This window comes from Paucibacter sediminis (assembly GCF_030254645.1).
GTDB lineage: Bacteria > Pseudomonadota > Gammaproteobacteria > Burkholderiales > Burkholderiaceae_C > Paucibacter_B > Paucibacter_B sediminis.
Window position 1 is genome coordinate 4717408 of sequence record NZ_CP116346.1, and the last position, 113071, is coordinate 4830478.

Consider the following 113071-nt stretch of genomic DNA (forward strand, 5'->3'; position numbering starts at 1 on the left):
GCGGGTCTTGTTGACGGCATTCACCAGCTGCACCACCACCGGGATGCCGGCGAACTGGCCGTGCACATCGGTGGAGGCCAAGAAGCGCTCGCCCGCGCCCACCTCGCCCTTGCGGAACTTGATCGCCTTGGCACGCAGCATGGTGTGCGGGAAGTCCAGGTTCCAGACATGCGGCGGCACATAGGGGCACTTGGTCATGTAGCAGAGGTCGCAGAGATAGCACTGGTCCACGACCTTCCAGAAATCCTGCTTGGCCACGCCGTCGAGCTCGCCGGTCTTGCCCTCGTCCACCAGGTCGAACAGCGTCGGGAAACTCTGGCACAGGCTCACGCAACGGCGGCAGCCGTGGCAGATGTCGAAGATGCGCTCCATCTCGTGCAGGCATTGCTGCTCGTCGTAGAAGGCGGGGTTCTTCCAGTCCAGTGGATGCCGGGTGGGGGCTTCGAGATTGCCTTCGCGCTTGCTCGTCATGCTTTGCTCCCGCATACAGGGGCGGCGTCCTGAAAACTTGTTCAGGGCGCCGCCACAGCCCTCCTCACATGTCTACCAGGGCATCCAGGGCCTTCTGGTAGCGGTTGGCATGCGAGCGCTCGGCCTTGGCCAGCGTCTCGAACCAATCGGCGATCTCGTCAAAGCCCTCGCTGCGCGCGGTCTTGGCCATGCCCGGGTACATGTCGGTGTACTCGTGCGTCTCGCCGGCCACCGCGGCCTTGAGGTTGTCGCGCGTCGGCCCGATCGGCAGGCCGGTAGCCGGGTCGCCCACGGCCTCGAGAAACTCCAGATGGCCATGCGCATGGCCGGTCTCGCCCTCGGCGGTGGAGCGGAACAGCGCGGCCACATCGTTCTGGCCCTCGATGTCCGCCTTGTTCGCGAAGTAGAGGTAGCGTCGGTTCGCCTGCGATTCACCCGCAAACGCGTCCTTCAGGTTCTGCTCGGTTTTCGATCCTTTCAAGCCCATGTCGCTCTCCAGTGATGGTTGGTCGGTCGGTGGCTGCCTGAGAGGCCCGAAACTGCGACACCCAGCAGCACAGGGCGACGCTAACTCAAGCCACCAGGGCCCGCCAATACCAAGAATCAATCTGGCTCATAGCAGTGCGCTATACCAGCGCAGGTCCAGCAGCTTGCGCGCCAGCTGGTGGCTGCGCCCCTGCGGGTCGGCCAGGTCGTGCAGCACGGTGAAGTGGTTGAGCCCGGGCAGCGTCTCGCACACCGGCACCGCACGCTCGCCCCAGGCGCGGCGGATGGCGCTGTTCTGCTGCAGGAACTCCTCGCTCTCGGCCCCGCCCACCAGGGCGTAGAGGGGCGAATCGGGGGCCGGGAAATTCACCGGGCTGAGGCGGCGCACCGCATCGGCGCCGAGCTGCAGATCGCGCTGCAGATAGGGCGTCTGGCGGAGCGGCGCCAGATCATGCAGGCCCGAGAGCGAGAGCACACCCTTGACCAGCTGACGCGGCAGGTCGGGCGCCACGGCCTTCCAGTCGCAGCAGCTCAGCATCGCGGCCAGATGGCCGCCGGCCGAATGCCCGGCCAGCACGATCTGGTTCGGGTCGCCGCCGAAATCGGCGATGTTGCGCCACACCCAGGCCAGCGCCTGGGTCAGCTGCAAGGGGATGCGCTCCATGCTGACGCCCGGGCACAGGCTGTAGTTGGGCAGCACCACCAGGGCACCCTCGTCGGTGAAGGCGGGCGCGATGAAGGAATGATCGGCCTTGTCCAGCGCACGCCAGTAGCCGCCATGCAGGAACACCAGCACCGGCGCCTTGGCGCTCTCGGTGCGGAACAGGTCCAGGCGCTCGTCGGGCCCGGCGCCGTAGGCCAGGTCCAGCTCGCAGGCCACTTGCTCGCGCACCAGTTGCGAGGCCCGCTGCCAGCGCTCCAGCAGCACCGCGCTGTCGGCCACGCGGGCACGGTTGTTGTACTGGGCATCGAACCATTCGGGCGACCGGCTGGACATGAAATCCTCCGCAAACAAGACCCAGGTAGTTTCCCCAGGTCGGGCAGGCCCGCGCTACCGCAAAAGCCCTAGGACTGTGGCTATACTTTCTCTGCGTTGGGGGGGTAGCTCAGCTGGGAGAGCGCCGCGTTCGCAATGCGGAGGTCGGGAGTTCGATCCTCCTCCTCTCCACCACAATTTTCCCTTGTTGATCAAGGACTGACGGCACTCGATTGAGTGCCGTTTGCTTTTGGATTTTAGGTTTGAGGACGCTATGGGGAATGGACCCCAGGGGCTGGGTAAGCGGCCTCCCCAGCGCCACACCGGGCACAGCCCTGGGACCGTGGTGCCACTCAATCCGCTGGCCCAGTACCTACGCACTCGCCAACAGACCCGCACAAGCACGCTATGGAAGCACATCAATGATGGGCCTGATGACAGCCTGGGCTTCGGTAGATGAGTAGCACTCCCTCGCCCACTCTGCGCACATCGCTCGCCATAGGGACTCGGCGCCATAGCGCATGTTGTTCGCAGCGAACTTCACCCATTCGTGGTGGTCAAGTGTCATCGCGTTGGTACAGGCGTCATGCACGAGCGAAGTGTCTCGATTCACAAGTGCCCAAAGATTTGCCCAATTCTTCGCTCGCAGGCCCTTGAATACGACCTGCTCAGGGGCATCCCCACCAGGTAGCGGATAGCACCCCGGTCCCGGGTCCGTGTCGCCGTCGACGAACACGCACGTGGGCCTCGTGAACCGCTTGCTTGCGACCATCGTGCCGAGAGCAAGTCCCACATTCGATGCCCCGTAGGGCACAACGGCACACCGCGGCATGACATGCTCGCCATAGCGAGAGAGGATTTCCTCCGCGAAAATTCTTGCTGCGTCGTCTTCGACGTAAACGTCGCACTCGGGATAGGCGTCGTCGTCCATCTTGGTCATCGCAAATTCGGGGCTGATACCGCCCACTATCTGCTTGACGGTTTTTGAACCATTGCTTGTGCGCAAGATGCACAGTCGAGCCTCCAGCGGGAGCTCGTCGAGCACATATGGCGAATGCGTCGTTAGGATGATCTGGCACTCTTGAAGACGGCACTGCTCGGCCAGGTCACGAATGAGCCGGCGTTGGGCCCTGGGATGCAGCGACGACTCGATTTCGTCGATGAGCACTAAGCCGTACTTTGGCAGTTCGATGCTCAACAGTTCAGAAACGGTAATCAGGCCTGAGCCCTGGTGATAGCCGGAATACTGGAACTGCTTCTCGCTGACGACGGGAACCTCACGTACATCGTCGATGCTGGATAGGGCCATGCGAGCAGATTCGTACTCCTGCCCCATTACGAATGACAGACGCTTAACCTTGTCAGCGTCGAAGGGCTTCGCCGATTGTTCATGGTGCATGGACTTCGCAATGCGGGCATAGCCCACGCGCGCGCCCACAGGTTGAATGCGGTTCAAGTCTTCGTACTTGACGACTCGCTTCGGCCGTTCAGTCTGGCCGAGCCAGCGAGTAGAGGGCTTGCGCAGCGAGCCATCAAAGTTGTCGTTTCCTTGCGAGTAGCCGTACTTGATCGTGACTCCCCTCAGTTCGTCCCACGCGGTGTCTGGGAAGAACTCAGTGGGGTAGAAGGTTCGAGCTTCACCCACATAGGCGCACGCAGCGGCCTGAAGCACTGTGCTCTTGCCAGACCCGTTCTCACCGATCACCGCAACGATGGGGAAGTCGAACGATATGCGCTGCTTCTCCCAGCCACGCATGTTGTCAATTTCCAGCCAGTTCAGCCGCTTCGGCCAGCCTTGCTTGCTAGACCACTTCTTCTGCAGTCGTCGTATCTCGTCGTGTACAGCCATGACTCGCTCCATTCAAGGTCTTCAGCGAGTCCAACCTAGCTCAGAGGCCCCGCCAGCGCGAGACTTTACGTCATTTAATTTTCATATGGGAAAATTATTTGGCAAGTTGCCTGCCTCTGTGGCCTGGAGAGCGCGCCCTCTCTGCCATGGCAAGTCGGTGGCTTACGCGCCTGAGATTCAATGTTTTCTACGCAACACATCTACACGACAACGAGTCTCGTGCAACGTAACCTGTTGATTTATATCGAACCTATGGAGAGGACCCTAATCCTCCTCTCCACCACCATCACCATCGTCGGCAGCTCAGCGCTGCCGGCGCGCGTCCAGGCTCCAATCGCCCGGGCCCCAGGCGGCCAGGATCAGCAGGCCGCCCACCACACCGACGTTCTTGAAGAACAGCAACTGCGGGATCATCTGCTGGCCCTCGGGCGCGGCCCAGAAGGCGTGGAAGAATACCGAGGCGGCGAGCGTGAACAGCGCCAGCACCAGTGCCGCCCAGCGCGTGCCCAGGCCCAGGATCAGGGCCAGTGCACCGACAATCTCCACCACCAGGGCCAGGGCGGCGCTCACCTGGGGCATCGGCAGGCCCACCGAGGCGATATAGCCCACCGTGCCGGCAAAGCCGCCAAGCTTGGCGAGGCCCGCGGGCAGGAACAGGCAGGCGAGCAGCAGGCGACCCAGCAGGGTGGCCAGGTTTTGCATGGGCTGTGCGGGCATGGCGGGCTCCAAAAGCGTTGAAAGCGTTGGGTTGGATGGATGGATCGATGCAATCCGCCCCGAATGTAGCGCCCCTGCGCCGCCGCGCAAACGCCGTGTTTCACTGGTGTAATGCGGCGCCATGAATCCGCAGCCCGAGATCGACAGCAACGCGCGCCCCGCGCCCCTGAGCTTCTGGGCCGCACTGGGCTTCTGGCTCAAGCTGGGTTTCATCAGCTTCGGCGGCCCGGCCGGCCAGATCGCGGTGATGCATGCCGAGCTGGTGGAGCGGCGCCGCTGGATCAGCGAGCGGCGCTTTCTGCACGCGCTCAACTACTGCATGCTGCTGCCCGGCCCCGAGGCCCAGCAGCTGGCCACCTATATCGGCTGGCTGCTGCACCGCGGCTGGGGTGGCATCGTCGCGGGCGGCCTGTTCGTGCTGCCCTCGCTGTTCATCCTGGTGGGGCTGTCCTGGCTCTACATGGCACATGGGCAGCTGCCGCTGGTGGCGGGCATCTTCTATGGCCTCAAGCCCGCCGTCACCGCGCTGGTGCTGCATGCCGCCCATCGCATCGGCACGCGCGCGCTGAAGAACGGCTGGCTATGGGCGATTGCGGGCGCGGCCTTCGTCGCCATCTTTGCGCTCGATGCGCCCTTCCCGCTGATCGTGCTCGGCGCGGCGCTGCTCGGCCATCTGGGTGGCCGGTACGCGCCGGCGCTGTTCACGCCGGGCGGCGCGCATGGCCAGGCCCGGCCGCAAGGCCATGGGCCAGCCCTGATCGACGACCACAGCCCCACCCCGCCCCATGCCCTCTTCAGCCGCGCCCGGCTGGCCCGCGTGCTGCTGCTGGGCCTGGGCCTGTGGGCGCTGGTGTTCGGCCTGTTGCTGGCACGTTGGGGCTGGCAGGGCACGCTGACGCAGATGGGCTGGTTCTTCACCAAGGCGGCGCTGCTGACCTTTGGCGGCGCCTATGCGGTGCTGCCCTATGTCTACCAGGGCGCGGTGGAACAGCAGCAATGGCTCAGCGGCGCGCAGATGATCGACGGCCTGGCGCTGGGCGAGACCACCCCCGGCCCGCTCATCATGGTGGTGGCCTTTGTCGGTTTCGTGGGCGGCTGGGTCAAGCAGGTCTGCGGGCCCGACGCCCTCTTGCTAGGCGGTGCGCTGGCCGCCAGCGTGGTCACCTTCTTCACCTTCCTGCCCTCCTTCGTGTTCATCTTCGCCGGCGCGCCCCTGATCGAATCCACCCATGGCAATCTGAAGTTCACCGCGCCGCTCACCGCCATCACCGCCGCGGTGGTGGGCGTGATCCTCAACCTGGCGCTGTTCTTCGCCTTCCACGTGCTGTGGCCGCGCGGTTTTGGCGGCCCCTTCGACTGGGTCTCGGCCCTGATCGCATTGGCGGCCAGCGTCGCGCTGTTCCGCTTCAAGCTGGGCGTGCTGCCGCTGCTGGCGGCCTGCGCCGGCGCCGGGCTGCTGCTCAAATTGTGGTCGGCGCAATGATCAGCCGTCTCAACCGTCGATAGGCACGCCCCCGGTCCAGCGGCACATCCAGCCCTCCCACCAATCCTGGCCGACGGCACGCATCGCGTCCTGCCAGATCAGCATGGCCTGCCATTGCGCGGCCTGCAGCTTGAGCAGGTCCTGCATCCAGCCGGCGCCATCGGGCAGGGCTGGGGCCGCGGCCGGACGGTGCGGCGCGGCGTCGGGTGTTCTCGTCTTCGTCATGATTGCTCCCCAGCGGCTGCTGCGCTTATCGAGCCAATGTAGGCCGCCGCCCAGACCGGCCGTTGACGCAGCGCAATCCCTCAGCGTTCGCCCAGAAAGCGCAGCCCGTCCAGCAGCGGCCGCGCTTCGGCCGCCTCCATGGGCGTGAGCCAGTACTCGCGCAGCGACCAGAACACCCAGCCCTCCAGCCGCAGCACCCGCACCTCGCCGGCGCGTGCCTGCAGGCGCAGCTGGTAGCTGCCGCCCTGCCATTGCAGGCGCAGCAGCTGCTCGCCGGGCGGCAGCTGCAGACGCACCACGCTGCGCGGCAGCGTGGCCAGCGGCGCGCCCGCGCCGGCGCTCACGCTGACCGGCTTGATGTCGTCGCTCCAATGCTGCCGCAGGATGTAGACGGTGCTGCCCGGCCCCATGGGCGCGAGCGCGCGCGCCTGCGCCGCACGCGCCGGCTCCACCGGCGGCGCGTCCACGCACACCAGGCGCCGCGGCTTGAGCTGCTGCTGGCATATGCGGCCCGGCGGCGGCGCTACCGTCGGCTCCGGCAGCGTCGCGCAGCCCGCCAGCATCACCGCTGCCAGCCCGAGCGCGGCGGCGCGCCTAGTCATGCTCGAGGCCCCAGATCAGATGGGCGTCGATGAGCAGGCGGTGGCGCGCGCGCAGCGCCTGCACGCGCGCCTCCTGCTCGGCGCGCTGCGCCTCCAGCCATTGGCGGCGCGCCAGCAGCAGCGCCTGCAGCTCGCCCTCACCCAGGGCATAGGCTTTTTGCAGCATCGCGGCGCTCTCGCCCGCCAGACCGGCCGCCTGCGCAGCCAGCTGCCAGCGCGTCAGGGCCGCATCCCATTCGGCCACGCCGCCGGCCAGCTCAAGCTCCAGCGCCTCGCGCTCGCGCGCCAGCGCGGCGCGTGCCACCTCCACCTCGGCCAGGGCCTGCTGCAGGCGCGCCTCGCGGTAGGCACCGCCCAGCGGCAGGCTCAGGCTGATGCCCACCACGCGCTCGTTGCGGAAGGCCTCGGAGGCGGTGTAGAGGCCCAGCGTGGGGTCGGGCCGCTTGTCGGCACGCGCGCGCGCCGCCTCCAGCTCGGCACGCTGCAGCAGGCCCTCGGCGGTGCGCAGCAGGTCGGACTCGGCCAGGATGCGCGGCGCCCAGTCCAGCGCCGGTGTCGCGATGGCGGCCGGATCGGCCAGCACCGGCGCTTCAGGGGGCAGATGGGCCGGCAGCTCGGCAAAGCGGCGCTGCAGGCGCAGGCGCGCGAGCGCGAGGCGGCTGGCGGCGGCGCTGCGCTGACGCTGCAGCTCGGCCAGCTCGCTGCGCGCCAGACCCTGCTCCAGGCGCGCGGCATCGCCGGCGCGCAGGCGCTTGCCCACCACCTGCAGATTCGCCTCGCCCAGCGCCAGCTGCTGCTGCGCCAGCGCCTGCGCGGCACTCGCGGCCTGCCAGTCCAGCCAGAGCTCGGCCAGGGCGCGCGCCGCCTCGTGGCGCGCCTCGCCCAGGCGGGCGCGGGCGATGTCCTGGTCCAGCTCGCCAAGCCGGCGGTCCAGCGCCGCCTTGCCGCCCAGGCGCAGGGTGCGCTCGAGGCCCAGGCTCCATTCCTGCGAGCTACCCAGCTCGCGCACGCGGCGACGCTGGCCACTGGCCTTGAGCAGCCACTCGTGCGAGGAGGCCGCGAGCGCGGCCGCGCCATGGCCGGCGCTGCCCAGCGCGGCCTGGGCCTGCAGCACCATCGGGTCGCGCTCCAGCCAGGCCGCGGCCTGCGCGGTATCCGGCAGGCCCGCCGGCGTGGGCTGGGCCTGCACCTGTGCCCACGCGCGCAGCGGCAGCGCCAGGCCCCAACACATCAACAGGGAGATCAACAGGGCACGCATCAGAACTCTCCTTCCATCACCAGGGCATGGGCCCAGAAGCGCAGGCCCGTGCCGGCGAATTCCTCGCGCAGCCGGGTGCGCAGCACCTGCAGCTCCTCCGCACTCAGGAGCACCTGCACCTGCACCGAGCGGCTGCGCCCCATCACCTGTTCGGTGGGGCTGAGCCGGCCATGCGGCGTGCCGTGGCTGAAGGTGGGGCTGCTGGTGAAGAGCTCGTCGCCCACATGCAGCAGCAGCGCATCGAGCAGCTTTTCTTCCACCGAGGGTGGGCAGATCAGGGTCAGGCAGTACTCAGCCATGGGCGGCCTCCTTGGCGCTCGCGGGCGCGCTCGGCGCGGCAAAGCGCAGATACAGAATGGGCAGCAGGATCAGCGTCAGCGCGGTGGCGCTGATGAGCCCGCCGATCACCACGATGGCCAGCGGCCGCTGGATTTCCGAACCCGGCCCGCTGGCGAACAGCAGCGGGATCAGGCCGAAGGCGGTGATGGCCGCCGTCATCAGCACCGGCCGCAGGCGGCGCTCGGCGCCCTGCAGCACGCAGTCGCGCAGGCTCAGGCCCTCGGCCTGCAGCTGGTTGAAATAGCTCAGCAGCACCACGCCGTTCAGCACCGCGATGCCCAGCAGCGCGATGAAGCCCACCGAGGCCGGCACCGAGAGGTACTCGCCGCTGAGCCACAGCGCCGCCACCCCGCCCACCAGTGCGAAGGGGATGTTGCTGAGCACCAGCAGGGCCTGGCGCACCGAGCCGAAGGTGGAGAACAGGATCAGGAAGATGAAGCCCAGCGAGAGCGGCACCACCAGGCTCAGGCGCGCCGCGGCGCGCTGCTGGTTCTCGAACTGCCCGCCCCAGCTGAGGCGGTAGCCGGCCGGCAGCGGCACGGCCTCGGCCACGCGTGCCTTGGCCTCCTCCACAAAGCCCACCAGATCGCGCCCGCTGACATTGGCGATCACCACGCCGTAGCGGCTGCCAAGCTCGCGCTCGATCTTCACCGGGCCCGATTCGCGCGCCAGCGTGGCCAGGGCCTGCAAGGGCACCGCCAGGCCCTCGCGGGTGGTGATGCGCAGGGCCGCGAACTCGGCCGGCGAGACGCGCAGCAGATCCGGGCCGCGCAGCAGGATGGGGGTGCGGCGGTTGCCCTCCAGCACCTGGCCCACGCGCAGGCCCTCCACCTGCACGCGCAGCGCATCCTGCACCTCCTCCACCGTGAGGCCATGGCGGCCCGCCTCCAGGCGATCGACGCGCACGCGCAGGTACTGCACGCCGTCGTTCTCCACTGTGTAGACGTCCTGGCTGCCGGGCACGCGCTTGAGCGCCGCCTCGATGCGCTGGCTGAGCGTGTTGAGCGTCGCCAGATCGGGCCCGAACACCTTCACCGCGAGATCGCCGCGCACGCCGATGATCATCTCGGAGACGCGCATCTCGATCGGCTGGGTGAAGCTGTAGCTGATGCCGGGGATCTGGTCCAGCTGGCTGCGGATGCGCGCGATCAGCGCCTCCTTGTCGGCCAGCTGCCATTCGGCGCGCGGCTTCAGCACCAGGAAGCTGTCGGTCTGGTTCAGCCCCATCGGGTCGAGGCCGATCTCGTCGGAGCCGGCGCGCGCCACCACGCCGCGGATCTCGGGGATCTGCATCAGCGCCTGCTGGATCTTGAGGTCCAGCGCCGCGCTCTGCTCCAGGCTGATCGAGGGCAGCTTCTCGATGCCGACGATCAGGTCGCCCTCGTCCATGGCCGGCAGAAAGGTCTTGCCCACCTGGGTGTAGAGCAGGCCGGCCAGCGCCAGCAGCGCCGCGGCCAGGCCAAACACCAGGCGCTGGCGCTGCAGCGCGGCGCGCAGCAGCGGCCGGTACAGGCGCAGCAGCTGGCGCGGCAGCCAGGGTTCCTCGTGCGCCAGCTTCTTCAGCAGCAGCGAGGCCAGCACCGGGATCACGGTGAGCGAGAGCAGCAGCGAACCGGCCAGCGCGAACACGATGGTCAGCGCCACCGGCGCGAAGTACTTGCCCTCCAGGCCCTGCAGGCTCAGCAACGGCAGGAACACGGTGACGATGATGAGCACGCCGGCCACCACCGGCGCGGCCACCTCGTGCACCGCGCGCAGCACGATGTGCAGGCGCGGCAACTTGCCGCCGGCACGCTCGTGCGCGAGCTGCTGCACGATGTTCTCCACCACCACCACGGCGGCATCCACCAGCATGCCAAGCGCGATCGCCAGCCCGCCCAGGCTCATCAGATTGGCCGACATGCCGGCCACCCGCATCAGCACAAAGGTCCACAGCGCCGCCAGCGGCAGCACCAGGGCCACCACGATGGCGGCGCGCAGATTGCCCAGGAAGGCGCCCAGCAGCAGCAGCACCAGCAGGGTGGCCTCGATGAGCGCCTTGGAGACCGTGCCCACCGCCTTCTGCACCAGCTCGGCGCGGTTGTAGAACACCTGCACGCGCACACCCGGCGGCAGGCTGGGCCGCAGCTCGGCCAGCTTGCGCTCCACGCCCTCCACCACCTGCTGGGCATTCGCGCCTGCCAGGCCCAGCACCAGGCCCTCCACCGCCTCGGCGCGGCCGCTCTGCGTGACCACGCCGTTGCGCGTCACGCTGCCCTCGCGCACCTCGGCCAGGTCGCCCAGACGCAAGATACTGCCGGCCTTGCGGGCCACCACCACGGCGCGCAGATCGGCAAGGCTCTGGATGCTGCCCTCGCTGCGCACCAGCAGCACCTCGTCGCCCTCGGTCAGGCGGCCGGCGCCGTCATTGCGGTTGTTGGCGGCGATGGCCGCCTGCACGTCGGCGCTGCCGAGGCCCAGCGCGGCCAGCTTGGCCGGGTCGGGCAGCACCTCGAAGGCGCGCAGCTTGCCGCCCAGCACGTTCACATCGGCCACGCCGGGCACGGTGCGCAGCGCCGGGCGTATCACCCAGTCCAGCAGGCTGCGGCGCGCCTCCAGCGAGAGCTCGGGCGCCTCCACGGTGAACTGGAACATCTCGCCCAGCGGCGTGGTGATGGGCGCCATGCCGCCGCTCACGCCGGGCGGTAGCTCGGCCTGGATGGTAGCCAGGCGTTCGGCCACCTGCTGGCGCGCCCAGTAGACATCGGTGCCGTCCTGGAAGTCCACCGTCACGTCCACCAGGCCGTACTTGGACACCGAGCGCAGCATGCGCTGCTGCGGGATGCCCAGCATCTCCACCTCGATGGGCGCGGCGATGCGGGTCTCCACTTCCTCGGGCGTCATGCCCGCGGCCTTCATGATGATCTTGACCTGGGTGCTGGAGACGTCCGGGAAGGCGTCGATCGGCAGCTGGCGGAAGGCGTACCAGCCGCCACCCGCCAGCAGCGCCGTGGCCAGCAGCACGAAGAGGCGCTGCGCCAGGGCGAACTGAACCATCTGCTTGAGCATCTCACTGCCCTCCGCTCTTGCCCTGCCAGGCGGCCTTCAGCGCCACCACGGCGCTGGCCGCCACCTGCTGGCCGGCCTGCAAGGGGCCGCGCACCTGCACGCTGTCGCCGCCGCTGGCGAGCAGCTGCACCGGCGTGGCACGGAAGCCCTGCTCGCTGCGCACGAACACATAGGCCTGCTCGTCCTGGCGCGCCAGCGCCGCCAGCGGCAGCACCCAGGCGTCCTTGGCTGCGGCGGCGGGCAGCTGTACCTGCAGCACCTCGCCCGGGCGCAGCAGCGCCGCGCCCTCGCTGACGCGCGCCCGCAGCGTGAGCGTCTGGCCCTCGCTGACCTGGCCGGCCAGCGAGAGCACGCGTGCCTTGATGGCACGGCCCGGCACCGTCAGTTCGGCCCGGGGCGGCAGGGCCGCGGGCCGGGCGTCCAGCTGCACCTCCAGCCACAGCTCGCCCTGCTCGGCGATGTGCAGCAAGGCATCGGCCTCGCGCACGCGCTGGCCGGGTCTGAGCTCGAGCGCCGTCAGCTGCCCCGCCACCTTGGCACGCAGGGTCAGGCCTTGCTCCAGCGGCCCGCCGGCGCGCAGGCGCTGCATGAGGGCCGCGTCGGCACCGGCCAGGCGCAGCGCGGCCTCGGCCTGCTGCAGGCGGGCGCGCTCGCTGCGCTCGGCCGCCTGCGCCTCCAGCACGCGGCGCTCGGCGATCACGCCCTCCTCCAGCAGCCGCTGCTCGCGCGCCAGCGCCTTGGCGGCCAGCTCATGCCGGCTGGCGGCGTCCATCAGGCGCAGCTGCAGCTCGGCGTACTCCGGGCTGGCCAGGCGCAGCAGGGGCTGGCCGGGCCTGACAAGCTCCTGCCCGCTCACGAACAGGCGCTCCACCACGCCACCCACCGGGGCGCTGAGCACCTGCTCGCGCCCGGGCGGCAGCACCACCTTGGCGCTGTGCAGCAGCGTCGGTGCGGCGGCGTTGGGCGCCAGCGTGTGCAGGCGCACGCCCAGGGTCTGCAGCTGGGCGGGCGAGACCGCGAATGCGGCCGCCAGCGCGGGCTCTGCGCTCGCCGCGCAGCCAGCCGCGGCGAGCAAAAGGGGCAGGAAGGAATGGCCGGCGCGCAGGGCTGCGCGCGCGATCGGATCAACGATCATGCGTGATGACTCCGTATGAGAGGAAACGAGACGGGAACGGCGGCCGCGCCGGCGCTCCGCCGGGCAGGCCGCAATCAGGCCAGCATCAGGCGCGTGGGGGACGTTCCAGGCTGCGCAGCGGCGGCAGCTGGATGGCGGTGCGCTGCGGCTCGGCGGGCGCGCACAGGCTGGCGGACAGCAGTGGCAGATCGAAGTCCATCAGCAGGCTCGGCGCATGCACGCAGGCATCGTCCAGCGCATGCTGCTGCGAGGCCTTGGACTTGTCCTTGTGCACCGAGCCATCGCGGTCGTGGTGATGGCTCTCCAGCTTGAGAAAATGCAACTGGGCATTCAGCTGGCTGTCGCCGCGCGTCAGCAGCACGCCCACACCGGCGGCCGCCAATGCCTGCCAGCACAGGCACAACATCAGCAGCAGGTGAAGAACAGGCTTGAAGCGCATGGGCGCCAGTCTAACGCAGCAGGCTTGCGGCAGCGCAAGGCAAAAGCCCTGCATGACGCCCCGCCTTCAGCGGCGCTTAATCCGCAGGTAGCAGGCGGTAGCCCTCGCCGCGCACGGTCTCGATGCGCGTCAGCAGCAGCTTGCGGCGCAGACTGTGCACATGCACGTCGATCGCATTGCTTTCCAGGTCCTGGCCCCAGCGGTAGAGCTGGGCGAGGATCTGGTCGCGCGTGCACAGCGCGCCGGCGGGCGCCATCAGCAGCGCCAGCAGATCGAACTCGCGGCTCGTCAGCCCGAGCGCGCGGCCCTGCTCGAAGGCGCAGCGGCCCTGGGCGTCCAGCACCAGCGCCCCCGCCAGCAGGGCCGATGCCAGATTGCCACGGCCGCCCAGCACCATGGCCTGCAGGCGCGCCGCCAGCTGCGCCGCGTCGACCGGCCGCAACGCATAGGAATGGGCGGGCAGCGCGCTGCGCAACAGCGGCGCGAGCTCGGCCGCCGCGCAGCACACCAGCAGATGCGGGCGCTCCACCGGCGAGGTGCCGCGCACCAGTTGCTCGGGCTCGCACCAGGCGGCGCCGGCGTAGTCCAGCACCAGCGCGTCGAAGGCCTGGGTCTGCAAGGTCTGCTGCAGCGCGGCGGCATCGGCCACCAGCGCCGGCCGCCAGCCACGCTCCACCAGCAGCTGCATCAGCCGGGTCTGCAGCGCGGGGTCGTCCAGCGCCAGCAGGGCGCGAAAGGCGTGCGCGCTATCGGGGGCGCGGGAGGGTAAGGCTTGCTTCACCTCGCCAGCCTTGCCGCGCCGGCTTAAGCCCAGATGAAGCGCGCGCGGCCGGCCGCGCTTCATGTCTGCTTAATGCACTTTCAAGAGCATGGATGTAAGCGGAGGTTGCCAGCTCGGGCAGGCGCAACAAGCGCTTACCGCCTTAATGATGAAGCGCGGCCGCCTGCGCAGACTGCGCCCCAACCAGGCTGGCCAAGCGCCCAAGCCATCAAGAACAAGTCGTCGGGAATCGATGTCCAACACGCTCTCATCCATGCATGTCGCGGCCACCAGGCCGGCCAGCCGGCAGCGGCCCTGGTGGGCCGAGGCCCTGCTCTACCTGGGCATTGCCGCGCTGGTGGCGGCGGCCTGGCTGGCGGTGCGGGCGCTGGATCTGCGCGCCGCCTCGGAGCGCGGCTACTGGCTGGGCGTGGCGGGCGGCTGCATGATGCTGCTGCTGTTTGCCTACCCCTTGCGCAAGCGCCTGCGCCTGATGGCGCGCTGGGGCGCGGCCAAGTGGTGGTTCGCGGTGCACATGGTGCTGGGCATAGGCGGGCCCTGGCTGGTGCTGGTGCACTCGGGCTTCCAGATCGGTTCGCTGAACGCCGGCGTGGCGCTCTACAGCATGCTGATCGTGGCGGGCAGCGGCGTGGTCGGGCGCTTTCTCTATCTGCGCATCCACCGCGGCCTCAGCGGCGAGCGCCAGAGCCTGGCCCAGCTGCAGCGGAGCCTGGGCCTGCAGCACGACGGCCTGCATTCGGCGCTGGGCTTCTCGCCCCTGCTGGAGCGCAGCCTGCTGCGTTTCGAGACCTATGCCCTGGCCGGCCAGGGCAGCCTGCGTCAGCATCTGCGCGCCTACACCCTGCTGCCGCTGCGCCATGCCGCCACGCGCGAGCGCTGCCTGCGCGCGCTGCGCCCGGCGCTGCGCAAGCAGGCGGGGCTGCAGGGTTGGGACGAGGCGACGCGGCGGCGCCAGCACCGGCTGCTGCGCCAGACGGTGATCGGCTATCTGCAGGCGGTACAGCGGGTGGCGCAGTTCCAGGCCGCGGTGCGGCTGTTCTCGCTCTGGCATGTGCTGCATGTGCCCTTCGTCTACCTGATGGTGATTTGCGCCGTGGCGCATGTCATCGCGGTGCACGCGTACTGAGATGTTGCATGGGCGTCCCCAGTGCACTCGGGCCCAGGCATGAGGCTGCTGCGCGCCTGCCTCATCTGGCTGTGCCTGTGCACGGGCATGGTGCCGGCCTGGGCGCAGAGCATGGAATCGGTGCTCTCGCCCGGCGCGCTCAGCAAGGCCCACCTGAAATGGGAAGACAGCTGCAAGAGCTGCCATGTGCCCTTCGACCGCAAGGCGCAGGACAAGCTCTGCGCCGACTGCCACAAGGACATCGCGCGCGACCTGGCCGAACGCAGCGGCATGCATGGCCGCATCAAGCCGCAGCCCTGCCGCGCCTGCCACACCGAACACCGGGGGCGTGAGATGCAGATCGCCGCCTTCGACAAGCCCAAGTTCGACCACCAACAGACCGACTACCTGCTGCGCGGCAGGCACCGCGAACTGGACTGCGCCAAATGCCATGCGCCCGCCGCCAAGTACAGCGCGGCGCCGCATGACTGCCAGTCCTGCCACCGCAAGGATGATGTGCACAAGGCCGCCCTGGGCGCCAAGTGCGAGAACTGCCACGAGGAGAAGAGCTGGAAGGAAACGCGCTTCGATCACGGCAAGACCCGCTACCCGCTCACCGGCGCCCACCTGCCGGCGCGCTGCGAGTCCTGCCACAAGACGCGTGAATACAAGGACACCCCGCAAACCTGCATCGGCTGCCACCGCAAGGACGACAAGCACAAGGCGCAGTTCGGTGAGAAGTGCGAGAGCTGTCATGCCACCCAGCGCTGGAAGGAGGTGAGCTTCCGCCACGAGCTCGACACACGCTACCCGCTGCGCGACAAGCACCGGGACCTGCGCTGCAGCGCCTGCCACGGCGGCCCGCTCTACAAGGACAAGCTCGCCAGCGACTGCGTGAGCTGCCACCGCAAGGACGACAAGCACAAGGCCAGCCTGGGCACGCAGTGCCAGAGCTGCCACAGCGAGCGCGGCTGGAAGGAAGTGCAGCGCTTCGACCACGACCGCAGCGCCTTTCCCCTGCTGGGCCGGCATGCGAGGGCGGGCTGCAAGGACTGCCACCAGAGTCTGGTCTATCGCGAGGCGCCCAAGGACTGCGTGGCCTGCCACCGCAAGGACGACCAGCATGCTGGCTCATTGGGCGAGCGCTGCGCCGACTGCCACAGCGAGCAGGACTGGAAGGCGCCGCGCTTCGAGCACGCACGCACGCGCTTTGCCCTGCGTGGTGCGCACGCCGCGCCCACGCTCGCCTGCAGCGCCTGCCACCAGGATGCGCGCCATTTCCGCGCCACGGCCATGGACTGCATCAGCTGCCACCGCAAGGACGACAAGCACGAACGCCAGCTTGGCGAGCAATGCGAGAGCTGCCACGCCGAGCTGCGCTGGAAGGACAGCCGCTTCGACCACGCCAAGGCGCGCTTTGCGCTGGCGGGTGCGCATCTGGCACTGGAATGCAAGGCCTGCCACCAAAGCCCGCGCTTCCGCGACGCGGCGCGCGACTGCGTGGGCTGCCACCTCAAGGACGACCGGCACAAGGCCCGCCTGGGCAGCGCCTGCGAGAGCTGCCACAACGTGCGCGCCTGGCGGCTCTGGCGTTTCGATCACGAGCGCCAGACCGACTACAAGCTGCTGGGCGCGCATGCAAAGCTGCGCTGCGAGAGCTGCCACACCCAGCCCGCACCGGCGGGCCGGAAGAAAACGGCAGCACTGCAGCGCGAATGCGTCGCCTGCCATGCCAAGGACGATGCGCACGACCGCGGCTTCGGCCTGCGTTGTGAGCAATGCCACCAAGCCACGCAATGGAAGCAGGTGCTCAACAGCACGGCACGAGGAGGATCGCCATGAGAGCCCTGTTGCGCCATTTCCTGCTGACGGTGTTGCTGTGCACCTTGGGCTGGGCCCTGGCCGCCCCCGGCAAGGATTTCGACCATCTGCGCACCGGCTTCGCGCTCAGCGGCTCGCACCAGAACCAGCGCTGCGAGAGCTGCCACATCGGTGGCGTGTTCAAGGGCACGCCGCGCGATTGCGAGTCCTGCCACACCAGCGGCGCGCGCTTTGCGCGCACCAACACCGTCAAGCCGAGCGCGCACATCCCCACCCAGCAGGCCTGCGACAGCTGCCATTCCACGCGCAGCTTCAGCGGTGCGCGCATGGACCACAGCGGCGTGGCCAAGGGCAGCTGCCAGAGCTGCCACAACGGCAGCCAGGCCGGTGGCAAGCCGGCCGATCACCTCAGCACCAGTGCGGCCTGTGACAGCTGCCACCGCAGCAGCGCCTGGAAGCCGGCCGCCAACTTCAACCATGCCGGCGTGGCGGCCGGCAGCTGCGCCAACTGCCACGCCGCGCTCAAGCCCGCCACCGCGGTGCACGCGGGCCAGACCGTCTGCGACAACTGCCACAAGAGCACCAGCAGCTGGGCCGGCGCCAAGGTGGAGCACGGTAGCTTCAACGCCAGCACCAACTGCGCCGGCTGTCACAACGGCAGCGCCGCCAGCGGCAAGCCCGGCAGCCATATGCCGGTGGGCAGCGCCAACTGCGGCAGCTGCCACGGCAGCAACGGCTGGAAGCCCAGCAAGTGGAACCACAGCCAGCTCGCCGTGGCCAACCAATGCGCGAGCTGCCACAGCGGCGCCTTCCCGCCGGCCGATGGCAAACCGGCCACCCACACGCCCTACCAGAACGTCAGCGCGCTGGCCTCGGCCAATTGCGACAGCTGCCACAAGGCCGGCTACGCCAGCTGGACGCCCGCCAAGCTGCATGCCAGCGTGAGCGTGAGCAGCCAGTGCAGCAGCTGCCACGCCAGCAGCAAGCCAAACACCGCCGTGCACAGTGGCCAGACCGTCTGCGAGAACTGCCACAAGAGCACCAGCAGCTGGGCCGGCGCCAAGGTCGATCACAGCGGCTTCAGCGTCGCGACGAACTGCAGCAGCTGCCACAACGGCACGGCGGCCACCGGCAAGAGCGCCAATCACATCCCGGTGGCGGCCACCAACTGCATCGCCTGCCACGGCACCAGCGGCTGGAAACCGACGAAGTGGAACCACAGCCAGCTCACCGTGGCCAACCAGTGCAGCAGCTGCCACAGCGGCGCCTTCCCGCCCGCCGATGGCAAGTCGGCCGCGCACACGCCCTACCAGCTGGTGGCCACGATCGCCGCCAGCAACTGCGACAGTTGCCACAAGGCCGGCTATGCGAGCTGGACGCCCGCCAGGCTGCATGCCAGCGTGGCCGTGAGCAGCCAGTGCAGCAGCTGCCACGCCAGCAGCAAGCCCAGCACCGCCGTGCACAGCGGCCAGACCGTCTGCGAGAACTGCCACAAGAGCACCAGCAGTTGGGCCGGCGCCAAGGTCGACCACAGCGGCTTCAGCGTCGCGACGAATTGCAGCAGCTGCCACAACGGCACGGCCGCCACCGGCAAGAGCGCCAATCACATCCCGGTGGCCGCCACCAACTGCATCGCCTGCCACGGCACCAGCGGCTGGAAGCCGACGAAGTGGAACCACACCCAGCTGACGGTGGTGAACCAGTGCGCGAGCTGCCACAGCGGCGCCTATCCACCGGCCGATGGCAAGCCCGCGGCGCACACGCCCTACCAGCTGGTGGCCACGATCGCGGCCAGCAACTGCGACGGCTGCCACAAGGCCGGCTACGCGAGCTGGACACCGGCCAAGCTGCACAGCAGCGTGAGCGTGAGCGGCCAATGCAGCAGCTGCCACCTCAGCAACCGCCCGGCCACCGCGGTGCACGCGGGCCAGACCGTCTGCGAAAACTGCCACAAGAGCACCAGTGCCTGGACGGGCGCCAAGGTGGACCACAGCGGCTTCACTGTGGCCACCAACTGCTCAAGCTGCCACAACGGCAGCGCCGCCACCGGCAAGAGCGCCAATCACATCTCGGTGGCCGCCACCAACTGCATCGCCTGCCACAGCACGGCCGGCTGGAAGCCGACGAAGTGGAACCACACCCAGGTGACGGTGGTGAACCAGTGCGCGAGCTGCCACAGCGGCGCCTACCCGCCCGCCGATGGCAAGCCCGCGGCGCACACGCCCTACCAGCTGGTGGCCACGATCGCCGCCAGCAACTGCGACAGTTGCCACAAGGCCGGGTATGCGAGCTGGACGCCGGCCCGCCTGCACAGCAGCGTCAGCGTGAGCAGCCAATGCAGCAGCTGCCACCTCAGCAACCGCCCGGCCACCGCGGTGCACGCGGGCCAGACCGTCTGCGAGAACTGCCACAAGAGCACCAGCAGCTGGGCCGGTGCCAAGGTGGACCACAGCGGCTTCACGGTGGCCACCAACTGTTCAAGCTGCCACAACGGCACGGCCGCCACCGGCAAGCCGGTCAACCACATCCCCGTGCAGACCACCAACTGCATTGCCTGTCACGGCACCAGCGGCTGGAAACCGACGAAGTGGAACCACACCCAGATCGCGGTGCTGGACTGCGCCAGCTGCCACAACGGCAGCTACCCGCCGGCCGATGGCAAGCCGGCCCAGCACATCCCCTACCAGGCGCTCACCGGCGTGCTGGCGAGCAACTGCAACAGCTGCCACAAGGGCGGCTACGCCAGCTGGGCCAACGGCAAGCTGCACAGCAGCGTGACGGTGACCGGCCAGTGCAAGCAATGCCACAACGGCAGCTACCTCTCGCAGGGCGCCGTGGCCAAGCCCAGCAACCACATCCCCGAGTCGCAGCTGCTGAACGGCGCGGCGCTGGAGTGCAACGCCTGCCACACCAGTACCACCGCCTGGAGCCAGCGCATGAATCACAACGCCAGCATGGGCAGCGGCGCGGGCTGGTGCAAGGCCTGCCACGCCAGCGGCACCAGCTACCTGGGCAGCATGGAGCGCAAGGCCCTGACCCACCGCACCAAAACGCCCGTGCCTACGGACTGCTCCGAATCCGGCTGCCACCGCCCGCTGGGCAACAAGGGCGCGGCCTACACCAAATGGGACTGATGAAAGCTGCCACGAAAATCAAGAAAAAGGGGCCGCGCCTGCTGGCGCTGCACCTCGCACTGCTTGCCGCGGCCGCCCAGGCCCAGCTGGTGGACGATGTGGAGATACGCCGCGAGGGCGAGGACGCGGTGCTGCAGGTGCGCTTCGTCACCCCGGTGCAGCTGCTGCGCAGCCTGAGCGCCCGCAGCGGCGATCTGGGCCAGGTCTACTACGACCTGCTGCCGACGCGCGAGCCGCTCAATCTCGCCATCAGCTCCGAGCGCCGCCTGCCGGCCGGCGCCCGCAGCCCGCTGCTGATACTCACCGACGAAGCCGCCGGCGGGGCCGAACGCAGCCGCAAGCTGGTGCTGCGCTTCAGCGCCAACACGCCCTTCGTGGCGCGCAGCACCCAGGGCGGCCGCAGCATCGAGCTGGTGCTGCGCGGCCAGGGTGCGGCGCTGGCCGGCGCCGGCACGCCGACCGCCGCCATGCCCTCCCCCACGCCCACCCCCACGCCCACCCCCATGCCCGCTCCCGGCCCGCAAGCCCAGGGCAAGGCCGAGGCCCTGCTGGCGGCGGCGCGCCAGGCCATCGCGGCCGGCGAGCATCAGCAGGCCATCAACCAGCTCGACGAGCTGCTGGCCCTGCCGCCCAGCAGCGCCACGCAGGAGGCCCAGGAGCTGATCGCCCAGGCGCGCTGGCGCCAGGGCGACCCTGAGCGCGCACGCGCCGAGTACGAGCTCTACCTCAGGCTCTACCCGCAGGGCGCGGGCGCCGACCGTGCCCGCGAGGCCTTGCTCACCCTGGCCCCGCCGGCGCCGCAGGTGGTGGAGGCCGGTGCGCAGCCCGCCGTCACCACCACGCTGAGCGGTTCGCTCGCGAGCTTCTACTACGGCGGCCAGTCCAAGATCCGCACCCAGGACTTCCAGGACTCGCCGCTCAGCGGCCTGCCCGAGCTGGTGTCCGATGCCACCCTTTCCAACACCGACCAGAAGCAGCTGATCTCCAGCGTGGACATCAACTGGCGCCGCCGCGATGCCGACAGCGACCTGCGTCTGGTGCTGCGCGACAGCTACAGCGCCGACCTGCTGCGCAGCGCCAAGAGCAAGAACAAGCTCTCGGCCCTCTATGCCGACTACCGCCTGCAGAGCCAGGGCCTCAGCCTGCGCCTGGGCCGGCAGTCGCCCACCGGCGCCGGCGTGATGGGGCGCTTCGACGGCGCACAGCTCGGTTACCGCTTCAGCCCCAAGTGGCGCGTCAATGCGGTGGCGGGCCGGCCCTCGGACAGCCTGCTGCAGAGCCAGCGCCATTTTTACGGTGCCTCGCTGGATGCCGACGAACTCGCCAAGGGCCTGGGCGGCAGCGTCTACCTGATCGAGCAGCGCATCGATGGCGAGATCGACCGCCGCGGTGTGGGCAGCGAACTGCGCTTTCTCGCCGGCAATCTCTCCGCCTCCGGCATGCTGGACTACGACACCCAGCTGCGCGGCCTCAACGTCGCCTCGCTGCAGGCCACCTGGACCTCGGAGCAGAACATGGTGGTCAACGCGCTCTACGACCGCCGCTCCACCCCCATGCTGATGCTGGGCAACAGCCTGTTCTTCCAGAACCCGGTGCTGGGCGTGCAGGCCTCGCGCCTGGCCGAGCTGCTGGCCAGCCAGAGCCTGGCCCTGCTGCGCCAGCAGGTGCGCGACACCACCGCCTACAGCACCCAGGCGATGCTGAGCGTGACGCGGCCCATCAGCACCAACTGGCAGCTCGGCGCCGACCTGCGCCTGACCAATGTCGGCGCCCTGCTGCCGGTGCCCGACATCCTGCCCAATGGCCAGCCCGGCACCGGCAATATCTGGAGCAGCGGCCTGCAGCTGATCGGCACCAATCTCTACTCGGCGCGCGACACCCATGTGCTGGTGCTGAGCCTGCTGAAGGGCCTCAGCTACACCGGCAAGCTGCTGTCCTACAACAACTCCTCCAGCATCGGCGGCGGCTGGCAGCTGGAGCCAGCGCTGCGCTACTACCTGCAGAACGACAGCAACGGCACGCGCAGCCAGCGCTGGGCCCCCGGCCTGCGCGTCACCTACCGCGCCAGCAGCAAGCTGGCGCTGGAATCCGAGCTGAGCATGGAGTTCAGCGACGTCAGCGGCCCGAACCGCAACGAGTCCTCGAACCGCTCGTTCTGGTACTTCGGCCTGCGCTACGACCTCTGAGGCATCGATGACGGACAACATCGCCAACACCACCACCCAGCTGCAGCAGCTCGACGCGCTGGCCCAGGCCGGCGTACTGAGCGCCAGCGCGCACCAGGCCGCGCGCAGCGCGCTCGAGCAGGCCATGCTCGGCGCCCTGCTGGGCCAGACGCCCGCCCAGAGCCGCCGCGCCGGCCTGGCCACGCGCTGGCTCTGGGGCCTGGCGGGCGCGGGCCTGCTGGGCGCCGCCGCGCTGGCCTATGCCTTGACAACGCTGGACGGCGGCGGCCCTGCCCCAGCCCCCAGCGCCGCCGCCCCGGGCACGCCCGCCAGCGCGCCGCATGCATTGGGCGACCAGCAGATGCTGGCGATGGTGCAGGGCCTGGCCGAGCGCCTCCGGGCCAGGCCCGACGACGCCGCCGGCTGGGCCATGCTGGCGCGCTCCTACGCCACCCTGGGTCGCCATGCCGAGGCCCTGCCGGCCTATGTGAAGGCGCTGGCCCTGAGCCCCGACGATGCCGGCCTGAAGGCCGACTATGCCGCCGCACTGACGCGCCAGGCCGCGCTGGGCGGCGCCAAGCCCTGAGTCAGGGCCGATCAGGCGCTGCCGTGCTTGGTCTGGAAGGCGATGCCCATCTGCTGCAGCAAGGGGATGGGTAGCACGCCGCCGGCGCACACGATCACCGCATCGTTGGGGCGCTGCAGCTCGCCGCTCGCGCCGCGCAGGCGCACGGCCTCGGGCGCGATCTCCAGCAGTTCGCTGCCCAGCAGCAGCTCCAGCCGGCCGGCCTCGGCGGCCTGCTGCAGGGCGCGCCGGTTCTTCTCCTTGACGCGGTTGAAGGCGGCGCCGCGGTAGCTCAGCGCCACCGTGGTGGCGGGCTGCTCGGCCAGCGCCAGCGCCGCCTCCAGCGCGCTGTCGCCGCCGCCCACCACCAGCACGCGCTGGCCGCGGTATTGCTCGGCATCCACCAGGCGGTACACCACCTTGGGCAGCTCCTCGCCGGCCACCGCCAGCTTGCGCGGCGAGCCACGCCGGCCGATCGCCAGCAGCACCGAGCGCGCCGCGTGGCTGCCGGCATTGGTGTGCACCACGAAGCCGTCGCCGCGGCGCTCGACGCGCTCCATGCGCTCGCGGAAATGCAGGCTGAGGCCGGTCTTCTCGACCACGCCATGCCAGAACTCCAGCAGCTTTTCCTTGGACACCTCGCTCATGCGCACCGTGCCCACCAGGGCCAGCTTGACCGGGGCCGTCATCGCGATCTTGTTGCGCGGGTAGTGGTAGACCGCGCCGCCGAGCGAATCCTCCTGCTCGATCAGGCGATAGCGCAGGCCATGCTGCATGGCCGCCAGGCCGGCCGAGATGCCGGCGGGCCCGGCACCGACGATCACCACATCCAGCTCAGCGGGCCCGGCGCGGCGCTGGCGCAGCGCCTCGACGGCCTGGCGACCCTGTTCGGTGGCCTTGCGTATCAGGCCCATGCCGCCAAGCTCGCCGGCGATGAAGATGCCCGGCACATTGCTCTCGAACTGCGGCGTGATGCTGGGGATGTCGACGCCGCGCCGCTCGGTGCCGAACACCAACGAGATCGCCTCCACCGGGCAGGCCGCGTGGCAGGCGCCATGGCCGATGCAGGCCGAGGCATTGATGAGGGTGGCGCGCCCGCCCACGATGCCCAGCGCACCCTCCGGGCAGGCCGTGGCGCAGCCGCCCGAGCCGATGCAGCGTGCCGGGTCCACCACCGGATGCAGCGAGGGCGGCTCGTTGAGCCCGGCTTCTTGCGCCTGCTGGTGCGCCTGGGCGGCGCCACGCTCGCGCCGGCCGCGCAGCCACAGGTGCAGGCCGACCGCGCCGGCGGCGAGCGTGCCATAGATCAGGAGGTGGTCCGGCTGCATGGGGGTGTCTGCGTGGGGCCTGCGTTTATGCCGCGGCAAGCTGAAGCCAGGCTGAAGCCGGCGCCCGGCGCGGGATGCTACCGTCGAGCCTGCGATCACCACACCATCATGCGCCTGCTGCTGCTTGAAGACGACGAAATCCTGGGCGAGGGCCTGCGCGACTTCCTGCGCCTGGAAGGCCATGTGGTGGACTGGTTCACCCGCCTGCTGGATGCCCAGACGGTCATCAGCGAGCCCTACGACGCGCTGCTGGTGGACTGGCAGCTGCCCGACGGCTCGGGGGTCGAATGGATACGCGGCCTGCGCGCGCGCGGCGTCACCACGCCCAGCCTGGTGCTGACGGCGCGCGACCTGCTGAGCGACCGCATCAAGGGCCTAGACAGCGGCGCCGACGACTATCTCGTCAAGCCCTTCGCGCCCGAGGAGCTGGCCGCCCGCCTGCGCGCGGTGCGCCGCCGCAGCGCGGCCCAGGGGGCGCCGCGCATGCGCATCGGCGCGGTCGAGATCGACAGCAGCGCCAAGGCGGTCTACCGCGAGGGCCAGCGCGTGGAGCTGACCGCGCGCGAATGGGCGCTGCTGGATGCGCTCTCCGCGCGCGCCGGCCGGGTGGTCTCCAAGCCCGACCTGGACGCGCTGGTGAGCGGCTTCGAGGGCGAGGTGTCCAGCAATGTGCTGGAGGTGCATGTGTTCAATCTGCGCCGCAAGCTGGGCCGCGAGCTGATCCAGACGGTGCGCGGTCTCGGCTACCGCATCGGCACATGAGCCCGCCGCCCTCGCTGCGCCACGAGCTGGCGCGCATCCTCACCCTCACCAGCCTGGGCTGGCTGGCAGCGGTGTTCCTGGTGGTGGCACTGAGCGTGCGCCACGAGGTCGACGACCTGCTGGACAACACCTTGCAGGAATCGGCCGAGATGCTTTACGGCATGCTGGTGCTGCACCACCACGACATGCCGCGCGGCGCCGGCGTCACCATGCCGGCGCCGCCGCACGAGGAGAGCCTGGTGTGGCAGATCGTCGATGCGCGCCAGCAGGTGGTGCTGCGCTCGCACCGCGCGCCCACCACGCCGCTGCTGCCGGCCTTCAAGCCGGGCTTCAGCGATGCCGAGGCGCACAGCCGCGTCTATGCGATGGCGCTGCCGCAGGACCAGGAGGTGCTCTACGTCGGCCAGCCCGGGCCGGACCGCATCGAATCGCGCTACGAGGCGATCGGCCTGGTGGGCGCCAGCGCCCTGCTGGTGGGCCTGGGTTGCGCGCTGTGGCTGCGCCGGCGCGTGCGCCAGGCCATGCTGCCGCTGCAGGAGCTCTCGCAGCAGGTGCAGGCCTACGACCCCACACGTGCCGCCACCGATCTGCCGCCGCCGGCGCGGCAGGAATTCGTCGAGGTGCGCGCCGCCATCATGGAGCTGGGCCAGCGCCTGGCGCGCCGCCTGGCCAGCGAGCAGGCCTTCGCCGCGCATGCCGCCCATGCGCTGCGCACGCCGCTGGCCGGCATGGAGGCACAGCTGGCGATCGCGCTGAAGGAGGCCTCCAGCGCCGGCCGCCCGCGCCTGGAGCGCACGCGCGAGGCGGTGCACCGGCTCAAGCGCGTGGTCAGCTCGCTGCTGCTGCTGTTCCGCAGCGAGGGCGAGCTGCAGGTGCAGGACATCAGCCTGGCCAGCCTGGTGCCGCATCTCGCGCCGGAGGCGCTGCAGGTCGAGGTGCAGCAGCAGGGCCCGCTGCGCGCGGACCCGAACCTGCTGGCGGCCGCCCTCGCCAATCTGTTCGAGAACTGCCGCCGCTATGGCGCCAGCCGCTGCGTGCTGCGCTGCGAGCCCGACGGCGCGGCCCAGGTACTGACCCTGCTGGACGACGGCCCCGGCCTGAGCGCCGAGCGGCGCGCCGCACTCGGCGCCCAGCTGGCGCAGGCCGACAGCGAGACCGGCCTGGGCCTGCGCCTCGCCGCGCTGGTGGCGGGCGCCCATCAGGGCCGGCTGCTGCTGTGCCCCGGCGGCCTGGGCGCTCAGGGCTTCGGCGTGAGCCTGCGGCTGTGGGACAGCGCCGCCCCGCCCTCGCCCGGCAAGGCCTGAGCCAGCTCGCGCGCCAGCTGCAGCGCCAGGCCGGCGGCCGGCGAAAGGCTGCGGCCGCGCAACCAGATCGCATGCATGGCGATCGCCATCGCCGGCGCGGCCCCGCCCATGTGCAGCCGCTTCAAGCCCTTGAACTCGGCCGCCACCGCATGCGGTAGCAGCACCAGGGTGTCGCTGTCGCGCGCCAGGCGCGCCAGCGTCGTCATGTCATCGCACTCCAGCTTAAGCGGCAGCGCCTGCGTGGCGCCCAGGCCGAAGGCGGCACGCAGCATCTCGCGTAGCGGCGGCGAGGCCGCGACGGTGGCGATGCCGGCCTCCAGCACCATCGCCACGCTGAGCTCGCGCTTGCGCGCCAACGCATGCGTGGGCCGGCAATAGATGCCGCCATGGATGGGCCCGAGCGCCTCGGTCTGCAGGCGCGCATCGGCCGGCAGCATGCGCGGGTCGGCCAGGAAGAAATCGATCTGCTCGGCATGCAGCAGGGCCAGCAGGCTGTCGGCATGGCCGCTGCGCACGCGCGTCACCACCCGCGGTTGCTGGCGCTGCAGCGCCACCAGCAGGGGCGGCACGATGGTGGCGGCCGGCACCGGCCCGGCGCCGAAGTTCAGCTCGCCCAGCAAGCCCTCGCGCAGCAGCTCCAGGTCGCGCTTGAAGCAATGCTGGTCGAACAGCAGCTGGCGTGCGCGCTCCACCACCACCTTGCCGGCCGGCGTGAGCTGGGCGCCGCGCGGGCCGCGGTCGAACAGGCGCAGGCCGAGCTTGGCCTCCAGCGCCTGGATGCTGCGGCTGAAGGCCGCCTGGCTCAGATGCACCCGCTCGGCCGCGACGACGAAGCGGCCACAGTCGGCCAGGGCGATCAGGTGCTGCAGCTGGCGCGGATCCATTATGTGTTTGGCGCAATGAATGCCGATTCATTATGCATTGGACATCCGGCCGGACTGGCCCGAAGCTGCGCCAGCGCACCCACCGGAGATGCCCTTGAAGAACCGCCCAACTACCACTGTCGCAATGCTGTTGCTGCCGATCTTGCTGGCCGGCCTGTCCGGCTGCGGCAAGCCAGGCAGCGGCATCGGCGGCAGCGCCAGCGAGGCCGCTGTCAGCGTGCAGGCCCTCAATGCCCAGCTCGCCAAGGAGCTGCCGCTGGCCGACCCGCAGGACTTCGAGGACGCCAGGCGCGGCTTCATCGCCCGACCCGAGGGCAAGATCACGATGGCCGACGGCACCGTGCTGGTGGACTTCGACGCCTTCAAGTTCGTCAGCGGCCCGGCGCCCGACAGCGTCAACGCCAGCCTCTGGCGCCACGCGGCACTGAACGCGCAGATCGGCCTCTTCAAGGTCAGCGAGGGCATCTACCAGCTGCGCGGCTTCGACATCGCCAACATCACCCTGATCGAGGGCAAGAGCGGCTGGATCGTGGTGGACGCCCTCACCTCCAGGGAGAGCGCCGCCGCCGCCATGGCTTTTGCGCGCCAGCAGCTCGGCAACAAGCCGGTCAGCGCGCTGGTGTTCACGCACAGCCATGCCGACCATTTCGGCGGCGCGCTGGGCATCGTCACACCCGAGGAAGTGGCGGCGCGCAAGATCCCGGTGGTGGCGCCGGCGGGCTTCATGGAAGAGTCCACCAGCGAGAACGTGATGGTGGGCACGGCGATGGCGCGCCGCTCCATCTACCAGTTCGGCCGCGACCTGGAGCGCTCGCCCAAGGGCCTGGTGGACACCGGCCTGGGCAAGAACGTGGCCTACGGCAGCATCGGCATCCTGCCGCCCAACCAGCTCATCAGCGAGGCCACGCAAGACCTGACCCTGGACGGCGTGCGTTTCGTGTTCCACAACGTGCCGGGCGCCGAGGCCCCGGCCGAGTTGAGCTTTGCCCTGCCCGAGCTGAAGGCCTATGGCGGCGCCGAGAACCTGGCCCAGACCATGCACAACCTGCTGCCGGTGCGCGGCGCCAAGGTGCGCGATGCGCTGCGCTGGTCGCAATACATGCAGCAGGCGCTGGAGCAGGTGCAGGCCGCGGGCGCCGAGGTCTATTTCGGCCAGCACAACTGGCCGATCTGGGGCCAGGCGCGCATCGGCCGCTTCATCACCACGCACCGCGATGTCTACAAGTACACGCATGACCAGACGGTGCGCCTCATCAACGCCGGCCTCACGCCACGCGAGATCGCCGAGCAGATCCAGCTGCCCAAATCGCTGCAGCAGCATTTCGGCGCGCGCGGCTACTACGGCGATCTGCGCCACAACGTCAAGGCGGTCTACCAGCATTACCTGGGCGCCTACGACGGCAACCCCGCCAACCTCAACCCGCTGCCGCCGGCCGAATCGGCCAAGCGCTATCTGGCCCTGATGGGCGGCGCCGACAAGGCGGTGGCCGCGGCGCAGCAGGCGTTTGACCAGGGCGAGTACCGCTGGGCCGCCGAGCTGCTGAACCAGGTGGTGTTCGGCGCGCCCGAGCATGCCGGCGCCAAGCAGCTGCTGGCGCGCAGCTACGAGCAGCTGGGCTATGCCGCCGAGGCGGCGACCTGGCGCAACAGCTACCTGACCGCCGCGGCCGAGCTGCGCCAGGGCCCGCCGGCTCAAGGGGTGAGCCGCGCGGCCCTGATCGACATGCTGGCGCAGACGCCGACCGAGCGTTTTCTCGAAGCGATGGCCGCCGGCCTGAACGGCCCCAAGGCCGAGGGCGTGGACCTGAAGGTCAAGCTGGTGCTCAGCGATGTGGGCGAAAGCTATCTGCTCTGGACCGAGAACGCGGTGCTGCACCACCGCGCGGCCAAGCCTGCCGACCCCGAGGCCGACGCCACGCTGACCCTCACCAAACCCATCTTCATCAAGATGATGGCCGGCACCGCCGGCGTGAAGGACACCTTGCTGAGCGACGACCTGAAGACCGGCGGCAGCCGCATCGCCCTGGTGCGCTTCTTCGGCCTGATCGACAAGGCGCCCGGCAACTTCGCGATCGTGACGCGCTGAGCGCCGCCGGCGGGATCAGGCGCCCGCCGCCGGCGCATGCGCCAGCCGGCGCTGCAGCGTCTCCCAGCGCAGGGCCTGCCACTCGAGGCCCACGGTTCGCAGGGCGTCGCGCAGCGCGGCCACCTCGTCCGCGCGCAGCGCCCGGCCATCGCGCGGGCGACCGATCAGCACGAAGGCCTCGAGTTCACGCTGGCGCGACAGCACCAGCGCGAGTTCGCCCGGCAGCGTCGAATGCACCTCGTCGTGCCGCGCCACCGCGTGGCCGGCGCGCAGGGCCACGGCCAGGGGCTCGTCGGCGGCCAGCGCCTCGGGCGCATCGATCGCCAGGGCCTGCTGGCGCCGCCAACCGCCGTCGGCCTGCCGCGCGTAAAGCGCGGCGCCGGCCCCGGCGGTGAAGCGATCGATGGCGGCCAGCAGCGCGCTGTCCAGCGCCGGCAGCTCGGTATGGCCGCGGGCATCGGCGGCAAAGCGCGCGAGATCGGCCTCGCGCGCCACCCATGGGCCGAAGAACACGCGGTCCACCGTCCATTCGGCGAGCGGCTTGAGCCGGGGGTAGGCCAAGGTCACCAGGGCCGCCAGCACCGCATTCAGCAGCCCCGCCTTGGCCGGGTCGTCGAAGTGCAGCAGGCGGCCGATCAGCAGGCTGAGAAACTGAAAACTGCCCAGCAGCACGCCGCCGACGAGGGTGAAGACCAGCGAGCGGTTCAGCGCCAGCCCCATGTCGAGCACGCGGTGGCGCAGGATCGCGTAGCTCAGGCCGAACAGCGACGCCAGCGAGCCGATCACGGCCAGCGGACTCAGCAGGGGCTGCATCGCGGCGCCGAGATGGTCGCCAAGATAGGTCGCGTAGCTGACGCTCCAGAGCAGCGCGAAGGCGCCGAGCAGCCAGTTGAAGCGTTGCCGCAGCTCGCCGCTGCTGCGCCGACGGCCGTCCCAGAACGCCACCAGCATCAGCGTGCCGACGGCGCCGATGTAGGGCACGTGGACCCAGTCGATCCAGCTCGCCGGGACGAGCCAAAGCCCCAGGCCGATGGCCGCGGCCTCCACCAGCACGAGCGCCACCAGGAACAGCGGCAACACCCGGCGCAGCGCGCGGCGCCAGCCCAGCGCCTGCTCGTTCGGATAATGGACGGCAAACCAGAGGCCGAAATACCAGCCCGGCGCCAGCGCCAGCCAGAACACCACAGACAGCAGGGCCGCGAGCGTGGCATCGGTGGTGTAGTTCATGCCCAGATTCAGGGACCACCAGAGGAATGCCAGGGCCAGCGCGCGGCTCGTCTTGATATGCGCCTGCCGCAGTCCGATCAGCAGGCCGAGCAGCGTGCCCAGCACGCACAGGGTGGCGTTCAGCACGAAGTTCACGCGCTCGGCGCTCCGGATCGGCCGGCCCACGGTCGTGATGCGCGCCGACAGCGCGCTGCCATCGCGCACCAGGGTCATCGCGACGACCTCGCCGGGCAGGTAGGCCCGGCCCTGACCGAGCCAGCGTTCGGGCTGCAGCACATCGCCGACCCGCACGCCGGCCTGCGGCGCCTGCGACCAGGGCTCGAACCCACGCACGAGGGTGGCGCGGCGCCCGTCATGCATCACCGCATCGCCTTGCAGGCCCAAGCGCCCCTCGGTGCCACGCATGAACGTCGCCACCGCAGCCGTGCATTCGATACCCATCACCGTGAACGAGAACAGGAAGAAGGCGATCAGCAAGGCCTTCCAGCGTCCGGTGCGGAGTTTCAAGCCGGTGGTGATCAGGTCCATGGGCAGCAATGGTAGGCGCAAGGCCGGGCTGACGCTGAGCCCCGCCACATCCATCTTCATCAAGATGATGGCCGGCACCGCCGGCGCAAGGGCGGCTTGCCGAGCGCCGATCTGAAGGCCAGCGGCAGCCGCGTTGATCTGGTGCGCTTACTTGGCCTGGTCGAAAAGGTGACGGGGATTTGCGATCGCGATGCGCTGGCGCAGCGGCGGGAACAGGGCGCAGGTGCGGCGCGAGCTCACGTGCGGCCTGGCGGGTGCATGGCGCGGAGTGACAGGAATGCAGCGGCAGCGGCCATACGACGGGACGAGATCGACGCGCGAAACCGGTCGCTCAACGTTTTACATGAGGGTCTTGCGTAGGCAGGCGACGCCTTCTGGAGCAAGCCCCCTCGATCGAAGGGCTAGGCCGCAGGGTCTTCACGCAACGACGCGCCGACTCGAACGGGCCAGAAGCCGATTTAGCGCAAGCGCTCCTACCAGGGAAGCCGCGAGCGACAAGACCCAGATTGTGGTTGAGGCCGGCGCTGCCGACTCGGCTTGACTTCCCCTGGATGAAGATTCAACAACCGTGAGCGAGGTGTTGTAGAGAGCATGGAGGGCTATAGACGGAACCAGGGAGCGTGAACGCTCATAGAGCCAACCTGCGATTAGCCCCAAGAGGAAGGCAATGACGAACTGGTAGATGTTCAGATGCGCCATCCCGAAAATGAGCGCTGAAGCAGCGATGGCGGTACCGCGGGAGTACTGAACAAGAAAGGCTCGGAGAATTACTCCTCGGAAGAGCATCTCCTCAAGAATGGGCGCCAGCACGCAGACGGCGGTGATGGCTGCCATGTTCGCTGCAGACATGCTCGCGAAAGCCTGTTCCTCCCACGCGGAGAGCGGAAAGATGCGGACCAAGAGTTCACTCAGCTCTGCCGCAAGCATGACAAGCGCAGGGACTAGAAGCGCAACGGGAGGGATAAGAAGAACTATCGTGGCGCGGAGCGAAGCCCGCGAAGGATGGAACAGAGCTCGATAGGACAAGGCCTTGGCGTGTAGCAAGACTGCGAATAGCATGCCGTTCCCCAACAGCGTGACCAGCGCACTAAGCTCTTCCCGAGTTAGTGCGAGAGTTCGCCGCGCATCGTACAGAGCAGCCCCGACAACGTACTCGGCCAGGAACATTGCGAGAACAAGCAGGAGGGCTTGTGGAGCGGAGGGGAACGATTCGTCTTTCACGGGCGGTGCGTCCTCTGCGGCCTAACGTTGCAGCTGAGCCACGAGCGGAGGCCTGCCGACGCGAGTCGGCTCGAGCGACTGGTTAGGCCTGGCTCGCGTAGCTTGCACACCTTTCGCATAGGCCAAATTCGTCAAGGTCTTGGATAGGGAACATTTCCTCGAATCTGACCTTGGGAATATTTGTTGGGGCATCAGACTTCCGTCCAAGCTGTTGGCACGCGGCGCACTGGGTGATCCACTTCCTCGTCCGAGGGTCCGCCAGGAACCACTCCTGCGTCTTCGTCTCAGTTCTCATGGGCAAGGCCTAACGTTCAAGCTGAGCGTCGATGAGCGTCTGGGAACGGAAGGGCCAGAATGAAATGAGGCCCTGAAGTGACCAGCCGTTGCGAGTCGGCTCGAGCGACCGGTTAGACGTCTCCATCGCCTGCTCTCTTTCGCGTACGCGCAAGCAGCATCCCTGCAATCAGCATACCCACCCCGGGATAGAGGAAGACGGGCACGGTATCGAAGGACGCATTCGCAACTCGTAGGACATGAGCCTCCACCTCTGCCGCGCTGTAGAGCTTGCCTGGGTGTTGGGCAAGAATCGCATAGCTCTCGTGAAGGACGGGACGTATTGCCCCACGCGAGAGTTGCATTGCTTGCAGGGCAGATAGCCAGAGAAAACCGACGATCAAGAGCGTGTAGCCAATCTTTCGCATAACCCGACTGTAAGCGTGACGCCTAACGTTGAAATTGAGCCAGCGCCGAAGGCGATCGGCTCGAATGACCGGTTGAACAGACAGCCTCATCTCCCATAGCGGTGCTCACTCCATCGTCTCCAGAATCTTCTTTAGTTGCTGTCCATCCGGATAGTGAATGTCATCGATTAGCCACCCTGCGCCTGATCGTACGAGGAGGATTTTCATGCCGATGCGCTTGCCATTGCCAGGGTAGTCAAAGGACACGTTAACCGTTGCTGGAGTCTCGCCAAGAACGACCTTCAGTCTGGCCGCGCCAGGATCTTGCGAAGCCCAGATCGGGCTGAAATCGAGTTTGCAGATTTCCCGCGTACGCGACACGCATTGACGGTCGTCTCGAAGCAGCTTGACCAAGCGCGGTGAAAAATAGCGAGACCAGACTGCATCAGACTCAGTAAGAAAACCCCGCCCAGCGATCGGCTCATCGATGACGGCCTCCCACGCGAAGTCGCGGTAGAGACGCACGACGGGATCAAGCGCGTCCCTTGGAGCGGCAATGGCGGCGGGCGAAACGAGAAACAGCAGGGCGGCGGCGCGAAAAAGCATGGAGCTGTTCAACTAGGTTGTAGGGCGACAGATTTGCTGCATAACACCGGAACCTGTCTGCATAACATCGGACGCCTCCCCGGCCTGCATGCCGCGCCATTGTTGGATTATGACCAATGGTCCGTCAATTCGCACTGCATGAACAGACCGACGAAACCGGCACGCGGTCAGCTCCATTTGAATCGCCCCGCACTCGGATCGGATGGGCTGCCGCGGCACGATCTATGCCGCTTTGTCGGCCTGAAAGCGGTAATCATTGAACGCCTGCCCTCAGCCTCGATCTGCCCATCGCCCATGCCAGCGCAGCCGCCGCTGGCCAAGCGCGTGAGTTGCTGCGGCTCATAATCCCGCATGAAACTCATCGTGGCTGTTCATTTCGAAGGCGCGCAGGCGCATGCTGCTGCTGCTGCGGCTTTCGACGCCTGGGATGCTGCGGAAGCGACCCAGACTTACGTCTCGCGAATAGCCCATGTCGAGCCGGCTGTTCGTGGTGAACTTGACCTGCGAGAACTGCCCTGCGTGATGCAACTGCTGCGCGAGCACGGCCTGGAGCCCGAGCTCATCCTGATTGACGGCTTCGTCCATCTTGATGCCGACGAAATGCCGGGGCTTGGCCAGCACCTGTATCACGCGCTGGGTGGCAGGGTGCCGATCATCGGTGTTTCGAAGAAGCGCCTCGCGGGCCTGGGGGCGCAGTTCGAAGTCATGCGTGAAGAGGAAGCGCAGCCCCTGTATGTCACGTGCGCGGGCATCGACATTGGCGCGGCCAAGGCACGGCTGCGTGCGATGCACGGCAGGAAGCGTTTGCCCACGCTGATGAAGCTCGCTGCTCGGCTTGCGAAGAACAAGGACTGATCCCACGCCCGGCATCGAATGGCTGCGCCAACCGCGCCGCGCAGCAGGGCCTGCAGGCCGCTTCGCCGTGAACGGGGCGATCAGCCCCTGGCGTACCAGGCCTTGACGCCGGCGTGCTCGCGCACCGCCGTGTAGATGGCCATCAGCTTCGGATAAGCGTCGAAGATGGTGGCCGGGATGTGGTCGACGGCGCCGCCGATGAACCAGCGCACGGCCATGTGCAGCTTCAGGTCGACCACCTGCAGCTTGTCGCCGCCGAAGAAGGGCTTGCCGCCCACGATGTTCTTCTCAGCGGCCGCGGCCCAGGCCGGCAGGTAGCTGGCGGCGAGTTGCTCGCGCACGCGCTTCTTCTCGTCGGCATCCATGCGGATCGTGGGGCCGACGACGGCGCGCAGATCTTCCACATGCTGCATCATGCCCTCGTGCCGCGCGGCCTCGAAGTCGTCGGCCGGATGCAGGCCGTGGCGGCGGCCGATCAGCACCAGGATGGGGTTGGTGTGGGCCAGCGGCGCATGGCCAGGCAGCTCCAGAAAGGGCATGCTGCCGTAAGGCGTGCTCGGCTTCAGGGCCGGCCAATCGGCGCCCTTGATGCGCACATCCTCGAAATCGACGCCGGCCAGGTGCAGGGCCAGACGGCATTCCTCGCCGCGGCTGACCGGGGCGTCGAAATAGGTGAGTTTGGGTTTGGCGGGCGTGTTCATGGCCGAAGGCTAGCACGCGCCCCCCACCACCCCATCGGCCAACAGCCGCGCCTGCTCGGCCGCGCTGTAGCCCAGCTCGCCGAGCAGGGCCGCGGTGTCGGCGCCCAGCGCCGGCGGCGGCAGGCGCAGCGGCAGGCGCTGGCCGTCCAGGCTCAGCGGCAGCAGCGGCGCGCGCGTCTCGATCGCATGGCCGGCGGCGCTGGCGTCGGGCGGGATCGTCACGGCCGCCAGGCCACCGGTGGCGCACAGATGCGGATCGTCGAACAGCGCCTGCGGCTTGGTGATGGGCGCATAGGGCAGGCCGCGCGCCTCGAAGCGCGCGCCGATCTCGGCCGCGCTGAGCTCGGCCAGGCGCGTGCGCAGCAGCGGCAGCAGCCAGTCGCGCGCCTGCACGCGCTGGTTGTTGCCATGCAGGCGCGCGTCGGCGCGCAGATCGGCCAACTCGAAGGCCTCGCAGAACAGCGCCCATTGGCTGTCGGACACCACCGCCAGGAAGATCTGCTCGCCGCCCTGCACGCTGAAGACGTCGTAGATGCCCCAGGCCGAGATGCGGCTGGGCATGGGCGCGGCCGGCCGGCCGGTGACGGCGAACTGCATCATGTGCTGGGCCATCAGGAACACATTGTTCTCGAACAGCGCGCTCTGCACCTGCTGGCCGCGGCCGGTCTGGGCGCGCTGCACCAGCGCCGCCAGCACGCCGATGGCGCCGAACATGCCGCCCATGATGTCGTTCACGCTGGCACCGGCGCGCAGCGGCCGGCCCTCGGGCCCGGTCATATAGGCCAGGCCGCCCATCATCTGCACCACCTCGTCCAGCGCGGTGCGCTGCTCGTAGGGGCCGGGCAGAAAGCCCTTGTGCGAGACATAGATCAGGCGCGGGTTGAGCGCCGCCAGCGCGGCGGGGCCCAGGCCCAGGCGCTCCATCGCGCCGGGCTTGAAGTTCTCGCTGAAGACATCGGCGCCGGCCAGCAGCTTGAGCACGATCTCGAGGCCGCGCGGGTCCTGGGTGTTGACCGCGAGGCTGCGCTTGTTGCGGTTGAACATCGCGAAGAAGCCCGCGCCCGAGCCCAGCAGGCGGCGCGTGTTGTCGCCCGCCAGCGGCTCGACCTTGATGACCTCGGCGCCCAGGTCGGCCAGGATCATGCCGCAGCTGGGGCCCATCACCATGTGCGTGAACTCGAGCACGCGCAGGCCGGCGAGGGGCAAGGCTTGCGGCAAGGCTTGTGGCGGCTGCTCAGACATGGCCGGCCGCCTGCTGCGCCACAAAGCCCTTGGGCAGGCCCGCCTCGGCCAGCATGCCGTAGAGCGGCTCGCCGGGCAGGCCGGCGCGCAGCGGCGCGCGCGCGGCCAACAGGCGCTCCAGGTCCACGCCGGTGCGCAGGCCCATGGCCTCGAACATGAAGACCAGGTCCTCGGTCACCACATTGCCCGAGGCGCCCGGCGCATAGGGGCAGCCGCCCAGGCCGGCCAGCGAGGCGTCGAAGCTGCGCACGCCTACGTCGAAGGCGGCCAGGCAGTTGGCCAGGCCCAGGCCGCGCGTGTTGTGCAGATGGGCGGCGCCGGCGCGCGCGCCCAGCTCGGCGCGCAGGCGCGTGAACAGGCGCCGCACCTGGGCCGGATCGGCCATGCCGCTGGTGTCGGAGAGGCCCACCTCGTCGGCGCCCGCCGCGGCGGCCTGCACCGCCAGCCGGATCACCTCGTCCTCGTCCACGCGGCCCTGCAGGGTGCAGCCAAAGGCGGTGGAGAGGCCCACCTCCAGGCCCACGCCCGGCGCGCGCTCGCGCCGCAGCGCCGCGACGCTGCGCAACTCCTCGAGCATCTGCGCCGGCGTCCTGCGCACATTGGCCAGCGAATGCGCAGCGCTGACCGACAGCGGCAGGGTCAGCTTGTGCACGCCGGCCGCCAGCGCCGCCTGCGCGCCGCGCAGATTCGGCACCAGGGCCAGCACGGTGAGCCCGGCCAGGCCGCGCGCATGCCGCACCAGCTCCGCGCTGTCGGCCAGCTGCGGCAGCAGCGCCGCCGGCACGAAGGAGCCGACCTCGATCTCGCGCAAGCCGGCGGCGTGCAGGGCGTCGATCCAGGCCAGCTTGGCGGGCGTGGCCATGGTCTGGCGCAGGCTTTGCAGGCCGTCGCGCGGGCCCACCTCGCTGATGTGGATGTCCGGTCGATTCGACATTGCTGTTCTGTTAGATAGAATTACGTTCTGAAAATACTAAATTCAGATCTTGCCCGAGTCAAGGAAGCCAGCATGCCCAAGAAGGCTTTGACCCCCTCCCTGGCGGACGAGCGTGCCGCCCCCGGCGGCGCGGCGGCGGTGGACCGCGCGCTGTCGCTGCTGTGCGCCTTCCGCGCCGGCGATGCGGGCTTGAGCCTGCAGGAGCTGGCCGAGCGCACGCGGCTCTACAAGAGCACCGCGCTGCGCCTGCTGGCCTCGCTGGAGCATGCGCGCCTGCTGCTCAGGCAGGCCGACGGGCGCTATGTGCTGGGCCCCGAGCTGGCGCGGCTGCAGCTCGTGCAGGCCGGCCAGTTCTCGCTGGAGGCGGTGGTGATGCCGGTGCTGCGCGAGCTGGTGGCGGCCACGCGCGAGAGCGCCGCCTTCCATGTGCGCCAGGGCGAGCAGCGCCTGTGCCTGTACCGAGTCGACTCGCCCCAGCTGCTGCGCGACCACACCCGCGCCGGCGACCTGCTGCCGCTGGAGCGCGGCGCCGGCGGGCGCGTGCTGCTGGCCTTCGGCGGCGCCAAGGGCGCGCTCTATGCGCGCATCCGCGAGGCCGGCCTGGCCGAACTCTCGGGCGACCGCGTGCCCGACCTCAGCGGCATCTCGGCCCCGGTGTTCGGCGCCGCCGGCGAGCTGGTGGGCGCCCTCACCCTGACCCTGCCCAGCCACCGGCTGCAAGCCGGCTTCGGCGCGGCGGTAAAGGCGGCGGCGGCGCGGCTGAGTCAAAGGCTGGGTGCTTAGGTCAGGTTCCAGACAGGCGCTCGCGACGATAAAGAGCGCATGACGAAAGATGCGCCTCGCTCCGACCTCAAGACCCGCGTGAAACTGCGCCTCGGCGGCTGGCTCCATCCACGCGCCACGCGCCGCTGGCAGGACTTCCTGGCCCGCCACGCCTGCCTGCAGGCGCAGCTGCAGCGCCACCCGGTGCTGGCGCACAAGATCTACCGCCCCTACCTCTGCACCGGGCTGGGCTGCGGCGCGCGCGTGCGCGTGCTCAGCGAGCATTACGGCTTCATGCACGAGCGCGGCCTGCTGGCCTGGAGCTGCGCCGCCGCCGAGCGCCCGCATTGCCTGGGCCAGCTGCCGCTGAAGGATGGCGGCAGCGCCGCGCTGACGCTGAGCGCCATCCACGACGGCCACCGCGAGGGCGAGCTGTGCCTGGCGCTGCAGCTGGCGGGCCAGCGGCTGTATTCGCTGTCCTTCGTGATACGCGGCGGCGCGCAGGGGCCGCTGCTGATGGTCGGGCGCCTGCAGGGCCTGGCCGGCGACGAGGCGCGCCAGCTGGTGCGCGAGGCCACGCGCCAGCTGCATGCCTGCCGGCCCACCAGCCTGCTCATCACGGTGGTGCGCCACATCGCCTACCTGCTGGGCTGCGCGGGCGTGCAGCTGGTGAGCAACCGGCACCGCATCGCGCTGAACCCGTGGCGGCGCTGGCACATCAGCTCAGATTACGACCAGCTCTGGACCGAGCTGGGCGCCCTGCCCGGCCGCGATGGCGACTATCGGCTCGACTGCCTGCGCGAGCCCGACATCGACCTGGCCAGCCTGCCGTCCAAGAAGCGCGCCGAGGCGCGCCGCCGCGAGGCCCTGCTGCGCACCGCCTGCGCCGGCGTGGCGGCCAGCCTGCAGGCGGCCGGCGGCACCGGGCTGCAGATCCCGAGCTACCCCTTGGCAGCCTGAGCCAGCGGCGGAAACACCAGGCAGGCTCTCAGCCCCTGGCCATCCGGCCCGGGTTCCAGGCTCAGGCTGGCCCCGAGCAGGCTGGCATAGCGCTCCACGATGGACAGGCCCAGGCCCGCCCCCTGGCCCAGCGCCGGCGCCTGGCACAAGGCCTCGCCCTGCGCCCAGCGCTGGAGCACGGCGCTGCGCTGGGCCGCGGGAATGCCGGGCCCGTTGTCGATCACGCACAGGCGCAGCCCCTGCCCTTGTGCCTGCTGGTCGGGCTGCAGCTCGACGCTGATGCTGCTGGGCCCGCTGGCGGCGCGGCCGTAGCGCAGCGCGTTGTCGAGCAGATTGCCCAGCATGCCCTCGATCAGCCCGGCATCGCCCAGCACCTGCTCGCCGCCCTCCAGCCCGCCGGCGCCCAGCTCCACGCCGGCCTGGTCGGCGCGCGGCAGGTAGCGCAGCAGCAGCTCGCGCACCAGCTCGCCCAGCACCAGGGGCTGCAGGCGCAGGCGGCCGCGCGACTCGTCGGCCAGGGCCAGGGCCAGCAGCTGGTCCACCAGATGGCTGGCGCGCCCCTCGCTGGCCAGCACCGCCTGCAGCTGCTCGCGCCAGCGCTGCGGCTCGCTCTGCGCCAGGCCGTACTCGGCCGCCGCGCGCACGCCCGCCAGCGGCGTGCGCAGCTCATGCGCGACATTGCCGGCAAACTCGCGCTGGGCGCGCACGCTGGCTTCCACGCGCGCCAGCAGGCCGTCGATCGAATGGCCCAGCTGCTCCAGCTCGCGCGAGGGCGCCTCGGTCTTGAGCTCGGCCGGCAGGGCCGAGAGATCGGAGGGCGGGCGCGCCTGCAGGGCCTGCTGCAGCGCCGCCAGCGGCCGCACATCGCGGCCGATGCGGTGGCGGAGCCAGCCGGCCAGGCCCACCAGCAGCAGCACCTGGGGCGGCAGCGCAAACAGCAGCAGCTCCTCGCGCATGCGCTGGCGCATCACCGTGGTCTGGGCCACCACCACCAGGGCCGGCTGGGGTGCGTCGCGCCGCAGCACCAGGGTGCGCACCGCACGGCCGCGGTAGTCCTGGTCCAGGTACTGCAGCTCGGGCGGCGCGGCGCCGCCGCGTGGTGGCGCCGGCAGCAGGCCCGGGCTGCCCACGATGAGGCAACTGCCGCCGTCGTGCACGGCATAGACCGCGTAAAAGACGCGCTCGCTCTGGTCGTACAGCACCGTGCCCAGGTCCTCGCTGGACATGGCCAGCTGCAGGCCCTGCGCGCCCACCTCCAGATGGCGGGCCAGCAGCAGCGCGTCGTCCAGCATCGAGCGGTCGAAGGCGCGCTGCGTGAAGTACGAGGCCACCCACAGCGCCAGCAGGCTGCCCAGCGCCCAGGTCAGCAGCAGCGGGCCCAGCACATGGCGCAGCAGGCGGCGGCGCAGCGGCGGCTTGCTACTGCTGCTGCGGCTCGCCGGTTCGCTCATGCCTCGGGCTCCAGCACATAACCCAGGCCGCGCAGCGTGCGTATGCCGGCGCCGCTGCCGGCCAGCTTCTTGCGCAGGCGCGAGATGAAGGTCTCCAACGCATTCGCGCCCAGCGCATCGTCGAAGCCCGAGAGCTTGTCGCTGAGCCGGGCCTTGCTGACCACCCGGCCGGGCGGCGTCATCAGCTCGCTCAGCACCTCGAACTCGCGCGCCGGCAGATCCAGCGGCGCCTCGCCGACGAACAGGCGCCGGGCACGCCGGTCCAGCATCAGGGCGCCGACGCGCACCTGGTCATCCAGGTCGAGGCGGCGGCGCACCAGGGCGCGCAGGCGTGCCTCCACCTCGGCCAGGTCGAAGGGCTTGCCGAGGTAATCATCGGCGCCGGCGTCCAGGCCGGCGATGCGCTCGTCGGTGCGGTTGCGCGCGGTCAGCACCAGCACGGGGGTGCGATCGCCGCGCGCACGCGCCTCGCGCAGGGCCTGCAGGCCGTTGCCATCCGGCAGGCTGAGGTCCAGCAGCACGGCATCCAGCTCCTGGATGCGCCACAGAAAGCGCGCCTGCTCGAGCGTGCCGGCCAGGTCCACCAGGTGGCCCGCCTCGCTCAGGCTGCGCTGCACGATGGAGCTCAGCGTGGGGTCATCTTCTACAAGCAAAATGCGCATGGCCGGAACGGTAGCGCATTTCTGCCCTGCCCCGGTTGAACTCAGGACGCCGCATGGACATCGACCCCAAAGACCTTGTTGAAACCGCGCAGCAGGCCGCCGCGCCCACCGCGGCCGAGCGCCCCTCGCGCCTGAACGCCGCGGTGGCCATCACGGTGGCGCTGCTGGCCACCTTCATGGGCATCTGCAAGGTCAAGGATGACAACATCGTGCAGGCCATGCAGCAGGCCCAGGCCGACAAGCTGGACCACTGGGCCTATTACCAGGCGCGCAATATCCGCCAGGAGGTGGCCGAGGCCAGCGTGGTGCAGCTGGAGCTGGCGCAGCTGAGCGCCAAGCCCGAGGCCCTGGCCGGCTATGCCAGCGCACTCGCCAAGTACCGCACCCTCGCCGCCGACCAGGCCAAGAAGAAGGACGAACTGCGCGCCCAGGCCGAGCAGGACCAGCGCAACTACGACGCCCTCAACTACCGCGACGACCAGTTCGACCTCAGCGACGCCCTGCTGGCGATCGCGGTGGCGATGCTGGCGGTGACCGCGCTGACGCAAAGCCAGCGCCTTTACTGGGCCGCGCTGCTGCCCTCCTTCTTCGGCGTGCTGATGGGCCTGGCAGGGCTGGCCGGCTGGGCCCTGCACCCGAGCAGCCTGATCGCCCTCTTGTCCTGACGCGCACAATCACCCGTTCACCAGGAGCCTCGCATGTCGCATCCCTACGCCCAGACCCTTGCCAGCTTCAGCACGCCCGCGGGCAAGAGCGGCCAGTTCTACTCGCTGCCGGCGCTGGCCCGGCAGTTCCCCAACATCCAGCGCCTGCCGATCTCGCTGCGCATCGTGCTGGAGTCGGTGCTGCGCAACTGCGATGGCCAGCGCGTGCTGCCCGAGCATGTGGCCCAGCTGGCCAACTGGGCGCCAAACGCGCCGCGCAATGACGAGATCCCCTTCGTGGTGGCGCGCGTGGTGCTGCAGGATTTCACCGGCGTGCCCCTGCTGGCCGATCTGGCGGCGATGCGCAATGTGGCGGCCGCGGCCGGCAAGAACCCCAAGACCATCGAACCCCTGGTGCCGGTGGACCTGGTGGTGGACCACTCGGTGATGATCGACCACTACGGCAGCAAGCAGGCGCTGGACCTGAACATGAAGCTGGAGTTCGAGCGCAACCGCGAGCGCTACGAATTCATGAAGTGGGGCATGCAGGCCTTCGACACCTTCCGCGTCGTGCCGCCGGGCTTTGGCATCGTGCACCAGGTGAACCTGGAGTACCTGGCGCGCGGCGTGCACAAGAGCGGCAAAAAGGGCGAGAAGCTCTACTACCCCGACTCGCTGGTGGGCACCGACAGCCACACCACCATGATCAACGGCATCGGCGTGGTGGGCTGGGGCGTGGGCGGCATCGAGGCCGAGGCCGGCATGCTGGGCCAGCCGGTCTATTTCCTGACGCCGGATGTGGTGGGCTTCGAGCTCAAGGGCCGGCTGCGCGAGGGCGTCACCGCCACCGACCTGGTGCTCACCGTCACCGAGCTGCTGCGGCGCGAGAAGGTGGTGGGCAAATTCGTCGAGTTCTTCGGCCCCGGCACCGCCAGCCTCTCGGTGCCCGACCGCGCCACCATCGCCAACATGGCGCCCGAGTACGGCGCCACCATGGGCTTCTTCCCGGTGGACGAGCGCACGCTGGACTACTTCCGCGGCACCGGCCGCACCAAGAGCGAGATCGCCGCGCTGGAGGCCTATTTCCGCGCCCAGCAGATGTTCGGCATCCCCGGCGCGCCCGGCGCCGACCAGGCCGCGGGCGAGATCGCCTACTCGCACACCGTGAGCCTGGACCTGGGCAGCGTCACGCCCTCCCTGGCCGGCCCCAAGCGGCCGCAGGACCGCATCGAGATCACCCACCTGGCCAGCCAGTTCGCCGCGCTCTACAGCCAGGGCGCCGCGGCCAACGGCTTCAACCGCCCGGCCGAGACGCTGGATGCGCGCGTCAGCACGCCCAGCGGGCTTTCGATCGGCAATGGCGATGTGCTGATCGCCGCCATCACCTCCTGCACCAACACCTCCAACCCCAGCGTGCTGCTGGCCGCCGGCCTGCTGGCCAAGAAGGCGGTGCAGGCGGGCCTGCGCGTGGCGCCGCACATCAAGACCTCGCTGGCACCGGGCTCGCGCATCGTCACCGAGTACCTGGAGCGCGCCAAGCTGCTGCCCTATCTGGAGAAGCTCGGCTTCAACGTGGCCGCCTATGGCTGCACCACCTGCATCGGCAATGCCGGCGACCTCACGGCCGAGATCAACGAGGCCATCACGAGCCAGCAGCTGATCTGCGCCGCCGTGCTCTCGGGCAACCGCAATTTCGAAGCGCGCATCCACCCCAATTTGAAGGCCAACTTCCTGGCCTCGCCGCCGCTGGTGGTGGCCTATGCGCTGGCCGGCAATGTGCGGGTCGATCTGATGACGCAACCGGTGGGCAAGGGCAAGAACGGCCGCGACGTCTACCTCGGCGACATCTGGCCCAGCAGCGAGGAGATCCAAGCGCTCATGCAGCATGCCATGGACCCCAAGGCCTTCCGCGCCAACTACGAGCAGGTGGCCAGAAAGCCCGGCAAGCTGTGGCAGAAGATCAGCGGCGTAGCGGGCCAGGTCTACAGCTGGCCGGCCAGCAGCTATATCGCCCAGCCGCCCTTCTTCGCCGGCTTCCAGATGCAGCCCGCCCAGGCCGAGGCCGGCGGCACGCACGTGCGCGGCGCCCGCATCATGGCGCTGTTCGGCGACTCCATCACCACCGACCACATCTCGCCCGCCGGCGCCATCAAGGCGAGCTCGCCCGCCGGCCTGTATCTGCAGGCCCAGGGCATCAAGCCCGTGGACTTCAACAGTTATGGCTCGCGCCGCGGCCACCACGAGGTGATGATGCGCGGCACCTTTGCCAATGTGCGCATCAAGAACCTGATGATCCCGCCGGCGCCCGACGGCAGCCGCGAGGAAGGCGGCCTGACGCTCTACCAACCGAGCGGCGGACCGGGTGAAAAGCTCGCCATCTACGACGCCGCGATGCGCTACCAGGCCGCCGGCACGCCCACGGTGATCTTTGCCGGCGAGGAATACGGCACCGGCTCCAGCCGCGACTGGGCCGCCAAGGGCACCCAGCTGCTGGGCATCAAGGCGGTGGTGGCCAAGAGCTTCGAGCGCATCCACCGCTCCAACCTGGTCGGCATGGGGGTGCTGCCGCTGCAGTTCATGCCCGGCGAGAGCTGGGAGACGCTGGGCCTGCGCGGCGACGAGCTGATCGACATCGAGATAGACGGCGCGCTGGCGCCGCAGCGCCGGGCCCGGCTGGTCATACACCCTGCCGGCGGTGGCCAGCGCCGCGAGCATGCCCTGCTGCTGCGCATCGACACCCCCATCGAGGTGGCCTATTACCAGCATGGCGGCATCCTGCCCTATGTGCTGCGGGCCTTGCTGGCCGGCTGAACTGTGCCCGGCAGCGCGCCGGTAATCTAGGCGCTAGGAAATTTGCCCGCCGCGCCGGCCACGCCTATGCTCTAGGCGTTGCCAGCGCAGGGAGGCTCGATCATGGACAACGGCCGCGTACCGATGCCGAGTCGCCGGCTGGCTCTGGCCGTCCCGCTGTTGCTGACCTTTAGGGCCAGCGCCCAGGACGCGGGGGCCGAGGCCACCATGACCTGGCTGGCCGCCGACGTGTCGATGGGCGCCGGCAATCCGGGGCAGGAACGGACCGTGGTGGGGCCGCTGTTCGAGCACCTCAGCAGCAGCTGGGGCGGCGCGGCCCGGCACCGGCTCGTGATCGCCAACGCCAAGCGCAGCTGGGGCATGCTGCGCGCCGGCGAGAATGCCTGCCACCTGATGGCGCTGCACACGCCCGAGCGCGAAGCCATGGCCTATTTCGTCGACACCCATCTGGTGCCGCCGCTGCAGCTGATCGTGCGCGCCGCCACCCTGCCACGGCTGCCGCGCAATGCCGCCGGCGAGGTCGACATCTGGCGCCTGCTGCGCCGCACCGAGCTGCAGGGCGCCGTCGTCGAGGGGCGCAGCTACGGCCCGGCGCTCGATCAGCTGCTGGCCCAACGAGCCGGCAGCAGCCAACCGAAGAGCTATACGCCGGCCGATTTCGGCCACCGCCTGCTGGAGATGATGCTGCTGGGCAGGGTCGACTACATCATCGACTACGACTTCGCGCTGCAGCAGCGCAAGGCCATGATGCCGGCGCTGCAAGACCTGACCCCGGTGCCGCTGATGGGCCACGACGAGATGCTGGTCTCGGGCATCGCCTGCCCACGCACGCCCTGGGGCGCCAGGGTGGTGCGGCGCCTCGCCGCCCTGCTGGCCACGCCGGCCGGCGTGCAAGCGCTGAAGGCCAGCTTCGACCTTGAATTGAGCCCGCAGGCGCGCGCACGCTACGGCGCGCGCATCGCCGCCTACTACGAGCAGCTGCCCGAGGCGCTGCGGCGCCGGGCCATCGATTAGGGCCCGCGCTCAGCCGCGCCGGATCTTGAACACCGCCACCACGCGCACCAGCTCCTCGGCCTGCGCCTTCAGGCTGCTGGCGGCGGCGGCCATCTGCTCGACCAGCGCGGCGTTCTGCTGGGTGGCGTGATCCATGTGGTTGACCGCCTCGCCCACCTGCGAGACGCCGTTCGACTGTTCGATGCTGGCGGCGCTGATCTCGCCCATGATGTCGGTGACGCGCTTGATCGCCGTCACCACCTCGTGCATGGTGCTGCCGGCGCGGTCGACCAGGGCGCTGCCGCGCTCGACGCGCTCGACGCTGGCGCCGATCAGGCTCTTGATTTCCTTGGCGGCGTCGGCCGAGCGCCCCGCCAGCGAGCGCACCTCAGAAGCCACCACCGCAAAGCCGCGGCCCTGCTCGCCGGCGCGCGCGGCTTCCACCGCCGCGTTCAGCGCCAGGATATTGGTCTGGAAGGCGATGCCGTCGATCACGCCGATGATGTCGGCGATCTTGCGCGAGGACTCATTGATGTCCTTCATGGTCTCGACCACCTCGCCCACCACCGCGCCGCCCTGCTCGGCCACCGTGGAGGCGTTCAGCGCCAGCTGGTTGGCCTGGCGCGCGCTGTCGGCGTTCTGCTTCACGGTGGAGCCCAGCTCCTCCATGCTGGAGGCCGTCTGCTCCAGCGAGCTGGCCTGCTGCTCGGTGCGCGCCGACAGGTCGTGATTGCCCTGGGCGATTTCGGCCGAGGCGGTGGCCACGCCCTCGGAGCCCTGGCGCACATTCGCCACCAGCCCCGCCAGGTTGTCCTGCATGCGGCCCAGCGAGACCAGCAGCGCGCCCACCTCGTCGTGGGCCTGGCCGTCGATGCTGCTGGAGAGGTCGCCCGAGGCAATGCGTTCGGCCACCAGGCCGGCGCGTGCGATCGGCCGCAGGATGCCGTTGGAAAGCCGGATCGCGATCACGATGCCCAGCACGGCGCCCAGCGCCAGCACGGTCCAGTTGAGCGTGACGGCACGCGTCAGCGCCGCCTGCAGCTGGCCGCTGTCGGCGATCTGCAGCGCCACCAGCTTGCCCGCCAGCTGGTCCACCGCATCACGGTGCGCCTCCGGGCTGCCGGTATGGGAACTCAGCGCCGCGCTCAGCGCGCGCTTCTCGGCCTCCGCCTGCGTCAGCGTGCCGAGCTTCTTCACCGGCTCGATCTCAAGACCTGGCACCGGCGCCTTGCTGGCCACCGCGATCTTGACCTGGGTGGCCCAGTCGGAGGCCAGCGCGAGCCGGAAGGCGCGCTCGTCCAGCTCGGTGTTGAAGTGCTGGATATTGGCCAGCTGTTGCTGCCCCACCCCGGCCACCACGGCCAGCAGAAGCAGCATCACGCCAAAGCCCAGCATCAATCGGTGTCTGACGCTCAATCGCATGGTTCGGCCCTTCCTCGCGGACGTCAGGACATCCTGACTCCGCCCAGGCTAGCATGCCGCGGCCGGGGCTGCCGCACAAAACAGGGCCCTTATTCAGCGCTTCTCCGCGCGCGGCGGCGCCATGTCCAGCAGGCTCTGGCCCTGCTGCGCCAGCAACTGCTCCAGCGCCGGCAGCAGCGGGCCCAGGCGCTCCTCGATGGCCTCGCGCACGGTGTCCACGAAGACCTGGGTCTGGCGCTCGATCTCGATGTTCAGACCTGACCCCACGCCCTTCTCGCCAAAGGTGGTCATGCGCAGGGTCTCGGGGATCAGCCAGACCTCGAACCAGCCGGGTTGGCCGGGCTCGCGATGGGCCTCGGCCACCGTCAGGCTGGCGCCGTTGATGGCGATATAGCCCTTGGCGAAGATGTAGCGCATCCAGCGCGCCGGCACCGCGATGCGCAGCACATGGTTGTTCTCGGGGCGGCGGATCTCGGCGATCTCGCCCATGAAGTCGACATGGCCGGAGAGCGGGTGGCCGCCGATCTCGGCGCCGTCACGGGCGGCGCGCTCCACGTTCAGCCGGCTGCCCTGCTGCAGGCCGGCCAGGCTGGTGAGGGCCAGGCTTTGCTGCATGACGTCGAAGTCGGCGCGCTCCGCACCCGCGTGCAGCGCGGTGACGGTCAGGCAGACGCCGTCGCAGGCGACGCTGGCACCGATCTCCAGGCCGGCACAGAAACCGGGCGGGAACTGCAGCGTAAAGCTGCGCAGACCGGGCCGGTCGGTGATGGCGGCGACGCTGGCGACGCCCTGGACGATGCCTGTGAACATGGAGCAACTGCCTTGGATGACAAGGCCGGCAGCTTACCAGCTGACCTCGCGATCCGGCGTCGAGCCGATCTTGTGGATGCTGAGGTCGGCACCGTCGAACTCCTCTTCCTGGCTCAGGCGCAGGCCCGTCAGCTGGCGCAGCAGGCCGTAGACGGCGAAACCGCCGGCCAGCGCCCAGCTCACGCCGGCCAGGGTGCCCAGCAGCTGCGACCAGAAGCTCACGCCGCCGATGCCGCCCAGCACCTGCTGGCCGAAGATGCCGCAGGCGATGCCACCCCAGGCGCCGCACAGGCCGTGCAGGGGCCAGACGCCCAGCACGTCGTCGATCTTCCAGCGGTTCTGTGTGAGGGTGAACAGGCTCACGAAGATGGCGCCGGCCACGCCGCCCACCACCAGGGCGCCGATCGGGTGCATCAGGTCGGAGCCGGCGCACACCGCCACCAGGCCGGCGAGCGGGCCGTTGTAGGCAAAGCCGGGGTCGTTGCGGCCCAGCAGCACCGCCGCCAGCGTGCCGCCCACCATCGCCATCAGCGAGTTCACCGCCACCAGGCCGCTGAGCTTGTCCAGGGTCTGGGCGCTCATCACATTGAAGCCGAACCAGCCCACCGCCAGCACCCAGGCGCCCAGGGCCAGAAAGGGGATGCTGGAGGGCGGGTGGGCGCTGATGGCGCCGTCCTTGCGGTAGCGGTTGTAGCGCGGGCCCAGCAGCAGCACCGCCGCAAGGCCGATCCAGCCGCCCACCGCATGCACCACCACCGAACCGGCGAAGTCATGGAACTCGGCGCCCATGCTGGCCTTGAGCCAGGCCTGGAAGCCGAAGGCCTGGTTCCAGGCCACGCCCTCGAAGAGCGGGTAGATCAGGCCCACGATCACCGCGGTGGCCATCAGCTGCGGGCCGAAGCGGGCGCGCTCGGCGATGCCGCCGGAGACGATGGCGGGAATCGCCGCGGCAAAGGTCAAGAGGAAGAAGAACTTCACCAGCTCGTAGCCGTTCTTGGCCGCCAGGGCCTCGGCGCCGGTGAAGAAATGCGTGCCATAGGCGACCGTGTACCCAACCAGGAAATAGGCCACCGTGGAGACCGCGAAGTCCACCAGGATCTTCACCAGGGCATTCACCTGGTTCTTCTTGCGCACCGTGCCCAGCTCCAGAAAGGCGAAACCGGCGTGCATGGCCAGCACCATGATGGCGCCGAGCAAAATAAAGAGCGCATCCGCGCCCTGCTTGAAGTTCTCCATTGCCTCGTCCTTGCTGCTGGTCGTGCCTGCCGGCGCACCGGCTTGGGTTTTCCTTTGCACCAATTCAGCAAGAATGATGCCCAGACTGGGGCATGGCCTGCGGCCGTATCGCGCACCAGCGTCGAGCTTGTGGCACTGTCGTGGTGCTGTTTCGCACCACGTCGGTGCCGGCGTCAACGATGGCTGGCGAACAGCTCGGGCGAGAAACCCAGGCTCAGGCGGCCGTCGGCCCATTGCACCACCGGGCGCTTGACCAGGCTGGGCTGGGTCTGGATCAGCGCGGCGGCGCTGGCGGCGTCCACCACCGCGGCCTTGCTGGCCTCGTCGAGCTTGCGCCAGCTGGTGCCGGCGCGGTTCAGCACCTTCTCCCAGCCCAGCTCGCGCTGCCAGCGCGCCAGCTCGGCGGCGGGCACGCCGGCCTTCTTGAAGTCGTGGAACTGGTAGTCCAGGCCTTGCTCATCCAGCCAGGCACGCGCGCGCTTGACGGTGTCGCAGTTGGGTATGCCGTAAAGAATCGTCGTCATGGTCGAGCACGCTACCATGAAGCCGATGATTCCCTGGCTTGATGACCGCGACCCGGCCTTCTTCCCGCCCACCAGCCTGGCGCTGGGGCCGGACTCCGATGCCCCCGGCCTGCTGGCCGCCGGCGGCGACCTCAGCCCCGCGCGCCTGCGCGCCGCCTACGCACGCGGCATCTTCCCCTGGTATTCCGAGGGCCAGCCCATCCTGTGGTGGAGCACCGACCCGCGCATGGTGCTGCAGACCCGCAACTTCAAGCTCTCGCGCTCGCTGCGCAAGACGATCGCGCGTTTCCGCGCCACGCCGGGCTGCGAGATCCGCGTGGACAGCGCCACGCCCGAGGTGCTGCGCGCCTGCGCCGGCACGCCGCGCGAGGGCCAGTCCGGCACCTGGATCCTGCCCGAGATGCAGGCCGCCTATGCGCGCCTGGCCGCCGAGGGCACGGTGCACAGCGTCGAGACCTGGATGGACGGCGAGCTGGCGGGCGGCCTCTACGGCGTGAACCTGGGCCGCATGTTCTATGGCGAGTCGATGTTCATGCGCCGCAGCGACGCCTCCAAGATCGCGCTGGCCGCGCTGGTGTGCCTGTGCCGCCAGCATGGCATCAGCTGGATCGACTGCCAGCAGAACACCCGCCACCTTGCCTCGCTGGGTGCGGCAGAAGTACCGCGCGCGGCCTTCGAGGCGCATCTGGCGCGGGTGGTGGGCGAGCCCGCCCCCGACGATTGGACCTATCATCCACACCTGTGGGCCCTGCTGGGGCCTTCCGAACCCGAGCCCACGCCACATTCGTGACGCATCCCAAAGAACTTCCGCTGGCCGAGCTGCAGTTTTATGCCACGGCGCCCTACCCCTGCAGCTACCTGCCGGACCGGCAGGCACGCTCGCAGGTGGCCACGCCCAGCCATCTGATCCATGCGGACGCCTATTCGGGCCTGGTGGCGGCGGGCTTTCGCCGCAGCGGCATGTTCACCTACCGGCCCTATTGCGACGGCTGCAAGGCCTGTGTGGCGATGCGCATCCCGGTGGCGGCGTTCACGCCCACGCGCAGCCAGCGCCGCGCCTGGAAGCAGCATGAGCAGCTGCAGGCGCGCGTGATGCGCCTGGGCTATAGCGAGGAGCATTACCAGCTCTATCTGCGCTACCAGGCCGGCCGCCACAGCGGCGGCGGCATGGACCACGACAGCGTCGACCAGTACACCCAGTTCCTGCTGCAAAGCCGCATCAACTCGCGCCTGGTGGAGTTCCGCGAATTGCAGCCCGATGGCTCGAACCTGCTGAAGATGGTGTCGATCCTGGACATCCTGGCCGACGGGCTCTCGGCCGTATACACCTTCTACGAGCCCGAGGAGGGCAAGAGCTACGGCAGCTTCAATGTGCTGTGGCAGATCGAGCAGGCGCGCCAGTTGCGCCTATCCCACCTCTACCTGGGCTACTGGATCGCCGAGAGCCCCAAGATGGCCTACAAGAGCAAGTTCAGGCCGCACCAGCTGCTCATCGACGGGCAGTGGCAGCAGCGCGACTAGCGTTCAGCCAAACCCAGGCGCAGCAGCACCTCCTCGGCGATCGCCAGCGCGCTCGTCAGCCCCGGCGATTCGATGCCCAGCAGGTTCACCAGGCCGGCCACGCCATGCTGGGCCGGGCCGTCGATGCGAAAGTCCGGCGCCGGCTCGCCCGGGCCATGGATCTTGGGCCGCACGCCGCTGTAGGCGGGCTGCAGCGCCCCGTCCGGCAGGCCCGGCCAGTAGCGCCGCACATCGGCGTAGAAGCCATCGGCGCGCTCCGGCGCCACCGCATAGTCCAGCTGATCCGGCGTCGCCACGCCCTCCAGCCACTGCGCATCCGGGCCGAAGCGGGCCTGCCCGCCCAGGTCCAGCGTGAGGTGCACACCCAGCCAGGCATCCTGCGGCAGCGGATAGACCAGGCGCGCGAACGGCGCCCGGCCCTGCAGGCTGAAATAGCAGCCCTTGCTGTAATGCGCGGTCGGCTGGGTGCCCAAGCCGGCCAAGCCTGTTGTACGCGCCGCCAGCCAGGGCGCCCAGAGCCCGGCGGCATTCACCACCAGGCGGGCCTGCAGGGCCATCTGCTCGCCCTCGGGCATCGCCACGCTCAAGACCTGACCCTGCGCGGCCGGGGCGATCGCCCGCACCTCGGAGGCCAGGCCCACGGCGCCGCCATGGCGCTCCAGCTCGCCCTGCAAGGCCAGCATCAGGCCATGGCTGTCGACGATGCCGGTGGAGGGCGAGAGCAGCGCCGCCTCGCAGCGCAGCTGCGGCTCGAGGGCCCGCGCCTCGGCGGCGCCAAGCCATTGCAGATCGTGCACGCCGTTCGCCGCGGCCTTGGCCTGCAGGGCGTGCAGCCCGGCCAGTTGCCCCGCATCGGTGGCCACCACCAGCTTGCCGCAGCGCTGGTGCGCCACCTGGTGGCTGGCGCAGAACTCGTAGAGCAGCCGCTTGCCGCGCACGCAAAGCCTGGCCTTGAGCGAACCCGGCGGGTAGTACAGCCCGGCATGGATGACCTCGCTGTTGCGCGAACTCACGCCCTGGCCGATCGCGGTCTCGCGCTCCAGCACCAGGGTTTCCAGCCCCTGCCGGGCGAGCGCGCGCGCCACCGCCAGACCCACCACACCGGCACCCACCACCACGGCATCGACTTGTTCCATGGCGCCATTGTCACCAAGGGACCACGGACGCGAGTCACAAATGCATACAAAGTCACGCCGGCGTCGAAATGCGCGCCCAAGCAAGGGCTTTTCCCAACATCGGGGCGCTCCGCGCACAAGACACTCCCGATCCAGCGAGAACAAGCAGTACGCCGAACAAAACAACGATCCACGCCGGCCCACCAGCCTGCCAGTGAGGTCCAGGGAGTCCACGACGGCCGCGCAACCCGCCGCCTCGACCATGCTGCCATCAAGGAGCAGGAGTTCCCATGTCACTGAGCATTCCCGCGAGCGACGCGCGCCGCGTACTGATCGTCGACGACAGCCGGGCCATCCAGGCCATCATCCGCCAGGTGCTGGAAACGTCCGAGCTCGGCCCCCTGCAATTCCTTACCGCCGACGACGGCGCCGATGCGCTCGACAAGGTCGACAGCTTCCGGCCCGATCTGGTGCTGTCCGACTGGCATATGCCCGGCGTCTCGGGCATCGAGATGCTGCAGGCGCTGCGCCAGACCGGCCATACCGAGGTGGCGGTGGGCTTCGTGACCACCGAGACCAATGACGAGCGCCTGATCGAGGCGCGCAGCAATGGCGCGGCCTTCGTGCTCAACAAGCCCTTCAAGGACCTGGCCCTGCGCGAGGCCGTGGGCAAGACCCTGCAGCAGGCGCGCAAGAGCGCGCAGGCCGGCCGCCCCGCCGATGCCGAGGCCAGGAAGGGCCCCGCCGCCCTCGAGTCGATCGCACAGATGCAGCAGCAGCTGTTCGCGCACCTGGGCACGCGCGGCTTCGACCTGCGCCGCAACGAGCTGGCCGACGCCGCACCGCGCCAGCTGCCGCAGCTGATCGCGCTCTACAGCAGCACCGGTCGCAGCGGCGTCTACGCCCTGGGCGTGCTGGACCTGCAAAGCTGCTGCCTGATCGGCGGCCTGGCCGCGGGCTGCAGCGCGGCCGAGATCCAGCTGGCGATGGCGCAGAGCCAGCCCAGCGCCAAGATGGTCGAGCATGCCTCGCGCTTCATGCGCGCCGCGGCGCCGGTGCTGCGCAAGCGCAGCGTCACCGACCAACCCAGCATGAGCGCCGCGCGCCTGACCGCCCAGCCCTTCGACAAGCTCGCCAGCCTGCTGCTGCAGAACAGCGGCCGGACCGACCTGGTGCTGCAAGTGCCCGGCGCCGGCGAGGGCCGGCTCAGCTTCCTGCTGGTCTGAGCAATCCGTAGGCAATCACGCTGGCCGCGTCGGGACTGAACTCGCCGGCGGCCAGTCGCGCCTGCAGCTCGGCGGCGTCCAGCGCCAGGAACTCGCTCACCTCGCCGTCCTGGTTGCGCGGCGAGAACCCGGCCGGCAGCTGCAGCTCGAAGACATGCAGGATCTCGTCGTGCAGGCCCTCGGGCTCGACACGCGTGCTGCGCAGCGCGCCGCAGGGGCGCAGCGCCCGGCTCAGCGCGGCCGGCACGCCGGCCTCCTCCCACAGCTCGCGCCTGGCGCAGTCCAGCAAGCCCTCGCCGGCCGGCAGGCCGCCGGCGGCGAGGTTGTCCAGCGCGCCCGGGTCGGTGGCCTTGGCGAGGGCGCGGCGCCCGCACAGCATGCGGCCATCGGGCCAGCGCGCATTGATGTGCACGGCCCGGCTCATCAGGCCGAAGAAGCGGAAGGCGGCGCGCTCCAGGCGGAACAGCTCGGCCCCCTGCACATGCAGCGGATCGGCATCGGGCGCTTCGCAGGCATAGGCCTCGTTGCGCCAGCCGCTGATCAGGCCGGCGGCGGCGAGGCGCTCGGCCACCGCCTGGATGCTGGCCGAGCGCACCGCCGGTGCCGCCTCCGCAGCGGGCCAACTCAGCCCCAGCGGGCCGCGCCGCAGCTGGGGCCAATGCGCCCGCAGCAGCTCGGCGCGCTCGGGCGCCAGCCAGCCCAGCGCCTGCTCGCCCAGCGTCAGGCGCAGCCAGCCCTGCGGCAGCGGCTGGCGCGCACGCGCGAGGCAGGCATGCAGCAGGGCGGGGTCGGGCAGCATGGGCGCATTCTCGCCGCGGCGCCTAGAGCCGGAACACCGCCACCGTCTGCGCCAGTGCGGCGGCCTGCTGGCTGAGGCTCTCGGCCGCGGCGGCGCCCTGCTCCACCAGGGCCGCGTTGCTCTGCGTCATCTGGTCGAGCTCGGCCACCATCGCCTCCAGCTGCGCGATGCCCTCGTTCTGCGCGCTGCCGCTGCGCGTCACCTCCTGCAGCGCGCCGCCCAGCTGCACGACGCTGCCGACGATGTCCTGCATGGTGCTGCCGGCCAGCTGCACCTGGCGCGCACCGGCCTCGACGCGTTCGCCCGAGCCCTGGATCAGGGTCTTGATCTGCTTGGCGGCATCGGCCGAGCGCTGCGCCAGTGCCCGCACCTCGGCGGCCACCACGGCAAAACCGCGCCCCTGCTCGCCGGCGCGCGCCGCTTCCACCGCGGCGTTGAGCGCCAGGATATTGGTCTGGAAGGCGATCGAGTCGATCACGCCGATGATGTCGCCGATCTGGCGCGCGCTGCGATCGATCTCGCCCATGGTCTGCACCACCTCGCCGACCGCGCGGCCGCCGCGCTGGGCCACCTGCTCGGCCTGACGCGCCAACGCATCGGCCTGGCCGGCCGCGGCGGTGGCGCCGCGCACCGTCTGGCTGAGGGCGCCGGTGGCGCCGGCGGCGCGCTGCAACTCGCCCGCGGTGCGCTCGGTGCGCTGGCTCAGGTCCAGATTGCCATGCGCGATCTCGGCGCTGGCGTGCGCAATGCTGTCGGTGGAGCTGCGTATCGTGCCGACCAGGCCGCGCAACTGATCCTGCATCGCGGCCAGCGCGGCCAGCAGCTCGCCGGTCTCGTCGCGCCGGCTGCCGTCGATGGCGCGGCTGAGGTCGCCGGTGGCCATGCGTTGCGCCTCGCCGATCGCCTGCTTCAAGGGGCCGGCAACGCTGCGCAGGATCAGCCAGGCCGCCACGCCGCCCACCAGCAGGCCCAGCAGGGTGGTCAGCGCCAGCGCGCCGCGGGCGGTCTCGTAGCTGGATTGGGCGCCGGCCGCGCTGGCCGCCGCGGCCTCGGCCTCATGGGCCAGCAGCTTGACGATGGCGGCGCGCCATTCGTCGATCACGACGCGCGGGTTCATGGCATTGAAGGCAGCGCTGGCGTTGCCGCCCATGCCCGCCATGCGCACCACATTGCGCGCCATCGTGCGGGCCGGCGAGCCGGCCTCCTCCAGCGCCTGCAGCAGCTGGGCGGTGGCGGCGTCGGGTGCCTCGCCGATCAGCGGCTTGAGCGCCGCGGCGGCCTGCTCGTAGCGCGCCAGGGCGGCCTCGAACAGGGCCGTCTGCTGCTTGGCATCCTCCTCGTCGCTCACCAGCAGAAAGCCGTACAGCGCCACCGCCGTGTCGTTGGCCGCCGCCATCATCGCCTGCGCCACATCGGCGCGCCGGCCCGACACCTCGACGATCTCGCGCGTCTGCTGGCTCATGCGCTGCATGCCCAGCAGGCCCGCGGCCATGGTCAGCAGCAGCAGGGCCAGCACCAGGCCGAAGCCGCCGGCCAGCCGCCCCGAAAGCCGCCAGGCCGGCAGGCGGAACGAGCGCAGCGAGGGCAAGGAAAAATGTCTGAGCATGGAGGAGGGTTCCAGTGAGCTAGGGCTGCCGCGGCCCGATATAGACCTGCCGCAAGCGCAGGTCCAGCAGCCAGCGCAGCAGGCCGGGCGCCAGCCGGTGCAGGGCATCCAGCGCGCGCGCGATGCGGCCCGGCACGATCATGAAACGGTTCGCGGCGATGCCGGCAAACACGCCATCGGCCACCGCGTCCAGCGAGAGCACCGGCACCGCCTGGTTCATCTGCCGGTTCTCCGGCGTGCGCGTGGCCTCGAGGGCCAGGGCCATGGGGGTGAGGAACTCGCCCGGGCAGGCCAGCTGCACGCGCACGCCGCGCGGCTTGAGCTCCAGGCGCAGCGCTTCGCTGAAGCCCACCAGGGCGAACTTGGACGGGCCGTAGGCCGTCAGGCCGAAGGTGGGCAGGCGCCCGGCCAGCGAGGCGATGTTGACGATGCGCCCGCTGCCCCTGGCGCTGAAGAAGGGCATGGCCGCCAGCGTGATGTTGACGGCGCCGAAGTAATTGGTCTCGAAGATGCGGCGCTGCGTCGCCATGTCCGATTGCTGGAAATAGCCCTCGGCGACGATGCCGGCCGAATTGACCAGCACATCGGGCCTGCCCAGGCTGGCGGCAATCGCCTGCATGGCGAGGCGGCAGGCCGCCTCGTCGCAGACATCGCAGACCAGGGTCTCGACGCGGGCCCCGGGCGGCGCGCCCGCCAGCAGCTCGGCGCGCACGCGGGCCAGCTTCTGCGCATCGCGCGCCAGCAGGGCCAGCCGGGCGCCGGCGGCCAGGAAGCGCCGCGCCAGCGCCGGGCCGAGGCCGCTGGAGCCGCCGGTGATCACCACCACTTGCTGTTGGAACATGGCGGCTGCGCCTCAGGCCCGCAGCGCGCGGCGCCAGGCCAGCAGCAGCCAGACGATGCTCAGCAGCGCGGCCAGCAGCCAGCTCAGCTCGGGGATCGCCAGCTCGAAGCCGGTGGGCGTCAGCACCACCTTCAGCGCCATCAGCTTGTAGGGAGCGACCTCGCGGTAGGCCGGGTCGGTCACCAGCTCCATGAAGGCGCGGCGGCTCGGGTAGCGCACCACCAGCACGCGGCTCCAGTCGTCCAGCCCGGCCTCGTGCACCAGCAGGTTCTTGCCCTGGGTCTGGCCGGCGTAGAGCGGGTAGCCGCCGAGCTTGAACAGCATCGGGATCACGATGTCCTCGTAATGCGTGTTGCTCTGCGCCGGGCTGAGCTGGTTGGCCGCCAGCGAACCCTGGTAGCGGCGCAGCTCCGGATAGAAGCGCATCAGGTTGAGCATGTAGACGGGCTGGCCGTCGTCGGCCGCCATCCAGGCGCGCAGGGCCTGGCGCATCTCGGCGCGCTCCTCGGGCGGGAACGGCAGCTTCTCGGTCTCGGCCAGGAACTGCTCGGCCTCGGCGGGCTTGATCGGGCGGTGCGGGTTCTGCCAGAGCCAGACCCCACCCCACAGCAGGGCGAAGACCAGGGCCAGGATCAGTTCGAAGCGGTAGCGTTTACTCAGCATGGGGTGGCGCTTTCAGGCGTGCAGGGGGTGGCGTTGGAATTCATCCAGGATCAGGCGGTTGACGCGCTCGGGCTGGTCCAGCTGCAACCAGTGCGAGGCGCCGTTCAGGCGCACATAGCGCCAGGGCCCGGTGACCCAGCGCTCGCTCTCGCGCATCTGCGCCTCGCAGAGATAGGCGTCGCCGTCGCTCCACAGGCCCAGCACCGGCAGCGCCGGCTTGGCCTGGGCGAAGGGCAGGATCAGCGCCAGGTTGGCGCGGTACCAGCTTACGGCCGCGGTCAGGCGGCCCGGGCGCGCCAGCTTGCGCAGCCAATGCTTGAGCTCGGCATGCTGGCCGGTGAAGCCGCGCGTCCAGCGCCAGTCGCGGCGCGTCATCAGCCATTCGGCGAAGCCGCGCAGTTGGAACATCAGGATGTACCAGCCCATGATTTTTTGCTGCAGCGGCGCGCGCGCATAGGCGCTGGGATGGCCCACCGAGAGGGCCACGTAGTTGTGCACCCGCTGCGGATGGCGGATCGCCAGGGTCCAGGCAATCACCGCCCCCCAGTCATGCCCCACCAGCCGGACCTTGGGCAGGCCCAGCGCGTCCAGCAGGGCCAGCAGATCGCCCACCAGCCGATCGAGCTTGTAGGGCGCCACGCCGGCGGGCGCCTCGGATTCGCCGCAGCCGCGCATATCGGGCGCGATGACGCGGTAGCCGGCCTGCAGCAGGGCCGGGATCTGCTGGCGCCAGACCTCGTGATCGTCCGGAAAGCCATGCACCAGCAGCACCGGCTCGCCGCGCCCCTGGTCGACAATATTGAGCGTCACGCCATTCAGGCTGAGGCGGCGGGTTTCGAACTGCTGCATGGGTGAAATGGCTCCGAAGCGATGGCGGGGCCATGATGCGCAGCGGCGCGCGGCCTGGCATGTGCAGGCGCCGTCAGCTGCCAGTCAATTCCTGCCAGGCCAGGGAATTCCCGCGGTGTGGGTGTGGCCGAACCGCCCGCCCCCCGGCATTCCTGCATGGACAGGCCGGCGCCGACTTGGCTAGCATCGAAACGTGCCAATCGCCCGCCCCCTCTCCTTCACGCCATGAGCGCGACGCCACCGCCCAGCCGCCCCGCCCCGGCCCAGCCGCGCCGGGTGCCGGTGCGCTATTTCGTGCTCCTGCTGGACCTGCTGCGCAGCCAGGGCACGGATGTGGCCCAGCTGCTGCGCATGGCGGGTGTCGAGGCCGAACGGCTCACGCAGCGCGGCGCCACCCTGCTGCCCAGCGAGATCGAGGCCTTTGTGAGCTCGGCACGCCAGCTCACCGGCCGTACCGATCTGGGCCTGGAGATGGGCCGGCTGATCAAGATGAATTCGCACGAACTGCTGGGCTTCGGCATGCTCAGCTGCCGCAACTGGGGCGAGGCCATGCAGCTGGTGGCGCGCCACTACCACCTGATGACCGAGACCTTCTCGCTGCGCTACCGGCGCATCGGCGGCGGTGTCGGCGAGGCCGTCTACACGCCGCTCACCGCGATGCCGCTGGAGACGCTGCGCTTCTATTACGAGGTGCTGGCGGTGGCGCACCAGAACCAGGTCCACCTGATGCTGGGCGGCCAGGAGCCGGCCTACGACATCTACCTCTCGATGCCGCCGCCGCCGCATGCGCAGCGCTACCTGGCGCTGGGCCCGGCGCGCTTTCACTTCGACGCCCAGGCCCTGCCCGGCGTGCGCGTGCTGATGGGGGCCGACCTGCTGGACCACGCGCTGGCGATGGCCGACGCCAACGTGGTGCGCGAGGTCGACGAGCGCTGCACCGCGCTGGGCCAGCGCCCGCCGGCGGGCGAGACCGGCTGGGGCGACTATGTGCGCATGCTGCTGCGCGAGACGCCCGGCCGCCTGGTGACGCTGGAAGACCTGGCGCAGCGCATCCATGTCTCGCCGCGCACCATCGACCGCTATCTGAAGAAAGAGAAGCTGCAGTTCCGCAGCCTGGCCGAGCGGGTGCGCTTCGAGCTCGCCTGCGAGCTGCTGGGCGAGCCGGGCGCCACCGTCACCCAGGTGGCGCTGCAGCTGGGCTTCAGCGACTCGGCCAATTTCAGCCGCTCGTTCCGCCGCGTCATCGGCATCACGCCCAGCGAATACCAGCAGCGGCCGCGCACGGCGGCCACGCCCTCGGCCTGAGCCTGCTAAGGCTTGTTGTTCAGGCGGGCACGGTCAATAGGCTGGCCGGGTCGACCAGGATCTTGGCGTGGCGATCCGGATCGCCCAGCGCGTTGAAGGCCGCCTCCACGCCGCCCAGCCCGACCTCGCCGGTGATCAGCGGCGCGCAATCGACCTTGCCCTCGGCCATCATGTGCAGGGTGTCGCGGAATTCCAGCGGCGAGTAGCCCAGCACGAAGCGCAGGTCGACTTCCTTGTTGATGGCCACCGCCGGCTCGATCTGGTCGGCCTGCATGCACACGCCCACCACCACGATGCGCGCGAATTGCGGCGCACCGTTGATGACGCTCTGCAGCACGCCCGGCGCACCCACGCATTCAAAAATGATGGGGCGCTTGGGCAGCGCGCCCAACGCCTCGGCCAGGCGCCAGGTATGCCACCAGGGGATCAGGGGCAGCTTGCCGAGCTGCTCGCGCGTGCCCACCGCCAGCTCCAGCATGCCCGGCAGATCGCCGATGCAACCCCAGGCCTGCCAGTTCGCGTAGGGCGATTCGGCGGCCGGGTCCACCACCACGTCGGCGCCACAGCGCTTGGCCAGGGCGCGCCGGCCGGCCGAGAAGTCGGCCGCCACCACATGTTTGACGCCCTGGGCCTTCAGCAGGCAGATGGTGGCCAGGCCCACCGGGCCGCAGCCGATCACGATGGCCACGTCCTTCTTCTTGACCTCGCCGCGGCGGATCGCATGCCAGGCCACCGACATCGGCTCGGTGAGCGCCGCCACGGCCGGGTCCAGGCCATTCGGGATCGCCAGGGTCATGGACTCCTGCACCACCAGGCGCTCGGCATAGGCGCCGCTGACGCGCTCGGAAAGCCCGATCGCGTCGATCTCCTTGCCGACGCGCAGAAAGGGCAAGGCCACCACCTTGGTGCCGGGCTTGAAGCCGGTCCTCTTGCCGCCCGGCCCCTGGTCCAGCACCTCGGCGCTGAACTCATGGCCGAACACCACCGGCTGCGCGCTGCTGGTGAGCTGGCGGTAGCCGCTGCGGCTCATCAGCTGGCCCCAATGGTCGCAATGCTGGCGCACATGCAGGTCGGAGCCGCAGATGCCGCAGCGCAGCACCTTGACCAGCAGCTGCCCCTCCTCGGGCTTGGGCTCGGGCAGATCGACGAGGGAGAGTTGCTTGTTCTGGCAGACCACGGCTTTCATCGCGTTTCCTGATGCTGGGAAGAAGATGGGGCGATGATGGGTGGCGGCCCCGCGGCTGGCACGGTTGCGAGCCGCCAGCTGCCAGTCAATTCCCGACGGGCGCGGGATTGCCCTGGGTATCCAGATGGCAGCAATCCACGATCAGCCGGGCGAAGCGCGCCGCATCGTCCTCCTGCATGAAATGCCCGCCGTGCAGGGTGCAATGCGGCTGGCCACGGGTGCCGGGCACGCGGCGCAGGAATTCGGCATCGCCGCCGCGAGTGATAGGGTCGCCATCGCTGAAGCACAGCACAAAGGGCTTGTGCCATTGCTCCAGCACGCCCCAGGCGCGCTCGTTGTCGGCGCTGCCGCGCGCATTGAAGCCGGCCACCGGCACCAGCGAGGGATAGACGCGCGCGGCGGCCTGGTAGCGGGCGTCGGGGAACGGTGCCTCGTAGGCGGCGAGCTCGCCCGCCGTCAGCTTGCGCTTGGTGCCGTATTGCAGGATGCGGCCGATCGGGAACCAGGGGCTCCAGCGCGAGAAGGCGCGCCAGAGCTTGAAGACCCGGCTGATCCGCATCGCATGGGTGGGCAGGCCGCCGTTGCCCATCAGCACGCGCTCGAAGCGCTCGGGGCATTCGGCCAGCAGGCGCAGCCCGATCAGCGAGCCCCAGTCCTGGCACACCAGGGTGATGTCGCGCAGGTCCAGGGCCTCCAGCCAGGCGCGCAGCCAGGCCACCTGGCCCTCGTAGCTGTAATCGCCGCGCGCGGCCGGCTTGTCGGACTTGCCGAAGCCGATCAGGTCCGGCGCCAGCACGCGCAGGCCCGCGGCGGCCACCGGCTTGATCATGTGGCGGTACAGATAGGACCAGCTCGGCTCGCCATGCAGCATCAGCACCGGCTTGGCCGCGCGCGGGCCCTCGTCCACATAGTGCAGGCGCAGCTGCGGCGTGAGCTGGTGCCAGTGCGGTGCGAAGTCGTAATCGGGCAGATTCTCGAAGCGCTGCGCCGGGGTTCTGAGGATGTTCATGCTGATGTGCTCACTTGGCCGTGTACCAGATCGGCGAGGTCCAGGCGCGCTCCTGGATGGTGGGCGCAAAGCCCGCCGGATGCGGCTTGCCGGCGGCCAGCGCATCGCGCTGGCTGTAGCGGCACACCGGGTTCTCCAGCACGCGCAGGTAGTAGAAGGCCTGTTGCTCGGACCTGAAATCGGGATCGACCCAGTCGACCGCCAGTTCGGCCGCGCCCTGCCCGCTGCTGGGCTGGCAGTTGCTCAGGTCCACCGTCGCGCCATTCGCCGGGCAGCGCCCTGCCTGGGGCTTGAGGCCGTCCGAGCAGGCCACGTCCCAGACGCGCTCGGCCGTGCTGCCGTCGGCCTTCAACCAGCCCTTGACGATCTGCAGCTTCTGCAGCGGCGCCGAGTTGACGTCGCGCTGCGCCCAGGCGAAGAAGCGCGGCGCGGCGGCAGCGCTGCCGGGCGCGCCGAGATCGCCGCCCATCGGCACGCCGCTGGCGTAGGCGGCGCTGATGCGATCGGGCCGCTGTGCCAGCCCGGCCGGCAGCGCGAAGCCGCCGAACAGGCGCGCGCGCAGGCGCGTGCCGCTGGTGCCCCAGGTCTCGCGGCGCTGCAGCGCGTCGAAGATGGCCTCGCGCGTGTTCTGCTCGGCCCACACACCGGCCAGCCCGCCAGGATTGATCTCGGTGCCCTTGATGCCCAGGGTCCTGCTCACCGGCGTCGAACTCAGGCCCAGGCGCTGTTCGGGCGCGCCATCGTTGCTGCCGCCATGGCCCTTGTAGGTGGCCTCGTCGGTATCGCCGGGCGTGCCGTTGTGGTTGTCGGTGGCGCCCACGAAACCGAAGCGGTAGGGGTTGAAGCCGAGCTGGCGCTGCAGCTGCAGGCCCTTCTTCAGCACGCCGCGCACCAGGTCGGTCTCGGCCACGCAATGCGCGGCATGCTGGCCGGTCTTGGCGTCTATCTTCGCCTGCTCGGGCGTGCAGACGGGCCAGAAGTTCTCGAACCCGCATTGCTCGTCGTTCACCGACAGGCCGGCCGCGCATTCGCTGCTGCCCTTGGCCTGGAACACCTCCACCAGGGTCTCGTAGCGCGCGCGCAGCTTCAGCGCCTCGGGCGTGATGGGACTGGCGTCGGCATTGCGATCGCCGAACATCAGGCCCCAGGAGAAGTTGGGGTTGTGCGGGATCGCCAGCGCTGAACAGGCCGGCGCCTTGCATTGCACGTCCAGCCAGCGCAGCAGATCCTCGGCAAAGCCGTCGCCGGCACCGAACACGTTGTCGGGCACCTGGTGGCCGCGGAACAGCACATTGCGGTGGATCATGCCGCCATCGGCCAGCGTGGGGCTGTACTCGAAGCCGATCAGGGTGGTGAAGCGGCCCGGCTGGTAATGCTCGTTGGCGGCGTTCTGGGTATCGCGCCAGACATCGCGCGCGGCGGTGATGCAGGCACGCCCGTCGGCGCCGCAGCCGCCCTCCGGGTAATGCGCCCGCTCGGGGCCGCTCTGGATATTCGCCTTGAACAGGCGCGGGAACACCAACAGCACCTGGTTCCGCATGCCCACGCAATCGATGCTCCAGTAGCCGCTGCTGCCGGGCGTGTTGCACTGCGCGTACAGGCCCAGGCCCTCGGCATGGTCGGTGACGGCGGCGAAGTCCAGCGGCGCACGCAGGCGCTGGCGCAGGCCGGTCTCGGGAATCTCGACCTCCTCGCCCTTGGCAAAGCGGTAGGCGGTGCGCGGGTCGTTGCGGGTGCCGAACAGATTGGCGTCCATCGAGTAGCTGGTGTGCAGATGGGTCTCGCCGAAATAGGCGTTGCGCTCGGGGTTGGGCGGCGGCAGCTGCGCGGCCTGCGCCGCCGGCGGCAGCAGCGGCCCGCGCGGCAGCGGCTGCGGCTCGCGCCGGGCGATCTTCCAGGCCGCCAGCGCGGCCAGCAGCAGCAGGGCCAGCGCCCCGTAGCCCAGGACTTTCCGGATCGTTCTTTTCGTCATCGCAAGCTCACTCCATCATCAAAGCAGCGCCAGGCGCTGCAGCAACCAACAGCTCGACACTGCACCCAGCGCATAGGCTGGCACGCGAGCGGCCCAGCGGGGCCAGCTCTTGCGCGCCCGCATCAGCCCCCGCCAGGCCAGCAGCACCGCGGCCAGGAACAGCAGCTGCCCGGCCTCGACGCCCAGATTGAAAAGCGCCAGCGCGAGCGGGATCTCGCCGGCGGGCAGGCCCAGCTCGGCGAGCGCGCCGGCAAAGCCGAAGCCATGCAGGAGCCCGAAGGCCAGCGCCACCAGCCAGGGCCGCCGCGCCGCCAGACCCGGCGCCGGGCGCGAGAGCTCGCGCGCCACGAACACGATGGAGAGGGCGATCGCCGCCTCCACCGGCGCGCCCGGTACCTGCACAAGCCCCAGCGCCGCGGCCGCCAGCGTGACGCTGTGCGCCAGCGTGAAGGCGGTGACGGTGCGCAGCAGCGGCAGCGCGCGGCGCACCAGCAGCAGCAGCGCGAGCACGAACAGCAGGTGGTCGGTGCCGCCCAGGATGTGCTCGACCCCGAGGCCGAAATAGGCAGGCGCAGGCGGCGCCGCCTGCGCCTGCGCGGGCAGCACCCAGGCCGGCGCGCGCGGGCTCAGCAGCTGGCTGAGCGCAGGGCCGTTGGCGGGCTCGATGCGCAGCAGCAGGTCAATCTGGGTGGCGGCCAGGCCCTCGACGGCGATGCTGTCGCCCGGCGCCAGCCGGCAGGCCACGCCTCGCCAATCCAGCTGGCGCGCCGCCGGCAGCAGCCGTTCGGCGGGCTCGGGCAAGGCCGCGCAATGCGCCGGCAGCCGCGGCCGCAGCGCCGGCGGCCGGCCCTGCGCGGCGGGGATGCGCAGCGTGAGGTCCCACACAGCCGGGCCGCGCTCCTGCAGGCTCAGCGCCGCGGGCAGGGTCTCATGCGCCCGCGCCGCGCCGGCCAGGCACAGCAGCGCAAGACAAAGAATGCCAAGCCAGCGCTTCATGGCAGCGCCGGCAGGCTGATGCGGTAGCGCTCGCGCAGCCGCGCATAGGCGGCATCGCGGGCCTCGCGCTGGCTGGCCTCGGCCCAATCGCGCAGCACCTGCTCGCGCAGCGCCTCGAAGCTGGGCGCTTGCACCGCGCTCACGCGCAGGCTGTGGCGCCCCAGCGGCGATGCGATCGGCTCGGACCATGCGCCGGGTGTCAGCGTGGCCACGCGCGCGGCCACGGCGGCGCCGAACTCGGCCGTGATGCGCGCCGCATCGGCCTGGTCCAGGCGCGCCGGGCCGAGCACGCGGCCGTCGACGACGCGCTGCTCCAGCGTCCAGCGCGTGGCATCGGCATAGCGCTGCGCGTGCGCGTCATACCAGGCGCGCAGCCGCGCCTCCCCGGGCGCCTGCAGATCGCCCTGGGCCAGGAACTCCATCTTCTGCGCCAGACGCCGGCGTATCACCACATCGTCGCGGTCCAGACCCTGGGCCAGGGCCTCGCGGTAGAGAAGCTCCTCGCGCAGCTGCGCCTGCAGCAAGCCATCCAGCTGGGCCGCATCGGGTTCGCGCCCCCATTGCTTGCGCGCCATCGCACGCAGGCGCTCGAGGTCCTGCGCATCGATCGCAATGCGCTGCGGGTCGCGCCACGCCTGCAACCAGGCATGCAGGCCGAACAGCAGCGCGCCAGCCAGCAGGAAGTGCAGCAGGGGCTCGGCGCACAAGCGGGACCAGGCGCTGGTGCTTTTTTCCTTCATGCGGGGGGCCTTGCTCAGGGGTGATGGGCCGCATGATGGTGTTCATCGCCGCCATCGGCACGTGCCCCGGCTGCCATGCGCCAGTCAGATTCCGACAGACTCTGGAAAACCCTGCGCATCTGGCTATGCTGCGGCATGGTTCGCCCATCCTGCCCGCCCCGCCCATGGCCCCGCTTGCGCCCCGCCCTGCTGGCCTTCTGCCTGGGGGCGTGCTGGCAGCTTGCCCCGGCCAACCCGGCGCGCGAGCTGACCGCCTGTATCTCCGACCTGGCCTTCGCGCCGGTGAGCTACCCGGATCGCGAAGGCCGGCACCAGTACCTGCTGCGCGAGGCGGCCGAGCGCCTGGGGCTGCGCATACGTTTTGCGGTGGAACCACGCCAGCGCTGCGTGGAGAGTGTGGCCGCCGGGCGCTACGACTGGCTGGCGGCTGCCGTCGACACGCCCAGCCTGCGTGCGCGGCTGGCCTACCCGATGCACGGCCAGCAGGTCGACGTGCGCCGCGCCCTGACGCAGCTGCAGGTGGTCTTTCTCGCACCGGTGGGTGGCACGGCCAGCTGGGACGGGCAGCGCCTCAGCGGGCTGCGCGGCCCGCTGCTCTACCGCAATGGCCATCTGGCGGCGCGGGACTGGGCTGCCGAGCGGGGCGTCGAGGCCTTTGCCTCGGTCGCCACCGTGAACATGGCGCGCATGCTGCTGGCCGGCCGTGCCGGACTGGCCATGCTGCCCGGCAACGAGGCCGACGCGCTGCTGACCCAGCCCGAGTTCGCCGGGCGCCTGCAGCGCCTGCAGCCGCCCGTGTTCGAGGCGGTATTGTTCGCGGTGGCGAGCCCCGCCTATCTCCAGACGCACCGGGACGAGGCCGAGGCGATCTGGACGGCGATGGCACAAGGGCGGCGCTCGGCGGAGTTCCGCCGCATCGAGCGCCGCTTCGACTGAGGCGCGCTCAGAAGGGTTTCTTCACCGTCTTGTCGCCATGGCCCAGGAACAGCGCCAGCGAGAGGTGCTGGACGATGTTGCCGTAGGGCGGATAGAACAGCGAGATCGGGAAGAAGCGGTGGCGCTTGAACACGGTGCGCGCATGCGAGAGCTCGCGGAAGCCCTCCTCGCCGTGGTAGTTGCCCATGCCCGAGTTGCCCACGCCGCCGAAGGGCGCGTCGTGGTTCACCACATGCCAGGCCCAATCGTTGATGGTGACGCCGCCCGAGTGGGTGCGCGCCAGCAGCTCGCCGCGCGCCTTCACGTCATGGCTGAAGGCATAGAGGGCCAGCGGCCGCGGGCGGTTCTGGATGTATTCGATCGCCTCGTCCAGGCTGTCGTAGGGCACGATGGGCAGGATGGGGCCGAAGATCTCCTCGCGCATCAGCGCCATCTCGGCACTCACGCCGGTGACGATGTGCAGCGGCTGCTGGCGGCCCTGGCCATCCAGGGCACCGCAGACATCGATGCCGGCGCCCTTGGCGCGGGCATCGTCGAGCAGGCCTTCGATGCGCGCCGCATGGCGCTCGCTGGCGATCGCGGTGTAGTCGCTGCTGCCGGCGGTCTGGCCCTTGTAGAGGGCGGCGAAGCTCTTCTTCAGCTCCAGCACGAAGGCGCCGACCTTGGCGCGCGGCACCAGGGCGTAATCGGGCGCCACGCAGACCTGGCCGCAGTTGACGCCCTTGCCATGGGCGATGCGGTAGGCGGCGTCGGCGATCGAGTAATCGTTCAGCACCACCGCCGGCGACTTGCCGCCCAGCTCCAGCGTTACCGGGGTCAGGTTTTGCGCCGCCTGCGCCATCACCAGCTTGCCCACCGCGGGCGAGCCGGTGAAGACGATGTGGTTGAAGGGCAGCGAGCTGAAGGCATTCGGGTCGGCCAGCTCGGCGCCGATCAGGGCCACATGGTCCTCGTCGAACACCTCGGCCAGCATGGCCTTGAGCGTGGCATTGGTGGCCGGCGTGGTCTCGGGCATCTTGATCATGACGCGGTTGCCGGCCGCCAGCGCCGTCACCAGCGGGCCCAGCGAGAGGTAGACCGGGAAGTTCCAGGTCGCGATCACGCCCACCACGCCCTTGGGCTGGTATTCCACCTTGAGGCTGTTGCTGGCGAACAGCAGCTCGGGCCAACGCTTGCTGGCCCTCATCCAGCGGCCCAGATGGGTGATGGCGTGGTTGGCCTCCAGCGTGGTGGTCAGCAGGTCCAGCATCTTGGTCTCGGCCGGCGCGCGCTGGCCGAAGTCCTGCGCGATCGCCTCGCAGAGCAGGTCCTGGTAGCGGCTCAGCTGGCGCTTGAGCGCCTTCAGATGCTCGCGGCGCTGCGCCGCGCTGGGCTTCGTGTGCTTCAGAAAAGCCTGCTGCTGGCGGGCGAACAGGTCGGCCACCTGCAGGGCCGCGATGTCGTGTCTGTCATTCATGCGCGTCTCCGGGATCAATGTTTCTTGGCCAGCTTGTGCGCCTTGGCCCAGACGATGGCCCAGGTGATGGCGAACGAGACCAGCATGGCGGTGAGGCTCAGCTGGCTGGCTTCGCCCGCGATGTCCCAGCCCATCAGCCAGGTGTAGATGGGCGTGGGCATGCGGTGTTCGTCGTAGGCCGGGGCGATGCCCAGAGCGGCGATGCCGCAGGCCAGCGCGAAGCGCGGCCCGTCCTTGAACCAGAGCGCGCCGAAATGGTGGAACAGCTTGCCCAGCAGGATGAAGGGCAGGCCCAGCACCAGCAGCAGCGGGTTCATCAGCAGCGTGATGACGAGGTAGACGAGGAATTCTTGGAAGTCCATGAGAAGCTCCTGCTTAGTTGCCGGCGTCCGGATAGAGGCAGATGAAGGAGGCGCGGCCGCCCTCGATGCCATAGGCCGGCAGGTTCGACGAGGACGAGCAGATGCCGCCGTCCTTGGCGAACACCAGATCGCGCAGCCAGGTCACCCGCGTCGGCATCGGGTAGCTGGCGAACTGCTTGGCCTTGGGGTCGAAGCGGAAGATGCGGTCCGACATGTTCGAGGTGATCCAGACCTCCTGGGTCTTGGGATGCACGGCCAGCGCATAGGGCACCTCGTACTCGTTGTGCGCCAGCAGCGGCAGCTTGAAGGTCTCGAAGGTCTTGCTGCGGGTGTCGAACTTCATCACGCCCGACTCGTCGAAGGCCGGGATCCAGAGGTTGCCGCTGGCATCGAAGCGCAGCCGGCGCGGGCCCTTCAGCGGCGTGTCGAACTCCTGCACCTGCAGGGTCTTGGGGTCGATGCGGCCGATCTTGTGGGCATAGAGCTTGGCGTACCAGATCGAGCCGTCGACCGGGTTGACGTCGATGCCATAGGGGAAGGCAAAGGCCTCGCGGCCCTGGTTGGCCCAGCGATGGTGCGACACGCCCATCTGCAGGTTCTTCTCGGGGAACCAGGCGGCGATCTTCAGCACATAGGGGAAGAAGATGTCCGACACGCCGCGCCAGAAGCCGTTGTGCGGCAACGAGAGGATGGTGAACTTCTCGGTCTTGGGGTCGAAGCGGCCGACCTCGTTGGAGGCCACGATGGTGAACCAGACGATGCCCTCCTTGTCGATGCGCACGGTGTGCGGATAGAGGTGGGTGCGCCCCATCTCGTAGAGCTTGATGGCCTTGGTGACCGGGTCGAAGGAACCCAGGCTGGACGAGAGCGCGTTGGTGAACCAGAAGCGCCCGTCCTTGGCCTGGGCCATCGAATGCGGGCCATGCTTGCCGGTGAACACGCCGATCGGCAGCTGCACGCCGGCGAACACGCCGCCCTTGGGCAGGTCGACGTCGGGCAGCTTGTGCTCGCTGACCTTGCCGCTGGCGCGGTCCAACTCCCAGATCACGTCGTGGCCCTCGTCGACGCCGTAGAGCCGCTCGTCCTCGCCGACATCGGCGTCATGGATGAAGCTCATGCCATCGCCCACCACCCATTCCTTCACCTTGGCCTTGGTCAGGCCGGCGTGGAACAAATGGGTCTGCACGGCGGCCACCGGCTTGCCGTCGAAGCCCTGGGCCAGCACCTTGGTGATGTCCTTGGCCTCCCTGGGCGTGAGCATGCCGAAGTAGCCCTCCATGCGCTTGACCGTCTCGGCCCAGGCCTTCGGGTCCTTGGGTGCGCGCGTCAGCTCATTGCCCATCTGGTGGCAGTAATTGCACTGGCTGATGAAGGCCGAGCGGCTGTCCACGCTCTGCCAGGGCAGCTTGGTGAGCTGGGCCGAGGCGCTCAGGCTGGCCGAGAGTTCGGCGGCGACGCCATGGCGCGCCAGCGTGAACACCTGCTTGAGTTCGGCCGGGCCGGCCGGCAGGTCCAGCGCCAGGCTCTCGTCCTTGTAATAGGGCGCACGCGCGCGCAGATTGACCTTGCCGCTGAAGTCCACCGTCAGCGCGTAGCGGCCCTGCTCGTCGGTGTAGACGGTGTCGCGGCGCTCCTGCTTGGCGTCGATGGCGGTGACCATGACGCCCGCCAGGGGCTTGCCCTCGCTCGTCACCGTGCCGCTGAGGGTGGCCGCCTGCGCTTGCGCCAGCAGCAGCGCGCTCAGGCTCAGTTTCAGGCTCAGGCCTATGCTTGTCTTCATACCGTTGCTCCTTGCAGCAGGTGATCCTGGAACTGCTCGCGCAGCTTGTTCTTCTGCATCTTGCCGGTGGCGCCGAGCGGAATCGCGTCGACGAAAAGCACGTCGTCGGGGGTCCACCATTTGGCGATGCGGCCCTCGTAGTGCCGCAGCAGCTCCTGCTTGCTGAGCGCGGCGCCGGGTTTCTTCACCACCACCAGCAGCGGGCGCTCGTCCCACTTGGCATGCCTGGCGGCGATGCAGGCGGCCATCGCCACGGCCGGATGCGACATGGCGATGTTCTCCAGATCGATCGAGCCGATCCATTCGCCGCCGCTCTTGATCACGTCCTTGGCGCGGTCGGTGATCTGCATGAAGCCCTGGGCGTCGATATGGGCCACATCGCCGGTGGGGAACCAGCCGTCCAGCAGCGCATCGCCACCCTCGCCCTTCAGGTACTGGCTCAGCACCCAGGGGCCGCGCACCAGCAGCTCGCCGCTGCTCTTGCCGTCCCAGGGCAGCTCGGCACCGTCCTCGCCCACCACCTTCATGTCGACGCCGAAGATGGCGCGGCCCTGCTTGGCCTGCACCGCATAGCGCTGCTCGGCATCCAGCTGCTGCTGCGCGGGCTTGAGGGTGCAGACCGTGCCCAGCGGGCTCAGCTCGGTCATGCCCCAGGCATGCAGCACCTCGACGCCGTACTTTTCCTGGAAGCTGCGCAGCATCGCCGGCGGGCAGGAGGAGCCGCCGATGACGGTGCGGCGCATGGTGCTGAAGTGCAGCTGCTGCGCCTCGACATGGGCCAGCAGGCCCTGCCAGACCGTGGGCACGCCGGCCGAGACGGTGACGCGCTCGGCCTCGAACAGCTCGTGCAGGCTCTTGCCGTCCAGGCCCGGGCCGGGGAACACCAGCTTGGCGCCCACCATGCAGGCCACATAGGGCAGGCCCCAGGCGTTGACGTGGAACATCGGCACCACCGGCAGGATGACGTCGCGCGCCGAGCAGTTCAGTGCATCGGGCAGGGCCGCGGCATAGCTGTGCAGCACGGTGGAGCGGTGGCTGTAGAGCACGCCCTTGGGGTTGCCCGTGGTGCCACTGGTGTAGCAAAGGCCGGAGGCGTGGTTCTCGTCGAACAGCGGCCAGGCGTAATCATCGTCCTGCGCCTCGACCAGTTCCTCGTAGCAAAGCAGGTTCGCCACCTTGCTGTCCGCCGGCATATGGGCGCGATCGCTCATCAGCACGAAATGCTTGACGCCCGGCAACTGGGCGGCCACCGCCTCCACCAGCGGCAGAAAGCTCAGGTCGAAGCACAGCACCTGGTCCTCCGCATGGGCGGCGATCCAGGCCAGCTGCTCGGGATGCAGGCGCGGGTTCAGGGTATGCAGCACCGCGCCGCTGCCCGAGACCGCGTAGTACAGCTCCATATGGCGGTAGGTATTCCAGGCCAGCGTGCCGACGCGTGCGCCCTCCCCCACGCCCAGCGCCCGCAGGGCCTTGGCGAGGCGGCGCGCGCGCGCGGCCAGTTCCTTGAAACGGTAGCGGTGGATGTCGCCCTCGCAGCGGCGGCTGACGACTTCCTGCTCGGCGTGATGCCGCTCGGCATGGCGCAGCAGGGATGAGATCAGCAGCGGCTGCTGCATCATGAGTCCGTTCATATCAAGCGGCTTTCTTGCGGATGTGTTGATCGTTCAGAAGGAAATGCGAGAGCGCCGGGATCAGCACCAGGGCGCCGACCATGTTCCAGACGAACATAAAGGTCAGCAGCACGCCCATATCGGCCTGGAACTTGATCGGCGAGAAGGCCCAGGTGATCACACCGGCGGCGAGCGTCACACCCACCAGCGCGACCACGCGGCCGGTGAACAGCACGGCGTCGCCATAGGCCTCGGCCAGCGTGAGCCCGCGGCGCTGGCCGGCCAGCTGCACCGAGAGCAGGTAGAGCGCGTAGTCCACGCCGATGCCCACACCCAGCGCGATCACCGGCAGCGTCGCCACCTTCACGCCCATGCCCAGCCACACCATCAGAGCCTCGCAGAGGATGGAGGTCAGCACCAGGGGCAGCACCGCCACCACGGTGGCGCGCCAGCTGCGGAAGGTGATCAGGCACAGCGCGATCACCGCCGCGTAGACGTAGAGCAGCATGGTGGTGTTGGCCTGCTTCACGACGATGTTGGTGGCGGCCTCGATGCCGGCGCCGCCGGCCACCGGCAGCAGCTGCAGACGGGCCGGGTCGGTGGGATGCTCGGCGATGAAGCGCTCCACCGTGGCCAGCGCGCTCGAGAGCGTGGCGGCCTTGTGGTCGGCCAGGAAGGCCACCAGCGGCATCACCGAGCATTCGGTGTTGAACATGTCGGGGTTGTTCACCGAGGCCTGCTGGGCGCCGTAGTTCAGCACGTCCTGGTTGCGGCTGACGGTGAGCCACTTGGGGTTGCCCTCGAAGCTGCCGGCGGTGATCTGGCGCACCACGTCCTGCAGGCCCAGGGTCATGCGCACCTGGGGCAGCTGCTGCAGCTCCCAGGCGAGCTGGTCCACCAGCTCGAGGGTCTCGTACTTCAGGCAGCCCTCGGGCGGCGTCTTCACGATCACCGCGAACACATCGCTGGAGAGCGCGTAATGCCCGCTCACATAGGCGTTGTCGCGGTTGTAGCGCGACTGCGGGCGCAGCTCGGGCGCGCCGGGGTCGAGGTCGCCGATCTGCAGGCGCTGGCTCAGCACGAAGCCGCCCACACCCAGCGCCAGCGCCGCCAGCACGGTGGTGGCGGCCCAGCTGCGGCGCGCCGCGAAGTGATCGAGCCAGACCCACAGGCCGCGGTGGCCGGCGAGCTGGCGCTGCTCCAGCTCCAGCGTGCGGCGCGCCGCCTGCGCACCGACGCCGACAAAGCTCAAGAGCACCGGCAGCAGCAGCAGATTGGTGAACACCAGCACCGCCACGCCGATGCTGGCGGTGATGGCCAGCTCGCGTATCACCGGGATCGGGATCAGCACCAGCACCGCAAAGCCCACCGCGTCGGCCAGCAGCGCGGTGACGCCGGCCAGGAAGAGGCGGCGGAAGGTGTAGCGTGCGGCCACCAGGCGGTGCGTGCCGCGCGCGATGTCCTGCATGATGCCGTTCATCTTCTGCGCGCCATGGCTCACGCCGATGGCGAACACCAGAAAGGGCACCAGCATCGAATAGGGGTCCAGCTCCAGGCCGAACAGCGCCAGCAGGCCGATCTGCCAGACCACCGCGATCAGCGAGCAGGCCAGCACCAGCGCGGTGGAGCGCGCGCAGCGCGTGTAGCCGTAGAGCAGCGCTCCGGCGATGACGATGGCGATGCCGAAGTACAGCGCCACCTGCACGAGGCCGTCGAGCAGGTCGCCGACGATCTTGGCGAAACCGATGATGTGAACCTTGAGCCCCTGGGCCTCGTACTTGGCGCGCAGCTGGTCGAGGTCGTGGCCCAGCTGCCAGTAGTTGATGCGGCTGCCATCGGGCCGGCGCTCCAGCAGGGGCAGCACGATGGCGCTGCTCTTCAGGTCGTTGGAGACCAGGCTGCCGACCAGGTTGGCACGCGAGACGTTCAGGCGCAGCTGCTCGATGCTGGCGGGCGAGCCGTCGAAGCCATCGGGCATCACCGCGCCGCCGTTGAAGCCCTCCTCCGTCACCTCGGTCCAGCGCACCGCCGGCATCCAGATCGATTTGACCCAGGCGCGGTCCACGCCGGCGCTCAGGAACAGCTCGTCGTTGAGATGCTTGAGCGCGTCCAGGTACTTGACGTCGAACACCGTGCCATTGCCCAGGCCGGGGTTCTCGACCACGATGCGCAGCTGGTTGCCCATGCCGCGCAGCTCCTGGCGGTGTTGCAGGAAGTTCTGGATATAGGGATGACCGGTGGGGATCATCTTCTCGAAGCTGGCGTTGAGCGTCACGCGCGTGCACATGAAGCCCAGCAGCAGGGTCGCCAGCGCGCACAGCAGCAGCATGCTGCGGCGGCGGTTGAACACCGCACGCTCCAGCCAGTTGCCGGAATGGCGCGGGAAGTCGGCCAGGTCATGGATGACCGGCATTTCGGTGGAGGTGGTGCTGATCGCCATCTTGTATGTTCAGTCTTTGGGCAGCGGCAGGCTGCGCAGGCCGCGCGCGCCGCCCAGCAGCAGCCGCGTGGGCGTGGCGGCCAGGGCCGCCAGTGGCAGGGTCTCGGGCAGGGCCACGCGCCGGAAGCTCTGCGCGCCGTCGCGGCTCAGCGCCACGCTGCCGGTCTGGTCGGCCAGCCAGAGTTCCTGCGCGGCGCCGCGGCTCGCCGCAGTGATGCTGGCCTGCAGCGGGGTGTCGAGGCGGGTCCAGGTCTTGCCTGCGTCGCGCGTGGCATGGGCATGGCCGCGCATGCCATAGGCGATCAGGGTGTCGCCGGCATCGAGCAGGCCGAAGAAGCTGCCCTGGTAGCCGCCGTCCAGCGCCACGAAGCGCTGCTGCGCGGCATCCAGCCTGAGCAGCAGGCCGGCCTCGCCGGCGATGTAGAGGCTGCCGCGATGCGGGCGGATGGCGTAGAGATTGAGCAGGCGCGGGTTGTCCGTGCGTTCGAACCAGGGGGTCCAGGTCTTGCCCGCGTCGGCGGTGTGCAGGATCAGGTTGTAGGCGCCCACCACGAAGCCCTCGTCGGCGCTGCTGAAGAACAGATCGAGAAAAGGTTTGTCGGGCCCCGCCTCGGCATTGCGCTGCGCCTCGGCCAGCAGGCGTTCACGCACCTCGGAGGCCGGCAGGGATTGCAGATGCTTGAGCAAGAGGCTGTTGGCCTGGCGGCCGTCGAGCTTGAGGCTCCAGCTGGTGCCGCCATCGCTGCTGGCCAGCACCACGCCGTCGTGGCCCACCGCATAGCCCTGCTTCGCATCGACGAACTGCAGCGCGGTGAGATCGGAGGCGACCGGCACGCGCGCCTGGGTCCAGCCCTGGCCGCCGTCGTCGGAATAGGCGATATGGCCGCGCTGGCCCACCGCCACCAGGCGCTGCGGGCCGGCCGCAGCGATCGCGGTGACGAGGCGCTGGCTCAGCAGCGCCGTGGCGCGCGCCGGGCGCGCCAGCGGGTCGGCCTGGGCGGGGGGCTGCAGGGCCAGCAGCAGGGCGGCGAGTATCAGGGTTTGTTTATGCATGGCAATAGGTGGGGCGCAACCGGCAAGGTAGGTATTTCAGGAAGGAGACACCGGCCGCGCCCCGAAACCATCAGCGAATGCCGGCGCCGGCGAGCGCCTCGCTGGACCACTGCCCCGCGGGCAGCGCGTCGATGAACTTCATGCCCACCTTGTAGGCACCCAGCAGGCCGGAGACGTTGTAGCCACCGCCGACAAAGTCGTAGAACACCTGGGCCGAGGCCGAGGGGCTGGGCAGGTCGTAGCCGGGCGTCATGAAGGCGAAGCCGGAGCGGTAGAGCTGGCCGCGCGCGTCGTACTGGTCGGAGGCGATCGCGAACCAGCTGTCCTCGTCGATGTAGAAGTTGCGCTTGGCGTAGATGTGGCGCTTGCCTTCCTTGAGCGTGGCCTCGACCACCCAGACGCGGTGCAGCTCCCAGCGCACATGGTCGGGGTTCAGGTGGCCCGGCGTGGTGGCGGCATAGGGGTCGGCCGCGTAGGTGAGCTTGTAGTTGTTGTAGGGCACCAGCATCTCGCGCTTGCCGACCAGCTTCCAGTCGTAGCGGTCCAGCGCGCCGTTGAAGACCCAGGCGTCGTCATAGGTCGAGGCGCCGGCGGCGCCGGGGTTGGGCGTGTCGTAGGCGATGTCGGGTGCGAGCTTGACGCGGCGCTGGCCGGGCAGGTACTGCCAGGCCTTGCGGTTGTTCTTCATCGGGTTGATGTAGTCCTGCGCCAGCACGCCCTCGCCGGCCCGGCGCGCCGGTGCGGTGTAGGCGATCTTGGTACGGAAGTAGACGTCGCTGTCGGCCGACACCGCGCTGCGCTTGGGGTCGTAGAAGGGATATTCGACATTGATCTGGCCGCTGGTGGCCAGCACCGCCTTGCCCGAGGAGTCGACGTTGATCGAGTCGTACTGCGTGTAGTAGCTGTGGCCGTTGAAGCGCAGCAGATGGTTCCACATCACCTCCTGCCCGGTCTTGGGGATGGGGAACGGGATGCCGGCGTAGGTGCCCTCCACGCCCAGGCCGCCGTCGGTGGTCTTTACCGAGGTGGCGTTCTTGATGGTGTTGTCGATCACGTACTTGGGATAGGCGGCGCTGCGGTGCGAGGGATAGACGTCGATGCGCATGTCGGGAAAGCGCTTCAGCAACTCCCTGGCGCCCGCGGTCAGCTTGGCCTCGTGCTTGGCGGCATCGCCGGCCTTGATCGAATACAGCGGCTTCTCGGCCGCGAAGGGGTCGGGGCGCAGGCCCGAGCCCTTCTGGTAGCCGGCCGGCAGCGCGGTAAGGCCGCCGGTGTAGTCGGGGATGCTCTTGTCGGCGTTGCCGGCCATCTCGGCGCCCATGGGCGTGAGGCTTGCGCCCAGCTTCTTGGCCTCGTCGGCGCTCACGGCGGCCTGGGCCTGGGCGGCGGCCAGCGCCAGCACGGCGCCGGCGATCAGATGCAGATTCGTCTTCTTGCTCATGGCTTGTCTCTCAGAAGGTGGTCTTGAAGGTCAGCAGCACATGGCCGCGATCGGACAGCAGGGCCGGCGTGCCGTTGGGCACGTTCATGGCGCCGTTGGCCAGCTGGCTGTAGTCGCCATAGAAGCCCACATAGCGCAGCGCCAGGTTGTATTTGCCCTGGATGTCGGCGGCTAGGCCCAGCGAGAAGGAGCCCGAGTCCTTGTTGCCGCCCGACACCACGGCCGAGTTGCCCTTGATGCCGGCCGACCAGGACAGCGGCAGGCTCAGGTCCACGCTGGGCAAGACCTGGTACCAGGTGGGCACGAAGTTGATGCCCAGGCCGACAAAGTTCTTGCTTGCCGCGTCGATATTGGCCGGGTTGGACGCATAGGCCGCGCCACCCTTGAAGACGGCGGCGTTCTGGGTCACCTTGGTCCAGGTGTTGTAGACCGCCTCGGCCTGCCAGATCGCGCTGTCGAACAGCGCCGTCTTGGGCAGGGAGCCGATCAGCGCCAGCACGCCGTGCACGGTGTTGCCGCGCGCGCCGGGGGCATCGTCGGTGACCGCCGTGCTGGCCAATTGGCCGGCGGCCGGGTTGGCGATCTTGGCCGGCAGCAGGGTCACCGGCGCGCTCTGCAGCGGCATGTTGCGGCGGTAGCTCAGCTCGGCGCCGACGCTCACGCCCGCGATATTGCGCGACAGGCTGAGGCCCAGGATGTCGATGTCACGGCCATAGTAGGCGCGGTACTGGCCGATCTGACCCGACAGGATCTGCGGCACCGTGGCGGCGGCCGGGTTCACATAGCAGGTGGTGGGCGCCAGGGCCGTGAAGCCCAGCGCGCCGCAGGTGGCGGCGGGCAAGGCGGCCACCGCCGGCGCCACGCTCAGCTGCGGCTGGATGTCGGCGGTGCGGCGCAGGTAGAGGCCGGCCGTGCCGTCCAGCCACTCGGGGCTCCAGCGCGCCATCAGGCCCCAGTCACCGGTCTTCTTGGGCGTGCCCATGGCGCCCTGCAGCATGCGCTGGTTGGGGCCCACCACCAGGCTGTCGCCGCCCTTGAGCAGGCCGTCGTTGACGGTCAGGAAGGTGCCGGCCTCGGGGTAGCGCGCGGCCTCCCAATCGAAGAAGGTCTGCGCCGCCAGGGTCAGCTCGGGCGTGGCCACCAGCTGCGCGCTGAGCGAGTTGCGCGGCCGGAACAGCTCCTTGATCTCGATGCCCGGCGTGGCCAGGGCCTTCCACAGGTCCAGCGAATACTGGCCGTAGGAGATGCCGTGGATGGCGCCACCGCCCAGCAGGCTCTCGCCCCAGTAGACGGTATGGCGGCCGGCGCGCAGCGTCAGCGGCATGTCGGCGACATCAGCGTTGGCGAACACGAAGGCATCCAGGAATTCGCCCGAGGCGCCCTTGGCAAAGCGGCTGGCATAGGGCGAGAGCGCGCCGGCCACCGGCTTGCCGCCCACCAGGGTGTTGGCGGTGGCGGTGGAGGTGCCGTCCAGGCTGCGGTAGGCGGCGTCGTACCAGCCGGCGGCGCTGAGGCGCGCTCCGAAGCGCTTGTTCCACACCAGATCGGCCTCGCTCAGCAGATCCAGACGGTTGGCCACCAGCTTGCCCTTGGCGAAGTTGCGGTCGCCATCGTCCTGGTTGGGGTTGCCAAGAATGGCGGCATCCTGCGGCTCGACACGGCTGCCGAGGTTGTAGCGCAGCGTGGTATCCCAGCGCAGCACCAGATCGGCGTTGCCGGTGTCGATTTCAAAGGCATGCAGCGTGCCACTGGCGAACAGGGCCGCCGCGGCAAGGCCGAGCGCGGTCACGCGCATCTGGGCTGGACGATTCATCGGTTTGTCTCCTGGACTTTTATGGATGTGGAGGGAGGAGGAAAAGGTCAGGCTCAGTGGCAGGCACTGATGTCCATGGGCTCGACGCCGGCATGCGCGCAATAAGCGAGGTAGCGCTGCATCACCGTCTTCCAGTTCTCGACCGCGAGCACCTGGCCGTGCTCGTCAAGAAAGGACAGATCGCCGGCAATGACGTTGAAGGTGAGGGTCTCGCCCGCGTGGCCCAGCGCCTCGGGCGTGTGGATGGCGGCGGCGGTCTCGAACACGACGCTGCCGGGGCCGGCAATCCAGTCGTGCTCGCGGTACTTCCAGCGGCCGCTGACCGTGAAGACGATCAGCGCGCCCGAGTGATGGTGGCGCGGCAGGTTCAGACCGGCCGGCGCGCGCAGCAGCAGAATCATCTCGCCGCGCACCGGATCGACGCGAAACACCTTCAGCTGCACGCCTTCCGAATAGGGCGTGAAGGGCAGCCAGGGCAGCGACTCATCGTCGATGACCGAGGTGCTGATCTGCTGAAAATACATCGCGGGCTCCAGCGGCTTGGGGTGCTCGCATGGTCGCGACTCGGCCCTCCGGCAGCGATGTCTGGGCCCGCCAGGTGGCAGTCAGTTTCCGCCAGGGAGTGTTTGCCCTAGGAGGCCGCCCGGGGCCAATTTGGAGCGCTCACACTAGGAATTGCGCCCCTCTTGGGTATCCCTCTCTAGAACTCGCCGCCCATACTGCAGGCGAACCATCCAACCAATCAACTACCCGCAGCGAGGCCACCCCATGCGCAACCCCACCCTGACCCGCGTCACCCTCAACACCGTCGAACATTGCCGCATCGCCGCCAAGCAGTTCGTGCTGGCTTACCGCCTGGGCAGCCAGCGCGTCATCGGCAAGCTGGACGGCGCCTTGGCCAACACCGCCGTGAGCCCCCGCATCACGGGTCTGACCGGCTGGGTCGCCAAGGGCGTGGAACAGGTGGCCGAGCGCAGCACCCAGGCCATCGACTTCGGTGCGCACACCGCCGCCGCCCAAGTGAGCAAGGCCGCCAAGCTGGTGAAGGGTGTGGACAACGAGATGCTGGCGAACGGCCTGCAGACCGCCTCGCGCCTGAGCCTGCCCACCGCGCTGGCCCTGCTGGCCGTGGCCGGCAAGGCCGCCGCTGGCGCCGACAGCCTGGTGAAGGCGGTGCAGCCGACGAAAAAGCTCGCCAAGCGCGCCGTGCGTCCGACGCGCCCCGCCGTGAAGGCGGCCGTGAAGCGTGCCGCCCGCAAGCCCGCCGTCAAGGCCGTGAAGGCGATGAAGCCGGTGGTGGCAGCAAAGGCCAAGCCGGTGCGCGTTGCCGCCAAGAAGGTGGCCGTGACGACCGAACCCGCCGCCGCCTGAAGAGCAGCTGAAGCCTGAGCAAACGGCCCGCCTGCGCGGGCCGTTGCCACGTCTGAGGCCGTGAAAGCTGCGTCCGCTCAGGGTTTGAAGGGCATTTCCCCGCCGTGCTTGAGCCACAGGCGGCGTGCGTCGCCCGATCGGATGAGTCGCTCAATGCCGGCGTTGATCTCGGGTAGCAAGCCGGCTGCCGGGCCGTCCTTCATGGTCAGCAAATGCGCTGCCGGCGCATCCACATCCGGCAGCTCGGCATGCGCGAGCTCGCGGATGGAGAGAAAGTCCTTGCCCAGGTACTTGAAATTGCTGATGAGCTCCAACTCCTCGACAAAGAAGTCGCAGCGCCCGCGCAGCAGCATGCGAATCATGCCCTCATAGCCGCTGTTGCTGATCTGCAGTTCCGCGGCCTTCAGGCCGTAGTGCGCATAGCTACCGCTGGCCATGCCACAGCCCCGGTACTTCCTTAGATCGGCCTTGCTCGCCAACTCGAGAGGCGCATCGGCCCTGAAGAACACCTGGGGCGTGAGTGAGCGATAGTGCCGTGAATAGTCAAAACGCTTGGCGCGCTCAGCGTCGTAATAGCCGCCCATCGCGAAGTCGATCCGCCCCTGCTCCACCTCCCTGAGGCAGCGCGCCCAGGGCATGCCGATGAAGCGGGGCTCCTGCCCTGCGGGCAACGCCAATCGAATCAACTCGACCGCATAGCCGCTGACGTTGGTGCTGCGCTGGCCGTCCGCATCCTTGACCCAGTACAGCGAGGGCGGTGGGTCGGGATCGCCGCAAAAGCTCAATTCCGCATGGCTGGATGCACTGCCGCATAGGGCTGCGAGACCCCACATCCATTGCCAGCGACCCAGCCTATCGAACCGCAACTTCAAGCTCGCCCCCCCTGCCTTTGCAGCGACGCCAGTGTGCCATGCCGTCCAGCAGCACCGAAAGCCCCGCGCGAGCAAGAAAAAACCCCACGAGGCCTGCGCCTTGTGGGGTTGATCTGGTGGGCGGTGCAGGGTTCGAACCTGCGACCCCTGCCGTGTGAAGGCAGTGCTCTACCGCTGAGCTAACCGCCCGGTATCTGGGGGCTTCGTGCAACAAGGTCAGAAGCGAAATCGATACGGTTGCCGATCTCTGAATTCTGGTGGGCGGTGCAGGGTTCGAACCTGCGACCCCTGCCGTGTGAAGGCAGTGCTCTACCGCTGAGCTAACCGCCCGGTCCTGTTGCCGAACGAATCAAAAGTTTAAACTTTCAATTCGTCAACCGGGAAGCCCACGATTATGCCACGACATTACTGGCTCGATCAAGCTTCTTGCCAGATTCTTTTTCCGCCGCTGGCCTTGTCGAGATCCGCCAGCAGGCTCTGGTGGGCCTCCAGCTCGGCGGCGCTGGCGGCCAGCACCGGCAGCTGGAAGCGGCTGAAGTCGATCGCCTCGAGCTGGAAGTCGGCATTGCCGCTGCCGGCATTGCCGCCGCCCTCGTCCATCACCAGCGAGTCCTGGCCGCGCGTCAGGCGGATGTAGACCTCGGCCAGCAGCTCGGCGTCCAGCAAGGCGCCGTGCAGGGTGCGGCTGGAGTTGTCGACCTCCAGGCGCTTGCACAGCGCGTCGAGCGAGTTCGCCTTGCCGGGGAACATGTCGCGCGCCATCAGCAAGGTGTCGCGCACGCCGCCGACGATGTCGGTGATGGGCGGCTGGCCCAGCCGGCGCAGCTCGGCGTTCATGAAGCCGACGTCGAAGCCGGCGTTGTGGATCACCAGTTCGGCGCCACGCAGAAACTCCAGCAACTCCTCGGCCACACTGGCGAACACCGGCTTGTCGGCCAGGAATTCGTCGGTCAGGCCGTGGATGCGCACCGCCTCCTCATCGCTCGCGCGCTCGGGGTTGATGTAGAGGTGCAGGTTGTTACCGGTGAGCTGGCGGTTCACCATCTCGACGCAGCCGACCTCGATGATGCGGTCGCCCGCCTCGGCACGCAGGCCGGTGGTTTCGGTATCGAAAAATATCTGACGCATGGGGAAGAATGAAGGAGCGCTCAGGCGGGGCGGCGGCGGCTGGCCCACCACCAGATCAGCAGCCCCGCCGCAATCATCGGCAAAGACAGCCATTGTCCCTGACTCAGGTTCAGCGCCCGCAGGCCCAGGAAGTCGTCGGGCTCGCGGAAGAATTCGGCGGCAAAGCGCAGCATGCCGTAGCCGATCAGGAACATGCCCGAGACCTGGCCGGTCAGGCGCGGCTTGCGCGCATACAGCCACAGCAATACGAACAGCAACAGGCCCTCGCCCAGGAACTGGTAAATCTGCGAGGGATGGCGCGGCAGGGTCGAGCCCGACTGCGGAAACACCATCGCCCAGGGCAGGCTGGGGTCGGCCGCGCGGCCCCACAGCTCGCCGTTGATGAAGTTGCCCACGCGTCCGGCCGCCAGGCCGGTGGGCACGCAGGGGGCGATCAGATCGGTGACCTCGAAGAAGCTGCGCCCGCGCAGCCGCGCGAACAGCGCCATCGCCAGGATCACGCCCAGCAGCCCGCCGTGAAAGGCCATGCCGCCCTTCCAGACCGCGAACACCTCGCCCAGGTTCGCCAGGTAATAGGCGGGCTTGTAGAACAGCACATAGCCCAGCCGTCCGCCCAGCACCACGCCCAGCACGCCAAAGAACAGCAGGTCATCGACATCGCGCTTGACCCAGCCACGCGCGGCAGGTGCCGGCTGCGCCACGCGCAGGTTCGCCAGCCAGAGAAACATGCCGAAAGCGGCCAGGTAGGTGATGCCGTACCAATGAATGGCCAGCGGGCCTAGCTGCAGCGCGACCGGATTGAACTGGGGATGGACCCACATGCGACGACTTCCTCTTGATGAGAACTGGCGCGCATCATACGGGGCCCATCTCCTTCAAACGCCTGCGGCAGTCTTCGGCATTGCTGGGGCTGGCGCGGCGGTTCTGCAAATAGCGCTCAAAGGCCGCCCGGGCCTGCGCCTTGTCGCCCTTGGCCTGCAGCGCGATGCCCAGGCGATGGTCGAGCGGGAAGTCCTCGGCGCCGTCCATCTCCTTGGCACGCTCGTACTGCCGGATGGCCTCGTCGTATTGCTCCTGGGCGAAATAGATGCGCGCCAGACCATAGGCAGCCAGGGCCTGGCGGGGCTGCTCCTTGAGCATGCGCTCGAAGCCGGCGATGGCCTTGGCGTACTGGCGCTGGTCAAGCCACTCCTTGCCCAGCACGCCCCACACCAGCCGCCATTCATTGAGCAGGCTGGGGTCGGCGGCGATGCGCACGCTCAGCAGCTCCTTCTCGGCCAGCGCCCAGTTCTTCTCGCTGCCGGCCACACGGGCGCGCATCAGCTTGGCGAACTCGGGCTGGCTGGCGCGCACCTGCTCTTCCAGCTCGCGCGCCTTGCCCACGCCGCCGCCGGCAAAGGCCGGCACCAGCAGGTAGTACTGGTGCAGGCTGCTGCGCGCCTCGATGAAATCGGGCTTGAGCTCCAGCGCGCGCTGCAAATGCTTTCTGATCGGGCCGGCCAGGCTGATGATCTTCATGGCGCCGCCGTTGCGCGCCTGCATGGTCATCACCGAGGCCAGGGCGTAATGACAAAGGGCCTCGTCGGGATGCTGGTCCACGCAGTCTTGCATCAGGCGCGCGGCGGCATCCACGCGCTTGCGGTCCGCCAGCGTCATCTGCGAGAGCGCGAAGGCCGCGCTCGCCTGCAGGTCCTGCGGCTGCTCGCGCAGGCGCGCCTGCGCCTGGCGTTCCATCTCGTCGCTGCGGCCGGCATCCAGCAGGCCCTGCCAAGGGCCGTCGGTGAACACCAGGGCCTGGGCGCCCTGCCATGCCAACAGGCTGGTACAAAGAAGCAGTCGCAGCAGTCTCATGCGAACACTCTAGCCCAGCTCGGCCAGGCGCTTCTTGGCGTCTTCCAGATTGCGCGGATTGGCCTTCTTGTTGGCGACGAAGCGCTCCAGCAGGGCCTTGGCCTGGGCCTTGTCGCCCTTCATCTGCCAGGCCACGCCGAGGCGGTGGTCCAAGGGCAAGGCCTCGGCGCCCTCCAGGCCGCGGGCGCGCTCGAACTGCCGGATCGCCTCGTCGAGCTGGCCGGTTTCGGTGGCCACGCGGCCAAGGCCGTAACCCGCCGCGGCATACTGCGGCTGCTCGCGCTGCAGCTGCTCGAACCAGGCCTTGGCCTTGGCGTACTGCTTGTCGCGCAGGTACTGGTAGCCCTGCCCCGCCCAGGCCTCGCGCCATTCGGTCTGCAGGCCCAGGTCCTTGCCGGGCTTGAGGCTCGCGAGCTCGCGCTCGGCCTCGGCATAGTTGTCCTCATGCTGGGCCACGCGCGCACGCATCAGCTTGGCATGCTCGGGCATGTCCCGCAGATCTTGGGCCAGCTCCTTGGCCTTGCTGACGCTGCCGCCGGCCATGCCCGGCGCCATCAGATAGAACTGCTGCAAGGCGCTGCGCATCTCGAAGGAGCCGGGCTCCAGCTCGAAGGCCTTGCTGAAGGCCTCCTTGACCTTGCCGGCCAGGCTCATGGCCTTGAACATGCTGGCGCCCATCGCCTGCGCACCCAGCACGCGGCCCAGCGCGAAATGGCAGATGGCATCCCTAGGCTGGCGCTCCACGCATTGCTGCATGGTCTTGGCGGCCGCATCGAGCCGGGCACCGTCGCCGGCGTCCAGCGCGCTCAGCGCCAGCGCCGCGGCGGCCTGGGTGTCAGCCGGATTGGCGCGCAGGCGCGCCTGCGCCATCTTGTCGAGCTCCTCCGCCTTGCCGCCCTCCCAGACCGACTGCAGCTGCGGATCCTTGAACACCGCCGCCTGGGCAGACAGGGCGGTGGCCAGCGACAGTGAGACCAGGCACAGAAGACGGTGTTTGCGCATGAGGGCTTGTGAATGGGTGAGTAGGTCTGGGCTCAACGTTGCATGGGACGCTTGGTTGACGGCCTTGAAGTGGGCGCATTGTGCACAGCGCCCGCACGCTTACCAGCCCTGGCTTTCGGCACTTGCGCCAGCGCCGCGCGCACATGCTCGACAAAGCGCGCCACCACCGGGCTGGCGCCGGCGCGCCAGATCAGGCTGGTCTCGCAGGCCGGCACCTGCGCCTGCAGCTGCTGGTAGCGCACGCCCGGCCGTTGCAGCGCGCTCAAGCCCTCGGGCACCCAGGCCACCCCCATGCCGGCCGACACCAGGTTGACGATGGTCTGCATCTGGATCGCCTCCTGCGCGATCTGCGGCGTGGCGCCATGGCCGCGGTAAAAGCTCAGCAGCGCGTCGTACAGCGAGGGCGCGATCTCGCGCGGGAAGATCACCAGCGGTTCGCTCAGCAGCAGCGCCAACGCCGCGGCCGGCGCCCTGGGCAGCGCCACGCTCTCGGGCAGGGCCAGCACCATGGGTTCGACGCTGATGCGCAGGGCCTCGAAACCGGCCGGCGCGGCGCCGGGCGGATGGATCACGAAGCCGGCATCCAGATCGCCGCGCTCGAAGTGATGCAGCTGCACGTCCAGCGTGGCCTCGCGCAGGGCCAGCGCAATGCCCGGATGCGCAGCGCGGAAGCTGCGCAACCACTGCGGCAGCTCGCCATAGCCGACGGTGGACACGAAGCCCAGGCGCAAGCGCCCGTGCAGGCCCGCGGCGGCCGATTGCAGCAGCGCGGGCAGCTGCTCGATCTCTTCGAGCAGCTTGGCCGCCACCGGCAGCAGGGCGGCGCCGGCGGGGCTCAGCGCCACCGAGCGCCGGTTGCGTTCGAACAGCGCCACGCCCAGGCTCTGCTCCAGCTTCTGGATCGCCATGCTGAGCGGCGGCTGGGTCATGTGCAGTGCCGCGGCGGCGCGCCCGTAATGCAGCTGCTGGGCCAGCACCAGAAATTGGCGGAGGCTGCGGGTCTCGATCACTGATACACCCTATGAATCATTAACTCATGAAACATATATTGGACCAGAGACTGGCCCAACTGCATACTCACCGCACTTCCCCTACCCTGCTTCGCACACCATGAGCTACAACCGCCGCTCCAAGAACATCACCGAAGGCGTGGCCCGCGCCCCCAATCGCTCCATGTACTACGGCATGGGCTACCAGGAGAGCGACTTCGGCAAGCCCATGATCGGCGTGGCCAACGGCCACTCCACCATCACGCCCTGCAACTCGGGCCTGCAGAAGCTGGCCGATGCGGCCGTCATCGGCCTCAAGGAGGCCGGCGCGAACCCGCAGATCTTCGGCACGCCCACCATCTCCGACGGCATGGCGATGGGCACCGAGGGCATGAAGTACAGCCTGGTGTCGCGCGAGGTGATCTCCGACTGCGTGGAAACCTGCGTGGGCGGCCAGTGGATGGACGGCGTGATCGTGATCGGCGGCTGCGACAAGAACATGCCCGGCGGCATGATGGGCATGCTGCGCGCCAATGTGCCGGCGCTCTACGTCTACGGCGGCACCATCCTGCCCGGTAAGTACAAGGGCCAGGACCTCAACATCGTCAGCGTGTTCGAGGCGGTGGGCCAGTTCAGCGCCGGCAAGATGAGCGAGGAAGATTTCTGCCAGATCGAGCGCCGCGCCATTCCCGGCAGCGGCTCCTGCGGCGGCATGTATACCGCCAACACCATGAGCTCGGCCTTCGAGGCGCTGGGCATGAGCCTGCCCTACTCCTCCACCATGGCGAACGTGGAAGACGAGGTGGTGGAGAACGTGAAGAAGGCCGCCGCGGTGCTGGTCGAGGCGGTCAAGCAGGACCTGAAGCCGCGCGACATCGTCACCAAGAAGGCGATCGAGAACGCGGTGGCGGTGATCATGGCCACCGGCGGCTCCACCAATGCGGTGCTGCACTTCCTGGCGATCGCGCATGCGGCCGAGGTCGACTGGACGATCGACGACTTCGAGCGCGTGCGCCGCCAGACCCCGGTGCTGTGCGACCTCAAGCCCAGCGGCCGTTACCTGGCGATCGACCTGCACCATGCCGGCGGCATCCCGGCGGTGATGAAGGAGCTGCTCAAGGCCGGGCTGCTGCATGGCGATGCCATGACCATCACCGGCAAGACCGTGGCCGAGAACCTCGCCGAGGTGCCCGACCTGCGCGCCGACCAGGACGTCATCCGCCCGGTCGGCAAGCCCATCTACGCCGAGGGCCACCTGGCGATCCTGAAGGGCAATCTCTCGCCCGAGGGCTGCGTGGCCAAGATCACCGGCCTGAAGAACCCCGTCATCACCGGCCCGGCGCGCGTCTTCGACGACGAGCAATCGGCGCTGGCCGCCATCATGGCCGGCAAGATCGTGGCCGGCGACGTGATGGTGCTGCGCTATCTGGGCCCCAAGGGCGGCCCCGGCATGCCCGAGATGCTGGCCCCCACCGGCGCCCTGATCGGCCAGGGCCTGGGCGAGAGCGTGGGCCTGATCACCGACGGCCGCTTCTCCGGCGGCACCTGGGGCATGGTGGTCGGCCATGTGGCACCCGAGGCCTACGAGGGCGGCGTGATCGCGCTGGTGCACGAGGGCGACCGCATCACCATCGATGCGCACCAGCTGCTGCTGGAGCTGCATGTGGACGCCGCCGAGCTGGCCAAGCGCCGCGCCGCCTGGGTACAGCCCGCACCTCGCTACACCCGTGGCGTGCTGGCCAAGTTCGCCAAGAACGCGTCGAGCGCGAGCTCGGGCGCGGTGCTTGACAAGTTCGAGTGAGGCCGGGCCCGGGGTCAGATCTTGACGGCCTGACCCCGCCACCGTGCAGTTCATCGCATGGCGGGCACGGGCCGCGGGCCGCTGTCGAACAATCGCGTCAAGCGGGCCCGCTGTGGGCCCGATCAGACCGATTGCCCATGATGATCAAGAACCTCGCCCTCAAGTCTGTGCTCGCGCTCGGCATCGCCAGCCTGTTCAGCGCCTGCGCCATCACCGTGAATGCCGACGGCGGCCCCACCGGCCAGCGCGTCATGCGCAGCACCGGCACGGCCAAGTTCCAATGCGTGCAGAGCGCCAGCGGCCAATGCTTCTACGCGCTCTACACGAGCCGCTGCCAAAGTCTGGAAGGCACGGGCGGCAAGGCCGCCACCAGCTGCACCCATCAGGTGATCGAGGAATTCAGCGTGCCGGTGGGGCAGACGCGCGAACTGCATCAGCTGCCCAACGGCTACCAGCAATGCATGCGCGCCGACGCCAAGCCCGAGATCCCGCACTGCAGCTGAGCGCCAAGCCGGCGGCGGCGCCACGCTCAGCGGCGGCGCTGCTTCTCGCCCTGCCCCAGCGCTTCCAGCGCCTTCTCGCGGCGCGCGGCCTTCTTCTCGTCCATGCGCTCCATCACCTTCTTCTGCGTGTAGCCATGCGAGTCGGCCCAGCCCCACCAGGCGATGGCCAGACCGAAAGGCGCCAGCACGACGAGCCAGCTCCAGTCGACCACGGGCGCCACCGCTGCCAGCTTGAGCAACAACAGCACCAGGCCGATGGCTAAGAACCACATTGACAACTCCTTTCGCACGTGTGAAACCCTGCTGACGTGATGGCGCGGGAACACGCCCCTACAATCATTTCAGCAGCTTGCTTGACGGGACTGTAGAGCAGTTTGGTCGAGCCGGCGCGAGAGTTACCCTTCCTCGTGCATGACCCCCGAAAGGACGCTATGAAGTCGACCCTGATCGCCCTGGCCGCCGTCGCCGCCACCCTGGCCGCACCCGCCGCCTTCGCCAACGCCGAGCTGGCGCAAAAGAAGAACTGCATGGCCTGCCATGCCCTGGACAAGAAGCTCGTCGGCCCCGCCTACAAAGACGTGGCCGCCAAGTACGCCAAGGACAAGGATGCGGTGAAGAAGCTCTCCGAGAAGATCGTCAAGGGCGGTTCCGGCGTCTGGGGCCCGGTGCCGATGCCCGCCAACACGCAGGTCAGCCCGGCCGAAGCCGAGACGCTGGCCAAGTGGGTCCTCACAGTGAAGTAAACCCTCTGCTCCAAAGCAAAAGGCCCGCATCAGCGGGCCTTTCCTTTTGGCTTGCGCCTTGCCTCAATAGGCTTGGCCCAATTGCTCAAGGATCGCCGGGTTCTCCAGCGTGCTGGTGTCCTGGGTCACGCTCTCACCCTTGGCCACCGAGCGCAGCAGGCGGCGCATGATCTTGCCGGAGCGGGTCTTGGGCAGGTTGTCGCCGAAGCGGATGTCCTTGGGCTTGGCGATCGGGCCGATCTCCTTGGCCACATGGTCGCGCAGCTGCTTGGCAATCGCCTTGGCCTCGTCGCCGGTGGGGCGCGGACGCTTCAGCACCACGAAGGCGCAGATCGCCTCGCCAGTGGTGTCGTCGGGGCGGCCCACCACCGCGGCCTCGGCCACCAGCTCGGTGCAGCTGACCAGCGCCGATTCGATCTCCATCGTGCCCATGCGGTGGCCGGAGACGTTCAGCACGTCGTCGATGCGGCCGGTGATGGTGAAGTAGCCGGTCTTCTCGTCGCGGATCGCGCCGTCGCCGGCCAGGTAGTAGCCACGCAGCTCGCTGGGGTAGTAGCTCTTCTTGAAGCGCTCGGGGTCGCCGTAGATGGTGCGGATCATCGAGGGCCAGGGCTTCTTCACCACCAGGATGCCGCCCTGGCCGTTGGGCACGTCATTGCCCAGTTCGTCCACGATGGCGGCCTGGATGCCCGGGAAGGGCAGCGTGCAGGAGCCCGGCACCAGCGGCGTGGCGCCCGGCAGCGGGGTGATCATGTGGCCGCCGGTCTCGGTCTGCCAGAAGGTGTCGACGATGGGGCAGCGGCCGCCACCGATGTGCTGGTGGTACCACTCCCAGGCGGCCGGGTTGATGGGCTCGCCCACCGAACCCAGGATGCGCAGCGAGCCGAGGTCGTAGTTCTTGGGGTGCACGGCCTCGTTGCTCTCGGCCGCCTTGATGAGCGAGCGGATCGCGGTGGGCGCGGTGTAGAAGATGCTGACCTTGTGGTCCTGGATCATCTTCCAGAAACGGCCGGCGTCCGGGTAGGTGGGCACGCCCTCGAACACGATCTCGGTGCCGCCCAGCGCCAGCGGGCCGTAGCTGATGTAGGTGTGGCCGGTGACCCAGCCGATGTCGGCGGTGCACCAGAACACATCGTCGTCCTTCAGGTCGAAGGTCCATTTGGTGGTGAGCGCCGCATGCAGCAGATAGCCGCCGGTGCTGTGCTGCACGCCCTTGGGCTTGCCGGTGGAGCCCGAGGTGTAGAGCAGGAAGAGCGGATGCTCGGCACTCACCCACTCCGGCTCACAGCTGCTCGACTGGCCCTGCAGCACCTCGTGCAGCCAGAGGTCGCGGCCGGCCACCCAGGCGATCTTGCCGCCGGTGCGCTGGTAGACGATCACGTCCTTGAGCGTGGGGCAGGCGTTGTCGGCCAGGGCCTCGTCGACGATGGCCTTGAGCGGCAGCTGCTTGCCGCCGCGCACCTGCTCGTCGGCGGTGATCACCATCACCGCGCCGGCATCCTGGATGCGGTCGCGCAGGCTCTGCGCCGAGAAACCGCCGAACACCACCGAGTGGGTGGCGCCGATGCGGGCGCAGGCCTGCATGGCGGCCACGCCTTCCACCGACATGGGCATGTAGATGACGACACGGTCGCCCTTCTTCACGCCGCGCGCCTTCAGCGCATTCGCCAGCTGTGCGACCTTGGCCAGCAGCTCGCTGTACGTGACCTTGGTGACCTCGCCGCCATCGGCCTCGAAGATGATGGCGGTCTTGTCACCCTTGCCCGCCTCGATATTGCGGTCCAGGCAGTTGTAGGAGACGTTCAGCGTGCCGTCCTCGAACCACTTGAAGAACGGCGCCTCGCTGTCGTTGAGCACCTTGGTGAAGGGCGTCTTCCAGCTCAGGAACTCGCGCGCCAGACGCGCCCAGTAGCCCTCGTAATCGGTTGCCGCCTCCTTGACCAGGGCCTCGTAGGCCGCCATGCCCGAGACATGGGCCGATTTCGCTGCGGCCTCCGAGGGCAGATACAGCGTTGCGGGTGAATTGCTCATGGTGTCTCTCTCCTGGTCTCAGAATTGAAATAAAGCGCTGGGCGCTACTGTGCGGCCTGCATCTGACGAACCGCTTACTCTTGTAGAAGACATTCTGCCGTCACCGCAGTGACAGTCACAGGGTCTCACTAGAATCCGCCGCCAACACCCAAGCGAGCTACCCATGAATTCACAACCCCCAAGCAATCCCAAGCTCGGCCTGCTGCCGCAACTGATCTTCGGCAGCCGCTGGCTGCAGCTGCCGCTCTACCTGGGCCTGATCCTGGCCCAGGCGGTCTATGTGTTCCAGTTCTGGACCGAGCTGGTGCACCTGATCGAGGCCGCCTTCGGCAACAGCGCCGCGCTCGAACTGCTGGTCAAGAGCATCGGCTACAAGGCCGACGCCGGCCCGCTCAAGCTCAACGAGACCATCATCATGCTGGTGGTGCTGGGTCTGATCGACGTGGTGATGATTTCCAACCTGCTCATCATGGTGATCGTGGGCGGCTACGAGACCTTCGTCTCCCGCATGAACCTAGAGGGCCACCCCGACCAGCCCGAATGGTTGAGCCATGTGAACGCCTCGGTGCTCAAGGTCAAGCTGGCCACCGCCATCATCGGCATCTCCAGCATCCACCTGCTCAAGACCTTCATCAATGCCGACAACTATGCCGAGAAGACACTGCTGTGGCAGACCGTGATCCACATCGCCTTCCTACTCTCGGCGATGGCGATCGCGATGACCGACCGCCTGCTGGCCCACCACGCACCCGACGACAAGCATTGAGTCAGCCTGGCCTCGTACACTGGGCCAAGCTTCAACACCTTTCCTCCTGGAACGCCCCATGAGCACCACCATCCGCTACGCCGACCTCGTCGACAGCGTTGCCGCCGCCCTGCAGTACATCAGCTACTACCACCCCGCCGACTACATCCAGCATCTGGCGCGCGCCTACGAGCGCGAGCAGAGCCCGGCGGCCAAGGATGCGATCGCGCAGATCCTCACCAACAGCCGCATGTGCGCCGAGGGTCGCCGCCCGATCTGCCAGGACACCGGCATCGTCAACGTGTTCCTGAAGATCGGCATGGATGTGCGCTGGGGCGACTTCCCCGGCTCGATCCAGGACGCCGTCAACGAGGGCGTGCGCCGCGCCTACAACCATCCGGACAACAAGCTGCGCGCCTCGGTGCTGGCCGACCCGATCTTCGAGCGCAAGAACACCAAGGACAACACGCCCGCGGTGGTCTTCATGGAGGTGGTGCCGGGCAACACGGTGGACGTGATCGTCGCCGCCAAGGGCGGCGGCTCCGAGAACAAGAGCAAGGTCTATATGCTCAACCCGAGCGACAACATCGTCGACTGGGTGCTCAAGACCGTGCCGACCATGGGCGCCGGCTGGTGCCCGCCGGGCATGCTGGGCATCGGCGTCGGCGGCACGGCCGAGAAGGCCGCGCTGCTGGCCAAGGAAGCCCTGATGGACGATATCGACATGTACGAGCTGCTCGAGCGCGGCCCGCAGAACAAGCTCGAGGAACTGCGCATCGAGCTGTACGAGAAGGTCAACGCGCTGGGCATCGGCGCACAGGGCCTGGGTGGCCTGACCACGGTGCTGGACGTCAAGATCAAGACCTACCCCACGCATGCCGCGTCGAAGCCGATCGCGATGATCCCCAACTGCGCGGCCACCCGCCATGCGCATTTCGTGCTCGACGGCTCGGGCCCCAGCTACCTGACCCCGCCGAGCCTGGACCTGTGGCCCGATGTGCACTGGGCGCCCGACTACAACAAGAGCAAGCGCGTCGACCTCAACACCCTCACCAAGGCCGAGGTGGCGAGCTGGAAGCCGGGCGACACCCTGCTGCTGAACGGCAAGATGCTGACCGGCCGCGATGCCGCGCACAAGCGCATCCAGGACATGCTGGCCAAGGGCGAGCAGCTGCCAGTGGACTTCACCAACCGCGTGATCTATTACGTCGGCCCGGTCGACCCGGTGCGCGATGAGGTGGTGGGCCCGGCCGGCCCGACCACCGCCACCCGCATGGACAAGTTCACCCGCATGATGCTGGAACAGACCGGCCTGATCGCGATGGTGGGCAAGGCCGAACGCGGCCAGATCGCCATCGACGCGATCAAGGACAACCAGAGCGCCTACCTGATGGCCGTGGGCGGTGCCGCCTACCTGGTCAGCAAGGCGATCAAGGCCGCGCCGGTGGTGGGCTTTGCCGACCTGGGCATGGAAGCGATCTACGAGTTCGACGTGGTCGACATGCCCGTCACCGTGGCGGTCGATGCCGGCGGCACCAGCGCCCATGTCACCGGCCCGGCCGAGTGGCAGCAGCGCATTGCCGGCGGCAAGACGGTGGCCATTCCGGTCAACGCGGCCTGAAGCGCCGAACCTTGCTCCAAGGCCACCGCATGCGGTGGCTTTTTCACATTCACAAGCACCCGACATGCATCGTAGAAACCTGATCCTCGCCGCCGCCGCGGCACCCCTCACCGCCCTGCTCGCGGCCTGCTCCCGCATCCCCGACACCGTGCGCATTGGCGTGGCCCAGCCGCTCAGCGGCCCGCTGGGCGCGCTGGGCAAGGACATGCTGGCCGGTGTGCAGATGGCGGTGCAGGACCTGAATGCCGCCAACTACTCGGTGCAGGGCAAGCGCGTGCAGCTCGAGGTGCTGGCCAAGGACGACAAGTCCGACGCCGCCACCGGCAAGGCGGTGGCGCAGGAGCTGGTGGACGCCGGTGTGGTGGCGGTGATCGGCCACCTGAACTCGGGCGTCAGCATCGAGACCGCGCCCATCTACGCCAAGGCCGGCATCGCTCAGCTGGCGATCTCCACCAACCCGCGCTACACCCAGCTGGAGCTGGCCACCACCCTGCGCCTGGTGGCCAACGACGATATGCAGGCCAAGGCCATGGCCAGCTACGCGCTCGGTCAGATCGGCGCGCAGCGCTATGCCCTGGTGGACGACGCCACGCCCTATGGCAAGGGCCTGATGGCGGGCGTGGCGGCGCTGCTGAAGAAGCATGACAAGGCGCCCGCGGTGAGCGCCAGCCTCGACGCCAAGACCACCCAGTTCGACGAACTGGTGGCGCGCCTGGTGGCGGCCCGCATCGATTGCGTCATCACCACGCTGGCGGACTTCCAGGTCGAGGCGCTGGTGAAGGCGATGGGCAAGGCCGGCCTGCGCGAGGCCACCCTGCTGGGCGGCGACACCATCAAGACCAGCACCCTGCCCAAGCTGGACCTGCCCATCAGGGCGGTGTATGCGACCTCGCCCATCATCGAGCCCTACGAGTTCAATGCCGGCCCGGCCTTCGAGAAGCGCTACAGCGAGCTGGCCAAGCAAGGCATCGTCTACGGCGCGCATTACGCCCACGACGCGGTCTACTCCATCACCCAGGGCCTGACGCGCGCCGGCTCGGCCGATCCGGCCGCGGTGCTGAAGGCGATGAAGGCGCTGGACCTGCATGGCCCGGTCACCGCCAGCCTGCGCTACGACGCCCAGGGCGAGCAGAAATTCGGCACCATCAGCGTCTACGCCATCGAGAAGGGCCGCTGGGTCTCGGCGATGCGTTCGGCGGACTGGTGATGTCTGGATGGCTGCGGGCGTCGCCTGGGTGACCCGCCCGGGCGCGCGCAGGCTTGAGAATCGGCTGCTATCCCAAGGAGCCCATCTTGAGCCAGATCCACGCCTGGGCCGCCAGCACCGCCGGCGGCCCGCTGCAGCCCTTTGACTACGACCCTGGCCCGCTGGGCGAGGAAGAGGTGGAGATCCGCGTCGAGCATTGCGGCATCTGCCATTCCGACCTCGCCATGGTCGACAGCGAATGGTTCCCGGCCAGCTATCCGGTGGTGCCCGGCCACGAGGTGGTCGGCATCGTCACCGCCCTGGGCCCGCGCGCCAAGGGCCGCAGCATCGGCCAGCGCGTCGGCATCGGCTGGCACACCGGCAGCTGCTCGCATTGCCAGTTCTGCCTGGGCGGCGAGCAGAACCTCTGCGGCCAGCGCCAGCCCACCATCATCGGCCGCCACGGCGGCTTTGCCGATCGCCTGCGCGCGCACTGGAGCTGGGCCGTGCCGATTCCCGCGGCGCTCGATCCGGCCGCGGCCGGCCCGCTGATGTGCGGCGGCGGCACCGTCTTCCTGCCCTTCGTGATCCACAGCATCAAGCCCACCGATCGCGTCGGCGTGGTGGGCATCGGCGGCCTGGGCCATCTGGCGGTGAAGTTCGCGCGCGCCTGGGGTTGCGAGGTCACGGCCTTCACCTCCTCGCCATCCAAGCGTGAGGAGGCACTGGCGCTGGGCGCGCACAAGACCATCTCCAGCGTCGACCTCAAGGAGCTGAAGGCGGCCGCCGGCTCGCTCGACTTCCTGCTCATCACCGTCGGCGCCAGCCTCGAGTGGGACGCGCTGATCGGCACGCTCGCACCCAAGGGCCGCATGCACATGGTGGGGGTGGTGACCGACAAGATGGCGATCAAGAGCGGCGGCCTGCTGAGCTGGCAGCGCAGCCTCTCGGCCTCGCCCACGCCGGCCCCCGCGGTGCTGGCGCGCATGCTGGACTTCGCGGCGCGCCACCAGATCCTGCCGCAGGTGGAGCGCTTCCCGATGAGCCGGGTGAACGAGGCGGTCGAGCATCTGCGCAGCGGCAAGGCGCGCTACCGGGTGGTGCTGGACGCCGGCGCCTGACCCCCTGATTGAGGGGCCCGCCTCCTACCCACGGGGGATGGGCCTGGCAAGCCCCTAGAAGCGAAGATCCCTCCCACGGATGCGGAGGCAGCCATGAGCCGGCAGTAAAAGCGGCCAGCGCCCGCAGCCAGGACGAATCGCAAAAGTCGAGGGAGATGAGGGATGTGGATCTCAGCCTACTGGTATGAGAAGCTGCCGGCGCTGTATGCCGGCGCGGGTGCGGCCTGCTGGGCCCTGTTCGGGCTGCAGGGGCCGGGCGCGGTGAGCGGCGCGCTGTTGCTGGGCGCCGCCGGGCTGACCTGGCATTGGCGGCGCAGCTACCGCGCCGCTCAAATCGCGCTCTGAGTCGCGCTCTGAGTGAACGGCGCCTGGACCTGATGCACGACCCGCTGGGGGTAGGGAATCTCCACCCCCAGCGCATTCAGGCAGCGCAGGATGGCCAGGTTCACGTCGGAGCGCACGCCGCCCTGCCCGTTCTCGGGGTCGGCAATCCAGAACATCACCGTCAGCTCCAGGCCGTCGGCGGCAAAGCTGCTCAGCTGCACCGCCGGCCCGGGCTGCTGCAGCACGCGCGGCACCGCCTTCACCGCCTCGGCCAGCTGCGCCATCACCGCCTCGATCTCGCAGCCATAGGCCACCTGCACCACGGTGCTGAGCAGCACCTGCGGGTCGGCCAGCGAGGAGTTCTCCACCCGCTGGGTGATCAGGGTCTCGTTGGGGATGATGGCTTCGCGGCCATTGAGCGCGCGTATCACCGTGTAGCGGGTCTTGATGTCGCTGATGCGGCCCTCGAAGTTGTCCACCTTCACCATGTCGCCGATGCGCAGCGAGCGCTCGGCCAGGATCACGAAGCCCGACACATAGTTGGCGGCCAGCTTCTGCAGGCCGAAGCCGATGCCCACGCCCAAAGCGCCGCCCAGCACGCCCAAGGCGGTGAGGTCAATGCCGGCGGCGGTCAGCGCCACCAGCAGGCCGATGAACATCAACAGCGCGCGCGTCAGGTTGGCGGCGATCTTGCGCATCGACAGGTCGACGCTGGTGTTGCGCAAGAGGCGCTGCTCGATCGCCGAGGAGATCCACAGCGCCAGCACCAGCACGAAGGCCGCGGTGAGGCCGCCCTCGATCATGGCGCGCAGCGAGACCTGGGTGGCGCCGACCTTCCAGCGCACATCGTCCAGCTCCTCCATCACCATCGGCAGCACGCCGATGATCCAGAGGATGGAGCCGCCCCAGGCCAGCCAGGAGACGCTGCGCTCCAGCAGCCGGATCCAGCCCGAATCGGGCAAGGCGGCGCGCAGCACGCGCGCGATCAGGCGTATCACCACCAGCGAGGTCAGCACCGGGATGACGAGCTTGAACACCGCCACCTTCAGGCCCAGCAGCGGGATGGCGCGGCGCGCGCCCAGGGCCAGCAGCAGCGCCAGCACCGGGAACAGCACGCCGTCCACCACATGGCTGCCCAGCAGCACCGAGCGCGCGCGCTGCTGCACGCGCTGCTTGAGGCGCCAGACGATCAGCCAAGCCAGGCCCATGCAGGCCAGCAGCAGGCCCAGTTCGGTCAATGCGGAGGGGCTGAGCAGCGAGGCCAGCAAGGCCTGCAGCTCTTCAAAACTGAAGGTCTGATTCAATTCGTCGACTCGGAGTTCAGACGCCAGCCAGCACCCGCAAATGGACGCCGACGCTGCGCGCCAGGGCCCCGAGATGGTAGCCGCCCTCCAGCACCGAGACGATGCGACCCTTGGCATGGCGCTCGGCCATGTCCTTCACACGCATGGTGATCCACTCGTAATCGGCCTCCACCAGGCCGAGCTGGCCGAGGTCGTCCTCGCGGTGCGCATCGAAGCCGGCCGAGATGAAGATCATTTCGGGCCGGAAGCGCTCCAGTGCCGGCATCCACATGGCCTCGATCATTTCGCGGATCTCGGCGCCACGCGTGTAGGCCGGGATCGGCACGTTGACCATGTTCTCGCCCTGGGGCACGGCGCCCGAATAGGGGTAGAGCGGGTGCTGGAAGATGCTCACCATCAGCACGCGCTCGTCGCCGGCCAGGATGTCCTCGGTGCCGTTGCCATGGTGCACGTCGAAGTCCACCACCGCCACGCGCTTGAGGCCGCGCACGTCCAGCGCATGGCGCGCCGCGATCGCCACATTGTTGAAGAAGCAAAAGCCCATGCTCTGGTCGCGCGTGGCATGGTGGCCGGGCGGGCGCACCGCGCAGAACGCGTTCTCGGCCTGGCGGTCGATCACCAGATCGGTGGCGCGCACCGCGGCGCCGGCGGCGCGCAGGGCCGCGGCCCAGGTATAGGGGTTGGCGATGGTGTCGGGGTCGACGGCGCGCGTCTCGCCGGTGGCGGCCAGGGTCTCCAGCGTGTCGCGGATCTCCGCCACATAGCCGTGCGTGTGCGCGAGCTCCACATCGCTGATGCGCGCCTGTGGTGCATCGTGCCGGGTCAGCGCCACATCCAGGCCGTGGGCGATCAACCAGTCCTCGATCGCATCCAGGCGCTGCGGGCATTCCGGGTGGCCGGCACCCATGTCGTGACGGCGGCAATCGGGGTGGCTGAGATAGGCGGTGGACATGCGGGCAGAAACCTCGTACTTCGCTGTTTTGGGTTAAGGTGCGCCGCATGACGCAACGAGACTCGCAGTCCGCGCTGGCGCACCAACTCCAGGCATTGCAGCACCAGATTAGCACGATCATCAAAGGCAAATCCGCGCAGGTCGCCGACTGCGTGGCTTGTTTGATCGCCGGTGGCCACTTGTTGATCGAGGACATGCCGGGAGTGGGCAAGACCACGCTGGCGCATACGCTGGCGCGCTCGATGGGCCTGCAGTTCTCGCGCGTGCAGTTCACCGCCGACCTGATGCCCTCCGACCTGCTGGGCGTGAGCATCTACGAAAAAGACGGCGGCAAGTTCCGCTTCCACCCCGGTCCGGTATTCGCACAGGTCTTGCTGGCCGACGAGATCAACCGCGCCGGCCCGAAGACGCAGAGCGCGCTGCTGGAGGCGATGGAGGAGTTCCAGGTCAGCGCCGACGGCACCACCCATGCCCTGCCCCAGCCCTTCTTCGTGATCGCCACGCAGAACCCCAGCGAGCAGCTGGGCACCTACCCGCTGCCCGAATCGCAGCTGGACCGCTTCCTGATGTGCATCAGCCTGGGCTATCCCGACCAGGCCTCGGAGCGCGAACTGCTGCAGGGGCAGGACAGCCGCGCCGCGATCCGCGCGCTCGAGCCGGTGATGACGCCGGCCCAGGTGCTGGCGGCACAGCAGGCGGTGCTGCAGGTGCATGCCGCCGACGCGCTGCTGGACTATCTGCAGGCCCTGCTCGCCGCCACCCGCTCGGGCCATTGGTTCACCGAGGGTCTGAGCCCGCGCGCCGGCCTGGCGGTGCTGCGCGCCGCGCGCGCCAAGGCCTTGCTGAGCGGGCGCGACTATGTCTCGCCCGAGGATGTGCAGGCCATCCTGCCGCAGACCATCGCGCACCGCCTCACGCCGCGCGCGAGCAGCGGGCGCGGCGCGCGCGAGCAGGTGCGCGCCATGATCGAAGCGGTGCCCATCCCCTGACGGCGCCATGCTGAGCAAGCCGCGCCAGCGCTTCCAGGCCTGGTGGTCGCTGCGCCACCCGCCCAGCGACACGCACCTGATGGTCCAGCGCAATATCTACATCCTGCCCAGCCGCCCGGGCCTGTTCTTCTGCGCCACCCTGCTGGTGCTGTTGCTGGCCTCCATCAACGAGCAGCTCAGCCTGGGCTATCTGCTGACCTTTCTGCTCACCGGCGCGGGCTTTGTCTCCATGCATGTGACGCACGCGAATCTGCGCGGCCTAAGCCTTGACCTGCGCGCCCCCGCGCCGGTGTTCGCCGGTGAGGAGGCCGGCCTGCAGATCCGCCTGCACAACCCGGCCGCGGCGCGCTACGGCATCGGCTTGCGCGCCGCCGAGCAGCGCGCCGAGCAGCGCGCCTGGACCGACGTGCCGGCCCAGGGCCACAGCCAGCTGCAGTTGCGCCTGGCCATGCCGCGGCGCGGCCTGCACGCGCTGCCCACGCTGCGCATCGAGACGCGCTTCCCCTTCGGCCTGTTCGGCGCCTGGAGCGTGTGGCGGCCGGCCTGCCAGGTCTGGGTCTATCCGGCGCCCGAGCAGCCCTGCCCGCCGCTGCCGGCCGGCAGCGGCGCGGCGGATCCGCAGCGGGCCGTGCAGCTCGCCCCCCTGCCCGGGCAGGATCTGGACGAGGTGCGCGGCTACCGCCGCGGCGATTCGCCGCGCCAGATCCTCTGGAAGAAGGCCGCCCAGGCCGGCGATGGCGATGCCCAGCTCTGGGTGCGCGACACGCGCAGCCCGCGCGGCCACGAGCTCTGGCTGGAGCTGGGCCAGACCCAGGGCCTGGCCTGGGAGGCGCGGCTGTCGCGCCTGTGCGCCTGGGTGCTGCGCGCCGATGCGCAAGCCCTGCCCTATGGCCTGCGCCTGGGCGGCCAGAGCCTCGGGCCCGATGCCGGACCGGCGCACCGGCAGGCCTGCCTGGAATTGCTGGCGCGCGCCCAGGAGCGCGCATGAAGCCGCTGCCGCGCGAGGCGCGCGACACCTTGTTCCTGCTGGCGGTGATCGCCGCAGCGGTGGCGCCGCACGCGGAACATCTGCCGCTGTGGTGCAGCGCCATCACCGCCCTGGTGCTGCTGTGGCGCGGCGTGCTGGCCTGGCGCAGCGCGGCGCTGCCGGGGCGCTGGACCCTGCTGGCGGCGCTGCTGCTGGTGCTGGGCCTGACCCTGCTGACGCACCACCGGCTGGTGGGCCGCGAGCCCGGGCTGACCATGCTGGTGATGCTGATGGCGCTCAAGACCATGGAGCTGCGCGCGCGCCGCGATGCCTTCGTGGTGTTCTTCCTCGGCTTCTTCCTGGTGCTGACGCAGTTCCTCTACTCGCAGTCCCTGCTCACCGCGCTGTGGACCCTGGCCACCGTCTGGGGCCTGCTGGCCGCGCTGATCCTGGCGCAGATGCCGGTGGGCCAGCCGCACCTGCGCCTGGCGGCGCGCCACGCCGCGCGCAACACCTTGTGGGGGCTGCCGGTGATGGTGGCGCTGTATCTGCTGTTCCCGCGCATCGGGCCGCTGTGGGGCGTGCCCAGCGACGCGACCGGCCGCACTGGCCTGTCCAACCAGATGGAGTTCGGCGGCGTGGCCGAGCTGGCCAACGACGACAGCATCGCGCTGCGGCTGCGCTTCGAGCCCGGCGTGGTGCTGCCGCCGCCCTGGGCGCTGTACTTCCGCGGCCCGGTGCTGACGCTGTTCGACGGCAGGACCTGGCGCGCGCGCGCGGCTGGCGATGCCTTCAGCCAGTTCAGCCGCCGCAGCGCCAGCCCGCCCGAGGTGGCCGGCCCGCGCCTGCGCTACGAGCTCACGCTGGAGCCGCTGCGGCTGCCGGTGGTGCCGCTGCTGGAGATGAGCCCCGAAGCACCGGGCAGCGAGCTGCAGGCGGGCGAGCTGAGCCTGCGGCGCGGCCTGGACCTGCAATGGCAGGCGCCGCGCCCCATCACCGAGCGCCTGCGCCTGCAGGCCAGCGCCTACCTGGACTACCGCATCGGCCCGCTGCAAGCGGACCTGGGCCTGCAGCCCTATCTGGAATTGCCGCCCAGCCGCAATCCGCGCACCCTTGGCTGGGCCAGCGAGCTGCGCCGCCAGCCACGCTTTGCCGACCTGGACGCGAGCCGCCTGCCCGTCGCCCTGGCGGACGCGGTGCTGGCCCATGTGCGCAGCGAGGAGTTCATCTACACGCTCGCGCCGGGCCGCTACGGCGAGACCAGCCCGCACCTGGTGGACGAGTTCTGGTTCGATCGGCGCCTGGGCTTTTGCGAACATTTCGCCTCCGCCTTCGTGGTGGTGATGCGTGCCATGGGCGTGCCGGCGCGGGTGGTGACCGGCTTCCAGGGCGCCGATGCCGAGCTGCAGGATGGCTATCTGGTGGTGCGCAACAGCCAGGCCCATGCCTGGGCCGAATACTGGGTGCCCGGCCGCGGCTGGTTGCGCGCCGATCCGACCGCCGCCGTGGCGCCCGAGCGCATACGCGGTGGCCAGCCGCTGCGCCCGCCGCCGGGGCCGCTGGCCGGCGCGCTTGGGCAGGTCAACCCCGCCCTCTGGCTGCAGATGCGGCGCGCCTGGGAGACCATCAACAACCGCTGGCAGCAGGCCGTGCTGGGCTATTCGCGCAGCGACCAGTTCGATCTGCTCAAGCGCCTGGGTTGGAGCGCGCCCGACTGGAGCGCGCTGGGCCAGCTCAGCGCCGGCCTGATCGCGCTGATCGCCGCGGCCGGCGGGCTGTGGGCAAGCTGGCAGGCGCGCCCGCACGATGCCTGGTCGCGCCAGCGCCAATGGCTGATGGCCCGGCTCGCGCGGCTGGGCATCGCCGCCCAGGCCCACCAGGGCCTGCGCCAATGGGCCGAACTGCTGATGGCCCGGCATGGCAGCGCGGCCGCGCCGCTGGCCGAGCTGCTGCTGGAGCTGGAGCGCAGCCGCTATGCCGCGGCGCCGGCGCCCGCGCTTGGCCTGCTGGCGCGCTGGCGATGGCAGCGAGAATTCACCCGCGCGGCAGCTCCGTTGCGCAGCCGCCATCTGACCCGAAAGTAGCCTCGCCTTGCGTCCTCGTCTCGCACAATTTCTTTCCCTGGCGCTCGTCGCCTGCCTGCTCGCCCCATCGGTGCAAGCCAAGCCGCCGCGCCAGCACGCTGCCCCCGCCAAGGCCAAGCATGCCAAGGCCGCCGCGCCGCATGCCTATGGCGAGCGCGCCGACGTGATGCGCTTTGCCGACCAGCACGCCCAGGAGCTCGGCTACGAGCCCGCCGCGCTGCGCCACCTGCTGGCGCAGGCGCAACGCCACCCCAGGGTGCAGCAACTCATCATGCCGCCGCCGGTGGGCACGGCCAAGGACTGGGCGGCCTACCGTGCCCGCTTCGTCGAGCCCCGTCGGCTGGCCGCCGGCCTGGCCTTCTGGCAGCAGCATGAGGCGGCCCTGGCGCGCGCCGAGGAGCGCTATGGCGTGCCGGCCGAGATCGTGGCCGGCATCATCGGCGTGGAGACCTTCTACGGCCAGATCATGGGCGGATTCCGCGTCATCGACGCGCTCGCCACCCTGAGCTTCGACTTCCCGCCCGGCCGCAAGGACCGCAGCGAATTCTTCCGCGAGGAGCTCCGGCAGTTCCTGCTGCTGTGCCAGCGCGAGGGCCTGGACCCGCTGGCCGTGAAGGGCTCCTATGCCGGCGCGCTGGGCTACGGCCAGTTCATGCCCGGCAGCTGGAACCGCCATGCGGTGGACTTCGATGCCAGCGGCCGCATCGACCTGATCGCCAGCCCCGAGGACGCGATCGGCTCGGTGGCCAATTTCCTCGCCAATCACGGCTGGCAACGCGGCCTGCCCACGCATTTCGAGATCGCGCTACCGGTCGACACCGCGGCGCGCGCCACGCTGCTGGCGCCCGACATCAAGCCCAGCTTCACGGCCGCGCAACTGGCCGAACAGGGTGCGCGCCTGGCCGAGGCCGGCCAGGCCCATGCCGGCCTGCTGGCGGTGATCGAACTGCAGAACGGCGACGCCGCACCCAGCTATGTCGCCGGCAGCGAGAATTTCTTCACACTGACGCGCTATAACTGGTCCAGCTACTACGCCATGGCGGTGATCGAACTGGGCCGCACGCTGGCGGCATGGCGGGCGGCGGGTCAGAAGCCGTAAGCCGGCCCGCCCGGCTCGGGCTCCGGCCCCATCGCTTCGTCCGCGGCCGGCCCATCGTCGCGCCAATGCCAATAGCGCCGCTCGCGTTCGCGTTGGCACCACCAGGCGCCGTCGCTGCTGCGCCAGCCCCAGGCGCCGCAGCTTGGGCTGGCGAGCAGCTGGCTGCCCTGGGCCTGGTAGCGCGCCAGGCTTTGCAGCGCCGGGTGGCCGAAGCGGTTGCGGTAGCCGGCCTGCACCAGTGCCAGGCGCGGTGCCACCGCGGCGATGAAGGCCTCGGTGGATGAGGTCTTGCTGCCGTGGTGGGGCACCAGCAGCACCTCGCTGGCCAGCACTGCGCCACCGCGCGCCAGCAGCAGGGCCTCCTGCTCGGCCTCGATATCGCCGGTCAGCAGGGCGGCGCGGCCGCCCCTGCTGATGATGCGCAGCACGCAGGAACGCGCATTGCTCTTGGCGGGCTGCTGCGCATAGTCGGCGGCGGCGGGATGCAGAAGCTCGAAGTCCACGCCGTCCCAGCGCCAGCGCTGGCCGCGCTCGCAGCGCTGCGCCGGCGGGCCACCCTGCAGCAGCGGATGCGCGGGCTCCAGCGAGCTGAGCAGGCCCTGAATCGGCAGGGCCGCCAGCAGCGAGCCGGCGCCGCCCACATGGTCCTTGTCGCGATGGCTCAGCAGCAACAGGTCCAGCCGGCCCTGCCCCATCGCGCGCAGCAGCGGCAGCAGCACGCGCTGGCCGGCATCGATGCCCGGGGCGACCTGCGGGCCGGCGTCGTAGAGCAGCGCATGGCCGGCTGTGCGCACCAGCACCGCATTGCCCTGGCCGATATCGGCCGCCAGCAGTTCGAACTCGCCCTCCCCGGGGCGCGTCGGCGCGGGCCACAGCAGCGGCAGGGCCAGCAGCAGGCCCAGGCCGCGCGCGCGCCAGGGCAGCGGCAGCACCAGCAGCGCGCCGCCCAGCAGGCCCAGCAGCTGCGCCCATGCCGGCGCAACCGGCACGCGCCACACCGCCAGGGGCCAACTGGCCAGCCATTCCAGATAGCCCAGCAGACCCTGCACGATCCAGGCATCCAGCTGCCACAGCCAGGGCGAAGCGGCGCCCAGCAGGGCCAGCGGCGTGATCACGAAGCTCACCAGGGGAATGGCGAGCAGATTGGCCAGCAAGCCCACCAGCGAGAGCTGCTGGAAGAACAGCAGGGTCAGCGGCGCCAGGCCCAGGGTGGCGACCCACTGGCCATGCAGAGCCTGCCGCAGGGTTTGGTGCAGGGCCTTGGCAAGACCTGACCCCGCGGCATGGGCGCTGTCGGAAGCACTGCCCATCAGCAGGCCCACCGCGGCGAAGGAGAGCCAGAAGCCCGGCTGGGCGATCGCCCAGGGATCGAGCAGGGTGACGACGCAGGCCGAGGCCAGCAGGCACATCGGCCAGGGCCAGCGCCAGCCGGTCAGGCGCAGCAGGGCCAGCACCAGCAGCATCCAGACGGTGCGTTGCGAGGGCACGGCCCAGCCGGAAAATTCCGCATAGGCCCAGGCCGCCAGCACGCCCAGCGCCTCAGCCGCCAGTGGCGCCGGCAGGCGCAGGCACAACCAGGCGCTGCGCCGCCACAGGCGCGCCGCCAGGCCGGCGGCCAACCAGGCAAACATGGTGACATGCAGGCCCGAGATGCTCATCAGGTGCGCGACCGAGGTGTCGCGGAACAGGTCCCACTCATGCCGGGCGATGGCGGCCTGATCGCCCAGGCTCAGCGCCGCCAGCACACCGGCACTGGCGGCGCTGGCGGCATCGGCACTGCCCAGCTGCGCCTGGATGGCGCTGCGCAGGGCCTGGCGCCAGCGCAGCAGCGCCCACCAGGGTGCGGCGGCGAGGCGCTGCGCGGCCGCGCCGGGCCGCACCACCCCGGTGGCGCGCAGGCCGCGCTCGAACATCCAGAGCTCATGGTCGAAGGCCCAGGGGTTGGCCAGGCCATGCACGCGGCGCAAGCGCAGCGGCAGCTGCCAGCGTTCGCCCGCCTGCAGGGCCGGCGCGGGGCCGTCGGCCTCGCCGTACCAGCTCAGCAGCAGGCGTGGTGGCAGGGGCGGTGGCGATGTCAGCGGGTCGCCTGCCGCAGGCTCCGGCTCGAACTCGAAGCGCCAACCGGCCGCGCCGCCATGGCCCTGCACCGCCTGGGGCAGCGAGGCGATGCGGCCGCGCAGCAGCAAGTCCTGACCCTCCCAGGCGCTGGGCAGCTCGAGCGCGCGGCGCTGCTCGGCGCGCCAGGCGCCCTGCGCAAAGGCCAGCAGCGCCAGCGCCAGCGCGGCCAGCCCCGCGCGATAAGCCAGGCGCCGGTGCGGCAGCAGGCGTGCCAGGCCGAGGGCCAGCCCGGCCAGCAGCAGCAGGCCCGCCAGCTCGGCCGGCGCCGGCAGGCGCGCGCATTGCTGCAGCAGCGCCAGGCCGCCCAGCCAGGCCAACATCAGCAGCACGCCATGCCAGGCACGCGGCGCCGGTCTCGTCGTCGCCAGCATGATGCTTCACCACTCCCTGTCGCTCCGGGCGCCGGAATTGGCCGCCGGTGTAGGATGCGCGCCAAAGTTCTAACCCCTTTTTGAGTCTGCGAACAGCCATGAGCGCCACCCCCGCCAGCAACAATGTGTATGACCGCCTGAACGCCCTGGGCATCACGCCGCCGCCGCTGGCCGTGCCGGCCGCCGCCTATGTGCCCTTTGTGCGCAGCGGCAAGCTGCTCTTCGTCTCGGGCCATATCGCCAAGCAGGACGGCAAGCCCTGGGTGGGCCAGCTGGGCAAGGATGTGGACACCGCCACCGGCAAGCTGGCCGCCCGCGCCATCGCCATCGACCTGATCGGCACCCTGCACGCCGCTGTGGGCGATCTGAACAAGATCAGCCGCATCGTCAAGGTCATGAGCCTGGTGAACAGCACGCCCGATTTCACCGAGCAGCACCTGGTCACCAACGGCTGCTCCGAGCTGCTGGGCGAGGTCTTCGGCGAGGCCGGCAAGCATGCGCGCAGCGCCTTCGGCGTGGCGCAGATCCCACTGGGTGCCTGCGTCGAGATCGAGCTGATCGCCGAGATCCACGACAGCGCCGAAGCCGCCTGATGTTCCTCACGCCCTCGAAACTGCCGGCCCGCACGCTCGGCCTGATCGCGCTGGCCAGCCTGGGCTCGGTGGCCTTTGCCCTGATCGCCCAGCATGCCTTCAATGTGAAGCCCTGCCCCTGGTGCGTGATGCAGCGCGGCATCTTCCTGCTGCTGGCCGCCTGCGCCGGCCTGGGCTGGCTGGGCAAGCGCCAGCCGGCGCTGCGCAAGGCCAGTCTGCTGGTCTGCGGCCTGCTGGCCCTGGCCGGGCTCACGGCCGCCATCTACCAGCATGAGGTGGTGGCCAAGCTGGCCTCCTGCGACATGACCCTGGCCGATCGCATCCTCACCGCGCTGGATCTGGAGACCCTGCTGCCCTCGGTCTTCATGGTGACGGCCTCCTGCTCCGAGGCCTCGGCCTACACGGTGCTGGGCGCGCCCTACGAGGTCTGGGCCGGCCTGCTGTTCGCCGGCACGGCCATCGCCAGCCTGCTGGCCCTGCGCAAAACCTGAGCCGGATCAAGGCGCGGCGGGCCGCCCGGCCTTAGCCTCGCCGGATGCAAGCAGAGCAACAGCCCCAAGTCCTCATCATCGGCGCCGGCCCGGCCGGCCTCTCCATGGCCGCCGCGCTGGCGGATGCCGGCTTCGCCAGCACCGTGCTGGAACAGGCGCCGCTGGCGCAGATCGCCGATCCGGCCGAGGACGGCCGCGAGATCGCGCTCACCCACCGCGGCATGGCGGTGCTGCAGCAGCTCGGCGCCTGGCAAGACCTGCCCCCGGAGCAGATCTCGCCGCTCAGGCGGGCGCATGTGTTCGACGGTAGCGAGCCGCGCTTCCTGGGTTTCGAGCCCGGCGAGCCCGATGCTGCGGGCCAGCTGGGCGCCCTGGTGCCCAACCACTGGCTGCGCCGCATCGCCTACCAGGGCGCGCTGCGCCGCGCGGGACTGATCCAGCTGCGCTGCGAGGCGCGCATGCGCAGCCTGAGCCTGCAGGCCGACGCGGCCAGCGTCACGCTGGAGAGCGGCGAAACGCTGCGGGCCCCGCTCTTGATCGCCGCCGACAGCCGCTTCTCCAACGCCCGCCGCCTGGCCGGCATCGGCGCCGAGATGCGCGACTTCGGCCGCGGCGTGATCGTCTGCCGCATGGCGCATGAGGAAAAAGACCACGAGGCCACCGCGCTGGAATGCTTCCACTACGGCCACACCATGGCCTGGCTACCGCTCAATGGCCGCCAGAGCTCGCTGGTGCTGACGATGGACAGCCAGCCGCTGCAGGAGATGCTCGCCTGGGACGAGGCGCGTTTCACCGCCTGGGTGCAGGAACAAAGCCTGGGCCAGCTGGGCAAGCTGCAGCTGATCGGCCCGCGTCACCATTACCCGCTGGTGGCCACCTACGCGCACCGCTTCGCCGCGCAGCGCTTTGCCCTCATCGGCGATGCCGCGGTGGGCATGCACCCGGTCACCGCGCATGGCTACAACTTCGGGCTTTACGGCGTGCAGACCCTGGCCGGGCTGCTGAAGGGTGCGGCCGACCCTGGCGACGCCGCCCTGCTGCAACGCTACGCGGCCGAACACCGCCGCGCCACCTGGCCGATCTACCAGGGCACCAATGCGGTGGTGAAGCTGTTCACCGACGAGCGCCCCGGCGCACGCCTGCTGCGGCGCGGCGTGCTGGCGCTGGCCGGGCGGCTGCCGCCGCTGAAGGCCGCCATCAGCGCGCAGCTGACCGGCAAGCCCTGGCGGCCCCCCTTGCCCAAGCTCCCCAGCCTGCCCGACCTGCCGTTCTTCAAGCGGCCGCTCAATCGCCCTTGACGATGCCCTCGCGGCGCGGGTCGGCGCCGCCGAACCAGCCGCCGCCGCGGCGCTCGATCGCCTGCAGGCCGCTGGGGAAATCGAGCTCGATCACCTGGTGACCCAACGCGCGCAGGCCCTGCACCGTGGCCGGCGGCAGCAGGCCGCGCTCCAGCACCGAGGGGCCGTTGAAGTTGCCCACATTGGGCAGGTTGATGGCGCTCTGCACGTCCATGCCCCAGTCCTGCGTGGCCAGCAGGGTCTTGGCCACGAAATGGATGATGGCCTGCCCGCCCGGTGAGCCCAGGCTCATCAGCAGGCGACCGTCGCGCGGGTCGAACACCAGGGTCGGGCTCATGCTGGAGCGCGGGCGCTTGCCGGGCTCGACGCGGTTGGCCACCGGCCGGCCCTGGGCATCGCGCGGCAGCATGGAGAAATCGGTGAGCTGGTTGTTGAGCACGAAGCCCCCCACCAGGCCGGTGCCGCCATCGCTCATGATCTGCGCCCCGAAGGCCGCCTCCACCGTGGTGGTGAGCGCCACCGCGTGGCCCTCGCCATCGATCACGCTGATATGGCTGGTGCCATGCTCGACCTGCGCGGCCTGCGGCGCATGGGCGCTGCGCGCCTGGCGCGGCGTGCCGGCCTGGGCCTCGCCCATGCTGCGCGGGCCGATCAAGGCGGCGCGCTGGTGCAGGTAGTCGGGGTCCAGCAGGCTCGCCCAGTCGCCCGCCGGCGCGTCGACGAAATCGGGATCGGCGATGTACTGGGCGCGGTCGGCAAAGGCCAGGCGCGAGGCCTCCAGATAGCGGTGCAGCCAGGCCGCGCGCGGCTTGCCGTCCTGCAGATCGCGGGCGGCGTCGCCGGGCGGCAGCATGGCCAGGATCTGCATCACCGTCAGGTGTCCGGAAGACGGCGGCGGAAAGCCGCAGACGCGCCAGCCCGGGCCGGCACCCGCAGGCGCGTCGCGGCGCCAGTCGGTGCACAGCGGCTGGCGCTCGCGCGGCCGGTAGGCGGCCAGGTCGGCCTCGCTGAGCAGGCCGGGGTTGCCGGCATGGCCGCGCACCCGGCGCACCATGTCGCGGGCCACGCTGCCGCGGTAGAAGGCCTGCTCGCTGCCCTCGGCGGCGATGCGCCGCAGCACCTCGGCGAGCGCCGGGTTGCGCAGGCGCTGGCCCTGGGGCCAGGGCTTGCCATCGGCGTCGAAGAAATAGCGTGCCGCCACCGCGTCGCGGCGCAAACCGCTGGCGCCGCCGAGCAGCAGGTGCATGCGCGCGCCGACCTCGAAGCCCTGCTCGCTGAGCGCGATGGCGGGCTCGAACAGGCGCGCCCAAGGCAAGCGCCCATGGCGGCGATGCGCGGCCTCCAGCATCGCCAGCACGCCGGGCGTGCCGACCGCGCGGCCGCCCACCACCGCCTCGCCCATGCTCATGGGGCGGCCGTCGGGCTTGATGAAGAGCCGCTCATCCACCGCGGCAGGCGCGGTCTCACGCCCGTCCCAGGCGCTCAGGTTCCGCCCATCCCAATGCATCAGGAAGGCGCCGCCGCCGATGCCGCTGGACTGCGGCTCCACCAGGGCCAGCACCAGCTGGGTGGCGATGGCGGCGTCAAGCGCGTTGCCGCCGGCCTTGAGGATCCGGTAGCCGGCCTCCACCGCCTGCGGATTGGCCGCGGCCACCGCGAAATGCCGGGTCGCCCAACCGGGCTTGGCGGTCCAGCCGCTCGCCGCCTCGGGTTGGGCCGGTGCGAGCGGGGGCGGGCTGGCACAGGCCAGCAGCAAGGCCGGGCCCAGCGCCAGGGCCAGCCATTTCACGAACAAGCGCATGAGGGCGTAGGAGTGGATGCCGAGGCCGCCATCCTAGCCGCAGCGGGAGCTCAGCCCTGGGTCGGGCCGCGCAGCACGCCCAGCATGGGCGGCAGCATGGCCACCATGCCCACCAGGTCGCGGATGCTTTCGGCCTGGGTCTTGGCGCGCAGGCTGGCGATCTGGGTGCGGATGGTGGAGACGGCCACCTGGTGCTTGGCGGCGATGTCCTGCGGCTGCAGCCCCTCGCACAGCGCCTGCAGCACCTGCTGCTCGGCGCTGGTGAGGCGATGCTCGCGCGCAAAGGCATGGATGGAGAGCTCGCCGCAGAGCTGCTGCTTGCCCAGCAGCACCAGGGCGCCGGGCCGGTTGTCGCCCAGCGCCATCGGGATCACCGACAGCATCAGCCGTGCCGCGCCACTGCCCAGCGTGATGAGCCGCCTGAGGCCCTGCAGGGCGGCGGCCTGCAGGGCCGCCTTCAGACGCAGCTGGTCGGCATCCAGGCTGGCGCTCAGGCAGTCGTTGTGCAGGCACAGCCCGGCATGGTGGGCCAGGCGGCTGCGCGCCATGTGGTTGGCGTAATGCAGCTGGCCGCTCTCGGTGACCAGCAGCAGCCCCAGATCGATTTCGTCCAGGGCGCGCGAGAACAGGCCGCTCGGCAGGCTCAGCCCGGTCGCGCGGCGGCGCCGTTCGGGCCCGCGATAGTCCGCCAGACCCAGCCCCGCCCAGCTCAGGCGCGGCTCGTCAACGCCCTGGGATTGCAGCAACGCTTGCATCTTGTGCCCCCTGTTCCACCGGCCCGGCGCCATCCACCTTGTGGATGAGCCGAGCGCGATTTTGTGTCAGGACGGGCCGCGCAAGCCAGCATATAGGCGCTGCAGACTAGGGATGGCACAAACGCCGGGATCAGCGCAAAGGCACGCCGGTCTTGGCCTGCACCTCCTCACGCGTGACGCCGTCGGCCAGCTCGACGAGCTTGAGCCCCTCGGGGGTCACGTCCATCACGGCGAGGTCGGTGATGATGCGGTTGACCACGCCCACGCCAGTGAGCGGCAGGGTGCAGCTGGGCAAGATCTTCAGGTCGGTGCTGCCGTCCTTCTTGCGCGCCACATGCTCCATCAGCACGATCACGCGCTTCACGCCGGCCACCAGGTCCATCGCGCCGCCCATGCCCTTGACCATCTTGCCGGGGATCATCCAGTTGGCCAGATCGCCCTGCTCGCTCACCTGCATGGCGCCGAGGATGGAGAGGTTGATCTTGCCGCCGCGGATCATCGCGAAGCTGTCGTGGCTGCCGAAGATGCTGGAGCCGGCGATGGTGGTGACGGTCTGCTTGCCGGCGTTGATGAGGTCGGCGTCGACCTCGTCCTCGGTCGGGAACGGGCCGATGCCCAGCATGCCGTTCTCGCTCTGCAGCCAGACTTCCTTGTCAGCCGGCACGAAGTTGGCCACCAGGGTGGGGATGCCGATGCCCAGGTTCACATAGAAGCCGTCTTCGAGCTCCTGTGCGGCGCGCGCCGCCATTTGGTCTTGCGTCCAGGCCATCTCAGGCTCCCTTCTTTTCGCTCAGAGTGCGCTTCTCGATGCGCTTCTCGGGGTTCGGGTTGTGCACGATGCGGTGCACATAGATGCCGGGCAGGTGCACCGCGTCGGGGTCGATGCTGCCGGTCTCGACCACATGCTCCACTTCCACCACGGTGATCTTGCCGGCCATCGCGGCGGCCGGGTTGAAGTTGCGCGCGGTGCGGCGGAACACCAGGTTGCCGCTCTTGTCGGCGGTATGCGCCTTCACCAGCGCCACCTCGGGGTTGAGCGCATGCTCCATCACATAGGTATGGCCATCGAACTCGCGCAGCTCCTTGCCCTCGGCGACGATGGTGCCCACGCCGGTGCGGGTGTAGAAGGCCGGGATGCCGGCGCCGCCGGCGCGCAGCTTCTCGGCCAGCGTGCCCTGGGGCGTGAACTCCAGCTCCAGCTCGCCCGCCAGGTACTGGCGCTCGAACTCCTTGTTCTCGCCCACATAGCTGGAGATCATCTTCTTGATCTGGCGCGTCTCGAGCAGCTGGCCGAGGCCGAAACCGTCCACGCCGGCATTGTTGGAGATCACCGTCAGCTGCTTCACCCCGGTATCACGCAGTGCGGCGATGAGGGCCTCGGGAATGCCGCAGAGGCCGAAGCCGCCGACCGCCAGCAGTTGGCCGTCCTTGACGATGCCATCCAGCGCGGCGGCCGCACTGGGATAAAGCTTGTTCATTGCTGTCTCCAATCAAGCTGTGTTCGCAACGCCGCCGAGCGTACTACGTATGGCTTTACGTAGTCGTTACGCGAATTCACCTAATCCACCTGCGGTTTGCCAGCAGATCGCGCCCCCGGGTCGGCCTTACCATCGCGCCATGCCGCAGGAATTCCAATGACGCGCCGCCTCGCCATGGCCGCCGCGCTGCTGTGCCTGGGTGGGCCGCCGGCCGCCGCCGCAGCCGGCCTGCCCGACTGGCTGGCACTGGATGGTTTTGGCACCCTGGGTGCCTACCGCGCCGACGACCCGGTGGCCAGCGTGCGCGCCGACTCCCGCGCGCCCGCAGCCTCGCTGCGGCAATGGCGCCTGGACGGCGACAGCCTCGCCGGCCTGCAGCTGACGCTGAAAACGCCCGGCGAGACCCGCGCGGTGCTGCAGCTGATCGCCAAGGACGAGGTGCCGGACCGCCTGCGCCCGCGCGTCGAATGGCTGTACGCCGCCTGGGACGCCGGCCCGCAGCTGCAGCTCAAGCTCGGGCGCACCTCGCTGCCGGTGTTCCTGAACTCCGACACCCGCTACCTCGGCTATGCCCAGACCGCGGTGCGGCCGGCCAACACCGTCTACCAGCTCAATCCCATCACCCATGTGGACGGCGCGAACGCGCTCTGGAACCAGCATGGGTCGCAGGGCGACTTGAGCCTGGAGGCGGCGCTGGGACGCTCCAAGGTCGAGGTCGCGACCGGTTCCATCGACGCCGACCGCGTCGCCACCCTGGTCGGCAAATGGACGCGGCGCAACTGGACGCTGCGGCTGGCCCATGCCCAGTACCGCATCGACGCGCGGCTGCCGGTGTTCGAGCAGCTGTTTGCGCAGCTGCGCTCGGGCAGCACCGGCTGCAGCAACTGCGCCGCGGTGCTGGACGCGCGCGGCCGCGCGCAGGGCCTGCAGGTGCGCACCGAGACCATCGCCATGGTCTACGACAACGGCCGCTTCGCCCTGCAGGGCGAAGCCATGCGGCGCGCCTCGGATGGTCTGCTAATCCCCGATGTGCGCGCCTGGTATCTGCAGGCCAGCCTGCGCCTGGGCGCCTTCACGCCCTATGCGGTGATCGGCCAGCAGCGTTTCACCGAGGCACCGCTGGGCCTGCTCACCGATGCGCAGGCCGGGCCCGCGGCGGCCGCGGCGAATGCGGCCCTCGACCGCTATCTGCAGGCACCCAACGACCGCCACATCTGGCAGCTGGGCCTGCGCTGGGATCTGCGCGAGAACCTGGCGCTGAAACTCCAGCTCGAGAGCCTGCGCCACACGCGCGAGACCGGGCTGGGCCTCAACACCGTGGTGAGCTACCCCTTCGCACCGCCGCTGGGCGGCTATACCGGCCCGCGCTGGGACGGGCAGGTGCGGGTGCTGACGCTCAACCTCGACCTCGTGTTCTGAACCTGGCCATGCTGCTGCGCCTCTTGCTCTGTCTATACCTGCTGCTGCCGGGCCGGCCGGCCCTCGCCGCCGAGCCCAGGCCGCTGCGCATGGCGGTGATCCCGGCCTGGGGC

Annotated in this window: 98 protein-coding genes, 3 tRNA genes and 1 pseudogene (2 of these 102 running past the window's edge); 39 read left to right on the top strand and 63 right to left on the bottom strand. The window is 69.5% G+C overall.

The features are described 5' to 3' along the window. From PFX98_RS21905 to PFX98_RS21915, 3 genes are all read right to left on the bottom strand, one after another. Positions 1-471 carry the start of a (Fe-S)-binding protein gene (locus tag PFX98_RS21905; RefSeq protein WP_285232595.1) on the bottom strand. 885 nt of this gene lie to the left of the window's left edge, so the window shows 471 of its 1356 coding nt (coding positions 1-471); it begins with the start codon at positions 469-471; its stop codon lies beyond the left edge, outside the window. Between the two features lie 64 nt (positions 472-535). Further along, positions 536-958, bottom strand: coding sequence for a rubrerythrin family protein (locus tag PFX98_RS21910; RefSeq protein WP_285232596.1), 423 nt, complete (start codon positions 956-958; stop codon positions 536-538). Positions 959-1084: 126 nt separating this feature from the next. Beyond that, a complete protein-coding gene (locus tag PFX98_RS21915; protein WP_285232597.1) occupies positions 1085-1954 on the bottom strand; it encodes an alpha/beta hydrolase in 870 nt (289 codons plus the stop codon). Between the two features lie 98 nt (positions 1955-2052). Between PFX98_RS21915 and PFX98_RS21920 the strand changes: the two genes are divergently transcribed. Next, a tRNA-Ala gene (locus PFX98_RS21920) sits at positions 2053-2128 on the top strand. Positions 2129-2339: 211 nt separating this feature from the next. Here the strand turns inward: PFX98_RS21920 and PFX98_RS21925 are convergent. Next, positions 2340-3782 carry an ATP-dependent nuclease gene (locus tag PFX98_RS21925; RefSeq protein ID WP_285232598.1) on the bottom strand — a complete coding sequence of 481 codons (1443 nt, stop codon included), beginning with the start codon at positions 3780-3782 and terminating at the stop codon, positions 2340-2342. Positions 3783-4085: 303 nt separating this feature from the next. Continuing rightward, complete coding sequence (locus PFX98_RS21930; RefSeq protein WP_285232599.1) at positions 4086-4499, bottom strand: DoxX family protein; 414 nt, start codon at positions 4497-4499, stop codon at positions 4086-4088. 121 nt (positions 4500-4620) lie between these two features. Between PFX98_RS21930 and chrA the strand changes: the two genes are divergently transcribed. Further along, positions 4621-5982 (top strand): chromate efflux transporter, encoded by a 1362-nt coding sequence (gene chrA, locus PFX98_RS21935; RefSeq protein WP_285232600.1) that lies wholly within the window; start codon positions 4621-4623, stop codon positions 5980-5982. A 9-nt stretch (positions 5983-5991) separates the two neighbouring features. Here chrA and PFX98_RS21940 read toward each other — a convergent pair whose 3' ends face one another. The 8 genes from PFX98_RS21940 to PFX98_RS21975 form a co-directional block, all read right to left on the bottom strand. Next, on the bottom strand, positions 5992-6207 hold the full coding sequence (locus tag PFX98_RS21940; RefSeq protein WP_285232601.1) for a hypothetical protein: 216 nt from the start codon (positions 6205-6207) through the stop codon (positions 5992-5994). Positions 6208-6287: 80 nt separating this feature from the next. Continuing rightward, positions 6288-6809: a hypothetical protein gene (locus PFX98_RS21945; protein ID WP_285232602.1), complete on the bottom strand. Its 522-nt coding sequence runs from the start codon at positions 6807-6809 to the stop codon at positions 6288-6290. Then, positions 6802-8067: a TolC family protein gene (locus tag PFX98_RS21950; RefSeq protein ID WP_285232603.1), complete on the bottom strand. Its 1266-nt coding sequence runs from the start codon at positions 8065-8067 to the stop codon at positions 6802-6804. Before PFX98_RS21950 ends, PFX98_RS21945 begins: the two co-directional genes overlap by 8 nt. Then, positions 8067-8366, bottom strand: coding sequence for a DUF3240 family protein (locus tag PFX98_RS21955; RefSeq protein WP_285232604.1), 300 nt, complete (start codon positions 8364-8366; stop codon positions 8067-8069). The genes PFX98_RS21950 and PFX98_RS21955 overlap by 1 nt, the downstream gene beginning before the upstream one ends. After that, positions 8359-11454: an efflux RND transporter permease subunit gene (locus PFX98_RS21960; protein ID WP_285232605.1), complete on the bottom strand. Its 3096-nt coding sequence runs from the start codon at positions 11452-11454 to the stop codon at positions 8359-8361. Before PFX98_RS21960 ends, PFX98_RS21955 begins: the two co-directional genes overlap by 8 nt. 1 nt (position 11455) lies before the next feature. After that, positions 11456-12589: an efflux RND transporter periplasmic adaptor subunit gene (locus PFX98_RS21965; protein ID WP_285232606.1), complete on the bottom strand. Its 1134-nt coding sequence runs from the start codon at positions 12587-12589 to the stop codon at positions 11456-11458. Between the two features lie 85 nt (positions 12590-12674). Continuing rightward, the gene (locus tag PFX98_RS21970) at positions 12675-13028 is read right to left on the bottom strand and encodes a hypothetical protein (protein ID WP_285232607.1); all 354 of its coding nucleotides are present in this window, start codon (positions 13026-13028) and stop codon (positions 12675-12677) included. Positions 13029-13104: 76 nt separating this feature from the next. Further along, on the bottom strand, positions 13105-13809 hold the full coding sequence (locus tag PFX98_RS21975) for a winged helix-turn-helix transcriptional regulator (protein WP_285232608.1): 705 nt from the start codon (positions 13807-13809) through the stop codon (positions 13105-13107). A gap of 253 nt (positions 13810-14062) precedes the next feature. Between PFX98_RS21975 and PFX98_RS21980 the strand changes: the two genes are divergently transcribed. Genes PFX98_RS21980 through PFX98_RS22000 form a run of 5 tightly spaced genes read left to right on the top strand, consistent with a single transcriptional unit; the run spans position 14063 to position 22620 of the window. Continuing rightward, entirely contained in the window at positions 14063-14935 is an 873-nt protein-coding gene (locus tag PFX98_RS21980) for a hypothetical protein (protein WP_285232609.1), read from the top strand. Between the two features lie 39 nt (positions 14936-14974). Continuing rightward, positions 14975-16756 (top strand): cytochrome c3 family protein, encoded by a 1782-nt coding sequence (locus PFX98_RS21985; RefSeq protein ID WP_285232610.1) that lies wholly within the window; start codon positions 14975-14977, stop codon positions 16754-16756. Continuing rightward, a complete protein-coding gene (locus PFX98_RS21990; RefSeq protein ID WP_285232611.1) occupies positions 16753-19869 on the top strand; it encodes a cytochrome c3 family protein in 3117 nt (1038 codons plus the stop codon). The genes PFX98_RS21985 and PFX98_RS21990 overlap by 4 nt, the downstream gene beginning before the upstream one ends. Further along, a complete protein-coding gene (locus PFX98_RS21995; protein WP_285232612.1) occupies positions 19869-22055 on the top strand; it encodes a tetratricopeptide repeat protein in 2187 nt (728 codons plus the stop codon). The genes PFX98_RS21990 and PFX98_RS21995 overlap by 1 nt, the downstream gene beginning before the upstream one ends. A 7-nt stretch (positions 22056-22062) precedes the next feature. After that, positions 22063-22620 carry a tetratricopeptide repeat protein gene (locus tag PFX98_RS22000; protein WP_285232613.1) on the top strand — a complete coding sequence of 186 codons (558 nt, stop codon included), beginning with the start codon at positions 22063-22065 and terminating at the stop codon, positions 22618-22620. Positions 22621-22631: 11 nt separating this feature from the next. Here PFX98_RS22000 and PFX98_RS22005 read toward each other — a convergent pair whose 3' ends face one another. Next, positions 22632-23927, bottom strand: coding sequence for an NAD(P)-binding domain-containing protein (locus PFX98_RS22005; RefSeq protein ID WP_285232614.1), 1296 nt, complete (start codon positions 23925-23927; stop codon positions 22632-22634). Positions 23928-24035: 108 nt separating this feature from the next. On the opposite strand from PFX98_RS22005, the gene PFX98_RS22010 reads away from it, so the two are divergent. Further along, positions 24036-24689 (top strand): response regulator transcription factor, encoded by a 654-nt coding sequence (locus PFX98_RS22010; RefSeq protein WP_285232615.1) that lies wholly within the window; start codon positions 24036-24038, stop codon positions 24687-24689. After that, a complete protein-coding gene (locus PFX98_RS22015; protein ID WP_285232616.1) occupies positions 24686-25993 on the top strand; it encodes a sensor histidine kinase in 1308 nt (435 codons plus the stop codon). Before PFX98_RS22010 ends, PFX98_RS22015 begins: the two co-directional genes overlap by 4 nt. Here PFX98_RS22015 and PFX98_RS22020 read toward each other — a convergent pair. Further along, positions 25927-26877: a LysR family transcriptional regulator gene (locus PFX98_RS22020; protein ID WP_285232617.1), complete on the bottom strand. Its 951-nt coding sequence runs from the start codon at positions 26875-26877 to the stop codon at positions 25927-25929. The two genes, PFX98_RS22015 and PFX98_RS22020, sit on opposite strands and share 67 nt — an antisense overlap. A gap of 124 nt (positions 26878-27001) precedes the next feature. Between PFX98_RS22020 and PFX98_RS22025 the strand changes: the two genes are divergently transcribed. Beyond that, entirely contained in the window at positions 27002-28963 is a 1962-nt protein-coding gene (locus PFX98_RS22025) for an alkyl/aryl-sulfatase (RefSeq protein WP_285232618.1), read from the top strand. A gap of 15 nt (positions 28964-28978) precedes the next feature. Here the strand turns inward: PFX98_RS22025 and PFX98_RS22030 are convergent, their stop codons facing one another. From PFX98_RS22030 to PFX98_RS22040, 3 genes are all read right to left on the bottom strand, one after another. Beyond that, a complete protein-coding gene (locus PFX98_RS22030; RefSeq protein WP_285232619.1) occupies positions 28979-30796 on the bottom strand; it encodes a hypothetical protein in 1818 nt (605 codons plus the stop codon). A gap of 339 nt (positions 30797-31135) precedes the next feature. Next, complete coding sequence (locus PFX98_RS22035) at positions 31136-31939, bottom strand: CPBP family intramembrane glutamic endopeptidase (protein WP_285232620.1); 804 nt, start codon at positions 31937-31939, stop codon at positions 31136-31138. Between the two features lie 806 nt (positions 31940-32745). Further along, on the bottom strand, positions 32746-33225 hold the full coding sequence (locus PFX98_RS22040; RefSeq protein WP_285232621.1) for a YqhG/Tai3 family protein: 480 nt from the start codon (positions 33223-33225) through the stop codon (positions 32746-32748). Between the two features lie 351 nt (positions 33226-33576). Here PFX98_RS22040 and PFX98_RS22045 point away from each other — a divergent pair, with 351 nt between their 5' ends. After that, positions 33577-34080, top strand: a complete 504-nt coding sequence (locus tag PFX98_RS22045; RefSeq protein WP_285232622.1) for an endonuclease V — start codon at positions 33577-33579, stop codon at positions 34078-34080. 80 nt (positions 34081-34160) lie between these two features. Here PFX98_RS22045 and PFX98_RS22050 read toward each other — a convergent pair whose 3' ends face one another. Genes PFX98_RS22050 through PFX98_RS22060 form a run of 3 tightly spaced genes read right to left on the bottom strand, consistent with a single transcriptional unit; the run spans position 34161 to position 36957 of the window. Next, positions 34161-34781 carry a glutathione S-transferase family protein gene (locus PFX98_RS22050; RefSeq protein WP_285232623.1) on the bottom strand — a complete coding sequence of 207 codons (621 nt, stop codon included), beginning with the start codon at positions 34779-34781 and terminating at the stop codon, positions 34161-34163. A 9-nt stretch (positions 34782-34790) separates the two neighbouring features. Continuing rightward, positions 34791-36023, bottom strand: a complete 1233-nt coding sequence (locus PFX98_RS22055; protein ID WP_285232624.1) for a CaiB/BaiF CoA transferase family protein — start codon at positions 36021-36023, stop codon at positions 34791-34793. Continuing rightward, positions 36016-36957: a hydroxymethylglutaryl-CoA lyase gene (locus tag PFX98_RS22060; protein WP_285232625.1), complete on the bottom strand. Its 942-nt coding sequence runs from the start codon at positions 36955-36957 to the stop codon at positions 36016-36018. The genes PFX98_RS22055 and PFX98_RS22060 overlap by 8 nt, the downstream gene beginning before the upstream one ends. Before the next feature lie 72 nt (positions 36958-37029). On the opposite strand from PFX98_RS22060, the gene PFX98_RS22065 reads away from it, so the two are divergent. Continuing rightward, positions 37030-37740 (top strand): IclR family transcriptional regulator, encoded by a 711-nt coding sequence (locus PFX98_RS22065; protein WP_285232626.1) that lies wholly within the window; start codon positions 37030-37032, stop codon positions 37738-37740. Between the two features lie 78 nt (positions 37741-37818). Next, on the top strand, positions 37819-38679 hold the full coding sequence (locus tag PFX98_RS22070) for a VirK/YbjX family protein (protein WP_285232628.1): 861 nt from the start codon (positions 37819-37821) through the stop codon (positions 38677-38679). Here the strand turns inward: PFX98_RS22070 and PFX98_RS22075 are convergent. Together PFX98_RS22075 and PFX98_RS22080 are read right to left on the bottom strand one after the other, a co-directional pair. Further along, the gene (locus PFX98_RS22075; RefSeq protein WP_285232629.1) at positions 38661-40130 is read right to left on the bottom strand and encodes a sensor histidine kinase; all 1470 of its coding nucleotides are present in this window, start codon (positions 40128-40130) and stop codon (positions 38661-38663) included. The two genes, PFX98_RS22070 and PFX98_RS22075, sit on opposite strands and share 19 nt — an antisense overlap. Next, entirely contained in the window at positions 40127-40792 is a 666-nt protein-coding gene (locus PFX98_RS22080) for a response regulator transcription factor (protein ID WP_285232630.1), read from the bottom strand. The genes PFX98_RS22075 and PFX98_RS22080 overlap by 4 nt, the downstream gene beginning before the upstream one ends. Positions 40793-40845: 53 nt before the next feature. Between PFX98_RS22080 and PFX98_RS22085 the strand changes: the two genes are divergently transcribed. From PFX98_RS22085 to PFX98_RS22095, 3 genes are all read left to right on the top strand, one after another. Continuing rightward, a complete protein-coding gene (locus PFX98_RS22085; RefSeq protein WP_285232631.1) occupies positions 40846-41457 on the top strand; it encodes a DUF4337 domain-containing protein in 612 nt (203 codons plus the stop codon). A 33-nt stretch (positions 41458-41490) separates the two neighbouring features. Further along, entirely contained in the window at positions 41491-44247 is a 2757-nt protein-coding gene (gene acnA / locus PFX98_RS22090; protein ID WP_285232632.1) for an aconitate hydratase AcnA, read from the top strand. Positions 44248-44349: 102 nt separating this feature from the next. Then, on the top strand, positions 44350-45261 hold the full coding sequence (locus PFX98_RS22095; protein ID WP_285232633.1) for a hypothetical protein: 912 nt from the start codon (positions 44350-44352) through the stop codon (positions 45259-45261). Positions 45262-45270: 9 nt separating this feature from the next. On the opposite strand, the gene PFX98_RS22100 is transcribed toward PFX98_RS22095, so the two are convergent. From PFX98_RS22100 to PFX98_RS22115, 4 genes are all read right to left on the bottom strand, one after another. Then, entirely contained in the window at positions 45271-46662 is a 1392-nt protein-coding gene (locus tag PFX98_RS22100; protein WP_285232634.1) for a methyl-accepting chemotaxis protein, read from the bottom strand. Positions 46663-46755: 93 nt separating this feature from the next. Next, positions 46756-47472, bottom strand: a complete 717-nt coding sequence (locus PFX98_RS22105) for a riboflavin synthase subunit alpha (protein ID WP_285232635.1) — start codon at positions 47470-47472, stop codon at positions 46756-46758. 33 nt (positions 47473-47505) lie between these two features. Beyond that, positions 47506-48708 carry an ammonium transporter gene (locus tag PFX98_RS22110; protein WP_285232636.1) on the bottom strand — a complete coding sequence of 401 codons (1203 nt, stop codon included), beginning with the start codon at positions 48706-48708 and terminating at the stop codon, positions 47506-47508. A gap of 173 nt (positions 48709-48881) precedes the next feature. Beyond that, positions 48882-49232, bottom strand: coding sequence for an ArsC family reductase (locus tag PFX98_RS22115; protein WP_285232637.1), 351 nt, complete (start codon positions 49230-49232; stop codon positions 48882-48884). Here PFX98_RS22115 and aat point away from each other — a divergent pair. Together aat and PFX98_RS22125 are read left to right on the top strand one after the other, a co-directional pair. Beyond that, on the top strand, positions 49231-50022 hold the full coding sequence (aat, locus tag PFX98_RS22120; RefSeq protein WP_425334634.1) for a leucyl/phenylalanyl-tRNA--protein transferase: 792 nt from the start codon (positions 49231-49233) through the stop codon (positions 50020-50022). The two genes, PFX98_RS22115 and aat, sit on opposite strands and share 2 nt — an antisense overlap. Further along, complete coding sequence (locus PFX98_RS22125; protein WP_285232638.1) at positions 50019-50753, top strand: arginyltransferase; 735 nt, start codon at positions 50019-50021, stop codon at positions 50751-50753. Before aat ends, PFX98_RS22125 begins: the two co-directional genes overlap by 4 nt. Here PFX98_RS22125 and PFX98_RS22130 read toward each other — a convergent pair. Further along, positions 50750-51889, bottom strand: coding sequence for an NAD(P)/FAD-dependent oxidoreductase (locus PFX98_RS22130; protein ID WP_285232639.1), 1140 nt, complete (start codon positions 51887-51889; stop codon positions 50750-50752). The genes PFX98_RS22125 and PFX98_RS22130 overlap by 4 nt on opposite strands. 269 nt (positions 51890-52158) lie before the next feature. On the opposite strand from PFX98_RS22130, the gene PFX98_RS22135 reads away from it, so the two are divergent. Continuing rightward, positions 52159-53094, top strand: a complete 936-nt coding sequence (locus tag PFX98_RS22135) for a response regulator (protein WP_285232640.1) — start codon at positions 52159-52161, stop codon at positions 53092-53094. On the opposite strand, the gene PFX98_RS22140 is transcribed toward PFX98_RS22135, so the two are convergent. The 5 genes from PFX98_RS22140 to PFX98_RS22160 are packed head-to-tail and all read right to left on the bottom strand — an operon-like array spanning position 53075 to position 57852. After that, positions 53075-53893, bottom strand: a complete 819-nt coding sequence (locus PFX98_RS22140) for an NUDIX hydrolase (RefSeq protein ID WP_285232641.1) — start codon at positions 53891-53893, stop codon at positions 53075-53077. The genes PFX98_RS22135 and PFX98_RS22140 overlap by 20 nt on opposite strands. A 22-nt stretch (positions 53894-53915) precedes the next feature. Next, complete coding sequence (locus PFX98_RS22145) at positions 53916-55499, bottom strand: methyl-accepting chemotaxis protein (RefSeq protein ID WP_285232642.1); 1584 nt, start codon at positions 55497-55499, stop codon at positions 53916-53918. Positions 55500-55518: 19 nt separating this feature from the next. After that, positions 55519-56340 carry an SDR family NAD(P)-dependent oxidoreductase gene (locus PFX98_RS22150; RefSeq protein ID WP_285232644.1) on the bottom strand — a complete coding sequence of 274 codons (822 nt, stop codon included), beginning with the start codon at positions 56338-56340 and terminating at the stop codon, positions 55519-55521. Positions 56341-56352: 12 nt separating this feature from the next. Continuing rightward, positions 56353-57003, bottom strand: coding sequence for a DUF1330 domain-containing protein (locus PFX98_RS22155; protein ID WP_285232645.1), 651 nt, complete (start codon positions 57001-57003; stop codon positions 56353-56355). A 12-nt stretch (positions 57004-57015) separates the two neighbouring features. Further along, the gene (locus tag PFX98_RS22160) at positions 57016-57852 is read right to left on the bottom strand and encodes an alpha/beta fold hydrolase (protein WP_285232646.1); all 837 of its coding nucleotides are present in this window, start codon (positions 57850-57852) and stop codon (positions 57016-57018) included. 225 nt (positions 57853-58077) lie between these two features. Here PFX98_RS22160 and PFX98_RS22165 point away from each other — a divergent pair, with 225 nt between their 5' ends. Further along, on the top strand, positions 58078-59157 hold the full coding sequence (locus PFX98_RS22165) for a helix-turn-helix domain-containing protein (RefSeq protein WP_285232647.1): 1080 nt from the start codon (positions 58078-58080) through the stop codon (positions 59155-59157). 19 nt (positions 59158-59176) lie between these two features. Here PFX98_RS22165 and PFX98_RS22170 read toward each other — a convergent pair whose 3' ends face one another. The 5 genes from PFX98_RS22170 to PFX98_RS22190 form a co-directional block, all read right to left on the bottom strand. Then, entirely contained in the window at positions 59177-60343 is a 1167-nt protein-coding gene (locus tag PFX98_RS22170; protein WP_285232648.1) for a zinc-binding dehydrogenase, read from the bottom strand. Between the two features lie 85 nt (positions 60344-60428). Next, the gene (locus tag PFX98_RS22175; protein WP_285232649.1) at positions 60429-61352 is read right to left on the bottom strand and encodes a haloalkane dehalogenase; all 924 of its coding nucleotides are present in this window, start codon (positions 61350-61352) and stop codon (positions 60429-60431) included. Between the two features lie 10 nt (positions 61353-61362). Continuing rightward, complete coding sequence (locus PFX98_RS22180; RefSeq protein WP_285232650.1) at positions 61363-63324, bottom strand: DUF3604 domain-containing protein; 1962 nt, start codon at positions 63322-63324, stop codon at positions 61363-61365. An 18-nt stretch (positions 63325-63342) separates the two neighbouring features. Further along, positions 63343-64320, bottom strand: a complete 978-nt coding sequence (locus PFX98_RS22185; RefSeq protein WP_285232652.1) for a HupE/UreJ family protein — start codon at positions 64318-64320, stop codon at positions 63343-63345. Further along, a complete protein-coding gene (locus PFX98_RS22190; protein WP_285232654.1) occupies positions 64317-65060 on the bottom strand; it encodes a peptidylprolyl isomerase in 744 nt (247 codons plus the stop codon). The genes PFX98_RS22185 and PFX98_RS22190 overlap by 4 nt, the downstream gene beginning before the upstream one ends. Before the next feature lie 174 nt (positions 65061-65234). Here PFX98_RS22190 and PFX98_RS22195 point away from each other — a divergent pair, with 174 nt between their 5' ends. Next, positions 65235-65996, top strand: a complete 762-nt coding sequence (locus tag PFX98_RS22195; protein ID WP_285232655.1) for a type 2 periplasmic-binding domain-containing protein — start codon at positions 65235-65237, stop codon at positions 65994-65996. Between the two features lie 7 nt (positions 65997-66003). On the opposite strand, the gene PFX98_RS22200 is transcribed toward PFX98_RS22195, so the two are convergent. The 8 genes and pseudogenes from PFX98_RS22200 to PFX98_RS22240 all read right to left on the bottom strand — a co-directional run bounded on the left by PFX98_RS22200 (position 66004) and on the right by PFX98_RS22240 (position 78475). Then, complete coding sequence (locus tag PFX98_RS22200; protein ID WP_285232656.1) at positions 66004-67452, bottom strand: coniferyl aldehyde dehydrogenase; 1449 nt, start codon at positions 67450-67452, stop codon at positions 66004-66006. Positions 67453-67638: 186 nt separating this feature from the next. Then, positions 67639-69594, bottom strand: a pseudogene (locus PFX98_RS22210) (carboxypeptidase regulatory-like domain-containing protein); the annotation flags it as partial. Next, the gene (locus tag PFX98_RS22215; RefSeq protein ID WP_285232659.1) at positions 69591-71225 is read right to left on the bottom strand and encodes a 3-(methylthio)propionyl-CoA ligase; all 1635 of its coding nucleotides are present in this window, start codon (positions 71223-71225) and stop codon (positions 69591-69593) included. The gene PFX98_RS22215 and the pseudogene PFX98_RS22210, both read right to left, overlap by 4 nt. A 1-nt stretch (position 71226) precedes the next feature. Then, positions 71227-73644, bottom strand: a complete 2418-nt coding sequence (locus PFX98_RS22220; RefSeq protein ID WP_285232660.1) for an efflux RND transporter permease subunit — start codon at positions 73642-73644, stop codon at positions 71227-71229. A gap of 9 nt (positions 73645-73653) precedes the next feature. Further along, positions 73654-74697: a WD40/YVTN/BNR-like repeat-containing protein gene (locus PFX98_RS22225; protein WP_285232661.1), complete on the bottom strand. Its 1044-nt coding sequence runs from the start codon at positions 74695-74697 to the stop codon at positions 73654-73656. A gap of 70 nt (positions 74698-74767) precedes the next feature. Beyond that, positions 74768-76138, bottom strand: a complete 1371-nt coding sequence (locus PFX98_RS22230; RefSeq protein WP_285232662.1) for a DUF1329 domain-containing protein — start codon at positions 76136-76138, stop codon at positions 74768-74770. Between the two features lie 10 nt (positions 76139-76148). Then, positions 76149-77951, bottom strand: coding sequence for a DUF1302 domain-containing protein (locus PFX98_RS22235; protein ID WP_285232663.1), 1803 nt, complete (start codon positions 77949-77951; stop codon positions 76149-76151). Between the two features lie 53 nt (positions 77952-78004). Continuing rightward, on the bottom strand, positions 78005-78475 hold the full coding sequence (locus PFX98_RS22240; protein ID WP_285232664.1) for a 2,4'-dihydroxyacetophenone dioxygenase family protein: 471 nt from the start codon (positions 78473-78475) through the stop codon (positions 78005-78007). Positions 78476-78719: 244 nt separating this feature from the next. Between PFX98_RS22240 and PFX98_RS22245 the strand changes: the two genes are divergently transcribed. Continuing rightward, positions 78720-79322, top strand: coding sequence for a hypothetical protein (locus tag PFX98_RS22245; protein WP_285232665.1), 603 nt, complete (start codon positions 78720-78722; stop codon positions 79320-79322). A gap of 77 nt (positions 79323-79399) precedes the next feature. On the opposite strand, the gene PFX98_RS22250 is transcribed toward PFX98_RS22245, so the two are convergent. From PFX98_RS22250 to PFX98_RS22285, 8 genes are all read right to left on the bottom strand, one after another. Next, complete coding sequence (locus PFX98_RS22250; RefSeq protein WP_285232666.1) at positions 79400-80269, bottom strand: substrate-binding periplasmic protein; 870 nt, start codon at positions 80267-80269, stop codon at positions 79400-79402. Between the two features lie 39 nt (positions 80270-80308). Next, positions 80309-80383 (bottom strand) — tRNA-Val (locus PFX98_RS22255). A gap of 66 nt (positions 80384-80449) precedes the next feature. Further along, positions 80450-80524 (bottom strand) — tRNA-Val (locus PFX98_RS22260). A gap of 87 nt (positions 80525-80611) precedes the next feature. Beyond that, complete coding sequence (dnaQ, locus tag PFX98_RS22265) at positions 80612-81322, bottom strand: DNA polymerase III subunit epsilon (protein ID WP_285232667.1); 711 nt, start codon at positions 81320-81322, stop codon at positions 80612-80614. A 20-nt stretch (positions 81323-81342) separates the two neighbouring features. Next, positions 81343-82143, bottom strand: a complete 801-nt coding sequence (lgt, locus tag PFX98_RS22270; protein ID WP_285232668.1) for a prolipoprotein diacylglyceryl transferase — start codon at positions 82141-82143, stop codon at positions 81343-81345. 34 nt (positions 82144-82177) lie between these two features. Beyond that, positions 82178-83173, bottom strand: coding sequence for a tetratricopeptide repeat protein (locus tag PFX98_RS22275; protein ID WP_285232669.1), 996 nt, complete (start codon positions 83171-83173; stop codon positions 82178-82180). A gap of 9 nt (positions 83174-83182) precedes the next feature. After that, complete coding sequence (locus tag PFX98_RS22280; protein WP_285232670.1) at positions 83183-84175, bottom strand: tetratricopeptide repeat protein; 993 nt, start codon at positions 84173-84175, stop codon at positions 83183-83185. Positions 84176-84207: 32 nt separating this feature from the next. After that, a complete protein-coding gene (locus PFX98_RS22285; RefSeq protein WP_285232671.1) occupies positions 84208-85185 on the bottom strand; it encodes a LysR family transcriptional regulator in 978 nt (325 codons plus the stop codon). Between the two features lie 100 nt (positions 85186-85285). On the opposite strand from PFX98_RS22285, the gene ilvD reads away from it, so the two are divergent. Both ilvD and PFX98_RS22295 read left to right on the top strand, forming a co-directional pair. Next, positions 85286-86965 carry a dihydroxy-acid dehydratase gene (ilvD, locus tag PFX98_RS22290; protein ID WP_285232672.1) on the top strand — a complete coding sequence of 560 codons (1680 nt, stop codon included), beginning with the start codon at positions 85286-85288 and terminating at the stop codon, positions 86963-86965. Positions 86966-87102: 137 nt separating this feature from the next. Then, complete coding sequence (locus tag PFX98_RS22295) at positions 87103-87468, top strand: hypothetical protein (protein ID WP_285232673.1); 366 nt, start codon at positions 87103-87105, stop codon at positions 87466-87468. A 26-nt stretch (positions 87469-87494) separates the two neighbouring features. On the opposite strand, the gene PFX98_RS22300 is transcribed toward PFX98_RS22295, so the two are convergent. Further along, entirely contained in the window at positions 87495-87740 is a 246-nt protein-coding gene (locus PFX98_RS22300) for a TIGR04438 family Trp-rich protein (RefSeq protein WP_285232674.1), read from the bottom strand. A 159-nt stretch (positions 87741-87899) separates the two neighbouring features. Here PFX98_RS22300 and PFX98_RS22305 point away from each other — a divergent pair, with 159 nt between their 5' ends. Next, positions 87900-88211, top strand: coding sequence for a c-type cytochrome (locus tag PFX98_RS22305; RefSeq protein WP_285232675.1), 312 nt, complete (start codon positions 87900-87902; stop codon positions 88209-88211). A 63-nt stretch (positions 88212-88274) separates the two neighbouring features. Here PFX98_RS22305 and acs read toward each other — a convergent pair whose 3' ends face one another. After that, positions 88275-90242 (bottom strand): acetate--CoA ligase, encoded by a 1968-nt coding sequence (gene acs / locus PFX98_RS22310; RefSeq protein ID WP_285232676.1) that lies wholly within the window; start codon positions 90240-90242, stop codon positions 88275-88277. 163 nt (positions 90243-90405) lie between these two features. Here acs and PFX98_RS22315 point away from each other — a divergent pair, with 163 nt between their 5' ends. The 5 genes from PFX98_RS22315 to PFX98_RS22335 all read left to right on the top strand — a co-directional run bounded on the left by PFX98_RS22315 (position 90406) and on the right by PFX98_RS22335 (position 95260). Further along, the gene (locus PFX98_RS22315) at positions 90406-91008 is read left to right on the top strand and encodes a TIGR00645 family protein (protein WP_285232677.1); all 603 of its coding nucleotides are present in this window, start codon (positions 90406-90408) and stop codon (positions 91006-91008) included. 58 nt (positions 91009-91066) lie between these two features. Next, a complete protein-coding gene (locus PFX98_RS22320; RefSeq protein ID WP_285232678.1) occupies positions 91067-92608 on the top strand; it encodes a fumarate hydratase in 1542 nt (513 codons plus the stop codon). Positions 92609-92672: 64 nt separating this feature from the next. Next, on the top strand, positions 92673-93815 hold the full coding sequence (locus tag PFX98_RS22325) for a branched-chain amino acid ABC transporter substrate-binding protein (protein ID WP_285232679.1): 1143 nt from the start codon (positions 92673-92675) through the stop codon (positions 93813-93815). An 86-nt stretch (positions 93816-93901) separates the two neighbouring features. Then, positions 93902-94915, top strand: a complete 1014-nt coding sequence (gene ahr, locus PFX98_RS22330) for an NADPH-dependent aldehyde reductase Ahr (RefSeq protein ID WP_285232680.1) — start codon at positions 93902-93904, stop codon at positions 94913-94915. Between the two features lie 162 nt (positions 94916-95077). Continuing rightward, on the top strand, positions 95078-95260 hold the full coding sequence (locus PFX98_RS22335) for a hypothetical protein (RefSeq protein ID WP_285232681.1): 183 nt from the start codon (positions 95078-95080) through the stop codon (positions 95258-95260). On the opposite strand, the gene PFX98_RS22340 is transcribed toward PFX98_RS22335, so the two are convergent. Beyond that, on the bottom strand, positions 95245-96543 hold the full coding sequence (locus PFX98_RS22340) for a mechanosensitive ion channel family protein (protein WP_285232682.1): 1299 nt from the start codon (positions 96541-96543) through the stop codon (positions 95245-95247). The genes PFX98_RS22335 and PFX98_RS22340 overlap by 16 nt on opposite strands. A gap of 16 nt (positions 96544-96559) precedes the next feature. Continuing rightward, entirely contained in the window at positions 96560-97495 is a 936-nt protein-coding gene (locus PFX98_RS22345) for a histone deacetylase family protein (protein WP_285232683.1), read from the bottom strand. 47 nt (positions 97496-97542) lie between these two features. Here PFX98_RS22345 and PFX98_RS22350 point away from each other — a divergent pair, with 47 nt between their 5' ends. From PFX98_RS22350 to mltB, 4 genes are all read left to right on the top strand, one after another. Continuing rightward, positions 97543-98484, top strand: a complete 942-nt coding sequence (locus PFX98_RS22350) for an AAA family ATPase (RefSeq protein WP_285232684.1) — start codon at positions 97543-97545, stop codon at positions 98482-98484. A 7-nt stretch (positions 98485-98491) separates the two neighbouring features. Further along, a complete protein-coding gene (locus PFX98_RS22355) occupies positions 98492-99472 on the top strand; it encodes a DUF58 domain-containing protein (protein WP_285232685.1) in 981 nt (326 codons plus the stop codon). Continuing rightward, positions 99469-101535 (top strand): transglutaminase TgpA family protein, encoded by a 2067-nt coding sequence (locus PFX98_RS22360; protein WP_285232686.1) that lies wholly within the window; start codon positions 99469-99471, stop codon positions 101533-101535. Before PFX98_RS22355 ends, PFX98_RS22360 begins: the two co-directional genes overlap by 4 nt. A 70-nt stretch (positions 101536-101605) precedes the next feature. Then, a complete protein-coding gene (mltB, locus tag PFX98_RS22365; RefSeq protein ID WP_285232687.1) occupies positions 101606-102634 on the top strand; it encodes a lytic murein transglycosylase B in 1029 nt (342 codons plus the stop codon). Here mltB and PFX98_RS22370 read toward each other — a convergent pair. Beyond that, on the bottom strand, positions 102622-105123 hold the full coding sequence (locus PFX98_RS22370; protein ID WP_285232688.1) for a DNA internalization-related competence protein ComEC/Rec2: 2502 nt from the start codon (positions 105121-105123) through the stop codon (positions 102622-102624). The two genes, mltB and PFX98_RS22370, sit on opposite strands and share 13 nt — an antisense overlap. Before the next feature lie 98 nt (positions 105124-105221). Here PFX98_RS22370 and PFX98_RS22375 point away from each other — a divergent pair, with 98 nt between their 5' ends. Genes PFX98_RS22375 through ubiM form a run of 3 tightly spaced genes read left to right on the top strand, consistent with a single transcriptional unit; the run spans position 105222 to position 107505 of the window. Continuing rightward, a complete protein-coding gene (locus PFX98_RS22375) occupies positions 105222-105716 on the top strand; it encodes a RidA family protein (RefSeq protein ID WP_285232689.1) in 495 nt (164 codons plus the stop codon). Continuing rightward, complete coding sequence (locus PFX98_RS22380; protein WP_285232690.1) at positions 105716-106207, top strand: disulfide bond formation protein B; 492 nt, start codon at positions 105716-105718, stop codon at positions 106205-106207. Before PFX98_RS22375 ends, PFX98_RS22380 begins: the two co-directional genes overlap by 1 nt. 44 nt (positions 106208-106251) lie before the next feature. After that, positions 106252-107505 carry a 5-demethoxyubiquinol-8 5-hydroxylase UbiM gene (ubiM, locus tag PFX98_RS22385; RefSeq protein WP_285232691.1) on the top strand — a complete coding sequence of 418 codons (1254 nt, stop codon included), beginning with the start codon at positions 106252-106254 and terminating at the stop codon, positions 107503-107505. On the opposite strand, the gene PFX98_RS22390 is transcribed toward ubiM, so the two are convergent. From PFX98_RS22390 to PFX98_RS22405, 4 genes are all read right to left on the bottom strand, one after another. After that, a complete protein-coding gene (locus PFX98_RS22390; RefSeq protein WP_285232692.1) occupies positions 107492-109306 on the bottom strand; it encodes a gamma-glutamyltransferase family protein in 1815 nt (604 codons plus the stop codon). The genes ubiM and PFX98_RS22390 overlap by 14 nt on opposite strands. A gap of 50 nt (positions 109307-109356) precedes the next feature. Next, positions 109357-110061 carry a helix-turn-helix transcriptional regulator gene (locus PFX98_RS22395; protein ID WP_285232693.1) on the bottom strand — a complete coding sequence of 235 codons (705 nt, stop codon included), beginning with the start codon at positions 110059-110061 and terminating at the stop codon, positions 109357-109359. Positions 110062-110191: 130 nt separating this feature from the next. After that, positions 110192-110830 (bottom strand): CoA transferase subunit B, encoded by a 639-nt coding sequence (locus PFX98_RS22400; RefSeq protein WP_285232694.1) that lies wholly within the window; start codon positions 110828-110830, stop codon positions 110192-110194. A gap of 1 nt (position 110831) precedes the next feature. Continuing rightward, on the bottom strand, positions 110832-111539 hold the full coding sequence (locus tag PFX98_RS22405) for a CoA transferase subunit A (RefSeq protein ID WP_285232695.1): 708 nt from the start codon (positions 111537-111539) through the stop codon (positions 110832-110834). A gap of 156 nt (positions 111540-111695) precedes the next feature. On the opposite strand from PFX98_RS22405, the gene PFX98_RS22410 reads away from it, so the two are divergent. Together PFX98_RS22410 and PFX98_RS22415 are read left to right on the top strand one after the other, a co-directional pair. Further along, the gene (locus PFX98_RS22410) at positions 111696-112958 is read left to right on the top strand and encodes a hypothetical protein (RefSeq protein ID WP_285232696.1); all 1263 of its coding nucleotides are present in this window, start codon (positions 111696-111698) and stop codon (positions 112956-112958) included. Positions 112959-112966: 8 nt separating this feature from the next. Beyond that, a protein-coding gene (locus PFX98_RS22415) for a substrate-binding periplasmic protein (RefSeq protein WP_285232697.1) crosses the window boundary here: on the top strand, positions 112967-113071 show its beginning. The gene runs 1005 nt beyond the window's last position; 105 of the gene's 1110 nt are visible here — the first part of the coding sequence; its start codon is at positions 112967-112969; the stop codon falls past the right edge of the window.

Coding starts and splice junctions, on each gene's coding strand:
- PFX98_RS21910 (WP_285232596.1), bottom strand. CDS start 958: ATGGGCTTGAAAGGATCGAAAACCGAGCAGAACCTGAAGGACGCGTTT.
- PFX98_RS21915 (WP_285232597.1), bottom strand. CDS start 1,954: ATGTCCAGCCGGTCGCCCGAATGGTTCGATGCCCAGTACAACAACCGT.
- PFX98_RS21925 (WP_285232598.1), bottom strand. CDS start 3,782: ATGGCTGTACACGACGAGATACGACGACTGCAGAAGAAGTGGTCTAGC.
- PFX98_RS21930 (WP_285232599.1), bottom strand. CDS start 4,499: ATGCCCGCACAGCCCATGCAAAACCTGGCCACCCTGCTGGGTCGCCTG.
- chrA (WP_285232600.1), top strand. CDS start 4,621: ATGAATCCGCAGCCCGAGATCGACAGCAACGCGCGCCCCGCGCCCCTG.
- PFX98_RS21940 (WP_285232601.1), bottom strand. CDS start 6,207: ATGACGAAGACGAGAACACCCGACGCCGCGCCGCACCGTCCGGCCGCG.
- PFX98_RS21945 (WP_285232602.1), bottom strand. CDS start 6,809: ATGACTAGGCGCGCCGCCGCGCTCGGGCTGGCAGCGGTGATGCTGGCG.
- PFX98_RS21950 (WP_285232603.1), bottom strand. CDS start 8,067: ATGCGTGCCCTGTTGATCTCCCTGTTGATGTGTTGGGGCCTGGCGCTG.
- PFX98_RS21955 (WP_285232604.1), bottom strand. CDS start 8,366: ATGGCTGAGTACTGCCTGACCCTGATCTGCCCACCCTCGGTGGAAGAA.
- PFX98_RS21960 (WP_285232605.1), bottom strand. CDS start 11,454: ATGCTCAAGCAGATGGTTCAGTTCGCCCTGGCGCAGCGCCTCTTCGTG.
- PFX98_RS21965 (WP_285232606.1), bottom strand. CDS start 12,589: ATGATCGTTGATCCGATCGCGCGCGCAGCCCTGCGCGCCGGCCATTCC.
- PFX98_RS21970 (WP_285232607.1), bottom strand. CDS start 13,028: ATGCGCTTCAAGCCTGTTCTTCACCTGCTGCTGATGTTGTGCCTGTGC.
- PFX98_RS21980 (WP_285232609.1), top strand. CDS start 14,063: ATGCATGTCGCGGCCACCAGGCCGGCCAGCCGGCAGCGGCCCTGGTGG.
- PFX98_RS21985 (WP_285232610.1), top strand. CDS start 14,975: ATGAGGCTGCTGCGCGCCTGCCTCATCTGGCTGTGCCTGTGCACGGGC.
- PFX98_RS21990 (WP_285232611.1), top strand. CDS start 16,753: ATGAGAGCCCTGTTGCGCCATTTCCTGCTGACGGTGTTGCTGTGCACC.
- PFX98_RS21995 (WP_285232612.1), top strand. CDS start 19,869: ATGAAAGCTGCCACGAAAATCAAGAAAAAGGGGCCGCGCCTGCTGGCG.
- PFX98_RS22000 (WP_285232613.1), top strand. CDS start 22,063: ATGACGGACAACATCGCCAACACCACCACCCAGCTGCAGCAGCTCGAC.
- PFX98_RS22005 (WP_285232614.1), bottom strand. CDS start 23,927: ATGCAGCCGGACCACCTCCTGATCTATGGCACGCTCGCCGCCGGCGCG.
- PFX98_RS22010 (WP_285232615.1), top strand. CDS start 24,036: ATGCGCCTGCTGCTGCTTGAAGACGACGAAATCCTGGGCGAGGGCCTG.
- PFX98_RS22015 (WP_285232616.1), top strand. CDS start 24,686: ATGAGCCCGCCGCCCTCGCTGCGCCACGAGCTGGCGCGCATCCTCACC.
- PFX98_RS22020 (WP_285232617.1), bottom strand. CDS start 26,877: ATGGATCCGCGCCAGCTGCAGCACCTGATCGCCCTGGCCGACTGTGGC.
- PFX98_RS22025 (WP_285232618.1), top strand. CDS start 27,002: ATGCTGTTGCTGCCGATCTTGCTGGCCGGCCTGTCCGGCTGCGGCAAG.
- PFX98_RS22040 (WP_285232621.1), bottom strand. CDS start 33,225: ATGCTTTTTCGCGCCGCCGCCCTGCTGTTTCTCGTTTCGCCCGCCGCC.
- PFX98_RS22045 (WP_285232622.1), top strand. CDS start 33,577: ATGAAACTCATCGTGGCTGTTCATTTCGAAGGCGCGCAGGCGCATGCT.
- PFX98_RS22050 (WP_285232623.1), bottom strand. CDS start 34,781: ATGAACACGCCCGCCAAACCCAAACTCACCTATTTCGACGCCCCGGTC.
- PFX98_RS22055 (WP_285232624.1), bottom strand. CDS start 36,023: ATGTCTGAGCAGCCGCCACAAGCCTTGCCGCAAGCCTTGCCCCTCGCC.
- PFX98_RS22060 (WP_285232625.1), bottom strand. CDS start 36,957: ATGTCGAATCGACCGGACATCCACATCAGCGAGGTGGGCCCGCGCGAC.
- PFX98_RS22065 (WP_285232626.1), top strand. CDS start 37,030: ATGCCCAAGAAGGCTTTGACCCCCTCCCTGGCGGACGAGCGTGCCGCC.
- PFX98_RS22075 (WP_285232629.1), bottom strand. CDS start 40,130: ATGAGCGAACCGGCGAGCCGCAGCAGCAGTAGCAAGCCGCCGCTGCGC.
- PFX98_RS22080 (WP_285232630.1), bottom strand. CDS start 40,792: ATGCGCATTTTGCTTGTAGAAGATGACCCCACGCTGAGCTCCATCGTG.
- PFX98_RS22085 (WP_285232631.1), top strand. CDS start 40,846: ATGGACATCGACCCCAAAGACCTTGTTGAAACCGCGCAGCAGGCCGCC.
- acnA (WP_285232632.1), top strand. CDS start 41,491: ATGTCGCATCCCTACGCCCAGACCCTTGCCAGCTTCAGCACGCCCGCG.
- PFX98_RS22095 (WP_285232633.1), top strand. CDS start 44,350: ATGGACAACGGCCGCGTACCGATGCCGAGTCGCCGGCTGGCTCTGGCC.
- PFX98_RS22100 (WP_285232634.1), bottom strand. CDS start 46,662: ATGCGATTGAGCGTCAGACACCGATTGATGCTGGGCTTTGGCGTGATG.
- PFX98_RS22105 (WP_285232635.1), bottom strand. CDS start 47,472: ATGTTCACAGGCATCGTCCAGGGCGTCGCCAGCGTCGCCGCCATCACC.
- PFX98_RS22110 (WP_285232636.1), bottom strand. CDS start 48,708: ATGGAGAACTTCAAGCAGGGCGCGGATGCGCTCTTTATTTTGCTCGGC.
- aat (WP_425334634.1), top strand. CDS start 49,231: ATGGTCGAGCACGCTACCATGAAGCCGATGATTCCCTGGCTTGATGAC.
- PFX98_RS22115 (WP_285232637.1), bottom strand. CDS start 49,232: ATGACGACGATTCTTTACGGCATACCCAACTGCGACACCGTCAAGCGC.
- PFX98_RS22130 (WP_285232639.1), bottom strand. CDS start 51,889: ATGGAACAAGTCGATGCCGTGGTGGTGGGTGCCGGTGTGGTGGGTCTG.
- PFX98_RS22135 (WP_285232640.1), top strand. CDS start 52,159: ATGTCACTGAGCATTCCCGCGAGCGACGCGCGCCGCGTACTGATCGTC.
- PFX98_RS22140 (WP_285232641.1), bottom strand. CDS start 53,893: ATGCTGCCCGACCCCGCCCTGCTGCATGCCTGCCTCGCGCGTGCGCGC.
- PFX98_RS22145 (WP_285232642.1), bottom strand. CDS start 55,499: ATGCTCAGACATTTTTCCTTGCCCTCGCTGCGCTCGTTCCGCCTGCCG.
- PFX98_RS22150 (WP_285232644.1), bottom strand. CDS start 56,340: ATGTTCCAACAGCAAGTGGTGGTGATCACCGGCGGCTCCAGCGGCCTC.
- PFX98_RS22155 (WP_285232645.1), bottom strand. CDS start 57,003: ATGCTGAGTAAACGCTACCGCTTCGAACTGATCCTGGCCCTGGTCTTC.
- PFX98_RS22160 (WP_285232646.1), bottom strand. CDS start 57,852: ATGCAGCAGTTCGAAACCCGCCGCCTCAGCCTGAATGGCGTGACGCTC.
- PFX98_RS22165 (WP_285232647.1), top strand. CDS start 58,078: ATGAGCGCGACGCCACCGCCCAGCCGCCCCGCCCCGGCCCAGCCGCGC.
- PFX98_RS22170 (WP_285232648.1), bottom strand. CDS start 60,343: ATGAAAGCCGTGGTCTGCCAGAACAAGCAACTCTCCCTCGTCGATCTG.
- PFX98_RS22175 (WP_285232649.1), bottom strand. CDS start 61,352: ATGAACATCCTCAGAACCCCGGCGCAGCGCTTCGAGAATCTGCCCGAT.
- PFX98_RS22180 (WP_285232650.1), bottom strand. CDS start 63,324: ATGACGAAAAGAACGATCCGGAAAGTCCTGGGCTACGGGGCGCTGGCC.
- PFX98_RS22185 (WP_285232652.1), bottom strand. CDS start 64,320: ATGAAGCGCTGGCTTGGCATTCTTTGTCTTGCGCTGCTGTGCCTGGCC.
- PFX98_RS22190 (WP_285232654.1), bottom strand. CDS start 65,060: ATGAAGGAAAAAAGCACCAGCGCCTGGTCCCGCTTGTGCGCCGAGCCC.
- PFX98_RS22200 (WP_285232656.1), bottom strand. CDS start 67,452: ATGAATGACAGACACGACATCGCGGCCCTGCAGGTGGCCGACCTGTTC.
- PFX98_RS22215 (WP_285232659.1), bottom strand. CDS start 71,225: ATGAACGGACTCATGATGCAGCAGCCGCTGCTGATCTCATCCCTGCTG.
- PFX98_RS22220 (WP_285232660.1), bottom strand. CDS start 73,644: ATGGCGATCAGCACCACCTCCACCGAAATGCCGGTCATCCATGACCTG.
- PFX98_RS22225 (WP_285232661.1), bottom strand. CDS start 74,697: ATGCATAAACAAACCCTGATACTCGCCGCCCTGCTGCTGGCCCTGCAG.
- PFX98_RS22230 (WP_285232662.1), bottom strand. CDS start 76,138: ATGAGCAAGAAGACGAATCTGCATCTGATCGCCGGCGCCGTGCTGGCG.
- PFX98_RS22235 (WP_285232663.1), bottom strand. CDS start 77,951: ATGAATCGTCCAGCCCAGATGCGCGTGACCGCGCTCGGCCTTGCCGCG.
- PFX98_RS22240 (WP_285232664.1), bottom strand. CDS start 78,475: ATGTATTTTCAGCAGATCAGCACCTCGGTCATCGACGATGAGTCGCTG.
- PFX98_RS22245 (WP_285232665.1), top strand. CDS start 78,720: ATGCGCAACCCCACCCTGACCCGCGTCACCCTCAACACCGTCGAACAT.
- dnaQ (WP_285232667.1), bottom strand. CDS start 81,322: ATGCGTCAGATATTTTTCGATACCGAAACCACCGGCCTGCGTGCCGAG.
- lgt (WP_285232668.1), bottom strand. CDS start 82,143: ATGTGGGTCCATCCCCAGTTCAATCCGGTCGCGCTGCAGCTAGGCCCG.
- PFX98_RS22275 (WP_285232669.1), bottom strand. CDS start 83,173: ATGAGACTGCTGCGACTGCTTCTTTGTACCAGCCTGTTGGCATGGCAG.
- PFX98_RS22280 (WP_285232670.1), bottom strand. CDS start 84,175: ATGCGCAAACACCGTCTTCTGTGCCTGGTCTCACTGTCGCTGGCCACC.
- ilvD (WP_285232672.1), top strand. CDS start 85,286: ATGAGCTACAACCGCCGCTCCAAGAACATCACCGAAGGCGTGGCCCGC.
- PFX98_RS22295 (WP_285232673.1), top strand. CDS start 87,103: ATGATGATCAAGAACCTCGCCCTCAAGTCTGTGCTCGCGCTCGGCATC.
- PFX98_RS22300 (WP_285232674.1), bottom strand. CDS start 87,740: ATGTGGTTCTTAGCCATCGGCCTGGTGCTGTTGTTGCTCAAGCTGGCA.
- PFX98_RS22305 (WP_285232675.1), top strand. CDS start 87,900: ATGAAGTCGACCCTGATCGCCCTGGCCGCCGTCGCCGCCACCCTGGCC.
- acs (WP_285232676.1), bottom strand. CDS start 90,242: ATGAGCAATTCACCCGCAACGCTGTATCTGCCCTCGGAGGCCGCAGCG.
- PFX98_RS22315 (WP_285232677.1), top strand. CDS start 90,406: ATGAATTCACAACCCCCAAGCAATCCCAAGCTCGGCCTGCTGCCGCAA.
- PFX98_RS22320 (WP_285232678.1), top strand. CDS start 91,067: ATGAGCACCACCATCCGCTACGCCGACCTCGTCGACAGCGTTGCCGCC.
- PFX98_RS22325 (WP_285232679.1), top strand. CDS start 92,673: ATGCATCGTAGAAACCTGATCCTCGCCGCCGCCGCGGCACCCCTCACC.
- PFX98_RS22335 (WP_285232681.1), top strand. CDS start 95,078: ATGTGGATCTCAGCCTACTGGTATGAGAAGCTGCCGGCGCTGTATGCC.
- PFX98_RS22345 (WP_285232683.1), bottom strand. CDS start 97,495: ATGTCCACCGCCTATCTCAGCCACCCCGATTGCCGCCGTCACGACATG.
- PFX98_RS22350 (WP_285232684.1), top strand. CDS start 97,543: ATGACGCAACGAGACTCGCAGTCCGCGCTGGCGCACCAACTCCAGGCA.
- PFX98_RS22355 (WP_285232685.1), top strand. CDS start 98,492: ATGCTGAGCAAGCCGCGCCAGCGCTTCCAGGCCTGGTGGTCGCTGCGC.
- PFX98_RS22360 (WP_285232686.1), top strand. CDS start 99,469: ATGAAGCCGCTGCCGCGCGAGGCGCGCGACACCTTGTTCCTGCTGGCG.
- PFX98_RS22370 (WP_285232688.1), bottom strand. CDS start 105,123: ATGCTGGCGACGACGAGACCGGCGCCGCGTGCCTGGCATGGCGTGCTG.
- PFX98_RS22375 (WP_285232689.1), top strand. CDS start 105,222: ATGAGCGCCACCCCCGCCAGCAACAATGTGTATGACCGCCTGAACGCC.
- PFX98_RS22380 (WP_285232690.1), top strand. CDS start 105,716: ATGTTCCTCACGCCCTCGAAACTGCCGGCCCGCACGCTCGGCCTGATC.
- ubiM (WP_285232691.1), top strand. CDS start 106,252: ATGCAAGCAGAGCAACAGCCCCAAGTCCTCATCATCGGCGCCGGCCCG.
- PFX98_RS22390 (WP_285232692.1), bottom strand. CDS start 109,306: ATGCGCTTGTTCGTGAAATGGCTGGCCCTGGCGCTGGGCCCGGCCTTG.
- PFX98_RS22395 (WP_285232693.1), bottom strand. CDS start 110,061: ATGCAAGCGTTGCTGCAATCCCAGGGCGTTGACGAGCCGCGCCTGAGC.
- PFX98_RS22400 (WP_285232694.1), bottom strand. CDS start 110,830: ATGGCCTGGACGCAAGACCAAATGGCGGCGCGCGCCGCACAGGAGCTC.
- PFX98_RS22405 (WP_285232695.1), bottom strand. CDS start 111,539: ATGAACAAGCTTTATCCCAGTGCGGCCGCCGCGCTGGATGGCATCGTC.
- PFX98_RS22410 (WP_285232696.1), top strand. CDS start 111,696: ATGACGCGCCGCCTCGCCATGGCCGCCGCGCTGCTGTGCCTGGGTGGG.